Source organism: Mucilaginibacter dorajii (assembly GCF_024808255.1).
Classification (GTDB): domain Bacteria; phylum Bacteroidota; class Bacteroidia; order Sphingobacteriales; family Sphingobacteriaceae; genus Mucilaginibacter; species Mucilaginibacter dorajii.
Map to the genome: position 1 here is coordinate 57,672 of NZ_JANTYS010000004.1, position 115,343 is coordinate 173,014.

At 40.4% G+C, this 115,343-nt stretch carries 99 protein-coding genes and 5 tRNA genes (2 of these 104 cut by a window edge); 73 read left to right on the top strand and 31 right to left on the bottom strand.

All coding sequences use genetic code 11. From position 1 onward, the window contains the following. The 27 genes from FHS10_RS06405 to rfbH form a co-directional block, all read left to right on the top strand. A protein-coding gene (locus FHS10_RS06405) for an acyl-CoA dehydrogenase (RefSeq protein WP_259088608.1) crosses the window boundary here: on the top strand, window positions 1-183 show its 3' portion. Its footprint begins 996 nt before the window's first position; only the last 183 of its 1,179 coding nucleotides appear in the window; its start codon lies beyond the left edge, outside the window; it ends in the stop codon at window positions 181-183. 96 nt (window positions 184-279) lie between these two features. Further along, a complete protein-coding gene (locus tag FHS10_RS06410) occupies window positions 280-1,404 on the top strand; it encodes a hypothetical protein (RefSeq protein ID WP_259088610.1) in 1,125 nt (374 codons plus the stop codon). Window positions 1,405-1,555: 151 nt separating this feature from the next. Then, window positions 1,556-1,747 carry a 30S ribosomal protein S21 gene (rpsU, locus tag FHS10_RS06415; RefSeq protein ID WP_259088615.1) on the top strand — a complete coding sequence of 64 codons (192 nt, stop codon included), beginning with the start codon at window positions 1,556-1,558 and terminating at the stop codon, window positions 1,745-1,747. Between the two features lie 85 nt (window positions 1,748-1,832). After that, window positions 1,833-2,744, top strand: a complete 912-nt coding sequence (locus FHS10_RS06420; RefSeq protein WP_259089183.1) for a tyrosine-type recombinase/integrase — start codon at window positions 1,833-1,835, stop codon at window positions 2,742-2,744. 13 nt (window positions 2,745-2,757) lie between these two features. After that, a complete protein-coding gene (gene hpf, locus FHS10_RS06425; RefSeq protein ID WP_259088619.1) occupies window positions 2,758-3,105 on the top strand; it encodes a ribosome hibernation-promoting factor, HPF/YfiA family in 348 nt (115 codons plus the stop codon). Between the two features lie 250 nt (window positions 3,106-3,355). Further along, window positions 3,356-3,428: transfer RNA gene (locus tag FHS10_RS06430), tRNA-Thr, on the top strand. Window positions 3,429-3,494: 66 nt separating this feature from the next. Beyond that, window positions 3,495-3,575: transfer RNA gene (locus FHS10_RS06435), tRNA-Tyr, on the top strand. Between the two features lie 82 nt (window positions 3,576-3,657). Next, a tRNA-Gly gene (locus FHS10_RS06440) sits at window positions 3,658-3,730 on the top strand. A gap of 97 nt (window positions 3,731-3,827) precedes the next feature. Continuing rightward, window positions 3,828-3,899: transfer RNA gene (locus tag FHS10_RS06445), tRNA-Thr, on the top strand. A gap of 68 nt (window positions 3,900-3,967) precedes the next feature. After that, the gene (tuf, locus tag FHS10_RS06450; RefSeq protein WP_076374890.1) at window positions 3,968-5,155 is read left to right on the top strand and encodes an elongation factor Tu; all 1,188 of its coding nucleotides are present in this window, start codon (window positions 3,968-3,970) and stop codon (window positions 5,153-5,155) included. 77 nt (window positions 5,156-5,232) lie between these two features. Next, a tRNA-Trp gene (locus FHS10_RS06455) sits at window positions 5,233-5,303 on the top strand. Window positions 5,304-5,321: 18 nt separating this feature from the next. Further along, window positions 5,322-5,516, top strand: a complete 195-nt coding sequence (gene secE, locus FHS10_RS06460) for a preprotein translocase subunit SecE (protein ID WP_259088635.1) — start codon at window positions 5,322-5,324, stop codon at window positions 5,514-5,516. Between the two features lie 16 nt (window positions 5,517-5,532). Beyond that, window positions 5,533-6,075: a transcription termination/antitermination protein NusG gene (nusG, locus tag FHS10_RS06465; protein ID WP_076374894.1), complete on the top strand. Its 543-nt coding sequence runs from the start codon at window positions 5,533-5,535 to the stop codon at window positions 6,073-6,075. 186 nt (window positions 6,076-6,261) lie between these two features. Next, entirely contained in the window at window positions 6,262-6,702 is a 441-nt protein-coding gene (rplK, locus tag FHS10_RS06470) for a 50S ribosomal protein L11 (protein ID WP_259088649.1), read from the top strand. Window positions 6,703-6,810: 108 nt separating this feature from the next. Beyond that, window positions 6,811-7,509, top strand: a complete 699-nt coding sequence (gene rplA, locus FHS10_RS06475) for a 50S ribosomal protein L1 (RefSeq protein WP_259088657.1) — start codon at window positions 6,811-6,813, stop codon at window positions 7,507-7,509. 2 nt (window positions 7,510-7,511) lie between these two features. Then, complete coding sequence (gene rplJ / locus FHS10_RS06480; RefSeq protein WP_259088667.1) at window positions 7,512-8,030, top strand: 50S ribosomal protein L10; 519 nt, start codon at window positions 7,512-7,514, stop codon at window positions 8,028-8,030. 64 nt (window positions 8,031-8,094) lie between these two features. Next, the gene (gene rplL / locus FHS10_RS06485) at window positions 8,095-8,478 is read left to right on the top strand and encodes a 50S ribosomal protein L7/L12 (RefSeq protein WP_073405423.1); all 384 of its coding nucleotides are present in this window, start codon (window positions 8,095-8,097) and stop codon (window positions 8,476-8,478) included. A gap of 225 nt (window positions 8,479-8,703) precedes the next feature. After that, a complete protein-coding gene (rpoB, locus tag FHS10_RS06490; RefSeq protein WP_259088675.1) occupies window positions 8,704-12,507 on the top strand; it encodes a DNA-directed RNA polymerase subunit beta in 3,804 nt (1,267 codons plus the stop codon). Between the two features lie 110 nt (window positions 12,508-12,617). After that, on the top strand, window positions 12,618-16,907 hold the full coding sequence (rpoC, locus tag FHS10_RS06495) for a DNA-directed RNA polymerase subunit beta' (RefSeq protein WP_259088679.1): 4,290 nt from the start codon (window positions 12,618-12,620) through the stop codon (window positions 16,905-16,907). A gap of 236 nt (window positions 16,908-17,143) precedes the next feature. Further along, window positions 17,144-17,455 carry a DUF3467 domain-containing protein gene (locus FHS10_RS06500; protein WP_147056355.1) on the top strand — a complete coding sequence of 104 codons (312 nt, stop codon included), beginning with the start codon at window positions 17,144-17,146 and terminating at the stop codon, window positions 17,453-17,455. 159 nt (window positions 17,456-17,614) lie between these two features. After that, complete coding sequence (locus tag FHS10_RS06505; protein WP_259088686.1) at window positions 17,615-18,442, top strand: polysaccharide biosynthesis/export family protein; 828 nt, start codon at window positions 17,615-17,617, stop codon at window positions 18,440-18,442. Window positions 18,443-18,451: 9 nt separating this feature from the next. Further along, window positions 18,452-20,851 (top strand): GumC family protein, encoded by a 2,400-nt coding sequence (locus tag FHS10_RS06510; RefSeq protein ID WP_259088692.1) that lies wholly within the window; start codon window positions 18,452-18,454, stop codon window positions 20,849-20,851. A gap of 94 nt (window positions 20,852-20,945) precedes the next feature. Beyond that, a complete protein-coding gene (locus FHS10_RS06515; RefSeq protein WP_259088694.1) occupies window positions 20,946-21,989 on the top strand; it encodes a ferredoxin--NADP reductase in 1,044 nt (347 codons plus the stop codon). 13 nt (window positions 21,990-22,002) lie between these two features. Further along, window positions 22,003-22,773, top strand: a complete 771-nt coding sequence (gene rfbF / locus FHS10_RS06520; RefSeq protein WP_259088700.1) for a glucose-1-phosphate cytidylyltransferase — start codon at window positions 22,003-22,005, stop codon at window positions 22,771-22,773. A gap of 1 nt (window position 22,774) precedes the next feature. Further along, complete coding sequence (gene rfbG / locus FHS10_RS06525; RefSeq protein ID WP_259088706.1) at window positions 22,775-23,860, top strand: CDP-glucose 4,6-dehydratase; 1,086 nt, start codon at window positions 22,775-22,777, stop codon at window positions 23,858-23,860. Beyond that, on the top strand, window positions 23,848-24,768 hold the full coding sequence (locus FHS10_RS06530) for an NAD-dependent epimerase/dehydratase family protein (RefSeq protein WP_259088709.1): 921 nt from the start codon (window positions 23,848-23,850) through the stop codon (window positions 24,766-24,768). The genes rfbG and FHS10_RS06530 overlap by 13 nt, the downstream gene beginning before the upstream one ends. Further along, complete coding sequence (gene rfbH, locus FHS10_RS06535) at window positions 24,752-26,014, top strand: lipopolysaccharide biosynthesis protein RfbH (RefSeq protein ID WP_259088710.1); 1,263 nt, start codon at window positions 24,752-24,754, stop codon at window positions 26,012-26,014. The genes FHS10_RS06530 and rfbH overlap by 17 nt, the downstream gene beginning before the upstream one ends. Window positions 26,015-26,100: 86 nt before the next feature. Here the strand turns inward: rfbH and FHS10_RS06540 are convergent, their stop codons facing one another. Further along, window positions 26,101-26,313 (bottom strand): hypothetical protein, encoded by a 213-nt coding sequence (locus FHS10_RS06540; RefSeq protein ID WP_259088712.1) that lies wholly within the window; start codon window positions 26,311-26,313, stop codon window positions 26,101-26,103. Between FHS10_RS06540 and FHS10_RS06545 the strand changes: the two genes are divergently transcribed. The 12 genes from FHS10_RS06545 (at window position 26,312) to FHS10_RS06600 (ending at window position 38,945) form a co-directional block, all read left to right on the top strand. Further along, window positions 26,312-27,469: an MATE family efflux transporter gene (locus FHS10_RS06545; protein ID WP_259088714.1), complete on the top strand. Its 1,158-nt coding sequence runs from the start codon at window positions 26,312-26,314 to the stop codon at window positions 27,467-27,469. The genes FHS10_RS06540 and FHS10_RS06545 overlap by 2 nt on opposite strands. After that, a complete protein-coding gene (locus FHS10_RS06550) occupies window positions 27,450-28,478 on the top strand; it encodes a glycosyltransferase family 2 protein (protein WP_259088715.1) in 1,029 nt (342 codons plus the stop codon). Before FHS10_RS06545 ends, FHS10_RS06550 begins: the two co-directional genes overlap by 20 nt. Window positions 28,479-28,872: 394 nt before the next feature. After that, window positions 28,873-29,781, top strand: a complete 909-nt coding sequence (locus tag FHS10_RS06555; RefSeq protein ID WP_259088717.1) for an O-antigen ligase family protein — start codon at window positions 28,873-28,875, stop codon at window positions 29,779-29,781. A gap of 86 nt (window positions 29,782-29,867) precedes the next feature. Then, on the top strand, window positions 29,868-30,425 hold the full coding sequence (locus tag FHS10_RS06560) for a DapH/DapD/GlmU-related protein (protein ID WP_259088719.1): 558 nt from the start codon (window positions 29,868-29,870) through the stop codon (window positions 30,423-30,425). Between the two features lie 19 nt (window positions 30,426-30,444). Further along, complete coding sequence (locus FHS10_RS06565) at window positions 30,445-31,623, top strand: glycosyltransferase (RefSeq protein ID WP_259088720.1); 1,179 nt, start codon at window positions 30,445-30,447, stop codon at window positions 31,621-31,623. Window positions 31,624-31,625: 2 nt separating this feature from the next. Beyond that, complete coding sequence (locus FHS10_RS06570; RefSeq protein WP_259088722.1) at window positions 31,626-32,564, top strand: glycosyltransferase family 8 protein; 939 nt, start codon at window positions 31,626-31,628, stop codon at window positions 32,562-32,564. Window positions 32,565-32,629: 65 nt separating this feature from the next. After that, window positions 32,630-33,886 carry a glycosyltransferase family 4 protein gene (locus FHS10_RS06575; RefSeq protein WP_259088733.1) on the top strand — a complete coding sequence of 419 codons (1,257 nt, stop codon included), beginning with the start codon at window positions 32,630-32,632 and terminating at the stop codon, window positions 33,884-33,886. A gap of 63 nt (window positions 33,887-33,949) precedes the next feature. Continuing rightward, a complete protein-coding gene (locus FHS10_RS06580; protein WP_259088736.1) occupies window positions 33,950-34,915 on the top strand; it encodes an SDR family NAD(P)-dependent oxidoreductase in 966 nt (321 codons plus the stop codon). Between the two features lie 21 nt (window positions 34,916-34,936). Beyond that, window positions 34,937-35,845, top strand: a complete 909-nt coding sequence (locus tag FHS10_RS06585; RefSeq protein WP_259088738.1) for an SDR family oxidoreductase — start codon at window positions 34,937-34,939, stop codon at window positions 35,843-35,845. An 88-nt stretch (window positions 35,846-35,933) separates the two neighbouring features. Then, window positions 35,934-37,055, top strand: a complete 1,122-nt coding sequence (locus FHS10_RS06590; RefSeq protein ID WP_259088740.1) for a glycosyltransferase family 4 protein — start codon at window positions 35,934-35,936, stop codon at window positions 37,053-37,055. Window positions 37,056-37,061: 6 nt separating this feature from the next. Beyond that, window positions 37,062-38,072, top strand: coding sequence for a Gfo/Idh/MocA family protein (locus FHS10_RS06595; protein WP_259088742.1), 1,011 nt, complete (start codon window positions 37,062-37,064; stop codon window positions 38,070-38,072). A gap of 6 nt (window positions 38,073-38,078) precedes the next feature. Then, window positions 38,079-38,945, top strand: a complete 867-nt coding sequence (locus FHS10_RS06600) for an aldo-keto reductase family protein (protein WP_259088743.1) — start codon at window positions 38,079-38,081, stop codon at window positions 38,943-38,945. A gap of 330 nt (window positions 38,946-39,275) precedes the next feature. Here the strand turns inward: FHS10_RS06600 and FHS10_RS06605 are convergent, their stop codons facing one another. Further along, the gene (locus FHS10_RS06605; RefSeq protein WP_259088745.1) at window positions 39,276-39,587 is read right to left on the bottom strand and encodes a hypothetical protein; all 312 of its coding nucleotides are present in this window, start codon (window positions 39,585-39,587) and stop codon (window positions 39,276-39,278) included. Between the two features lie 13 nt (window positions 39,588-39,600). Here FHS10_RS06605 and FHS10_RS06610 point away from each other — a divergent pair, with 13 nt between their 5' ends. The 13 genes from FHS10_RS06610 to FHS10_RS06670 all read left to right on the top strand — a co-directional run bounded on the left by FHS10_RS06610 (window position 39,601) and on the right by FHS10_RS06670 (window position 57,329). Continuing rightward, window positions 39,601-40,719: a glycoside hydrolase family protein gene (locus FHS10_RS06610; protein WP_259088746.1), complete on the top strand. Its 1,119-nt coding sequence runs from the start codon at window positions 39,601-39,603 to the stop codon at window positions 40,717-40,719. A gap of 258 nt (window positions 40,720-40,977) precedes the next feature. Then, a complete protein-coding gene (gene rfbB, locus FHS10_RS06615) occupies window positions 40,978-42,030 on the top strand; it encodes a dTDP-glucose 4,6-dehydratase (RefSeq protein WP_259088755.1) in 1,053 nt (350 codons plus the stop codon). A gap of 33 nt (window positions 42,031-42,063) precedes the next feature. Continuing rightward, on the top strand, window positions 42,064-42,618 hold the full coding sequence (gene rfbC, locus FHS10_RS06620) for a dTDP-4-dehydrorhamnose 3,5-epimerase (RefSeq protein ID WP_259088761.1): 555 nt from the start codon (window positions 42,064-42,066) through the stop codon (window positions 42,616-42,618). Between the two features lie 40 nt (window positions 42,619-42,658). Further along, entirely contained in the window at window positions 42,659-43,528 is an 870-nt protein-coding gene (rfbD, locus tag FHS10_RS06625; RefSeq protein WP_259088772.1) for a dTDP-4-dehydrorhamnose reductase, read from the top strand. Window positions 43,529-43,539: 11 nt separating this feature from the next. After that, window positions 43,540-44,400 carry a glucose-1-phosphate thymidylyltransferase RfbA gene (rfbA, locus tag FHS10_RS06630; RefSeq protein ID WP_259088775.1) on the top strand — a complete coding sequence of 287 codons (861 nt, stop codon included), beginning with the start codon at window positions 43,540-43,542 and terminating at the stop codon, window positions 44,398-44,400. Between the two features lie 50 nt (window positions 44,401-44,450). Further along, window positions 44,451-45,566, top strand: coding sequence for a GDP-mannose 4,6-dehydratase (gene gmd, locus FHS10_RS06635; RefSeq protein WP_259088780.1), 1,116 nt, complete (start codon window positions 44,451-44,453; stop codon window positions 45,564-45,566). 68 nt (window positions 45,567-45,634) lie between these two features. Then, window positions 45,635-46,579: a GDP-L-fucose synthase gene (fcl, locus tag FHS10_RS06640; RefSeq protein ID WP_259088781.1), complete on the top strand. Its 945-nt coding sequence runs from the start codon at window positions 45,635-45,637 to the stop codon at window positions 46,577-46,579. 252 nt (window positions 46,580-46,831) lie between these two features. Then, window positions 46,832-48,232 carry a UDP-glucose 6-dehydrogenase gene (locus FHS10_RS06645; protein ID WP_259088783.1) on the top strand — a complete coding sequence of 467 codons (1,401 nt, stop codon included), beginning with the start codon at window positions 46,832-46,834 and terminating at the stop codon, window positions 48,230-48,232. 138 nt (window positions 48,233-48,370) lie between these two features. Beyond that, window positions 48,371-49,588 carry an L-2-hydroxyglutarate dehydrogenase gene (gene lhgD, locus FHS10_RS06650; protein WP_259088785.1) on the top strand — a complete coding sequence of 406 codons (1,218 nt, stop codon included), beginning with the start codon at window positions 48,371-48,373 and terminating at the stop codon, window positions 49,586-49,588. Window positions 49,589-49,751: 163 nt separating this feature from the next. Then, a complete protein-coding gene (locus FHS10_RS06655; protein ID WP_259088786.1) occupies window positions 49,752-51,647 on the top strand; it encodes a DUF1800 domain-containing protein in 1,896 nt (631 codons plus the stop codon). 20 nt (window positions 51,648-51,667) lie between these two features. Further along, complete coding sequence (locus FHS10_RS06660) at window positions 51,668-52,942, top strand: DUF1501 domain-containing protein (protein ID WP_259088787.1); 1,275 nt, start codon at window positions 51,668-51,670, stop codon at window positions 52,940-52,942. A 200-nt stretch (window positions 52,943-53,142) separates the two neighbouring features. Continuing rightward, window positions 53,143-54,228, top strand: a complete 1,086-nt coding sequence (locus FHS10_RS06665) for a mannose-1-phosphate guanylyltransferase (protein WP_259088788.1) — start codon at window positions 53,143-53,145, stop codon at window positions 54,226-54,228. A 659-nt stretch (window positions 54,229-54,887) separates the two neighbouring features. Further along, complete coding sequence (locus tag FHS10_RS06670) at window positions 54,888-57,329, top strand: TonB-dependent receptor (protein WP_259088790.1); 2,442 nt, start codon at window positions 54,888-54,890, stop codon at window positions 57,327-57,329. Window positions 57,330-57,405: 76 nt separating this feature from the next. On the opposite strand, the gene cysN is transcribed toward FHS10_RS06670, so the two are convergent. From cysN to FHS10_RS06695, 5 genes are all read right to left on the bottom strand, one after another. After that, on the bottom strand, window positions 57,406-58,650 hold the full coding sequence (cysN, locus tag FHS10_RS06675; RefSeq protein WP_259088792.1) for a sulfate adenylyltransferase subunit CysN: 1,245 nt from the start codon (window positions 58,648-58,650) through the stop codon (window positions 57,406-57,408). 46 nt (window positions 58,651-58,696) lie between these two features. After that, window positions 58,697-59,602 (bottom strand): sulfate adenylyltransferase subunit CysD, encoded by a 906-nt coding sequence (gene cysD, locus FHS10_RS06680; RefSeq protein ID WP_259088800.1) that lies wholly within the window; start codon window positions 59,600-59,602, stop codon window positions 58,697-58,699. Between the two features lie 135 nt (window positions 59,603-59,737). Then, window positions 59,738-60,655, bottom strand: a complete 918-nt coding sequence (gene miaA / locus FHS10_RS06685; RefSeq protein WP_259088802.1) for a tRNA (adenosine(37)-N6)-dimethylallyltransferase MiaA — start codon at window positions 60,653-60,655, stop codon at window positions 59,738-59,740. Between the two features lie 374 nt (window positions 60,656-61,029). Beyond that, on the bottom strand, window positions 61,030-61,689 hold the full coding sequence (locus FHS10_RS06690) for an IS1096 element passenger TnpR family protein (protein ID WP_259088803.1): 660 nt from the start codon (window positions 61,687-61,689) through the stop codon (window positions 61,030-61,032). Between the two features lie 42 nt (window positions 61,690-61,731). Beyond that, on the bottom strand, window positions 61,732-63,144 hold the full coding sequence (locus tag FHS10_RS06695) for a CCA tRNA nucleotidyltransferase (RefSeq protein ID WP_259088805.1): 1,413 nt from the start codon (window positions 63,142-63,144) through the stop codon (window positions 61,732-61,734). A gap of 180 nt (window positions 63,145-63,324) precedes the next feature. Between FHS10_RS06695 and FHS10_RS06700 the strand changes: the two genes are divergently transcribed. Continuing rightward, complete coding sequence (locus FHS10_RS06700) at window positions 63,325-63,729, top strand: DUF1016 N-terminal domain-containing protein (protein ID WP_259088806.1); 405 nt, start codon at window positions 63,325-63,327, stop codon at window positions 63,727-63,729. A gap of 62 nt (window positions 63,730-63,791) precedes the next feature. On the opposite strand, the gene FHS10_RS06705 is transcribed toward FHS10_RS06700, so the two are convergent. From FHS10_RS06705 to FHS10_RS06715, 3 genes are all read right to left on the bottom strand, one after another. Continuing rightward, window positions 63,792-64,358 (bottom strand): L-threonylcarbamoyladenylate synthase, encoded by a 567-nt coding sequence (locus FHS10_RS06705; protein ID WP_259088815.1) that lies wholly within the window; start codon window positions 64,356-64,358, stop codon window positions 63,792-63,794. Beyond that, the gene (locus FHS10_RS06710) at window positions 64,351-65,478 is read right to left on the bottom strand and encodes a glycosyltransferase family 4 protein (RefSeq protein WP_259088817.1); all 1,128 of its coding nucleotides are present in this window, start codon (window positions 65,476-65,478) and stop codon (window positions 64,351-64,353) included. Before FHS10_RS06710 ends, FHS10_RS06705 begins: the two co-directional genes overlap by 8 nt. Before the next feature lie 94 nt (window positions 65,479-65,572). Then, window positions 65,573-66,388: a 2,3,4,5-tetrahydropyridine-2,6-dicarboxylate N-succinyltransferase gene (locus tag FHS10_RS06715; protein ID WP_259088819.1), complete on the bottom strand. Its 816-nt coding sequence runs from the start codon at window positions 66,386-66,388 to the stop codon at window positions 65,573-65,575. A gap of 287 nt (window positions 66,389-66,675) precedes the next feature. Between FHS10_RS06715 and FHS10_RS06720 the strand changes: the two genes are divergently transcribed. Then, complete coding sequence (locus FHS10_RS06720) at window positions 66,676-66,876, top strand: hypothetical protein (protein WP_259088820.1); 201 nt, start codon at window positions 66,676-66,678, stop codon at window positions 66,874-66,876. 133 nt (window positions 66,877-67,009) lie between these two features. Further along, entirely contained in the window at window positions 67,010-67,417 is a 408-nt protein-coding gene (locus FHS10_RS06725; protein WP_259088822.1) for an Hsp15 family ribosome-associated heat shock protein, read from the top strand. A gap of 81 nt (window positions 67,418-67,498) precedes the next feature. Here the strand turns inward: FHS10_RS06725 and FHS10_RS06730 are convergent, their stop codons facing one another. Together FHS10_RS06730 and FHS10_RS06735 are read right to left on the bottom strand one after the other, a co-directional pair. Beyond that, the gene (locus tag FHS10_RS06730; RefSeq protein ID WP_259088824.1) at window positions 67,499-67,978 is read right to left on the bottom strand and encodes a nucleoside deaminase; all 480 of its coding nucleotides are present in this window, start codon (window positions 67,976-67,978) and stop codon (window positions 67,499-67,501) included. A gap of 124 nt (window positions 67,979-68,102) precedes the next feature. Then, window positions 68,103-68,699 (bottom strand): OmpH/Skp family outer membrane protein, encoded by a 597-nt coding sequence (locus FHS10_RS06735; protein ID WP_259088825.1) that lies wholly within the window; start codon window positions 68,697-68,699, stop codon window positions 68,103-68,105. Window positions 68,700-68,938: 239 nt separating this feature from the next. On the opposite strand from FHS10_RS06735, the gene gyrB reads away from it, so the two are divergent. The 5 genes from gyrB to FHS10_RS06760 all read left to right on the top strand — a co-directional run bounded on the left by gyrB (window position 68,939) and on the right by FHS10_RS06760 (window position 73,508). Continuing rightward, complete coding sequence (gene gyrB / locus FHS10_RS06740) at window positions 68,939-70,897, top strand: DNA topoisomerase (ATP-hydrolyzing) subunit B (RefSeq protein WP_259088827.1); 1,959 nt, start codon at window positions 68,939-68,941, stop codon at window positions 70,895-70,897. A gap of 198 nt (window positions 70,898-71,095) precedes the next feature. Continuing rightward, window positions 71,096-71,434 carry a PadR family transcriptional regulator gene (locus FHS10_RS06745; protein WP_259088829.1) on the top strand — a complete coding sequence of 113 codons (339 nt, stop codon included), beginning with the start codon at window positions 71,096-71,098 and terminating at the stop codon, window positions 71,432-71,434. Beyond that, a complete protein-coding gene (locus FHS10_RS06750) occupies window positions 71,431-72,093 on the top strand; it encodes a hypothetical protein (protein WP_259088830.1) in 663 nt (220 codons plus the stop codon). Before FHS10_RS06745 ends, FHS10_RS06750 begins: the two co-directional genes overlap by 4 nt. A gap of 49 nt (window positions 72,094-72,142) precedes the next feature. After that, window positions 72,143-72,832: a hypothetical protein gene (locus tag FHS10_RS06755; protein ID WP_259088831.1), complete on the top strand. Its 690-nt coding sequence runs from the start codon at window positions 72,143-72,145 to the stop codon at window positions 72,830-72,832. Between the two features lie 13 nt (window positions 72,833-72,845). After that, window positions 72,846-73,508, top strand: a complete 663-nt coding sequence (locus tag FHS10_RS06760) for a hypothetical protein (protein ID WP_259088832.1) — start codon at window positions 72,846-72,848, stop codon at window positions 73,506-73,508. A gap of 7 nt (window positions 73,509-73,515) precedes the next feature. Here FHS10_RS06760 and FHS10_RS06765 read toward each other — a convergent pair whose 3' ends face one another. The 3 genes from FHS10_RS06765 to FHS10_RS06775 form a co-directional block, all read right to left on the bottom strand. Continuing rightward, window positions 73,516-73,962 (bottom strand): aspartyl protease family protein, encoded by a 447-nt coding sequence (locus tag FHS10_RS06765; RefSeq protein WP_259088833.1) that lies wholly within the window; start codon window positions 73,960-73,962, stop codon window positions 73,516-73,518. A gap of 174 nt (window positions 73,963-74,136) precedes the next feature. Then, entirely contained in the window at window positions 74,137-76,392 is a 2,256-nt protein-coding gene (gene tamL, locus FHS10_RS06770) for a translocation and assembly module lipoprotein TamL (RefSeq protein WP_259088837.1), read from the bottom strand. Between the two features lie 4 nt (window positions 76,393-76,396). After that, the gene (locus FHS10_RS06775; RefSeq protein ID WP_259088838.1) at window positions 76,397-81,604 is read right to left on the bottom strand and encodes a translocation/assembly module TamB domain-containing protein; all 5,208 of its coding nucleotides are present in this window, start codon (window positions 81,602-81,604) and stop codon (window positions 76,397-76,399) included. A 225-nt stretch (window positions 81,605-81,829) separates the two neighbouring features. On the opposite strand from FHS10_RS06775, the gene dnaE reads away from it, so the two are divergent. Beyond that, on the top strand, window positions 81,830-85,411 hold the full coding sequence (gene dnaE / locus FHS10_RS06780; RefSeq protein ID WP_259088844.1) for a DNA polymerase III subunit alpha: 3,582 nt from the start codon (window positions 81,830-81,832) through the stop codon (window positions 85,409-85,411). Between the two features lie 14 nt (window positions 85,412-85,425). Continuing rightward, on the top strand, window positions 85,426-85,578 hold the full coding sequence (locus tag FHS10_RS06785) for an addiction module protein (protein WP_259088845.1): 153 nt from the start codon (window positions 85,426-85,428) through the stop codon (window positions 85,576-85,578). Here FHS10_RS06785 and FHS10_RS06790 read toward each other — a convergent pair. Further along, window positions 85,571-85,891, bottom strand: coding sequence for a hypothetical protein (locus tag FHS10_RS06790; protein ID WP_259088846.1), 321 nt, complete (start codon window positions 85,889-85,891; stop codon window positions 85,571-85,573). The genes FHS10_RS06785 and FHS10_RS06790 overlap by 8 nt on opposite strands. Before the next feature lie 499 nt (window positions 85,892-86,390). On the opposite strand from FHS10_RS06790, the gene trxA reads away from it, so the two are divergent. Both trxA and FHS10_RS06800 read left to right on the top strand, forming a co-directional pair. Beyond that, window positions 86,391-86,711, top strand: coding sequence for a thioredoxin (trxA, locus tag FHS10_RS06795; RefSeq protein WP_259088850.1), 321 nt, complete (start codon window positions 86,391-86,393; stop codon window positions 86,709-86,711). Window positions 86,712-86,816: 105 nt separating this feature from the next. Then, window positions 86,817-87,737 carry a DUF58 domain-containing protein gene (locus FHS10_RS06800; RefSeq protein ID WP_259088852.1) on the top strand — a complete coding sequence of 307 codons (921 nt, stop codon included), beginning with the start codon at window positions 86,817-86,819 and terminating at the stop codon, window positions 87,735-87,737. A 9-nt stretch (window positions 87,738-87,746) separates the two neighbouring features. Here the strand turns inward: FHS10_RS06800 and FHS10_RS06805 are convergent, their stop codons facing one another. Further along, window positions 87,747-89,075, bottom strand: a complete 1,329-nt coding sequence (locus tag FHS10_RS06805) for a sensor histidine kinase (RefSeq protein WP_259088854.1) — start codon at window positions 89,073-89,075, stop codon at window positions 87,747-87,749. An 11-nt stretch (window positions 89,076-89,086) separates the two neighbouring features. Then, a complete protein-coding gene (locus FHS10_RS06810) occupies window positions 89,087-89,764 on the bottom strand; it encodes a response regulator transcription factor (protein WP_259088856.1) in 678 nt (225 codons plus the stop codon). 196 nt (window positions 89,765-89,960) lie between these two features. Between FHS10_RS06810 and FHS10_RS06815 the strand changes: the two genes are divergently transcribed. Then, entirely contained in the window at window positions 89,961-91,430 is a 1,470-nt protein-coding gene (locus FHS10_RS06815) for a glycoside hydrolase family 130 protein (protein WP_259088858.1), read from the top strand. A gap of 462 nt (window positions 91,431-91,892) precedes the next feature. Here the strand turns inward: FHS10_RS06815 and FHS10_RS06820 are convergent, their stop codons facing one another. Continuing rightward, window positions 91,893-92,903, bottom strand: a complete 1,011-nt coding sequence (locus FHS10_RS06820; RefSeq protein WP_259088859.1) for a glycosyltransferase family 4 protein — start codon at window positions 92,901-92,903, stop codon at window positions 91,893-91,895. Beyond that, window positions 92,904-95,180: a glycosyltransferase family 4 protein gene (locus tag FHS10_RS06825; protein ID WP_259088861.1), complete on the bottom strand. Its 2,277-nt coding sequence runs from the start codon at window positions 95,178-95,180 to the stop codon at window positions 92,904-92,906. A gap of 289 nt (window positions 95,181-95,469) precedes the next feature. On the opposite strand from FHS10_RS06825, the gene arfB reads away from it, so the two are divergent. Then, window positions 95,470-95,880, top strand: coding sequence for an alternative ribosome rescue aminoacyl-tRNA hydrolase ArfB (gene arfB / locus FHS10_RS06830; RefSeq protein WP_259088862.1), 411 nt, complete (start codon window positions 95,470-95,472; stop codon window positions 95,878-95,880). Between the two features lie 243 nt (window positions 95,881-96,123). On the opposite strand, the gene FHS10_RS06835 is transcribed toward arfB, so the two are convergent. The 3 genes from FHS10_RS06835 to lon form a co-directional block, all read right to left on the bottom strand. Then, window positions 96,124-97,077 carry a lipid A deacylase LpxR family protein gene (locus FHS10_RS06835; RefSeq protein WP_259088864.1) on the bottom strand — a complete coding sequence of 318 codons (954 nt, stop codon included), beginning with the start codon at window positions 97,075-97,077 and terminating at the stop codon, window positions 96,124-96,126. A 134-nt stretch (window positions 97,078-97,211) separates the two neighbouring features. After that, entirely contained in the window at window positions 97,212-97,817 is a 606-nt protein-coding gene (locus FHS10_RS06840; protein ID WP_259088866.1) for a hypothetical protein, read from the bottom strand. 169 nt (window positions 97,818-97,986) lie between these two features. Beyond that, complete coding sequence (lon, locus tag FHS10_RS06845) at window positions 97,987-100,455, bottom strand: endopeptidase La (protein WP_259088868.1); 2,469 nt, start codon at window positions 100,453-100,455, stop codon at window positions 97,987-97,989. Between the two features lie 364 nt (window positions 100,456-100,819). On the opposite strand from lon, the gene FHS10_RS06850 reads away from it, so the two are divergent. After that, window positions 100,820-101,461, top strand: a complete 642-nt coding sequence (locus FHS10_RS06850) for a tetratricopeptide repeat protein (protein WP_259088876.1) — start codon at window positions 100,820-100,822, stop codon at window positions 101,459-101,461. A 628-nt stretch (window positions 101,462-102,089) separates the two neighbouring features. Here FHS10_RS06850 and FHS10_RS06855 read toward each other — a convergent pair. Beyond that, window positions 102,090-102,626 (bottom strand): hypothetical protein, encoded by a 537-nt coding sequence (locus tag FHS10_RS06855; protein WP_259088878.1) that lies wholly within the window; start codon window positions 102,624-102,626, stop codon window positions 102,090-102,092. Between the two features lie 10 nt (window positions 102,627-102,636). Beyond that, the gene (gpmI, locus tag FHS10_RS06860) at window positions 102,637-104,160 is read right to left on the bottom strand and encodes a 2,3-bisphosphoglycerate-independent phosphoglycerate mutase (RefSeq protein ID WP_259088880.1); all 1,524 of its coding nucleotides are present in this window, start codon (window positions 104,158-104,160) and stop codon (window positions 102,637-102,639) included. A gap of 189 nt (window positions 104,161-104,349) precedes the next feature. Between gpmI and FHS10_RS06865 the strand changes: the two genes are divergently transcribed. From FHS10_RS06865 to FHS10_RS06885, 5 genes are all read left to right on the top strand, one after another. Beyond that, window positions 104,350-104,748, top strand: coding sequence for a DUF4783 domain-containing protein (locus FHS10_RS06865; protein ID WP_259088883.1), 399 nt, complete (start codon window positions 104,350-104,352; stop codon window positions 104,746-104,748). 418 nt (window positions 104,749-105,166) lie between these two features. After that, on the top strand, window positions 105,167-106,012 hold the full coding sequence (gene nadC, locus FHS10_RS06870) for a carboxylating nicotinate-nucleotide diphosphorylase (protein WP_259088892.1): 846 nt from the start codon (window positions 105,167-105,169) through the stop codon (window positions 106,010-106,012). A 124-nt stretch (window positions 106,013-106,136) separates the two neighbouring features. Further along, a complete protein-coding gene (plsY, locus tag FHS10_RS06875; protein WP_259088898.1) occupies window positions 106,137-106,784 on the top strand; it encodes a glycerol-3-phosphate 1-O-acyltransferase PlsY in 648 nt (215 codons plus the stop codon). A 5-nt stretch (window positions 106,785-106,789) separates the two neighbouring features. Then, window positions 106,790-107,593, top strand: a complete 804-nt coding sequence (locus FHS10_RS06880) for a M48 family metallopeptidase (RefSeq protein WP_259088900.1) — start codon at window positions 106,790-106,792, stop codon at window positions 107,591-107,593. A gap of 95 nt (window positions 107,594-107,688) precedes the next feature. Next, window positions 107,689-108,423: a YqjF family protein gene (locus FHS10_RS06885; protein WP_259088902.1), complete on the top strand. Its 735-nt coding sequence runs from the start codon at window positions 107,689-107,691 to the stop codon at window positions 108,421-108,423. 203 nt (window positions 108,424-108,626) lie between these two features. Here FHS10_RS06885 and FHS10_RS06890 read toward each other — a convergent pair whose 3' ends face one another. From FHS10_RS06890 to FHS10_RS06915, 6 genes are all read right to left on the bottom strand, one after another. Continuing rightward, window positions 108,627-109,889: an anthranilate synthase component I family protein gene (locus FHS10_RS06890; RefSeq protein WP_259088904.1), complete on the bottom strand. Its 1,263-nt coding sequence runs from the start codon at window positions 109,887-109,889 to the stop codon at window positions 108,627-108,629. A 90-nt stretch (window positions 109,890-109,979) separates the two neighbouring features. Continuing rightward, window positions 109,980-111,257 (bottom strand): adenylosuccinate synthase, encoded by a 1,278-nt coding sequence (locus FHS10_RS06895; protein WP_259088906.1) that lies wholly within the window; start codon window positions 111,255-111,257, stop codon window positions 109,980-109,982. After that, window positions 111,257-111,628 carry a hypothetical protein gene (locus FHS10_RS06900; protein WP_259088907.1) on the bottom strand — a complete coding sequence of 124 codons (372 nt, stop codon included), beginning with the start codon at window positions 111,626-111,628 and terminating at the stop codon, window positions 111,257-111,259. The genes FHS10_RS06895 and FHS10_RS06900 overlap by 1 nt, the downstream gene beginning before the upstream one ends. Before the next feature lie 138 nt (window positions 111,629-111,766). After that, a complete protein-coding gene (locus FHS10_RS06905; RefSeq protein ID WP_259088908.1) occupies window positions 111,767-111,925 on the bottom strand; it encodes a DUF6922 domain-containing protein in 159 nt (52 codons plus the stop codon). A 6-nt stretch (window positions 111,926-111,931) separates the two neighbouring features. Next, window positions 111,932-112,399, bottom strand: coding sequence for a Fur family transcriptional regulator (locus FHS10_RS06910; protein ID WP_259088909.1), 468 nt, complete (start codon window positions 112,397-112,399; stop codon window positions 111,932-111,934). A gap of 121 nt (window positions 112,400-112,520) precedes the next feature. After that, a complete protein-coding gene (locus tag FHS10_RS06915) occupies window positions 112,521-114,743 on the bottom strand; it encodes a RelA/SpoT family protein (protein WP_259088911.1) in 2,223 nt (740 codons plus the stop codon). Window positions 114,744-114,851: 108 nt separating this feature from the next. On the opposite strand from FHS10_RS06915, the gene FHS10_RS06920 reads away from it, so the two are divergent. Then, window positions 114,852-115,343: the 5' portion of a DUF4294 domain-containing protein gene (locus FHS10_RS06920; RefSeq protein WP_259088913.1), read on the top strand. It continues 123 nt past the right edge of the window; only the first 492 of its 615 coding nucleotides appear in the window; the start codon lies at window positions 114,852-114,854; its stop codon lies beyond the right edge, outside the window.

Sequence of the window (115,343 nt, forward strand, 5' to 3'; positions counted from 1 at the left end):
AAATACTTTGCATCAGAAACCGCAGTGCGTACCGCTACCGAGGCTGTACAGATCTTCGGCGGGTACGGCTATACCAAAGACTTCCCTGTTGAGAAATACTACCGCGATGCCAAGCTATGTACCATAGGAGAGGGGACAAGTGAGATTCAGAAGATTGTAATAAGCAGGGAAGTGTTGAGGTGAGATAGAGGTAATATTTAAATCTTTTTAACAAATACCCGCCTGAAAATAAGCTAATTTCAGGCGAGTATTTGTAAAGAGGATTTTATGTTAAGATACATGAATAGAGGCCAGTTTAAGAATTTTAGCTTTTTATTGATTTTATTCCTGTTAACAACAGTTTGTAAGGCAGATGATGGGGGCAAAGAGGGGGGCTTTAAATGCCATTTGATTTCTGGTTGCTCAACAAAGAAAATATCAAAACCTAATTTATCGCTATTTATTGATAGGGCAGATCTGGGCATTTATGCGATGGGCAACCCTGAACAATTTTTACACATTACTTATTTTTTAATTAATAACTCTGATGATACAGTGAAGTACGTAGGGGCGGGCTGTTTGACTTCCAGGTTTTTTCATATAGATAATCCCGATATAACTATAATTGACAATAACTGGCCACCTGATAGCACAGAGATGTTACTAATCCCGCCACATAGAGGGATTGAAGGAAATTTGATTGGGAAGTTTAAACTGAGGCCTGTTAGTGCCTTCAAATTCAAAGTTGGTATAAGCCTGCTAAAATGGGGAAGAGACGACATTCCCTCTATTCTCAAGAAAGTAACGATCTCTGGAGCCAATGTCCTTTGGTCTGATGTTGAAACAGTTGAAGTTGAAAACAAGCATTATAATTACAAAAGGGATATAGCAAATATAAAAGCTCGTTGGTTAAAACGGCCTATGGACGCATTTTTTCCGCCACTTACTAAAACTGATCGGGATAAATATTCCATAAGTATAGATGAAAATAAGATAGCGAAATTACGGGATAGTATTGTTTATGATTTAAATATATCTAAAAGGAGTATTTTGAAGCGAAAATGCTTAGTTACCATGTGTCCGGTAAAATTGAATAATAATTCAAAGGATACTTTAGAGTACATTAATATGAAATGCTCGTGGACGGATATTTATAAACCGGATAATAATAAATTTAGTGTTGTAAAGATGATCTGTTACAGTAATTTCCCTACAACGATAAAAGTTTTTCCCGATCAATCGATTACTATATATGTGCCTATTAAGACATTCGATTTGAAAAATAGAAATACAAAAATTAAAATTGGGATGAATCTTTATAAGTACTGGAGCAATGATCAACTTCATATGTTTAACCCAGATGAACTTATGCTACGACCCGAAACGAACAATATGGTCTGGTCAAATGAAATTTTGGTTAAATAATGAGGACTACATGCAAGTTGTATAAGGACTTCAATAACCTAATCAACCACTCTCCCCAATCAACCACTCAACTAAATTCACCTTACCTATTTGATATTCAAAACCAAATACTTAACTTTGCCCTCCCTTGAAAGGAGGTATTTAGGAAATTATGATCATTATTAACGTAAAAGACGGCGAATCATTAGACAAAGCATTGAAACGCTTCAAAAAGAAATTTGAAAAAACTGGTGTTTTAAGAGAGCTTCGCAGTCGTCAGGCATTTGAGAAAAAGTCTGTAACCCGTCGTCATGTTGTTAAACATGCCATCTACAAGCAAAATATGAATATCGAAACTGTTTAATTCTGTTAAAAGAATTTTTTCAGATTTGTTAACACTATATTAAAACTATTTGTACATTCAATCTCTGGATGTTCAAATAGTTTTTATGTTTTTAGAGCGTTTTATCCAATATATTCAGTACGAAAAGCGGTATTCACCGCACACCGTATCGGCCTATGAATCAGACCTGGATCAATTCATGCGCTTCCTCAACAACCCTGGCAATGCCATAGTTGCCCCCGAATCCACTATTACCCATCCCGATCAAATTAGCTACCACGATATTCGTAACTGGATGGTTGAGCTTATCGACCAAAAATTAACCGGTCGGTCGGTAAATCGCAAAATGGCCACTTTGCGCAAATACTTTAAGTTTTTGTTGCAGGAGGGGATCATCACTCAAAATCCTACTTCAAAGATCCGTTCGCAAAAAGTACCCAAACAACTTCCGGTTGTTGTGGAAGGCGATAGCCTGGCAAAAATGCTTAATGATGACAATATTTTTACAAACGATTTTACCGGCATCCGTGATAAGCTGATCATTGAAATATTGTTTGGCACCGGCATGCGCCTGGCCGAGCTTTTGGGGCTGAAGGACAGTGATATTAACGACTACGAAGGTACCTTAAAAGTATTGGGAAAACGCAATAAGGAGCGCATTATTCCCATCAATACAGAACTTAGGATATTACTTGGGCAGTACATGGAGGTGAAGAAAAATGAGAATTTTGATAACAATTCCTTAATGTTAATCGTTACAAGTAAAGGTGCCAAGGCATACCCAAATTTAATTTACCTGATAGTGCAGAAATACCTTTCAAACATATCAACCCAAAATAAACGAAGCCCTCACGTACTAAGGCACACATTTGCAACAAGCTTACTAAACAACGGAGCCGACCTGAACTCCATTAAAGAACTTTTAGGCCACGCCAACCTGAGCGCGACCCAGATTTATACACACAATTCAGTTGAACGATTAAAGTCTATTTACAAACAAGCCCATCCAAAGGCGTAACACAGGAGGAAACATGAAAATTACAGTGCAATCAATTCATTTTACCGCAGACAAAAAATTATTAGATTTTATTCAGAAAAAGGCTGATAAGCTGGATACGTTTTATGACCACATCATAAGTGGTGAAGTTTATTTGAAGCTTGAGAATGTGGAAGATGAGGCAAATAAAATAGCCGAGATTAAACTATTGTTGCCGGGTAACCAGATTTTTGCAAAAGAGAAATGCAAAAGTTTTGAAGAGGCAACAGATTTGGCCATTGAGAGCTTGCGCAAGCAGATTGAAAAGCATAAACAGAAGAAAACCATCGCTGCTGCTACAGCCAAAAAGGCAATTTTAACAGAAGCAGAAGACGGATTTTAATATAAAAACGGCCATTTTATGGTTAAAATCGACAGGTTTACAGCCTGTCGATTTTTTTTGATAAAAAATTTTGCAACGGCTTAAATTTTTGTAGATTTGCAATCCCTTTCAGAGAGGCACCAGCGTAGTAAAATACCCCGGAAAACTTTTATGAAAATAGTTCTTTAAAATATAAAAAACTTATTAGTTTTGCGCCTCGATTAACGGAGCCCTTAAGGGTTTCAAAAATTGAAAGGGTAAATTAAAATAAGCCTCCTTAGCTCAGCTGGTAGAGCGACTGACTTGTAATCAGTAGGTCATTGGTTCGATCCCGATAGGAGGCTCAGTTTTTTTCGGAGATATAATGTTTAGCTTCAACTTTGGACATTGTAAATCCGGAACAAACTAATGGGGAGATACCAGAGCGGTCAAATGGGGCGGACTGTAAATCCGCTGCTTCGGCTACGAAGGTTCGAATCCTTCTCTCCCCACTGGAAGTTCCAGAGATAACTAAATTCTAAATTCTAAAAATTGTTTTAGAGTTTAGAGTTTAGTTTTTGGAATTTAAAACAAGCGGAAGTAGCTCAGTTGGTAGAGCGATAGCCTTCCAAGCTATAGGTCGCGAGTTCGAACCTCGTCTTCCGCTCGGTTGGTTCATTAGGCGGTTAGTTCATTTGTTCATTAGTGGCGGCCGGAACAGACCAATGAACTAATAAACGAGTGAACCAATGAACAAAAAATAAGCCGACGTAGCTCAGGGGTAGAGCACTTCCTTGGTAAGGAAGAGGTCATGGGTTCAAATCCCATTGTTGGCTCAATAAGAGAGTAAAGAGTAAAAGAATACATTTTTAAGTAAAAATTAACCTACAAATAATTATAAATCATGGCAAAAGAAAAGTTTGACCGCAGTAAACCGCACTTAAACATCGGTACAATCGGTCACGTTGACCACGGCAAAACAACCCTTACTGCAGCTATCACTAAAGTATTAGCTGATGCAGGTTTATCAGAAGCTCGTTCATTTGATTCAATTGACTCAGCTCCTGAAGAAAAAGAACGTGGTATTACCATCAACACGGCTCACGTTGAGTATTCAACTGCAAACCGTCACTATGCTCACGTTGACTGTCCAGGTCACGCGGATTATGTGAAAAACATGGTTACCGGTGCTGCTCAGATGGACGGTGCAATCATTGTGGTTGCTGCTACTGATGGTCCGATGCCACAAACCCGCGAGCACATCCTGTTGGCACGTCAGGTAGGTGTACCTGCGCTTGTTGTTTTCATGAACAAGGTTGACATGGTTGATGATCCGGAATTATTAGAATTAGTAGAAATGGAAATTCGTGAATTATTATCATTCTACGAATATCCAGGTGATGATATCCCAGTTATCCAGGGTTCTGCATTAGGTGGTCTTAACGGCGATCCTACCTGGGTTGGTAAAATTATGGAGCTTATGGATGCTGTTGATAGCTACATCCCTATCCCTCCACGTTTAACTGAATTGCCTTTCTTAATGCCTGTTGAAGACGTGTTCTCAATCACTGGTCGTGGTACTGTTGCTACCGGTCGTATTGAGCGTGGTGTAATCAACTCAGGTGAGCAAGTTGACATCCTTGGTATGGGTGCTGAAAACTTGAAATCAACTGTAACTGGTGTTGAGATGTTCCGTAAGATACTTGATCGCGGTGAGGCTGGTGACAACGTAGGTTTATTGTTACGTGGTATTGAAAAAACTGATATCCGTCGTGGTATGGTTATTTGCAAACCAGGTTCAGTAACTCCACACACTGATTTCAAAGCAGAAGTTTACGTATTATCAAAAGCAGAAGGTGGCCGTCACACTCCATTCTTCAACAAATACCGTCCGCAATTCTATTTCCGTACAACTGACGTAACTGGTGAGATTTCATTAGCCGAAGGTGTAGAAATGGTTATGCCAGGTGATAACGTTACAATCACTGTAAAGCTGATCAACGCTATTGCAATGGAAAAAGGCTTACGTTTCGCTATCCGTGAAGGTGGCAGAACAGTAGGTGCTGGTCAGGTAACTGAAATATTGAAATAACAATTTCAAAAAGGTTAATTGGAAACATAAGTTTACCGTTAAAAGTAAACTTATGTTTTCTTATTATAATTATATACACGGGAATAGTTCAACGGTAGAATAGAGGTCTCCAAAACCTTTGATCAGGGTTCGAATCCTTGTTCCCGTGCATAAAGCAAATAAGCAAATGGCTGGCGTAGCAGAATATATTAAGGAATCATACATCGAGTTAACTGAAAAGGTAACCTGGCCAACCTGGCGCGAGTTGCAAAGCAGTGCCGTATTGGTACTGGTTGCTGCTATCATCATTGCCATGGTTGTTTTAGGTATGGATCAAATCATAGCTTACCTGCTAAAGGCATTTTATAATTCACTTACATAATTTTTAGGAGATAACGATGAGTGATCAATTGAAGTGGTATGTGGTGAGGGCCATTAGTGGTAAAGAAAAAAAGGTTAAACAATATATAGATGCCGAAATTAGTCGTTTGGGCATTACGCATTTAGTACCACAGGTATTAATACCTACCGAAAAGTACTACCAGATGCGCGACGGAAAGAAGATCGCTAAAGAGCGTAACTATTTCCCGGGCTATGTGTTGATGGAAGCCGTACTTGATGGCGAAACTGAACACATCATCAAAAATATTAACAGTGTTATAGGATTTTTAGGCGATAAAGCCGGCAATGCTATCCCACTGCGCCAGGCCGAAGTTAACCGTATTTTAGGTAAGGTTGACGAAATGAGTGCCCAGGGCGAAACAATGAACGTTCCTTACTACATCGGCGAAAACGTAAAAGTAATGGACGGACCTTTCAACGGTTTTAGCGGCGTTATCGAAGAAGTTAACGAAGAGAAAAAGAAATTGAAAGTAATGGTAAAGATATTCGGGCGCCGTACGCCGCTTGAATTGAATTACATGCAGGTAGAGAAAGAATAGATTTGAGATATGAGATTTTACATGTGAGACATTGAAAATCAAATTAATCAAATTTTTAATAAAATATACAGGTTTGTAAATAAGATAGGAGTCTCAAATCTCATATCTAACATCTCAGATCTAAAAACCTTAAATGTTACTTAGCTTCCACTTACTAACATTGAGTTATAATTAAAGTAAATTAAAATGGCAAAAGAGATCGGTGCAATGGTAAAGCTGCAAGTTAAAGGCGGCGCCGCAAACCCATCACCTCCAATTGGCCCTGCATTGGGTGCAAAAGGTGTGAACATCATGGAGTTTTGCAAGCAATTTAATGCACGTACCCAGGATAAAGCTGGAAAGGTGTTGCCTGTTTTGATTACTGTTTATGTTGACAAATCTTTCGAATTTATCATCAAAACTCCTCCCGTTGCAATCCAGTTATTGGAAGTAACAGGTTTAAAGAGTGGTTCAGCAGAGCCTAACCGTAAAAAAGTTGCCAAAGTTAACTGGGAACAGGTTGAGACTATTGCTAAAGATAAAATGGTAGATCTGAACGCATTTACTGTAGAATCAGCCATGAAAATGGTGGCAGGTACTGCCCGTAGTATGGGAATAACCGTAACAGGTACGGCTCCCTGGAACTAAAAAGATTTCGGATTTCGGATTTTCGATTTCGGATTTTTAAAATCTCAAATCTCAAATCTCAAATCACGGATCTAAAATTATTAATTTATACAAAATCAGTTTAAGACAGTGGCTAGATTAACAAAAAATCAAAAAGCGGCAATGTCCAAAATTGAGGCAAACAAATCGTATTCATTAGAAGCTGCATCAGCTTTGGTAAAGGAATTAACCTTAACTAAATTTGATTCATCAGTTGATATAGACGTTCGTTTAGGTGTTGACCCTCGTAAAGCCAATCAAATGGTACGTGGTATTGCAACATTACCTCATGGAACCGGTAAAACTGTACGTGTATTGGTGCTTTGTACTCCTGATAAGGAACAAGAAGCTAAAGATGCAGGTGCGGATTTTGTAGGTTTGGATGATTATATTGCCAAGATTGAAGGCGGATGGACTGACGTTGATATTATCATCACTATGCCAAGTGTGATGGCTAAGGTAGGGCGTTTGGGTAGAATTTTAGGCCCGCGTAACCTTATGCCAAACCCTAAATCAGGTACAGTAACTCCAGAAGTTGGAAAAGCTGTAACTGAGGTAAAAGGCGGTAAGATCGACTTCAAAGTTGATAAAACAGGTATCATCCACACCTCAATAGGAAAAGCATCTTTCCCTGCAGATAAAATTTATGAGAATGCATTAGAAGTATTGCAAACTATCTCAAAATTAAAACCATCTGCTGCAAAAGGAACATATTTCAAGAGTATTCATATCTCTTCTACTATGTCTCCAGGGATTACAGTTGAAACTAAATCAGTAGCGGGGATCTAATCATGAATAAAGAAGAAAAATACGACCTTGTTCTTGCCCTTACTGAGCAAATGAAAGAGTTTGGTAATTTCTATATTACTGATACCTCTGATCTATCAGTTGCAAAGATCAACGATATTCGTCGTCAGTGTTTTCAAAGTGAGATCACGATGAAAGTAGCAAAAAATAGCTTGATTAAAAAAGCTATGGAAGCTGCCGGTGGCGATTACGAGCCAATATTTGAAGTATTAAAAGGTTCTTCATCAATCCTTTTCTCAAAATCAGCGACTGCTCCGGCAAAGTTGATCAAACAATTAAGGAAAAAAGGTGATAAACCAGTTTTAAAAGCTGCTTATATTGATTCAGCTATATTTATTGGCGACAACCAGATCGATACATTGATCAAGTTGAAATCAAAAGAACAGCTGATTGGCGAAGTTATAGGATTATTGCAATCACCAGCCAAAAATGTTATTTCTGCATTACAATCAGGCGGAAACACTATTGCTGGCCTTGTAAAAACATTACAGGAAAGAGGTTAACCGAACACCTTAATAAAGTTCGATATTAAAAAACAAAAAGCATTAAAAGTAAAATTTAAATAAAATGGCGGATTTAAAAGCGTTTGCTGAACAGTTGGTAAACTTAACAGTAAAAGAAGTAAACGAATTAGCTCAGATCTTAAAAGACGAGTATGGTATTGAGCCTGCTGCTGCAGCTGTTGCTGTTGCTGCTGCTCCGGCTGGTGGCGATGACGCTCCTGCTGCTGAAGCAGTACAAACTGCATTTGACGTTATCCTGAAAGAAGCAGGTGGCGCTAAATTAGCAGTTGTTAAATTAGTAAAAGACTTAACTGGCTTAGGTTTGAAAGAAGCTAAAGATCTTGTTGACGGTGCACCAAAAGAAGTTAAAACTGGTGTAACTAAAGAAGAAGCTGAATCTTTGAAAAAACAATTAGAAGAAGCTGGAGCAGTAGTTGAGGTTAAATAAGTTAACCCAATAAGAATATAGCATGAGACTCCGACCTTTTTGGTCGGGGTCTATTGCTGTTTATAAAGGTTTGGATATGAGCCTTAGATATGAGATTATGGGATATGAGTTTGTTGCCTGTTATTTTTAACGGGCTTTCATCTCTGAAACTATTTCCAATCTCAAATCTCACATCTCAAATCTCACGTCTACAGAAGTTTATTAATAAACTAAAAATTAAACACCTTGGCAAACAACATTAATCAAAGAGTAAACTTTGCAACCAGTAGAAAGGTACTTGATTACCCCGATTTCCTGGATGTTCAGTTGCAATCTTTCCAGGAATTTTTTCAATTGGAAACCACCTCAGACAACCGCTATAAAGAAGGTTTGTTTAAAGTGTTTGCTGAAAATTTTCCTATTTCAGATTCAAGAAACATCTTCGTTTTAGAGTTTCTGGATTACTTTATTGATCCGCCACGTTATGATATACAAGAGTGTATCGAACGCGGATTAACTTATAGTGTACCATTAAAAGCCAAGTTGCGCCTTTCATGTAATGATGAGGAGCACGAAGATTTTGAAACAATTGTACAGGACGTTTATTTGGGTACTATCCCTTATATGACTCCTAAAGGTACTTTTGTGATCAATGGTGCCGAGCGTGTAATTGTATCTCAATTACATCGTTCACCTGGTGTATTCTTTGGCCAAAGCCGCCACACCAACGGTACAAAATTATACTCGGCCCGTGTTATACCTTTCAAAGGTTCATGGATTGAGTTTGCTACAGACGTTAACAACGTGATGTATGCTTATATTGACCGTAAAAAGAAATTCCCGGTTACCACATTACTGCGTGCTATTGGTTATGACTCTGATAAAGACATCTTAGAGTTATTTGAACTGGCCGACGAAGTAAAAGTAAGCAAATCTGGCCTGAAGAAATTCATCGGCCGTAAGCTTGCTGCAAGGGTGCTTAAAAAATGGGTTGAAGATTTTGTCGATGAAGATACAGGTGAAGTGGTATCTATTGACCGTAACGAGATCATCCTTGAGCGTGAAACCGTATTAGAAGATGACCATATCGATATGATCATTGACGCTGGGGTAAAAACCATCATCCTTAACAAGGAAGATGCGTCGACCAGCGGTGATTATACCATTATATACAATACTTTACAGAAGGATACTTCAAACTCTGAGAAAGAAGCGGTTGAACACATCTACCGTCAGTTACGTAACGCCGAACCACCTGATGAGGAAACTGCACGTGGTATCATCGATCGTTTGTTTTTCTCAGATAAGAGATATGATTTAGGTGATGTGGGCCGCTACCGCATCAACCGTAAATTAAAACTGAACACTTCTGATGAAACCAAGGTTTTAACCAAACAGGATATCATCGCCATCGTTAAATATTTGATCAAACTGATCAACTCAAAAGCCGAGGTGGATGATATTGATCACTTGTCAAACCGTCGTGTTCGTACAGTGGGTGAGCAGTTATATGCTCAGTTTGGTGTTGGTTTGGCTCGTATGGCACGTACTATTCGTGAGCGTATGAACATCCGCGACAACGAAGTATTTACTCCTACTGACCTGATAAACGCGCGTACATTATCATCTGTGATCAACTCGTTCTTCGGAACAAACCAGTTATCACAGTTCATGGACCAAACCAATCCACTGGCAGAGATCACGCACAAGCGTCGTCTGTCAGCCCTTGGGCCCGGTGGTCTGTCACGTGAGCGTGCTGGTTTCGAGGTTCGTGACGTACACTATACCCACTACGGTAGGTTATGTACCATCGAAACTCCGGAAGGACCAAACATTGGTTTGATCTCGTCACTTTGCGTACACGCCAAAATCAATAATTTAGGCTTTATTGAAACACCGTACAAACGTGTGGTTGAAGGTAAAGTACAGGTTAATGAGCCGGTTATCTATTTATCTGCCGAAGATGAAGATGGTAAAACAATTGGCCAGGCCAACGCGCATTATGATGATAACGGTGTATTTGCTTTACCAAAAGTAAAAGCACGTTTTGAAGGTGACTTCCCGATCATTGATCCGGAGAAACTTGACTTAATGGATATTGCTCCAAACCAGATCACTTCTATCGCGGCTTCATTAATTCCGTTCCTGGAACATGATGATGCTAACCGTGCATTGATGGGATCAAACATGCAACGCCAGGCTGTACCTTTGTTACGCCCTGAAGCGCCAATTGTTGGTACCGGTTTGGAAGGTCGTGTGGCAAAAGATTCACGTACACTTATTAATGCCGAAGGCGATGGTGTGGTTGAATATGTTGATGCTAACGAAATCCGTATTAAATATGACCGTAACGAGCTTGACCGCCTGATATCTTTTGATGGCGATTCAAAAAGCTACCGTTTAACCAAGTTTAAGAAAACCAACCAAAGTACTACCATGAACCTTAAGCCAATTGTTAAAAAAGGCCAAAGGGTATCAAAAGGTGAAGTGCTTTGCGAAGGTTACGCAACACAGGCAGGCGAACTTGCACTGGGGCGTAACTTAAAAGTGGCTTTCATGCCTTGGCAAGGTTACAACTTTGAGGATGCGATTGTAATTTCTGAGCGCGTTGTATCTCAGGATATCTTTACTTCACTTCACGTAGAGGAGTTTGAATTAGAGGTACGTGATACCAAACGTGGTGAAGAAGAGTTAACACCAGATATCCCTAACGTATCAGAAGAAGCTACCAAAGATCTTGACGAAGACGGTATTATCCGTGTAGGCGCCGAGGTTAAAGAAGGCGATATCCTGATTGGTAAGATCACTCCGAAAGGCGAATCAGACCCATCACCAGAAGAGAAACTGTTACGCGCCATTTTTGGTGATAAAGCAGGTGATGTTAAGGATGCATCTTTAAAAACCCCTCCTTCAATTGCAGGTGTGGTTATTGATACCAAATTATTTAGCCGTGCCAAGAAAACGTCGAAAGCCGAAGAAAAAGCACAGTTAGAGAAATTGGATAACAAACATGATAAAGCTGTAAAAGATCTTAAAAATACTTTGATCGAAAAGTTATTTGAGATTGTTAACGGTAAAACATCACAAGGTGTTTACAACGTTTACAAAGAGCTTCATGTACCTAAAGGTGTTAAATTCACCCAGAAGATTTTAGTTGAGCTTAATTACGAAAATATTAACCCAACTAAATGGACAACTGATGACGATAAAAACGATCAGATAAAAACCTTACTTCATAACTATAACATTAAAGTTAATGAGGAATTGGGTGCTTACCGTCGTGATAAATTTGCTATCAGTGTGGGTGATGAGCTGCCATCTGGTATTGTTCAAATGGCTAAAGTTTATATCGCTAAAAAGCGCAAGCTTAAAGTGGGTGATAAAATGGCGGGTCGTCACGGTAATAAAGGTATTGTTGCACGTATTGTACGTGACGAAGACATGCCTTTCCTTGAAGACGGAACACCGGTTGATATTGTGTTGAACCCACTGGGTGTACCTTCACGTATGAACTTAGGGCAGATCTATGAAACCGTATTAGGTTGGGCAGGTAAAGAGTTAGGCTTAAAATTTGCTACTCCTATTTTTGATGGTGCAAGCCATACCGAAGTAGAAGAGTATGTTAAAAAAGCAAACTTACCAGAATCTGGCCGTACTTATTTATACAATGGCTTAACAGGTGATCGTTTTGACCAGCAGACCACAGTAGGTATCATTTACATGCTGAAATTAGGTCACATGGTTGATGATAAGATGCACGCACGTTCAATAGGGCCATACTCATTAATTACACAACAACCATTGGGTGGTAAAGCCCAGTTTGGTGGTCAGCGTTTTGGTGAGATGGAGGTTTGGGCATTGGAAGCATTTGGTGCTGCCAACATCCTGCAGGAGATATTAACCGTTAAATCGGATGATGTTATCGGCCGTGCTAAAACTTATGAGGCTATTGTTAAAGGTGAAAACCTGCCAACACCATCAGTTCCGGAATCATTCAACGTATTGGTTCATGAATTAAGAGGTTTAGGTTTAGATATCACGTTAGAATAATTATTGAGTTATTGAGGGATTGAATTATTGAGTAGTTCAGTCCTTCAGTAATTTTTTGGAATTCGATAATTCAATAATTCATCCTTCAATAATTAAAAACAAAGGAGACTATGTCTTACAAAAAGGATAATAAAATCAAAAGTAATTTCACCACAATTACAATCAGCCTGGCTTCTCCGGAGTCTATTCTTGAGCGTTCAAGTGGCGAGGTTTTAAAACCAGAAACCATCAACTACAGGACCTATAAGCCTGAGCGTGATGGTTTATTCTGCGAGCGTATTTTTGGTCCGGTTAAAGATTATGAGTGCCATTGCGGTAAATACAAACGTATCCGTTATAAAGGTATTGTTTGCGACCGTTGCGGTGTTGAAGTAACCGAAAAGAAAGTACGTCGCGAGCGCATGGGCCACATTAACCTTGTAGTTCCTGTTGCGCATATCTGGTACTTCCGTTCGTTGCCAAATAAAATTGGTTACTTACTGGGCTTACCAACCAAAAGATTAGACTTAATTATCTATTACGAGCGCTATGTAGTAATACAGCCAGGTATTAAAGAAGCAGACGGAATCAACAAAATGGATTTCCTTACTGAAGAAGAATACCTTGACGTATTAGATACCCTTCCAAAAGAAAACCAGTACCTTGACGACAAAGATCCTCAGAAATTTGTTGCCAAAATGGGTGCCGAGGCTTTGGAAGAATTGTTAAAACGCCTTGACCTGGATGAGCTTTCATTTAGCTTACGCCACCAGGCCGCAAACGAAACTTCACAACAACGTAAAAACGAAGCTTTAAAACGTTTACAGGTTGTTGAGGCTTTCCGTGATGCAAAAACCAGGATTGAAAATAACCCTGAGTGGATGATTGTTAAAATCGTTCCGGTTATCCCGCCTGAATTGCGTCCGTTAGTGCCACTGGAAGGTGGTCGTTTTGCTACTTCGGATTTGAATGATCTTTACCGTCGTGTAATTATCCGTAACAACCGTTTAAAACGTTTGATCGAGATTAAAGCACCGGAAGTGATTTTACGTAACGAAAAACGTATGTTACAGGAAGCTGTAGATTCGTTATTTGATAACTCACGTAAAGTTAACGCGGTTAAAACCGAAGGTAACCGTGCATTGAAATCACTTTCGGATATTCTGAAAGGTAAACAAGGCCGTTTCCGTCAAAACTTATTAGGTAAACGTGTGGATTACTCTGCCCGTTCGGTAATTGTTGTAGGTCCAAACCTTAAATTACACGAGTGCGGTTTACCAAAAGATATGGCTGCCGAGTTGTTTAAACCATTTATCATCCGCAAAATGATTGAGCGTGGTGTGGTTAAAACAGTAAAATCTGCCAAAAAGATAGTTGACCGTAAAGACCCATTAGTTTGGGATATTTTGGAAAACGTATTGAAAGGACACCCTGTGTTACTAAACCGTGCGCCTACGCTGCACAGGTTAGGTATCCAGTCGTTCCAGCCAAAACTGGTTGAAGGTAAAGCGATTCAATTGCACCCATTAACCTGTACAGCATTCAACGCGGATTTTGACGGTGACCAGATGGCTGTTCACGTACCACTTGGTAACGCGGCAATTTTGGAAGCCCAGGTACTGATGCTTGCATCACACAACATTCTGAACCCTGCAAACGGTACGCCTATCACTGTACCATCACAGGACATGGTACTTGGTTTGTACTACATAACCAAGGGCCGTAAAACAGATGAAGGACGTGTTGTAAAAGGACAAGGCTTAACTTTTTACTCTTCTGAAGAAGTTATTATAGCTTACAACGAGAAAAAGATCGATCTACATGCTTTTATTAAAGTAAAAGCGTTTACAAAAGATCGTGAAGGTAACATTGTAAGCAAAATTATTGATACCACTGTAGGTCGTGTATTGTTCAATGAGCATGTACCGGTTGAAGTTGGTTACATTAATGAACTATTAACCAAAAAATCACTGCGTGATATCATTGGGGAAGTAGTAAAAATTACCGGTATGGCACGTGCAGCCCAGTTCCTTGATGATATTAAGGAATTAGGTTTCAAAATGGCATTCCAGGGTGGTTTATCATTTAACCTGAAGGACATTAACATCCCAGCAGAAAAAGTTACACTAATCGAAACAGCTTCTAAACAGGTTGAAGAGGTTATGGGTAACTATAACATGGGTTTCATCACCAACAACGAGCGTTATAACCAAATTATCGATATCTGGACGCGTATCAACAACCGCTTAACCGCGAATGTGATGGACATCCTGAGCAACGATAACCAGGGCTTTAATTCGGTATACATGATGCTTGACTCTGGCGCACGTGGTTCTAAAGAGCAGATCCGTCAGCTTGCAGGTATGCGTGGTTTGATGGCCAAGCCTCAAAAATCAGGCTCAGGTGGCGAGATCATTGAAAACCCGATCTTATCAAACTTTAAAGAAGGCTTATCGGTATTAGAGTACTTTATCTCTACCCACGGTGCCCGTAAAGGTTTGGCGGATACGGCGTTGAAAACAGCTGATGCTGGTTACTTAACCCGTAGGTTGCATGATGTTGCCCAGGATATGATTGTTGGTATGGTTGATTGCGGTACTTTAAGAGGTATCTACACAACTGCATTAAAAGACAACGAAGATATTGTTGAGCCATTATATGACCGTATTTTAGGTCGTACCACTTTACATGATGTTCATGATCCTATCACCAACGAACTGTTGGCGCATGCAGGTCAGGATATTACTGAAGAGATTGGCAAAAGGATTGAGAACTCTCCGTTAGAGGGTATTGAAATTCGTTCGGTATTAACATGCGAAAGCAAACGCGGCGTGTGCGCGCTATGCTACGGTCGTAACCTTGCAAGCGGCAAGCGCGTGCAAAAAGGCGAGGCTGTTGGTGTAATTGCAGCACAGTCAATCGGTGAGCCAGGTACGCAGTTAACACTTCGTACATTCCACGTGGGTGGTACCGCGTCAAACATTGCGGCTGAATCACAGATCAACGCTAAGTTTGATGGTATCATCGAATTTGAAAACGTACGTACTGTAGAGTATAATACTGCCGAAGAAGGTAAAGTAGATGTTGTATTAGGGCGTTCTGGTGAGTTCCGTATTGTTGAGGAAGGAAGCAATAAAGTTATTGTAACCAACAACATTCCATACGGTTCATACCTGTATATTAAGGATGGCGCTAAAATTACCAAAGGCGACCGTATCTGTTCATGGGATCCGTACAATGCGGTTATCATCTCAGAGTTTGCAGGTATCACACAGTTTGATGCCGTGTTAGAAGGTATCACTTTCCGTGAAGAATCTGACGAGCAAACGGGTCACCGCGAAAAAGTAATTATCGATACTCGTGATAAAACTAAAAACCCTGTTATTCAGATCACTGATAACAAAGGAAACTTAGTTAAAGGATATAACATTCCTGTAGGTGCACACATTGCTGTTGAAGAAGGCGAAAAACTACAAACAGGACAGGTTATTGCTAAAATCCCTCGTTCAACTGGTAAAACCCGTGATATCACCGGTGGTTTACCACGTGTAACCGAGTTGTTTGAAGCACGTAACCCATCAAATCCGGCTGTAGTAACCGAAATTGATGGTGTGGTAACTTTAGGCGGTATTAAACGTGGCAACCGCGAAATGACCATCGAGTCAAAAGACGGCCAGGTTAAAAAATACCTTGTTCCATTGTCAAAACACATTCTTGTACAGGATAACGACTTTGTGAAAGCCGGTATGCCTTTATCAGACGGTTCAATTTCTCCTGCAGATATCCTGGCTATTAAAGGCCCTGCTGCAGTACAGGAGTATCTGGTGAATGGTATCCAGGAAGTTTACCGTTTACAAGGTGTGAAGATCAATGATAAACACTTTGAAGTTATTGTTCACCAGATGATGCAGAAAGTTGCTATCGAAGATGCGGGGGATACCCGTTTCTTAGAGCGTGAAGCTGTTGATAGTTGGGATTTCATGACTGAGAACGATGAGATATTTGACAAAAAGGTGGTAACAGAGCCAGGGGATTCTGCTACACTAAAATCTGGTCAGATAGTATCATTGAGAAGGTTACGTGATGAGAATTCGGTTTTAAAACGTAAAGATTTAAGATTGGTTGAAGTGCGCGATGCTATCGCCGCAACATCAAGCCCGATACTGCAAGGTATCACCAGGGCCTCATTAGGTACCAAATCGTTTATCTCAGCTGCATCGTTCCAGGAAACTACCAAAGTACTTAACGAAGCTGCAATTGCAGGTAAAAAAGATTTAATGCTTGGCTTGAAAGAGAACGTTATTGTTGGTCACTTAATACCTTCAGGTACGGGTTTGCGCGAATACGAAAATATCCGTGTAGGCTCACAAGAAGAATTCGACCGCTTAATGGCATCAAAAGCCGAAGAAGTAGAAGCATAATTTAAGCTTTAAATATTTTAAGGTCCTCCGTGAAAATGGAGGACCTTTTTTTATTTTTAAATATTTGAATAAATTTAAAAGTATTCAAAACAATAGTCGATTACTGTTGTTGTAGCTTGACTTAATATCATAGACGTGATTGGGCAGTTTACCAGATTACATAAAAGATAAGAGGTTAAAATAAGTACCCCCAAAAAGACTTTATACAAAAAGCGTCTTTTTGTTATTTTAGTAGAATGGAAGAACAAAACGAAAACCAGCTCAACATTGAGCTTTCTGAAGAGATTGCCGAAGGAATTTATTCTAACCTGGCAATTATTACCCACTCCAGTTCGGAGTTTGTGCTCGACTTTATCCGCGTTATGCCGGGTGTACCCAAGGCCAAGGTAAAATCAAGGATAATTTTAACCCCGGAGCATGCCAAGCGACTGCTAACGGCATTGGAAGATAACATTGAAAAGTTTGAAACTCTAAATGGTCGGATTAAGATTCAACAAGATCCATCGGGCTTTCCGATGAATTTTGGAGGAACCATGGGACAGGCATAATTTTCAATATTATATTAAAATGCACATTTGATTAAAAAAAAGTTACGTTAATGCCGGTTTTTTAAAAAAAATTATAATTATATATGGATGATTTAAAAAAAGTCTATATATTGCAATGTTTTAAAACTTACACCTATAAAAATATGAGAGCTTAATCCAATGAGAAAGATCTACTTCTTAAATTTATATTTGATATCGTTTATTTTGTTCTTTTCAGTAGGGTTGTTTTCTTGCACTTCGACGAAAAAGGTTAAATACTTTCAGGATATACCAGATTCGGGGCAATTAAAGACAATAGTTAAAGCTGAATATGTGCCCCCGGTTATTAAGGTTGATGATATCTTAACAGTAATAATACAAACTATTGATCCGTTAAGTGCAAGTACCGCAATTATCAATATGGGCAATATCCCTATTGCAAGTACAGGCGTATCTCTTAATCCATCCGCAATATCAACGGCAAGTCAACAGGTTTCATCCGGTTACTTGGTAGATAAAGATGGAAATATAACGTTGCCGATCCTTGGGAAAATTAAGGTCGAAGGGTTGTCAACTTCAGATGCTGCTGATGCTATTAATAAAATTGCGCTCAACTATTTTAAGGTACCTACAGTTACCGTAAGATTTTCAAATTTTAAGGTTAGCATCACCGGAGAAGTTTTAAGACCGGGTATTTATGTAATACCTAATGAAAAGATCAATATTCTTGATGCTATAGCCTTGGCCGGCGATTTAACCATATTCGGTAAAAGAGATAATGTTCTTTTAATAAGAGAAAACCCCGATGGTAGCAAAACACCTTACAGGATTAATTTGAAGAAAAGTGATATGATGTCTTCTCCATATTATTATCTACGTCAAAATGACATTATTTATGTTGAACCTGGTCCAGGTAAGTCTGCAGCTACCGATGCTTCTCAAGCTCGCTACTATACATTAGTGGGAACAGTTTTATCAGTCATAATAGTATTTTTAACAAGAAAATAGTAATAAAGAATGGCGTCTCGCAACCCAATATCCCCGTCTCATTCATCTAAAAAGAAACAGGACGAAGAGTTTGATTTTAAGAAGTTTGTATCTAAGGTTATTACAAATTGGCAATATTTTGTTATCGGTATAATTGTATTTGGTTGTATAGGTATTTTTTACAAAAAGTATGCTATATCAAATTATAAGATTAATGCATTGATGCTTATTCAGGATGATAAGTCTGGTGGATCTGGTAGCGGAGCGTTAGGTGGGCTTGCATCATTAACAGATATATCATCATTACTGGGAGTTACCAGCAATGCCGAGAATGAGGTTAATATCCTGAAATCAAGAAGTATAGTTGATGATGTAGTTAAAGATTTAAAACTAAATGTTATAACTTTTAGAAATGGCCGGATTAAAAAAACCGAGATTTTTGACGAAGCACCCTTTGAAATTAATGTTACTTACAAAACTGATTCGATTGAAGCCAGACAATTTGAAATAAATGTTAACAACGATAAGATTAGTTTCAAAGACGATAAGGACGATGTTAATATAAAGGCTGAGTACGGGAAAAAAATAAGCCTTCCTCAATATGATATTGTTTTTGTAAAAAAGCCGAACGTTCTTGAAACGGGAGCTTATACGGTAGTGTTAGTTTCCAGGGAAGCGGCTGTTGAAAGGCTATCAAAATTGTTGGATATAGGCTTATCAAGCAAAACAACCACTACCATAACGCTGGCGCTCGATTATCCCAATTCAAAAAAAGGCGAGGCTATTTTGAATACGGTAATGGATATTTACCTGAGGGCAAACCGGGATAGTAAGCTTCAAATTGCAGATAGCACATTGTCATTTATTAACAATAGATTGAAGCTGGTTGGCAGGGAGTTGACAGATGTAGAAAGCGAGTTTGAAGGTTTCAGAAAAGAAAATAAAATAGCCGACGTTGACGAGCAATCGAAAGCTTTGATTGGTGCTTCAAGTGATTTTATGAAGCAACTTAGCACATTAGACGTTCAAATATCGGTTATCAAGGATTTGCAAAAATTCTTAAATAATCCAAGTAATAAAAAAATTATACCAGCTACACTTGCAGTTGCAGGCGATGGATTTTCTGAAACGATTCAGAAATATAATGAACTGTTGGTTGATAGAGACAGGCAGAGTCTTGTTAGTACGGATAATAACCCTTATATCCAGAATTTGGATTCTCAGATTGATAATTTTAGAACTGTAATAGTTAAAAATCTAAACGTATATCTGAAAGGTTTAGAGGTTAGTAAAGCCAACCTTCAAGCTCAGAACCAAAAATTTAATGGCCAGATTGAAAGCGTCCCTGCTATATCAAGGAAGTTTTTAGATTATACTAGACAGCAGACGGTAAAGCAGGATTTATATATATTCCTTTTACAGAAAAGAGAAGAAACAGCAATTTCCAGAACCTCTACTATATCTACCGCAAAAATTATTGACTCTGCAAAAAGTGATTATGAACCTAATTATTCAAAATCATTGTTAACAACGATTGTCATATTCGGGCTGGGCATTATATTTCCTTTAGCATTTATATATATCAAAGAATTGTTCAATGTTAAAATCAACTATAAGTCTGATATAGAGGAGGCAACTAATATTCCTGTGGTTGGTGAAATTAGCCACAACGATTCCGAAAATAGTTTAGTAGTAAATAACCAGTCCAGATCTATAATATCGGAGCAATTCAGGGCGCTGAGAACAAATTTGCAATATTTACTAAACGTAGAACAGCCACAAGTGATCATGGTATCGTCAAGTATGAGCGGCGAGGGAAAATCATTCATCTCGCTAAATATTGGAAGCGTGTTGTCGTTGGGTGATAAGAAGGTGGTATTTATTGAGTTGGATTTACGTAAACCAAAGCTTTCTCAAAATATCGGTCTCGATAACAGTAACGGTTTTACTAATTTCGTGGTATCGAGCAGTATGTCTGTCGATTCTATTCTGAAGCCATTATGGTTTAGCGAGAATTGCTTTTTAATTAGTTCGGGTCCTATTCCGCCAAACCCGTCTGAGTTAATGTTAAACGATAGATTGGGTTTGCTTATTAGTGAGTTAAAAAAGAGATTTGATTTTATTATAATAGATAGTGCTCCTGTCGGATTGGTTTCGGATGCGTTAATCATAGAAAAGTTTGTTGACATTACACTTTATATTGTTCGTCAGAAATATACTTTCAAAGCTCAATTGGGCATTGTAAATGATTTGGTTGATAGTAATAAGTTAAGAAAGGCATACCTGGTAACCAATGATATCGAAACTAAAACAGGGGGCTATTATGGCGGCTATGGTTATGGCTACGGTTATGGCTACGGTTATGGCTACGGAAACGTTGAGGAGGCGAAGAAAAAAGAAGGTTGGATTACTAAGTTATTTAAAAAGTAATTGTACAATGATACCGCTAATCTGAATATTAACATTGTTTGATAACAGTAAAAACATTTATTCTGTAAGTACCCCCTATATTAACAAATAAAAAATGTTGTCATTTACCTTAAAAGTTGTTGAAATACGTTCGGAAACTTCTGATACTGTTACCGTTTGTTTTAAACAGCCTGGATTAAAAAAAATAAAATATCTACCAGGCCAATATTTAACATTGATTTTTCGTATCAATGGTCGAAAATATATACGCCCGTATTCTTTTTCCTCGGCTCCGGGTGTTGATCCTTATCTTGAGGTTACTATTAAAAGAGTGCCTGGAGGTGTGGTATCTAATCACGTTAACGATTTTTTAAAGGTTGATGAGCTTGTTGAGGTTATTCAGCCAATGGGCGATTTTGTTTTAAACAACGAAATGCTGGAAAACAACCTCCATATTGTACTGTGGGGAGCCGGGAGCGGAATAACACCATTAATTTCTATTGCTAAATATGTGTTGAATACAAATACCGGCAATAGAGTTACCCTGGTATATGGGAATAAAAACTCCGAATCGGTTATCTTCAAAAACAAAATAACTGAACTTGAAAATCAGTATCCGGAAACACTTGACACATGGCATTTTTACACCCAGTTAAAAATAGCCGAAAATAACTCTGAAATTATTGAAGGTAGAATAAGTCCTGAACGGATTCTTGCTATTTTAAAGCAGCAGGTAGATATTCAAAATACTGTCCATTTTATTTGTGGCCCAACTGGTTTAAAACAATCGGTAAAAGAAACATTAAAAGAGCTTTCCGTTGACGATGATGCCATTTTTACAGAAGAATTTGAAACTATAAAGAATCCTGAAGATTTTAAAGATATAACCACCCGCTTAGTTGAATTTGTTAAGAACGGCGTTGGAAGCAAGGTGGAGGTTACAAAAGGCAAAAGTTTATTGGAAGCGGGGTTGGATTTTAATTTAGACTTGGATTACTCTTGCCAAACAGGAAGTTGTACACTGTGCAAAGCTAAAATTTTAGCCGGTAGTATAAAAACTATAGGTATACAACACATGCCGAGTTCTTTAAAGGATGATGAGTGTTTACTATGTTGCGGTTATCCTTTATCAGATGATATTAAAGTAAGCGTTTTATAATTCAATAAAATATATGAAAGTAGTATTGTTAGCCGGGGGATTAGGAACCCGATTGTCAGAAGAAACAGTCTTAAGGCCAAAGCCCATGGTTGAAATTGGTGGTATGCCTATCTTGTGGCATATCATGAAAATCTACTCATCGCATGGATTTAATGATTTTGTTATTTGTTTAGGATACAAGGGTTATGTGATTAAGGAATATTTTGCAAACTATTTTTTGCATAAATCTGATGTTACAATAGATCTGAAAGACAATTCTATTAAAGTACACGATAGCCAGGCAGAACCCTGGACGATAACCTTGGTTGATACCGGTAACGAATCAATGACTGGGGGGCGTATAAAACGTATACAGCCTCATGTAGGTAATGAAACATTTATGCTTACCTATGGTGATGGCGTTAGCGATGTAAATATCGCCGAGTTAGCAAAATATCATAAAGAAAAAGGTAAACATTGCACAGTTACATCGGTGCAGCCATCCGGGCGCTTTGGTGCTATCAATATTAACGACGATAAAAGCGTGCATTCATTTATGGAGAAACCCAAAGGAGACGGCGCGTGGATCAATGGAGGCTTTTTTGTTTGTGAACCCGCGGTTTTTGATTATATAGACGGCGATAGTACCATATGGGAAAGAGAGCCTATGGAGAAAATCGCCTTAGATGGGCAGATGGTTGCTTTTGAGCATAATGGCTTTTGGAAGCCAATGGATACTTTGAGAGACAAGCAGGAGTTGGAGGGTGATTGGGCAAATAACAGCGCTAAATGGAAAACCTGGTAATATGAGCTTTAACAATATATATCACGGAAAAAAAGTACTGGTTACAGGTCATACCGGCTTTAAAGGCTCATGGCTTTCCATTTGGTTAAAACAATTGGGAGCGGATGTTTATGGTTATGCCTTACCCCCATATTCTGAACTCGATAATTTTGTTACCACAAACCTTGAGAGCCAGATTACTCATTTTGAAGGCGATGTTAGAGATGCAGCCAAATTAAATGATGTATTTGCTAAAGTACAGCCCGAGATAGTTTTTCACCTGGCTGCTCAGCCTCTTGTGTTGCTTTCGTATGAAGATCCGGTTGGTACATTTGAAACCAATTTGATGGGAGTAGTTAACTTTTTCGAAGCTGTAAGAAAAACCAAATCTGTAAAGGTAGCAATTAACGTAACCAGCGATAAATGCTACGATAACAAAGAATGGGTTTGGGGATACAGGGAAAATGATCCAATGGGGGGCAAAGATCCTTATAGTGCATCGAAAGGCTGCGCAGAACTTATTACAAGTTCATATGTTCATTCGTTCTTTAATAATTCAAGCTGCCTTGTAGCGTCGGCTAGAGCCGGTAACGTCATTGGCGGAGGTGATTGGGCAAAGGACCGGATAGTACCTGATTATTTTAGAGCATTCAAAGCAAATTTAAAACTCACTATAAGAAATCCGTATGCCACCCGACCTTGGCAGCATGTATTGGAGCCTTTAAGTGGGTACCTGAATCTTGCTGCAACCCTTTATGAAAAAGGTAAAGAGTATTGCGGCGGGTGGAATTTTGGCCCTGAAGATACATCAAACTATTCCGTAAAAGACCTTGTTGACAGAATGTTGTTGATTGATAATACCGGAGGATATGAGATTCCGGAAAATACTGTAAAGCCCCATGAAGCTACATTGCTTAAACTTGATATATCAAAAGCGGTTAACTATTTAAATTGGAGGCCGGTACTATCCTTTGATGAAACTGCCGAGTTTACCGTGAATGGTTATAAAGATGATATTTCAGAAGAAGGTATTTTAAATAAGAGAATAGAACAGATTAACTTGTATACAAGTAAGGCTGTCCAAAAGAAAATTGAATGGGCGATATAAAAAAGCTTTTAATAACGGGAGCAAGTGGTTTTTTGGGTAGCCGTCTTTTAGAAATGCTTTTGAAAGAGAGTTACAGCCCGGTTGTGTATTTAAGGCAAAGCTCTGATACATGGCGTATCAAAAATCTGCAAGGTGATTATGAAATTTTTATAGCCGCTGATAATAGTGAGTCAAGTATACAAAAGTTGTTTGACGAACATGAGATAGAGGGTATACTTCACATAGCAACTGAATATGGCAGGCAAAAGTCATTATCGTCAATAATCGAAACTAATGTTCTTTTTCCGTTAAGGCTTATTGAAGCCGGATTGAAGCGAGGTTTAAAGCTTTTTATAAATACAGATACTTTTTTTGGAAAGAAGCAATTCGATTTGCAATATCTTAGTGACTATACCACATCTAAAAGAGTACTTGAAGGACTTTTAAACGGCCTGGCATCAAAGCTAACTATAGCTAATTTACGAATAGAACACGTATATGGCGAAAACGATTCCGAAAGTAAGTTTGTTACCAGCGTTATTAAACAGGCTATCTTGAATAACGATGAGATATTGCTTACAGAGGGATTGCAAAAACGTGATTTTATATATGTTGATGATGTGGCAAATGCCTATATCAGCGTATTAAAATACGGTAACCTTACCCATGGTTACAATGAATACGAGGTAGGTACAGGTATCTCAATAAGGGTTAAAGATTTTGTAACCGGGATTGCTAATACGGCCAACTCAAAATCAAATTTAAATTTTGGAGCAATTGCGGTACGTGCGGGCGAGATAGAAGATTCATCAGCCAATATAACTGCACTAACGCAATTGGGATGGGCTCCTGAGTATGATATGAATAAAGCATTGAAAAAAATAATTACAGCAGAGAAAAAAAGATTTGCATATGAAAATGGAATTTGACTTAAAAACATTTAAAAGAAGCATTCCCGGAGTTAATTATATCCCAGTTACTGGTAAAATAATTGAAGAGGACGATTTGATGCTTGGCATGGAAGCCGTAGCAGATGGCTGGTTAACCGCAGGTAGATTTTCAAATGCTTTTGAAAATGAGTTTGCTGATTATTTTGGTGCACCTAAAGCGTTACTTGTAAATTCTGGTTCATCGGCTAACTTGGTTGCATTTTATGCATTAACATCGCCAAAATTGGGTGACAGGGCCATTAAACCAGGAGATGAAGTTATTACTGTAGCTGCCGGTTTTCCAACTACTGTAAACCCAATTGTTCAATTCGGGGCTATACCTGTTTTTATTGATGTGGATATTGCAACCCACAATGTTAAGGCGGATTTGATAGAAGCGGCTGTATCACCAAAAACTAAAGCGATCATGATAGCCCACTCTTTAGGAAATCCTTTTGATTTGGACGAGGTTATGCGTGTAGCAAAAAAATATAACTTATGGGTGGTAGAAGATGATTGCGATTCGTTAGGTGCTACTTATAGAGGTAAAAAAACGGGCACTTTTGGCGATATATCTACTTTTTCTTTTTACCCTGCGCACCACATAACCATGGGCGAAGGTGGGGCAGTTTTGATCAATAATCCGGTGTTAAGCAAATTAGCCGAAAGCTTTAGAGATTGGGGAAGAGATTGTTACTGTGAACCAGGTAAAGATAACACCTGTGGTTGCCGTTTTTCGCAGCAACTGGGTTCGTTACCATATGGTTATGATCATAAATATACTTATTCGCATGTTGGTTTTAACTTAAAAGTTACTGATATGCAGGCTGCAATAGGCTTATCTCAGTTACGTAAAGTGGATAGGTTTGTTGAAAAAAGGAGACAAAACTACAAGGCTTTGTATCAACGGATGAAGAGGTTTGAAGATGTTTTTATTTTGCCTGAACCAACTCCAAACAGTGATCCGTCATGGTTTGGATTTTTGATGACGTTAAGGGACGGTGATGCATCAGATAGGCATATGCTTGTTCAGCATCTCGAAGAAAATAAAATTGGTACGCGCTTATTATTTGCAGGTAATCTGCTTCGCCAGCCGGCCTATGATGGCGTAGCACATAGAGTGGTAGGTGATTTAACTAATACCGATATTATCATGAACCGCTCGTTTTGGTTAGGTGTATGGCCCGGGTTGGATGAAGAACATTATGACTATGTGGCTGATGTGATTGCTAAATATTTAGCATAATTTTTTCAGGTAAAAACTGAAAATTAGATAGTGGTGTACCTAGCGATAATAATATGTTGCTATTAGTCCATATCATTTTTTATATTTTATAAAACACGTGTGAAAATAGTAAGTAGTTTATTTAAGTCCGGATCTTCCAGGAGTTTAACAATAAAGAAAAACATACTTTGGTCCTTTATCATAAAGGGTACCAGCATAGTAGTCTCTTTATTTTTGGTACCCTTTACTATTAAGCTGTTAGATACTGAAAGATATGGTGTGTGGCTTACCTTATACTCGATAGTGAGTTGGTTTAACATGATGGATATAGGATTGGGCAACGGGTTCAGAAACAAGTTTGCAGAGGCCATAGCTAAGAAAGATATTTCTTTAGCCAGAGAGTACATGCAAACGTTCTATTCATCGATGTTTCTGATTGCTGCGTCTATATTTCTTATTTTCCTTTGCATCAATCCGTTTTTAAATTGGGGCCATATTTTAAATGTATCCAAAAGCTTTAATGATAATTTAAACCTGATAGTATTAGTTGTAATGGGCTTGTTTTGCTTGCAGCTTTTTCTTAAAAATATTACTACAGTACTATTGGCGCTGCAAAGAACATCTGAAAGTAACTTTATTATTTTCCTGGGGAACGTTCTGGCTTTGATAGGAATATACGTTTATGGACGCTTCTGCCATAGCTCGCTTATGTCTATTTCGGTTATTTTCATGTTATCGCCAATCATTGTTTTTTTAATAAGTACAGTTTATTATTTTAAAATTTATTTGGGGCATCTTTTACCTGCCGGTGTTTATATAAAGAAAGTACATCTATCTAATTTGTTAAATCTGGGAATAAAATTTTTTCTGATTCAAATTACAACCGTTGTAATGTTTTCGAGCGACAGTTTGATAATAACTCAGCTTTTTGGGCCTAAATACGTTACACCTTATAATATTGCATATAGGCTATTTGCGGCAACCTTAACTGGATTTACCATCATCATGACTCCTTTTTGGACGGCTTTTACCGAAGCGAATACTAAAGACGACAAAGCCTGGATTAATAATTCCCTCAAAAAATTAGTGTATTTGTGGGTAGCATTTTCGTGTATGGTTTTAGTATTGTTATATTTTTCGCCCTTTATTTACAATATATGGGTGGGCAATAAAGTGATGATAACGATGGCATTGTCAGCCCAGTTCGCCATATTAGCTATTCTTTTAAGTTGGAACGGTATATTTTCACAGTATTTGAATGGGATTGGAAAAATAAAGTTTCAATTGTATGTGGGGCTTTTTCAATGCGTGATAAATATTCCTTTGGCTATTTTGCTGGCTAAGTACATGAATATGGGATTGATGGGCATAGTATTGGCAACTAATTTATGTTTGATTGTATCGGGTATACTTTTACCCATTCAAACAAGTAAAATACTTAACAACAAGAATTTATATGGAATTTGGTCTAAATAGTTCAACTGATATTCTGTTATCCATTTGTATTCCAACCTACAATAGGGATAAATTGTTATATTCATGTATTTTGTCTATTTATAAACAGCTCCAAGAGATCTCTGCTTCAAATGTAGAAATAGTGGTTTCAAATAATTGCTCAACAGATTTAACCAGTCAAATTGTTGCGGAATTTACAACCAGGCCCAATTTTAAATACTTTGAGCAACCAGTAAACGTTGGGCTGGCCGGTAATGTATTAAAGGTTGTTGAATACGCAAGCGGTCAATATTGCTGGATTATAGGAGATGACGATTTTTTACTGCCTGGCGCAGTTGCATCTGTGCTTGAATTGCTATCAAACAAAAGTGATATCAACTACTTTTATGCCAAAGTAACTAAGTTGCACGTTGATGAGTTTGAAAAATATGCATATCCTTTTGATACCTCCATGTACCAGGATAATAAACCTGTTGGAGAGTTAAAATTCAGAGAGATAGATAAATTTGAAAAGCTAATTACCCCAGAATATTCTCTAATATTCTTAGGAGAGATTATGGCATCTATTTTTAAACGCGATGTGTGGATGCAATACAAGGGGAATTTTGAAGGGGATTTTTTAGATACATTAGAAACCACATATCCTCACTCTGTTGTATTTGCAAATACCTTGTTTGGCCAAAAGGCGATTTATATAGATACACCATTAATATTGGTGTTGGATGGAGCAAGGGAATGGTGGGATAGGGTAGGCTACGTTATTATAGTGCACATACGCAGTTTATTGGATTTGTATAAAAAAAATGGTCTTTCCGGAAGTGATTTAAGAAAATGTAATACCAAATATATCGAAATAAGTTCTCCCTACTTTATCAAATACCTTAAAAGTAGTGAAAGCAAATACAAGGATAAAATATCAAAAAGTAGATATTTGAAGTTTGTTATTACTCATCCAATCAGTTTGTTTTCTTTTTGGGGACAATATTTAACTACAAAAATGAAGAATGTTTTTCGAAAGTTTAGTAAGTAACCTCTAATTTAATTTTGACACTTTGCCATCAAATATAAAATATCTACTGGTTGGATTCTGTTTCTATCCCTTCATCGCATACTTTCTGATAAATGTAGGGAACATAGAGATTGACCGTGTTTTCGGCGCGTTGTCTTTGTTTTTTTGTATTACTACACTTTACAGAAAATTTAAGCGCGATGGTTTTATTTACGTGCCTAAATATGCTATGTCGTTTTTGTTGTTCGCTATTTATGCCATTATAGTAAATGTCTATACTGGAGCATATCAATTATATGAAGAGTCTGCAGTGCGGTATTGTTTCATTAATTATAATATATCATTAGTTTACATTTTACTGATTATAGAAAACGTTAACATAAGATTTTCTATAGAACCACTGCTATACAAGTTATTGAATTTTATTTTTGGTGTTGCTTTAGCAGTCATAGTTGTTCAGTATCTTGTAGATCCTTACTTTTTTGCGCGTAAAGATTTGCTTGCAAAAATTACTTTTTTGGACTCTAGTACAAGGCTTACTTCTATTTTTTCCTGGATTGGATCAAATACTTACGGAGTTTCATTGCCTTTCATTTACGCTTATCTGTTGTACAAAAATGCAAGTAAGAAAACCTTTGTAATATACATTCTGTTAGGCCTTGTTTACGCTCTTTTAACTCAAACACGTTACGTAATTTTATCAGTGCTTATCATAACGCTTTATTCAGTTTTTCAAAATAAGAAAAATACGGTAAGGTTCATTTTCTTTGCTTTAGTAGCGTATTTCATATTGGTGAATTTTGGAAATAGCTTTTTCGATTTCGATGCATTTATTTCAAACAGGATATTTGAAAATGATGCGAGAAGCGCAGAGAGCGCTTCGTCCTACGGAAGGATTTTATCATATTATGCATTTTTGCAGGCTTTTCCTGATAGTCCTATCTGGGGGCAAGGCGAGGCCCTTACAAGATCGTTGAAAATTTATCTCGGCGATATCCCGGTTATACATATTGGGTATTTGCAGTATTTATATGCTTTTGGAATTTTCGGTATGTCTTTATTTGTGCGAGCCTATTATCAACTGATTAAACGACTCAGAATGTTAAGTAAGGCTACTGGCAACTATTCCGTTTTAGTGGGTATAGTAGCTTACCTTGTAGCTAACACAACGTTTGTTTGGTTCAGATTGTTCGACTTTGGATTTATCGTAACTTATTTTATTCTTATTTCTCAAAGTAAGTTGGCCAGCAAAGTGGATGAGGTTGAAACACCGGAGCTTGATGTTAAAGCGACGACTAAACAGAGATCAATAGTATGGTCTTAATGATACAACTGCAATTTTTTTTATTATTTGTTATAAATATATCATTATAGATGGTAGGAGTAAGAAAGTTCAATTATTTAAGAATAATGTTTTTAACATGGTTGTGGACTTGCTTTAACCGTTTTAATGCCATGTATATGTGGGGAATAGCCTTAGGTGAAAATTCAGTATTTTGCGGTAAAGCTATCTTCTTTAAAGCCGAAAACAGCCAGATTAGTATTGGCAATAACTGCATATTTGTTTCTGATGCCAACTCAAAAAATTTAATAGGAATTAACAGGCCCTGCATTATTAATACACAAAAGCCCGGCGCTATAATTACTATTGGTGATAATTCTGGCTTTTCGGGTACTGTTCTTGGTGCCACCGTAAAAATCGTTATTGGCAAAGATGTTAAGTGCGGAGCCAACACTACAATTATTGATTCTGATTGGCACCCAGAGGATAGCAGGAGCGGAATTCCTAAACCGATTTTTATAGAAGATAATGTTTGGTTGGGGGCCAACGTAGTTGTATTAAAGGGTGTAACTATTGGCGTAAATACGGTGATAGGGGCTAATAGCATTGTCACTAAAAGTATGCCCGCCAATGTTATAGCAGCAGGTAATCCTTGTGTTGTAATAAAAAGTATTAAAAACGGCTAATGCCCAAAAGTATATTTTGATGAAGAAAACTATTTTTTATGTTGGATATAACGTTTTCCCGGTGGGCTTCGGGCAAACCCAGCGCGAGCTTTTAATTTCAAAAGGATTAACAGAAAAAGGATGTAGAGTTGTGATACTTTGCAGGTATGGCACATATGCCCCAGGAAAAATAGCTAACATTTTGGCCGAAGGAACTTTTGATGGCGTAGAATATAAATATTGTAGTGGCAGCGCCTATCGTGGGCAAAGTTTCTTTAAAAGAAATTTAAAAAAGTTAAAAGGTTTTCTAAACGAGATTGGAACCATTATAAAAGGAAAAATGAGCGGGGATCTCAAAGCTATCCTGATAACTACTAATAGCTTCGACAATATATTGCTCTATTCTATTTTGGGTAAGTTATTGAATGTCCAAACGGTGATTGATAATACCGAATACTGGACAGCAGTTAAAAGACACAAATTTGCATTGGGCGATAAACTGTACGATAAATACAGCTATAAAATAATTGATAAAGTTATTTGTATCAGCGATTTTTTACTTGAGAAATCTGCAAGTAAAAAGCCGGCGGCTTTGGTTAAAATTCCAAGTATCGTTGATTTTTCAAAATTTGAGTCGTTTGACTTTATTAGTAAGCCAGGTTTTGAATATTTTCTGTTTTGTGGGTCTGCGGTTTACTACCCGGTGATTGAATTTATTATAAACGCGTTTAATTTAATACAGGATCGCAAAATTAGTTTGGTTTTGATTTGCGGAAACGGCGGGAAAGGCGATTATGATAAAATAGATCAAAAGATAGCAGCAAGTAACAAAAAGGATTTGATCCATTTTAAGTCAAATTTAGCATATTCAGAACTGGTAGGATGGTATAAGGGTAGCTTGGCTCTGCTTATACCGTTAAGGCCCACTAATGAGGATGCGGCAAGGTTCCCCCATAAAATTGGTGAATACTGTGCATCAAAACGCCCTATTGTTACAACAAATTTCGGCGAGATCATGTACTATTTTAAGGATGGTGTTAACGCCTTTGTAAGTGGGGAGTATGAGCCGCAGTCATATGCAAATGCTTTACAAAATGTTTTAAAAGATAAAAACGTAACGGAGATGATAGCTTCACGGAGTTTTGAAACCGGGAAAAATAATTTCGATTATACAGTGTGTGGCGAAACTGCTTTTAATTTAATTTATAATAGTTATTAATTATGAATATAGTACCAATAGTATTTGCTTTTAACTACAAGGTGGCCATGCCAGCTGGTGTTTGTTTTACATCATTATTAAGATCGGCAAAACCAGATACTTTTTATGATATGTTTATAATACATGGCCCAGGCGAATTAAATGAAGAGTATCAAAGACAGTTAACCGTTTTAAAGGAAACTTATCCGAACTGTAATTTTACATTTCTGGATATAGGTGATGCATTTAATGATGTATACATTGCGCGAGGCGTTCCCAAGTTAACATATTATAGAATACTTATTCCTGAATTAATTGAAAATTATGATAAGGTAATTTTCTCTGATGTGGATATCATATTTACAAACGATTTGTTTGAAGTGTATGATACTTTTAATGATAATAATTACCTGGGAGCAGTAAGATCGGCGCTTGTTAAAAGAAAGTATGTGGAATCGTTAGGCTGTAATCCGGATGATTATACCAATGGTGGGTTTCAGTTATATAACCTAAAGCAGATTAGAAAGGATAAAATGACACCTAAGCTAAAGGAGCTTTGTGGCAAAAAGTTTTTCTATTTGGATCAGGATATCACAAACATAATATACAAAGGCCGAGTTAAGTTCCTTTCGCCACGATACAACTCTACACAGACATTTTTTAATAAAGCGCACACTCGGGATACCGCATTTTTCAAGCTGTTTACCCAAAAGGAAATAGAGGAAGGGATTGATCCATACGTAATACATTATAATGGTGTAAACCCATGGCAAGGCCTTTGCCCGCGGCATGATATATGGTGGGCGGTTTATAGGAGCTCCATTTATTTTAATGAGGAATTCTATTATGCTCATTATCATAAAATATTGACACCCAAGGCAAAAGATTTGATTAATCAATTGCCTAAGGCAATTTTAAAAAAACCATTTGGAAAGATATACCGCAAGTTTTTTCCTTATTAATTTACCTAAACCGAATTATTGCGTGACCTTGATGTGCTTTGGTTGAGGTCATAACGTAGATAAAAATGAAAATTATATTAGTAAACTATCGGTATTTTATTTCTGGGGGACCCGAAAGATATCTATTCAATATTAAGGGGTTATTAGAAGAAAATGGCCACACGGTAATACCTTTCAGTATAAAAAGCAGCCTTAATAAACCATCTGATTATGAAGAATATTTTTTAGATCCTGTAGGAGCGGGCGACGAAGTATATTTCGGACAAATTAAAAATGATGCGAAAACTGTAGTAAAGTCTTTTTCAAGAATGTTTTACTCTCTGGAAGCAAAAAAGAAGTTAGGTAAGCTAATTGAAGATACCAAACCCGATCTTATCTACGTGCTGCATTATCAGAATAAAATATCAGCCAGTATATTTGATGCGGCCGTAAAACATAAAGTTCCGGTTATTCATCGAATTTCAGATTTTGGGCAGATATGTGCAAACGCACTTTTTTTTCGTCCACGTCAAAAAGATATTTGCGAACGTTGTTTACAAGGAAGCAAAATAAATGCGGTTGTCAATAAATGCGTTTATGATTCATATATATATTCGGCTTTAAAAGCATCATCAATTGAACTACAGCGATTCTTAAACATTACTAAAAAGGTAAATGCCTTTGTGGTACCGTCAAAATTTACCTTATCTAAATTGAAGGAATCGGGTTTTCCTAACAGTAAGCTTGTACATATACCTACCTATTTTAATTTTCAATCCATAACAAATGGCTCACCGGTTGAATATTTGCCATTTGCGGTTTATATAGGGCGTATCGAGTCAGAAAAAGGATTGTTAACCCTGGTTAAGGCATTTGAAAATACAAACTTTAATCTGAAAATTATTGGCTTCTCGGCAACCGGCTACGAAGCCGAACTTAAAGAATATCTAAAAGATAAAAAACACAATATTGAGTTTTTAGGTAAAATGGATTTTGGTGAAATTCAAACTTATTTATCGCAATGTTTATTTACGATAGTTCCATCTGAGTGGTATGATAATTTCCCAAATACTATTTTGGAAAGTTTTGCTTTCAAAAAATGTGTGGTTGCGACAAACACAGGAAGCTTAAAAGAAATTGTTGTAAATAACGAAACGGGAATCCTTTTTGAATTAAAGAGTGTAGATGATCTGAAAAGAAAAATTGAAATTTTGTTTAACAATCAAGCACTAAGTATTGCTTTAGGCGATAACGCTTACAACAAGTTAGTGACCGAGTTTTCTGCAGGCTTGCATTTTGCTAAACTTATGGAATTATTTGAGAAAACCGTCGCATCTTATTAAATTTTTATTTTTTTTGTTATTTTATTAAAATTTTGCTAATTTTAAACATATAAATTATACATCGTGAAAATACTTGTAACAGGAATTGCGGGCTTTATTGGCTCGCATACAGGCGAGCGCTTAATAAAAGAAGGGCACCATGTTGTTGGTATTGATAACTTTGATCCTTTTTATTCAAAGACTTTTAAAGAGTTTAATATTGAAGGTTTAAAAGCTTCATCAAGCTTTTCGTTTTACGAAACAGATATTCGCGACAAACAATCATTAAAAAATATTTTTAGTGAACATAATATCGATGCAGTTGTTCATTTAGCTGCGAAGGCTGGTGTTAGGCCATCAATTGAAAATATTGAAGATTATTATGATGTAAATATAAACGGGAGTATTGCATTGCTCGAGGCTATGCGGGCGTCAAATGTTAAAAAAATCGCGTTTGCATCTTCATCGTCGGTTTACGGAAATAATGAAAAGGTGCCCTTTTCAGAAAGTGATGTGGTTGATAATCCCATATCTCCTTACGCTGCCACAAAAAAAAGTTGTGAATTGCTAAGTCATGTTTATAGTCATCTTTATGACTTTGATATTACATGCCTGCGTTTTTTTACAGTATTTGGACCACGCCAACGACCGGATCTTGCAATTCATAAATTTACAAGATTTATTGATCAGGGTAAACCTATTCCTTTTTATGGGGATGGCTCAACCTCAAGAGATTATACATATGTGGCTGATATTGTTGATGGAATTATGTGTGCGTTAAATAATCTTGATGGTTACAGGATTTATAATCTCGGAGAATCACGTGTAATTAAACTTAACGAACTTGTGCTTGCTATTGAAAAGGCTTTAGGCAAAAAAGCAGTTATAGATAGAAAGCCATTTCAGCCCGGAGATGTGGAAAAAACCTATGCAAACATTACAAAAGCTAAAACTGAAATAGGGTATAATCCTACTTACAATTTTCAGGAAGGTATTCAACTGTTTGTTGATTGGTATAACCAACACAAGGAATATCTTTATAACAATTAAAAAACTCAATAAAATTACAATATGAAAAAAATCTACATCGCCGGTTCAGGCGGAATGCTTGGTGAAGCTTTTTACAGAGTGTTTAAAGATGATTATGAAATCAAATGTACAGACAAAGATGTTAATACCGATTGGTTAAGTTTTCTTGACTTTCGCGATCTTGAAAAATACAAACAAGATGTTGAAAGTTTCAAGCCTGATTACTTATTTCACCTTGGCGCTTATACTGATCTTGAGTTTTGTGAGCTAAATGTAGATGATACTTATGCAACAAACACACTTGCCGTTGAAAATGCAGTATATATAGCCAATGCGCTTGAAATTCCTTTATTATATATTAGCACCGCCGGTATATTTGATGGTAAAAAAGATTTATATGACGATTGGGATATGCCAAACCCGCTTGGCCATTACGCAAGATCAAAATATATGGGCGAGCGGTATGTAGTTGAGCATGCACATAAATATATTGTTTGCCGTGCTGGCTGGATGATGGGCGGTGGTCCGGAAAAAGACAAAAAATTCATCAATAAACTTATCAAACAATTGGTATCTGGAAAAAGAGACCTTTATATTGTAAATGATAAAGATGGTACCCCAACCTTCACTATTGATTTTGCGAATAATGTTAAAGAGTTGATTAAAAAAGAATACTGGGGTTTATATAACCTTGTTTGTAAAGGTCAAACAAGCCGCCGCGAAGTTGCAGAAGAACTGGTAGAAATTATTGGTTTAAAAAATGAAGTAACTTTCCACGATGTAACTTCAGAGTACTTTAAAGATACTTATTTTGCCCAAAGGCCACCTTGCGAAAGGTTGGTTAACAAAAAGCTGGAGCTAAGAAACCTTAATGTTATGCAAGACTGGAGAGTTGCGTTAAAACAATATATAGATATGTATTTTGTTGACTATTTGAAAGATAAGATTTAATCAATCTATCAAAAGCAATAGTTTTCTGCTAATATTTAAGTTGCTATATTAATAAAGTGGGCAATATCAACATTTGCCTTAACTGTTTATGGAAAAGTTAAGAATTGCTGCTTTTGGCGGGTTTAGATCTATACCGCCAAAAGCAGGCGCTGCGGGGTCAGATAAGTTTGCTTTTGATTTATACCCGCGTATAGTTAAAAAGGGGCATTCATTGATTGCATATAGTAGAATATACCCCGATGATAATGATGTACTTCATGCCGAATACGAAGGTGTTAAGATTAAATACTTTAAAACAGTTAATAAGGCTGGTTTTGATACGTTGCTACACTCCGCAAAATCAACTTTTGATGTTATATTTCATAACACAGCCGATGTAGTTCATTTGCACAGTGGCGCAAACAGTATCTGGGCTATCTTTTTAAGATTGGCTGGTAAACGTGTTGTTGTAAGCCAGTTTGCAATGGATTGGAAACGCGATAAATGGCCTTGGTATGGGAAATTGTTTTATCTGGTGTCAAACTATATAACAGCATATTTGCCTAACAAGGTTGTTTTTGATAACGTTTTTACAAAGGAATATTTTGAAAAGAAATTTTCGAAGAAATTTGATTTTGTTCCTTATGGATCAGAGGTAAAGCCGCCGCCACCTAATACAGAAATTTTTCAACGTTTTGGCATCGATCCTGGAAACTATTTCCTTTTTGTTGGTCGTTTTATACCTGATAAAGGGTTGCATTTATTGGTAAAAGCTTTCCAAGCATTGAAAACCTCAAAAAAACTTGTGCTTATTGGAGGGTCACCTAATCCAAGTCAGTATGAAACTGAGATAAAAAACTCAAAATCAGACAGCATAATTTTTCCAGGATATGTTTATGGCGATGAAACTAATATACTGATGAAAAATGCCTATGCATACGTTCAGCCTTCGCTTATTGAAGGTTTATCGCCTGTTATATTAACAGTAATGGGATTAGGTACACCACTCATATGTTCAGATATAAAGGAAAATACGTTCATTACCGGCACTAATGCTACTACATTTACATCGGGCGATTGGGAATCACTGAAGCAACAGCTGACGTTTGCCCTCAATCAGCCGCAGGATATAAAAGATAAAGCGCTTGCTGGTCAGGAAGATGTTAAAAACCGGTTTAACTGGGATGTTATAACAGAAAGCTACATTCAATTATTAAAAAAGAACACATAACAAATCATGATAAAAGTAGCATTAATAGGTGCTGGTAAAATGGGATTATCTCATTTATCGATATTGGGCGCTCATCCGAATGTAGAGGTGGTTGGCGTTTGCGATACCTCAAAAATGGTTAATGATTTTTTAACAAAGCATGGTGGGTTTAATTGTTTTACTGATTACAAGAAAATGATCAGAGAAGCAAAGCCGGAAGCTGTAGTTGTTGCAGTGCCCACAAAATTTCATTACCCTATTATAAAGGATTTACTCGAAAGCAATGTACATGTTTTTGCCGAAAAGCCATTTTGTTTAACATCGGTGCAGGGCGAAGAGTTAGTTAAGCTTGCACAAAAGCAAGGTGTCGTAAATCAAATCGGATATCACAATAAATTCATCGGAACCTTCAGCGAAGTTAAAAAATTAGTTAAGAGCGGCGTTTTAGGAAAAATTCACCATTTTGTTGGCGAATCATACGGCCCGGTTGTAATTAAAGCTAAACAAGAAACCTGGAGGTCTGATCCTTCGGAAGGAGGTGGCTGTCTTTTAGATTATGCATCACATGTTATTGATCTTATAAATGATATTCTTTCGCCGGTTTCGAGCGTTGAAGGAAGCGTTTTAGATTCTATTTATTCAAATAACGTTGAAGACGCTGTTTACTCACTGCTGAAATTATCTGATGGTGTAAAAGGCGTTTTATCTGTTAATTGGAGCGACGAAACATACCGTAAAATGTCAACTACTGTAACCATTATCGGTACACAAGGAAAAATAGTTTCTGATGCCAATGAACTGAAGGTGTTTTTAAAAGATACTGGCTCACTAACCGGGTACTCAACCGGCTGGAATGTTAAGTATATTACAGATTTAACTGATCAGGTTGATTTTTACTTAAGGGGCGAAGAGTATTCGGCTCAGCTGGATTACTTTGTTAAAGCAGTTGCCAAAACAGTACCCAACACCATAAATACCTTTCAGAGTGCCTGGTACACAGATAAAGCTATCGAACTCATTAAACAAAGCGCTAAATAACATACAATGGAAAGAATTTTATTTGGAGACAACCAGTTTTTTGCTGTAAACCATATATCAGATGAAAAATCGCGTGCGCAATCTATAAAGTTTAAGGATGATAGCGCTATTATCAAAACGCTTGATGAAGCACGTTCATTGGGTATAAACACATTTATGTGTACTACTCATGATAGAATTGCTAACATTTGCGACATCATTCGTAATGACCCTCAAAAATATAAGGACTTTAAAATTTACCCCTGCATGCCGTATGCTCATAAATACGCAAATGCGGTAACTGAACTGGGGATAGCCGGTACACTTAAACAATATGTACCTGGTAATTTCATTGGATCAATGTTTAAGGGGGGGATGGCCTATCTGTCAAAAGATTTCATTTCTATCATGGAGTTGCTGATTGATGCCGAAATGAAAATGTTTAAGGGCATTAATACCCCGGTTGTTTTTTTGCAAAACGTTATTACAGATTTATTTTTAGGCTTACGTGCTTACGATATCTTGATTGGGTTTCATGATTATGTTAAAAAGAAATATAATGCTGAGGCAGGCTTTATAACGATGAATATGCCAAAGCTTTTAGATGTTTTGGAAAAAGGTGGTGTGGAAAACCCTATAATATGTTCGTCTATTAACAAAGTAGGTTTCAGAATGTCTGGTGGTATAGAAATTTATGAAGAAACATTACGCACCAGGAAGTTGCGTGCTATTGCAATGCAGGTACTAGGTGGTGGCGCAATTCATCCTAAAGAAGCTATTGAATATGTTTGCGGCTTACCTAATATTGAATCAATATTATTTGGAGCATCTTCAAAAGCAAATATTCAAAATACAGTTGATAATATTCATTTATTTGACGGTGTGAAGGCATAGCGTATTATTGGGGTTAATTATTGCCGGTAAATTTAACAAGCGCCGTTTTATGCAAAGCTATTTGCGTTAAACGGCGTTTTAATGAAATATTAATTTATGACAAACGTTTTTGTAAAAGGCAAGCTCGTTTATCACGTACAAGACGTAAATTGTATTGATATATTAAACAAATAAGCTTGTAATTTGTAATGTGTTCAAGCACCCTCAAATCAATATGAAAACTATCCTAACTGCGCTGGCAATATTTCTTTTTTTTGCAACTACAACAGCAACGGCTCAATCTTTAATAACATATCCGGCTCCTGCTAATATTAAAGCATCAAGAATGTATCAGGTAACTGTTACACAAAATGGCGTTAGTAAAAATAGCTTTGTATATACAAATAATGCAGGTAACGTTGCTTCGGCATATCTTAACTCACAGTTGGGCAAAACATTCAATTTTTCAATATTCTCTTTTTTCGGGCCGGTAAATATAAAAGTTGCAAAGTTAGGCTCGGGTGCCGATTTTGCCACAGTACGTCCCGCCCGGGTTGGTATTGGCAAACTTCGGTGCCAGGCTGGAGCAGGTAATGCCGTTGTAAGTTTTAATGTTGATAAGCCCTGCAAGCTATCGATAGAGTTTAGCGACGATGATGCCAACAATAACCCATTAATGATTTTTGCAGACTCCGTTGAAGATAAGAATATGGTTCCTGATAAGCAATCAAGTACCGTTTTCCTGGCAGATGATTCATTAAGTCTGCAAAATATACCTACAGATAAAACGGTGGTGTACTTTGCACCAGGAGTGCATAATATTGGTAGGTTTAAAATACCATTACGAATTTCACAAGTTTATATTTCAGGCGGCTCGTTTATAAGGGGATACTTGTATGCTGATAGAAAAAATGGAAAGCCTTTAACTATAAATGGGAGAGGAATATTATCGCAAAACTCTTTCCCTTTTCATTATCCTGATGCTAACCCTACAAACTCAAATTCAAGTGCATGGTATAAGGCAATTGAATTAACCGGCGGCAGCGGTCACTTAATAGAAGGTATTACGCTTATTGATGGCACTGCTTTTTACATATATCTCGGTGCCAATAATTCAACCATCAGCAATATTAATGTAAACGGATTTAAATTTAATAACGACGCGTTAACGCTCATTGGAAATTACATTAACGTTAAAAACTGTTTTTTTAGAGATAATGATGATGCCATTGTTTTATACACATCAAATTTAAAAGTTGATAACTGCATTTTTTGGCAACTTAATAATAGCATTATTCAATTAGGCTGGCGTCCACATTCAATGGCAAATAATGTTGTATCTAACTGTGATGTTATACATGCTGAATGGACAAGCGGCTTGCAGGAAAACTCTGGATTTATAACAGCCATGAATGCGTTGAAGGGACAAGAACAGCAAGGTGCTGTTATTCAAAATTTTACTATAAGCAATATATATTTCGATACGCCTGTTACAAAATTTTTGGATATCAGGGGCGATAGGAAGTGGGGTAGGCAAGATAAAAATAGTTATACAGCAACCGATAAGCCATGGATTTATAAAAACTTCAATTTTAAAAATATTTATTTTCACAGCAACTCAAACAATGACAGCAACCTTATTCAGATAGCAGGTTTTAACCAGGATAATCCGATAACAAACTTTAATTTTTCAAATATTTTTATTGACGGGAAAAAGATGTCAGACGATGATTCATTTAAGAATATGACCAATGGCAAAAAAAATGTTCTCAATTTGAAATTGCTTACTAATTAAATTAAATAGGATTTTGATGTTGGCGTTTATTTTAACTCTATTTTGCCAAACTATGCTTTGCAGAAAAGCGGTAATTAATAATCTATAGCGGCTTGATATTGTGGATATTGAGCCTCCATTTTTTTAAATTGAAGTTCAAATAAATATAAAAAATATCAATTAATTATTATATTTGTTCCCAAGATCAATTTTTGTTTTGATATTTACAATAAAAGAACTTTTTATTTGTGAATATATAAATATCGTCTATATACCCCTATGAAAAAAATCATTATTACCGGCGGGGCCGGATTTATTGGCTCGCACGTAGTACGCCGCTTTGTAAACAAATACCCCGATTATTTGATCATAAACCTCGATGCGCTTACGTATGCGGGTAATCTTGAAAATCTGACGGATATAGAAGATGCACCTAATTATGTATTTGAAAAAGCCGATATTACTAACAGAGAACAGTTAAATGCCGTTTTTAGTAAATATGACGTAACCGATATTGTGCACCTGGCGGCAGAGTCGCATGTTGACAGGTCGATATTGAGTCCGCTTGATTTTGTTTATACAAATGTTATAGGCACAGTTAATTTGCTTGAGGTAGCAAAAGAAAAGTGGAAAGGTAACTATGCCGACCATTTATTTTATCATGTATCAACAGACGAGGTTTACGGAGCATTAGGTGCTGAAGGTTTATTTACAGAAGAAACCCGGTATGATCCTCACTCGCCTTATAGTGCCAGTAAAGCGGCCTCAGATCATTTTGTACGAGCATATCACGATACTTACGGTATAAAAGTTGTGGTTTCAAATTGTTCAAACAATTACGGACCTTATCATTTTCCTGAGAAGTTAATTCCGTTAATGATCAATAACATTATTAATAATAAACCACTGCCTGTTTATGGCGATGGTCAATATACCCGTGATTGGCTGTATGTAAAAGATCATGCTGTAGCTATCGACCTGATATTTCATGAAGGAAAAATAGGAGATACTTATAACATTGGTGGTTTTAATGAATGGAAGAATATAGAATTAGTCTATTTACTTTGCGAGCAAATGGACTTGAAGTTAGGGCGTGCTCCCGGCACAAGTAAACAACTAATCACTTACGTTAAAGATCGCCCTGGTCATGACAGAAGATACGCTATTGATGCAGGAAAGATTAACAGGGAATTAGGTTGGATGCCATCAGTTACATTTGAGCAGGGGCTTTCAGAAACCATTGATTGGTTTTTGGAAAATACAGTATGGTTAAATAATATTACCAGTGGTGCGTACGCCAGTTATTATGATCACCAATATGAAAATCGTTAACCCCCAAGCCTTATCAATCCAATTATATAAGATATGACAATCACAACAACCCCTCTTCAAGGGTGTATCGTAATAACGCCTCGGATTTTTAATGATGACAGAGGATATTTTTTTGAGTCGTTTAATGCCCAAAAATTTAACGAGGCTGTAGGCTATGAAGTTAACTTCGTACAAGATAATCAATCCTATTCTGCAAAAGGAGTGTTAAGGGGCTTACACTTGCAAAAGGGTGACCATGCTCAATCAAAGCTGGTACGCGTAACCAAAGGAGAAGTATTAGATGTAGCCGTTGACGTACGCAAAGCATCGCCGACCTTTGGTCAATATTTTTCAGTGTTACTTTCGGAAGAAAACCATCAGCAATTTTTTATTCCAAGGGGATTTGCACATGGTTTTATAGTGTTAAGCGATGTAGCAGTTTTTCAATATAAATGCGATAATTATTATAACAAAGCATCTGAAGGTGGTTTGCACTATGCAGATCCTGATTTGAATATTGATTGGGGATTGCCCGAGGCGGCGTTAATCGTATCAGAAAAAGATATTGAATTACCGTTTTTGAAAAATTCACCCGATTTCGGATTTTAAACTGGCTTAACTCCCCCTTATAAAAGATAGAAATTTTAACATGGAAAACATAGTAGTATTTGGTGCTTCAGGTCAACTGGGCCAATGTTTAAAAAAAGTGGCTGCCATTAAAGGTATAACATCCATATTTTTTCCGCCAGAAGCTGAAGCTAATATACTGGATGCTGATTTGTTAGGCAAGGTATTTGAACAATATAAGCCAACTCACGCCATAAATTGCGCGGCATATACCGCTGTAGATAAAGCTGAGGATGATATTGATCTTGCCCGAAAAATCAACAAAACAGGAGCCGAAAATCTGGCAATTCAATGTAAAGCACATGGTGCCGCGTTGGTACAGGTTTCAACTGATTTTGTGTTTAAAGGCAATACGCCCTACCCATTAGTCGAAGATGATATCGCCGAACCAATAAGTATTTATGGTCTGACAAAATTAGAAGGCGAACAGGACGTTGCAGCTATATTGCCAGAACACTATATCATACGCACCAGCTGGTTATACTCTGAATTTGCTAATAATTTTGTTAAAACCATGCTTAAGCTTGGTGCCGATAGGGACGAATTAAAGATCATAGCCGATCAGGTAGGCACACCAACCTATGCTATCGACCTTGCCAGTGCTATATTAGATATCATTGCTGCCGGCGAAGGCAATTATGGTATTTATCATTACAGCAATGAAGGAGTTACTTCATGGTACGATTTTGCAAAGGGCATATTTGACATATCAAATACAGATGTTAAAACCTATCCTATACGTACAAGCGAATACCCTACAAGAGCAATAAGACCTGCTTTTTCTGTAATGGATAAATCCAGAATCAAGAAAACTTTTGGCATCAGCATTCCATACTGGCGCGATAGTCTTATTGTTTGCATCAAAGAACTTGAAAGCATAAATAAAATCTAACCTATCCCTATATGAAAGGAATCATACTTGCAGGCGGCTCCGGAACACGCCTTTATCCTATTACAAAAGCAATCAGTAAGCAGCTGATGCCTATTTATGATAAACCGATGATTTATTATCCTTTATCTGTATTGATGCTGGCTGGGATAAATGAGATATTAATTATTACAACTCCCGAAGATCAGGCGGGCTTTATACGCTTGTTGGGCGATGGTACTGAACTTGGTTGCCGTTTTGAATTTGCTATGCAGGAGGTGCCTAACGGCCTTGCCCAGGCTTTTGTGATAGGAGCTGATTTTATTGGTACCGATAAGGTAGCTTTGGTACTTGGCGACAACATATTTTATGGATCGGGTTTCAGTAGCTTAATACAAAGCTTCAACAATGTAAATGGGGCTGCTATATTTGCTTATCCCGTTGCCGATCCGGAACGATATGGTGTGGTAGAGTTTGATAAACATTTTAAAGCGCTATCTATTGAAGAAAAGCCGTTAAAGCCCAAATCACATTATGCAGTTCCTGGCCTTTATTTTTATGATAATCAGGTAGTGGAAATTGCCAGGAATATTCCTGCATCTCCGAGAGGAGAATTTGAAATTACAGATGTGAACAGAATCTATCTTGAAAAAGGTGAGCTTCAGGTTGGCGTAATGGATAGGGGGACGGCGTGGCTTGATACAGGTACTTTTGATTCACTTAGCGACGCATCTGAATTTGTGAGGGTTATTGAAAAACGACAGGATACTAAAATTGGATGTATTGAAGAAGTTGCATATCGGATGGGTTTTATAACTTACGATATGCTTCAAACATTAGCTGTTAAGTATATTAAAAGCGGCTACGGCAAATACATTCAAGATATTGAACAATAAATTGATCTGATAAAACTTAATATATAAAACAATTAGTTTAACTAATTTTCATGAAGAAAATCGCTTTAATCACAGGTATAACAGGTCAGGATGGTGCCTACCTAACCGAACTTCTTTTATCAAAAGGATATGAAGTACATGGTATAAAACGTAGAAGTTCACTTTTTAATACCGATAGGATTGATCATTTATATCAGGATCCTCATGAAAGTAATGTAAAACTTACCTTGCATTATGGAGATTTAAGTGATTCTACCAACCTTATCCGCATAATTCAACAGGTACAGCCTGATGAAATATACAACTTGGGAGCAATGTCACATGTTAAAGTGAGCTTTGATACGCCTGAATACACAGCCAATGCTGATGGAATAGGTACATTGCGCCTGCTGGAAGCAATCCGCATTTTAGGATTAGAAAAGAAAACTAAAATATACCAGGCATCTACATCTGAACTATATGGTTTGGTACAGGCTGTTCCACAGTCAGAAACTACACCTTTTTACCCACGGTCACCTTATGCCGTAGCTAAAATGTATGCTTACTGGATAACAGTTAACTACCGGGAAGCTTATGGCATTTTCGCTTGCAATGGTATTTTATTTAACCACGAAAGCCCGCTGCGTGGCGAAACATTTGTAACCCGTAAAATTACGCGTGCTACTTCAAAAATAGCTATGGGGCTGCAGGATAAGCTTTATTTGGGCAATTTAGACGCGCAAAGGGATTGGGGGCATGCAAAGGATTATGTAGAAGCCATGTACCTGATATTGCAACAGGACGAACCTACAGATTATGTTATTGCCACTGGTGTAACTACTCGTGTACGCGAGTTTGTTAGAATGGCTTTTGCCGAAGTTGGCATCACCTTAGAGTTTAAAGGCGAAGGTGTTGATGAAAAAGGGTATGTTGTATCTTGCGAATCTCCTGATTTTCAGGTTGAAATTGGTAAAGAGGTCGTGGCAGTTGATGCGAAATATTTCAGACCTACCGAAGTTGAGTTATTGATTGGTGATCCTACAAAATCAAAAACTAAATTAGGGTGGGTGCCTAAATACGATTTAAAAATGCTGGTAGAAGATATGATGCAGGCCGATGTTAACCATTTCCGTAAAGAAAAGTTATTAAAAGAGTCTGGTTACGACATTAAAAATCAGTTTGAATAAACTGATTTTTAATTGTTGATCGTCATTTAAAATATGGTAATAATAGATCCTTTACGGGATCGGCAATTATGGAAAAGAATAGCAAAATATATATCGCAGGGCATAGGGGTATGGTCGGCTCGGCCATTACCCGGAAGTTGCAGAACGAGGGATTTGAAAACCTTATTTTAAAAGGATCAAAAGAACTTGATCTTCGCGATCAGAATGCAGTATTGGATTTTTTTAAAACCGAGCAGCCCGATTACGTTTTTCTGGCAGCGGCTAAAGTGGGGGGGATTATAGCAAATAATACCTACCGGGCCGATTTTTTGTATGAAAACCTGATCATGGAATGTAATATTATACATTCGGCCTATCTTACAAACGTTAAAAAACTAATGTTTTTGGGTAGTTCATGTATTTACCCTAAGCTTGCGCCGCAACCGCTCAGGGAAGATTACCTGCTTACCGGCCCGCTTGAAGAAACTAATGAGCCATACGCTATCGCTAAAATAGCAGGTATTAAAATGTGCGAAACCTATCGTGACCAGTATGGCTGTAACTATATTAGTGTGATGCCAACAAACCTGTATGGCATTGGCGATAACTATCACCCAACCAACTCGCATGTATTGCCTGCTTTAATCCGTAAGTTTCATGAAGCTAAGGTCAATGGCGAGGAAGCTGTAACCATTTGGGGAACCGGAAGCCCTAAAAGGGAGTTTTTATATGCAGATGATCTTGCCGAGGCCTGCTTGTTTTTAATGGAAACTTATAACGGGAAAGAACTCGTTAACGTAGGCACCGGCGAAGATTTAACCATAGCCGAACTTGCCAACCTTGTAAAAAATATTGTAGGATTTGAAGGGGAGTTGAAGTTTGATACCTCAAAACCTGATGGCACGCCGCGTAAGTTAATGGATGTTAACAAGCTGCATAATTTGGGCTGGAAGCACCATACCAGCCTTGAGGAAGGTGTTCTATCGGCATATAACGATTTTACTGATAAAAGCAAAGTACACAGTGAGCGATAGATATTGCGCTTAAATAATAATATCTGTCAGGTGGTCTATGTTAGCCTGACAATCAATTTGTTCTTATTTTCTTTTTACAGGCATGTGAACATGATTTTATTTGCCTCAATAGGTAAATAAAATTATGTTCACACTGTTTAATACCGGGTATTTAGATACAAACAAAAACCTTGGTAGCTTATTAGCGTAAGTAAGTATAACAAACAATATCTTTATATTCTTAAACTAAAATATTAACAACCTCATAAGTGTATGTCTCAAATCACTAAAATTTGTTGTATAGGTGCTGGTTATGTCGGTGGACCAACCATGGCTATGATCGCGAAAAAATGTCCTCATATTAAAGTTACAGTTGTTGATCTTAATGAACAACGTATAGCGGCATGGAATGATCCGGATGTTGAGAATATTCCGGTGTATGAACCTGGCTTAAGTGAGGTTGTGGCTGAAGCCAGGGGACGTAACTTGTTTTTCTCTACAGATGTGGATGCGGCTATTGATGAAGCAGAAATGGTCTTTATCTCTGTAAACACTCCAACCAAAACCTATGGTGCGGGTAAAGGACAGGCAGCTGATTTGAAATGGATTGAGCTTTGCGCAAGGCAGATTGCACGCGTGTCAAAAGATAATAAGATCATCGTTGAAAAATCAACCCTGCCGGTAAGAACGGCAAGTGCTATAAAAGATATTCTGATGCATACCGGAAATGGTTCCCAGTTTCAAATTTTATCTAATCCGGAGTTTCTTGCCGAAGGTACTGCTGTGGAGGATCTGGATGCACCTGATCGTGTTTTAATTGGTGGTGACAGCACGGCTGAAGGCCAAACCGCAATTCAGGCGCTTGTAGATGTTTATGCCAATTGGATTCCGAGAGAACGGATCTTAACTACCAATGTTTGGTCGTCAGAGTTATCTAAATTAACGGCTAACGCGTTTCTTGCCCAGCGTGTGTCTTCAATAAATTCGCTTACCGAGCTTTGCGAAAAAACTGAAGCCGACATTAATGAAGTTGCAAGGGCAATCGGTACCGATAGTCGTATCGGGCCTAAGTTTTTAAAAGCTTCTGTTGGTTTTGGCGGTTCCTGTTTTCAAAAGGATATTTTAAACCTGGTATACATAGCCCGTACTTATGGCTTGCAGGAAGTAGCCGATTACTGGGAGCAGGTTATCATCATGAATGATCATCAGAAAAAACGCTTTGCTAACCAAATGATCAGGGAGTTATATAATACCGTTAATGGGAAAAAAATAAGCTTTTTGGGTTGGGCCTTTAAAAAAGATACCAATGATACCCGGGAATCGGCAGCAATTTACGTAGCAGATCATTTGTTGCATGAGCAAGCGCAAATTATGGTTTATGATCCAAAGGTACTGGAAGGGCAGATTTATTTTGACCTCGACTACCTGGGTACCAGAACATCCGAAGAAAATAAAAAAGGGGTTAGCGTTATAAATGATCCTTATGAGGCATGTAAAGGGGCTCACGCTATAGCTGTACTAACCGAGTGGGATGAATTTAAAGATTACGATTGGCAAAAGATTTACGATAGTATGCTGAAGCCTGCAAAAATATTTGATGGTCGTAATTTACTTGATGCAAATAAACTAAGATCAATAGGTTTCATTGTACAATCTATAGGTACTAAAAGCTAACCTATAATTTGCGCTGAATAATAAAATAAAAACGGGCTGACCTGCGTCAGCCCGTTTTTTGTATTTTTGCACTGCCTTGAAACCAGATAAGCTTAAACGTAAATTAACGTTATTAAGGTAACTTGGAGTAATCAAACTATGGAAAACGTATATGACCTCATCATTGTAGGCGGCGGTATAGTTGGTATGGCCACAGCCTACAAGATCAACACCCGTAACCCCGAAAAAAAAATCCTGGTTTTAGAGAAGGAGAGCGAAGTGGCGGCACATCAAACAGGGCATAACTCGGGAGTCATTCACTCTGGTATATATTATAAGCCAAACTCCTATAAAGCCAAACTTTGTGTAGAAGGCAGGCGGGAACTGGTAGCGTTTGCAAAAGAGCATAACGTTCCTCATGACATTTGCGGAAAAATCATTGTAGCCACCAAACCATCTGAGTTGGAGTACATGAACAAAGTGTTTAACAATGGGATTGCCAATGGAGTGGAAGGCATTGAAAAGATAAGTGCCGAAAAGATAAAAGAAATAGAGCCTTATTGTGTGGGGATTGAAGGCATTTGGGTGCCTTGCACGGGCATTATCAGCTTTGCTGCAGTTACCCGTAAATATCGCGAGCTATTTGAAGCTCGTTTTTCGCAAAGTAAAGTACTGACCAATTGCGCTGCTAAGGCATTTGAACATCATGATTGCTATACCACGGTAGTAACCAGCAAAGGCAGCTTTAACGGTAAATATTTAATTACCGCCGGAGGCCTGCAGGCCGATAGGCTTACCATGGGGGCCGGTGTTAAAACTGATGCTCGGATAGTAGGTTTCCGCGGCGATTATTATGATTTGACAGAGCAGGGGAAAAGCAAGGTTAAAAACCTCATTTACCCGGTACCTAACCCCGAGTTTCCTTTTCTTGGCGTACACTTTACCCGCATGATTGATGGAACAGTAGAGTGTGGGCCTAACGCTGTATTTGTATTTAAGCGGGAAGGCTATAATAAAACGGATTTTTCCTTAGGCGATACCATTGAGGCATTAAAGTTTAAAGGAACCTGGCAGCTGTTTTATAAGCACTGGCGATTCGGGCTTGATGAGTATCAGCGGGCCTTTTCAAAAAAGAAATTTTTAACCGGTTTACAGCAACTCATCCCAAGCTTAACCATGGAAGATTTGCAACCCGGCAGGGCAGGTGTGCGGGCCATGGCCATATCTCCCGAAGGCGAAACTTTAGATGATTTTAAGATAGAGGCCCAGGGTAACATGCTGCATGTGTTAAACGCTCCTTCACCGGCAGCAACAGCATCATTGGGCATTGGCAATGCCATTGCCGATATGGCTGCCGAGCGATTTTCTTTTAATTAAATATAGATTTATTAACCCGAAAGGCCTGCAAAACTTATTTGCAGGCCTTTCGTTTTTTAATGTAACAGGTTATTTACTTTTATTGTTGTTATTATACTTAATTGAAAATTAAACCATTGATGTTTGCCTGTGTCATAGTATTGTAATTGGTTAATAATTTGATATGAGATCAATAAAAAGCGTCATTATACCGGCATTAGTTTTAATGGGGGGCTTGTTATTATTATCTTCATTTTATGGTAGACATAACGGTAACGAGATATCTAAATTCCCCTATAAACAGGCGGGTTTAACCAAACAACAGGCTGCAGCACATTTGCTAAGCCGTTTTACCTACGGCGCTACACCCGGCGAAGTAGATGAGGTTGCTAATGAGGGTTTAGAAAAATGGTTTAGCCAGCAGTTGGATGCTAAACTCCCCGATGATTCACTTAACCAGCAATTAGATAAGTTTGATGCACTTAGACTAAGCAACGAGCAAATTACCAACATATACCCGCGCCCTGGGCTGGTTGCTCAAAGAGCAGTTAAAGAAGGTTTAATTAACAAAGATTCTATCCAATCAAATAAACCGGCTTACAAAAAATTGCTTCAGGATTATATGGATAAGAATGGGATGAAGCCCCAGCAGGAACTTTTCAGGCAGTTTATTAACCAAAAAATATTAAGGGCTGCTTATAGTAACAATCAGTTGCAGGAGGTAATGACCAGCTTTTGGTTTAATCATTTTAACGTATCCATCACCAAAAATCAATGTGCCGAATTTATCCCGGATTATGAGCGCGATGTGATCCGTCCGAATGCCTTAGGCAAATTTGGCGATCTTTTGTTAGCCACTGCCAAATCGCCGGCTATGCTTTATTATCTCGATAACTTCAGCAGCTCATCGGCCATTGAACAAAAACCGCAAATAATGGCCGTTAACATGGCCGATACCGGCAAGCAAGCGATGCTGCTCAATAAACTCAAGAAAGCAAGACAGCAACGCGGCCTCAACGAAAATTATGCCCGCGAGGTAATGGAACTCCATACCCTGGGTGTTGATGGCGGGTATACACAGCAGGATGTTACCCAGGCGGCCAAAATACTCACCGGCTGGACGGTTTATCCCATGGGCGAATACGGTAAAGGGAACAATGTTATGAACGCTATCAATCGCGGTAATCTGGCTAATGGCCTGGTGCATGATGGCGATTTCCTATTTGTGCCCAACCGGCATGATCAGGGCGAAAAAACTGTTTTAAGCAGACATTTTGCAGGTAATGGTGGTTACGACGAAGGCGTACAATTATTAAATATGCTGGCACACAATCCATCCACAGCAAAATTTATATCGCGCAAGCTGGCGGTACGTTTTGTGAGCGATACTCCACCACAAACCCTGATTGATAAAATGGCCAAAACATTTTTAAGTGGCGATGGCGATATCAAACAGGTATTGATTACCATGGTATCGGCACCGGAGTTTTGGTCCAAAACTGCTTTACGTCAGAAAACCAAGTCGCCGTTTGAACTGGCTATTAATACCGTGCGTAGCTTAAATGCGCAGGTAACACAGCCCTACCAATTATATAACTGGATAAATCGCATGGGCGAAAAGGTTTATTATTATCAGGCACCAACCGGTTTCCCGGATAAAGGGCAATACTGGATAAATACCGGTGCATTATTAAACAGGATGAATTTTGGTTTAGCCTTTGCATCAGGCCGGGTCCCCGGTGTAAAGTTCGACTTGTTGAAACTGAATAAAGGGCACGAACCTGAAAGTACCCAGGCTGCCCTGGTTACCTACAGTAAGATCATTATGCCCGAGCGGCCACTGGATAAAACCATTCAACAACTTAGCCCAATGCTTAACGATCCGCAATTGATGGCGAAGGTGGATAAGGCGAGCAAAAGCAGCACGTCACCGGTAAAAGACGCCCTCTTGATGGTTGGCGATTCGGCCGGGCGGAAGGCTAAAATGGTAGTTATGCCTAAGGTAGAGGATACCAAAGCATCAATGATGGCGCAGGTGGTGGGCATTATTATAGGATCGCCAGAATATCAAAGACGTTAAACCTCATAAATTAAAACATCATGTTATCAAGAAGGGGATTTTTAAAAGCAGGCGGATTAACCTTGTTTGGCGTTGGTTTAATGGGTGGCATTCCAGCTTTTATTGCCGAGGCCGCCGCGCAGGATAAGATAATTGCTCCCTATAAAAAGGGCAAAACATTGGTGTGTATTTTTCAGCGTGGGGCGATGGACGGGTTGATGGCCGTTACCCCCTTTACAGATCAATACCTTAAAGAGGCTCGTCCGGGTTTATTTATGGATGCTGCCAAAAATGGGAATGATAATCCATTAATTGACTTGGACGGCAGATTTGGCCTTCACCCTTCAATGAAAGCTTTTGAGCCCATGTTTCGCGAAAAAAGATTGGGAATTGTGCATGGCATAGGATCGCCGAACAACACCCGCTCGCATTTTGACGCGCAAGACTATATGGAAAGCGGTACACCGTTTAATAAAGGCACCGCAAGCGGCTGGCTTAATCGTGCCGTGGGCTTGCTTGGGCACGATGCATTAACGCCATTTACGGCGGTGAGCCTTACATCGGCTATGCCGCGTTCTTTTTATGGCGATAACCCCACTGTGGCCATCAGCAACCTGCAGGATTTTGCTTTGCAGATGCGTGGTAACCCAATGGGCGCTAACCTGGCCGCTAAAAGCTTTGAGGAGCTCTATGATCAAACCGCACCCGGTTTATTGAAAGATACCGGCAAAGAAAGCTTTGATGCCTTAAAGATGCTGCAAAAGGCCGATGTTAAAAATTATGCTCCTGCTAATGGTGCTGTTTATCCAAACTCGGCATTGGGTAATTCGTTAAAGCAGATTGCGCAGCTGATAAAAATGAATGTGGGTTTAGAGGTTGCCTTTGCCGAATCTAACGGTTGGGATACCCACTTTAACCAGGGCACCGGTAATGGTATTTTTGCCCGCAATGTGGCCGACTTAAGTAACAGCATGATGGCCTTTTGGACAGATATTGGCAGCAATTACCAGGACGACGTAACCATAATGACCATGACCGAGTTTGGCCGCACCGTTCATCAAAATGGAACCGGTGGGACGGATCACGGACGCGCTTCCTGCAATTTTATTTTGGGCAACGCCGTTAATGGCGGATTGGTGCATGGCAGCATGCAGCCGCTTGCGACAGAAAACCTGGAAGACGGCCGGGACCTTGCCGTTACCACCGATTTTAGAAACGTGTTTAGTGAAGTTGCTGATAAACACTTGAAGATAAATAACGATAAAGTTTTGTTCCCCGATTTTACGGCTAAGCCAATTGGTGTATTTAAGGCATAGATGCTAATTAAATGAATAAATGGCATCACGATCCCGGCTAATAATACTGGCCGGAATTTTTTTTGTTTTATGTACAGTTATTATACAATTTAATAATTTATAATGAAACTATGCCTTTATTAAAATTGTTAATGTATTTTAGCATTGATCGTTACAATATCGATTATGTTATATAATCAGCATAATTCTTAAAATCACACATGAACAAAAACTACTATGCCATCATCATGGCAGGCGGAATAGGCAGCCGTTTTTGGCCCATCAGTCGCACATCGCACCCTAAACAGTTTATCGATATTCTTGGAACCGGCAAAACCTTAATTCAAAACACCTACGAACGTTTCCTTAAAGTTTGTCCTAAAGAAAATATTTACGTAGTAACCAACGAGAATTATACCAAACTGGTAAAAACGCAGCTTCCGGATATGGAAGACCAGCAGATATTGACTGAACCGGTAATGCGTAACACCGCGCCATGCGTGGCTTACGGCTGTTTTAAAATAGAAAACTTAAACCCCGATGCGGCCATCGTAGTAGCGCCATCTGATCAGCAGATACTGGATGAAGATGCGTTTGTAAACTCCATCCTCCGATCATTAGAAACCGCTACAGCAAACGATTGCCTGGTAACCTTAGGTATTAAACCATCAAGACCGGATACCGGTTACGGTTACATTCAATACACTGATAATACCATCAACGAAGATTTTCATAAAGTGAAAACCTTTACCGAGAAACCAACGCTGGAGATAGCCAAAACCTTCATCCAAAGCGGCGACTTTTTGTGGAACGCGGGCATCTTTGTATGGTCGGCCAAAGCGATAGTAAAAGCATTTGAGCAGTATTTGCCGGATATGCACGAGATTTTTGCAGATGCCCGCCCGGTTTACAATACCGAAAACGAGCGAAACCATATCAACCAGGCCTACCAGCAATGTATCAATATTTCGATAGATTATGGGGTGATGGAAAAAGCGGATAATGTTTATGTATTACCTTCAGATTTTGGCTGGAGCGATTTGGGTACCTGGGCGTCTATTTATGATCTTGCCGAAAAAGACTATGTAGGCAACGCGGTGATCCCTTCAGAAAAGGTGATCATGTACGATTCATCAAACTGTATGGTAAATGTACCCGGCGAAAAGCTGGTGATCCTAAAAGGCTTGCATGATTTCATTGTAGTTGAATCAAACAATACCCTGCTTATTTGCCCCCGCGACCAGGAGCAAAACGTAAAACAGGTAGTAGCAGATGTGAAGAGCAAGTTTGGGGCGAAGTATATTTAGAGGTTAGTGAGTGGTTGATTGAGTGAGTGGTTGACTAAGTTGCAAGCCCCTGATAGAAAGCTTATTTTAAAGTAGTATTTGAAAACCCGGTTAACAGTCGGGTTTTTTTGTTGAGAAGAAAATTATCACAGCTATACTACTATTGGGATAGGGCAAACGCATCTAATTGGGTTAACATAACTTAACATATTTTAGATTTTTTTACATATAATAATCTAATAATCAATTGTTTGTATTTTAACAAGGTTAACATTAAACTGATGTATCGCGCAATTTAGGCGTATCCAAATATTTGTGCCTGTTGTTGGCCAATACAAGTCCTTTCGATACCTGGATCATTCAACCAGGGCAAGGCAATAAAAACAAGGTATCGTTTGAAGGTTATATCTTCCCGACGCCATAAGCTTATTCCGTTGGCTATTATTAAATAGAAGCTTATCCCCGTTAACTATTTAGATGTGTGTGCCCTGACTATTGGGATAGTTTATTTGGAATTATTCTAAATAATGAGTTATTTTGCGGCACATCCTTCATATTTAGGTTATGAAAACACATTATCCGCCCTAAAACCATCAACATAAAACCCGGCTATCCGTCGCCAAACATCTAACCGGGTAAAAATTAACAGGTCCTTCCATTCACTAATCATTTTTAAAAACATGAGTTCTTTAGTATGTAGTAATACGTCTACTTTTTTTATTTCCAAAAAAATCTACTTTACCCTTTTTTTCTTATTTATTGCCTGCATTACATTCGCGCAAACCGGCACAATCAGTGGTTCGGTAAAAACAGCCGATGGAAACCCCGCCGAAGCCGTTAGTGTAGCCATTAAGGGTACATCAAAAGGTACCACTACCGATATCAACGGTAATTATCAAGTTAAAAACATTCATCCTGGTACTTATACCATAGTGGCCTCTTTGATCGGGCTTCAAAAACAGGAGCAAAGCATCGAAGTAAAACCGGGCGATAAACTCACCGTTAATTTTGTGCTGAAAGAAAATTCGGCACAGTTAAATGAGGTTACCATATCGGCCCGCAATACTAATAAATTGAACACCGTGCTGGCTAAAATGCCATTGAAAAAGCTGGAAAACGCGCAGGTTTACAACGTGGTATCGTCCGAGATTTTGAAGCAGCAGGGCATTACCAACTTTGATGATGCAATGCGCAACATCCCGGGAATTGCGCGCACGTGGGAATCAACCGGGCGCGCTGGCGATGGTGCTACCTACTTTGCCCTAAGAGGTTTTGAAGCCCAGCCATCGTTATACAATGGCTTGCCTGGTTTTACCAATGGCGATCTTGATCCTGCTGATATTGAAGAGATCCAGGTATTAAAAGGGCCGTCGGGTACATTGTTTGGGGCTAATTTTGTTGGTTATGGCGGGATTATCAACGTGGTAACTAAAAAGCCATACTTTACCACTGGCGGCGAAATTACCTACAATACCGGTAGTTTTGGCTTAAACCGGATCTCGGCAGATGTTAATACACCACTTAGCAAAACCGAAAAAGTTGCCTTGCGTGTCAACACAGCTTATTCTACCGAAAATAGTTTCCAGGATGCAGGATATAAAAAAACTTTCTTTTTCGCTCCTGCATTAACCTACCAGGCAAACGATAGGCTGACATTTAACTTTATGACCGAGATTTTGCAGGAAGATCGCGCCGTAGCACCTGTTTTTTTTCAGTCGAACCGCTCAGACGCGCTTACTTTTAAAACTGTTAAGGAACTTAACCTCGATAACTTTCAATCGTTCACCAGTAATGATCTGGGTATAAAAAATCCGCGTTATAGCCTGCAGGGCCAAATGCAGTACAAGATATCAGGTAGCTGGACGTCGCAAACAGCTATATCACGTGGTTCGGCACAGTCAAAGGGTTATTACGGTTATATATTTGGCAATGCTGTTGGCAGTAATGAGTTTGAGCAGTACATCCACAAAGAAAACCAAACCAGTAATACTACCGATATTCAGCAGAATTTCAACGGCGATTTCAAGATTGGTGGCCTAAGGAACCGCTTCCTAATCGGACTCGATTATTTTAACAGGAACGTAATTGATAACGGCACAGGCTATGCTTTTATGCGGTACGTTACCCCTCAGGGTGGTGTTAGTTACCTTGATCCGGCCCATCCCGTATACGCCACTCAAAACTCTGTTGATAGTTTATTGGCTGGTACCGGAGCCAGCCATAGTAATGTTAGTAACAGCACTTATGCGGCTTATGTATCTGATGTTATCAATGTAACACCGGCTTTATCGGCAATGCTAAGCTTGCGAGCCGATTATTTTGTATCCAACGGCGAGAAAACTGATGCCACCGATAATTTTCACCAGTTTGCGCTATCGCCAAAGTTTGGTCTGGTTTATCAGCCTGTAATAGATAAGGTTTCTGTATTTGCTAACTATTTAAACTCATTTTTAAATGTGCAGCCGGGTCAGGTTTCAGATGCTGATGGCAGTAATCCGCGTATTAAATCATATAAGCCAGAACATGCCAACCAGGTAGAGTTTGGTGTGAAAGCCAATTTGTTTTCTGATAAACTATCGGCAACGGCGTCTTACTACGATACCAGGGTATCAAACAAAGTAACCCCCATTGTAGGTAATATTAATGATTCAGACCAGCGTGGCAGAGTGAGAAGCAATGGTTTTGAACTTGACCTGAACGCCAACCCGGCCCCTGGTTTAAACTTTATTGCCGGTTACAGCCATAACCACATCCGTAACTTATCAAGCAACGGAAGCGACTTTTATACCGAAGAGGGTAGGGCACCAGGAGGGCAGGGTCCACAGGATTTAGCCAACTTGTGGGCAACTTACAAATTTGCCAAAGGCAGCCTTAAAGATTTTGGCTTTGGAATAGGAGGTAACTATGCCGGTGTTTACAAATCAATTGATAACAGCGTGGTTGGAGTATTTGAGTTGCCAAGCTATACTTTGCTTAATGCCAGTGTTTTTTACAATTCAGATCGTTATCGCTTTTCTTTTAATGCCAATAACATTACCAATCAAAAGTACTATATAGGCTATTGGTCCATTAATCCGCAACGGCCTGTTAACTACTCGGCCAGTATGGCCTTTAAGTTTTAAAACATTAAAAAAGGCAGGAGTAAAACTCCTGCCTTTATATAAATTGTCCCTTAAATAAATGGGGCTTTTAAATTCTTTAAAGCAATATTGTCCCAGCCGCTACGGTTTCATTGGTGGCCTCGTCAACCAGGATCAATGAGCCGGTAATGCGGTTTTTGCGGTATTCGTCAAAAACGATGGGTTGGGTGGTACGCAAGCGTACACGTGCCATCTCGTTCATTTTAATATCGCCGGCATCTTCCTGCTTTTCCATGGTGTTGATATCAAGTTTGTAATAAACCTCCTTGATAATAGCCATAGCCTCGCGGGTGGTGTTTTTAAGAAAGTATTTGGCACCCGGTCGCGGACCGCGAGTAGCCATCCAGCAAAGCATTACTTCCAGGTCCTGGCTTACAAAGGGTTCGCTTTCATCCTTCACAATCATGTCGCCGCGGCTCACATCAATATCATCCTCTAAAGTGATAGATACAGACATAGGCGCAAAAGCTTCTTCAACCGGGCCACCATAGGTATCGATAGATTTGATAGCCGATGTTAACCCCGAAGGCAACACCGTAATTTTATCACCCGGTTTAAAAATACCACCTGCTATACGACCTGCATAACCACGGTAATCATGGTACTCATCAGCATGCGGACGGATCACCGTTTGCACCGGGAAACGGGCATCCAGGTGGTTTTCATCGCTGCCAATGTGGATGGTTTCCAGGGTGTGTAATAAGCTTTCGCCTTTATACCACGGCATGTTTTCCGATTCGTTAACCACGTTATCGCCATCCAACGCGCTTATGGGCACAAAACGGATATCAGTTACATCAATTTTGGCGGCAAAATCCTCGTATTGCTCAACAACCTTGTTAAATACTTCTTCTGAGTAATCAACCAGGTCCATTTTGTTGATACAAACAATAATGTGAGGGATCTTCAATAACGAAGCGATAAAAGAGTGCCTGCAGGTTTGTTCAACAACGCCTTTACGGGCATCTATGAGTACCAACGCCAGGTTGGCGGTTGACGCGCCGGTAACCATGTTGCGGGTATATTGAATATGCCCCGGGGTATCGGCAATAATAAATTTACGTTTTGGGGTAGCAAAATAACGGTAAGCAACATCAATAGTAATGCCCTGTTCCCTTTCAGAACGCAGGCCATCGGTAAGCAGCGAAAGATCGATATGCTCCAAACCTTTGCGCTCGCTTGATTTCCTTACAGCCTCCATCTGGTCCTCAAAAATGGACTTGGAATCGTAAAGTAATCTTCCTATAAGTGTGCTTTTGCCGTCATCTACGCTGCCGGCTGTTGTAAAACGTAATAATTCCATTGTATATGTCTTGCAATTAGCCTATGCCAAATGCTTATTGATCAAATTAAAAATAACCTTGTTTTTTCCTGTCTTCCATTGAAGTATCAGAACGTTTGTCATCGCTGCGGTTACCACGCTCGGTACTGCGGGTGGCCGATACTTCGGCAACTATTTTTTCCAATGTATCCGCGTCAGATTCAATACCTCCTGTTATGGTGATATCGCCCAATGTACGGAAACGCATCAGCTTGTTTTCTACAAACTCGCCATCACGTAGCGATAAAAACTCCGATGCCGGCAGCCAGGTTCCATCGCGGTAAACAGCGTTACGGTTGTGTGCAAAGTACAGCGACGGGATCTCAATGTTTTCCTGTAAAATATAGTTCCAGATGTCCATTTCGGTCCAGTTACTTATCGGGAACACCCTGAAGTGCTCGCCCATACGTTTGCGGCCATTAAATATGTTCCAAAGCTCGGGGCGTTGGTTTTTAGGGTCCCACTGACCAAACTCATCGCGGTGCGAAAAGAAACGTTCCTTTGAGCGTGCTTTTTCTTCATCACGACGGGCACCACCAATGGCCGCATCAATTTTATGTTTTTCTATAGCATCAAGTAAGGTCACAATTTGCAGTTCGTTACGGCTGGCGTTAATGCCGCTTTCTTCCACAGCACGGCCTTTATCAATAGCTTCCTGTACCGAGCCAACTATCAGTTGTACGCCTAAACTTTCCACTAACTTATCCCTAAACTCCATGGTTTCGGGAAAGTTGTGGCCAGTATCGATGTGGATAAGTGGCATAGGTATTTTGGCCGGCCAAAAGGCCTTTTTTGCCAGGTGTGTAACTACAATAGAGTCTTTACCGCCCGAGAACAGTATAGCAGGCCTATCAAACTGAGCAACCACTTCCCTGATAATGTAAATGGCTTCAGATTCTAATTCCTGCAGATGAGTAAGAGAATATTTATGCATGTTAACTTCAAAACCCGCTAAATCCACCTAAATAGTAGTGTTTAGCATTTAAACTGCAATATTAGCAATTTTATGCTAATGTTGAGGCGATTAATCGCATTTAAAATCGGGGGCTATGGTAAACAGGGTAGAAGATTATCGGGCACTTTGTACAGCAGCTATCATTTGATTGGTAGCATCGGCCCTGGTTGCATCAAACCAAATGAATTGCTCATCGCGCCTAAACCAGGTGAGCTGCCGTTTGGCAAAGCGACGGGTGTTTTGTTTGATCATTCCAATAGCTTTATCGAGCGTAGTTTTTTCGTCGATATAATCAAAGATCTCGCTATAACCCACCGTATTTAAGGCGTTGAGTTGCCGGTAGGGGGTAAGGGCTTCCACCTCGGCCAATAAGCCTTGCTGCATCATCACATCTACCCTTTGGTTAATACGGTTGTACAACACCTCGCGTGGCATGTTTAAGGCCAGCTTGATGATATTGAACGGACGCTGGTTAACGGTAGCCTGCCGGTAGTACGAGATAGGCTTGCCCGAACTTTCAAAAACTTCCAAAGCTCTGATGATGCGCTGGGGGTTTCCAAGGTCAACCTCGTCATAATACACCGGGTCGGCCGACTTTAGTTTTTCCTGCAGATGCGTAAGTCCTTTTTCTTCCAGTTCCTGGTTTAGCTTTTCGCGGATGGCTGGATCGGCCGTTGGCAGATCGTCAAAACCCTCGCAAATGGCTTTGATGTACAGGCCCGATCCTCCTGCCAAAATAACATGGTCGTGCGTTTTAAAAAGCTCGTCGAGCAGAACTAATCCCTGCTTTTCAAAATCGCCTACAGAAAAAGGTTCGGTAATGGAATGGGAGTTGATAAAGTAGTGTGTAGCCTGGCTTTGTTCCTCATCGCTGGGCTTGGCGGTACCAATGCTCATTTCCCTGAAAAACTGCCTCGAATCGGCCGATACCACCACCGTATTGAAATGCTTTGCCAGCTCAATAGCCGCAGCTGTTTTGCCAACCGCTGTTGGGCCGGCTACTACAATGAGGGTTTTGGTGGGAAGGTTCATGGTTAATGGTTCATAGATCATAGCCCAATTTGAGTGGCTACTGGTATTAAACTAAAAACCATTAACTACGAGGTATAAAATATTCGGAGTTAATGGTCCTTTATGATAATTTGTAATTACTTAGTGCCTGTTTAAATTTCTTTCAAAAATATTTTTATACACCCGTCATTGCGCGGTACGAAGCAATCGCATGCTCTACAGGGCGGATCTGCACAGTTCGCGATTGCTTCGGTCCTCGCAATGACATAGCTTTATGTTGTCATTCCACCTTCAGAATTTCGCGAAATTTTATCACTCGCAATGACGATCTTTTTATTTTTAAACAGGCTCTTAGTGCTATGAACCATTATCTATGATCCATGAACTACTAAGTATTAATAATCATCCCCACCACCGCGGTGCGATCTGTCATCGTCATCAAAGCCTTCCTCGTCCGCAAATTCGTTGCCAAATTCATCGTCTTCTTCCTCGTCCTCAGCTGCTTTTTCTTCGGGCAGGTCGGCATCAACGTCGGTAACTTCCGAGAAATCTTCGGCGTCCTCGGGGTTAAAGGCCATTTCGTTTAAGAAATCCAGGTCATCATCGGGTACAGCGGCTGTTGCGGCAGGGGCAAATACGTTGCCAAATTGTTTTGGAGCTTCGCCAACAGATTTGATTACGGCGGGATATACCACACCCGGGGTATCATCTAAAATGATCTTCATCAGCTCCACATGAAAATCAAACGGGCGATCGAAATTAAAGGTATAGTAAAATTTTTGATGAGGATCGTCGATAAAGCTCAGCAGCTTTACCTTGCTCATCAGGGAAATTCCCCTGTCTTTTCTTTTTTGATTTGGCAAATAGGTTATTTCCTCACCTTTCATCCATTGATCATTGCTGATATAAAACGATGATGAAAATTCGGGATCATAACCGGTAGATTTGTGTATTGCGCGGTGAAGATCCTCGAAGGTTTGATTCGATTTCACATCAATCTCTCGCATCACATCATCATAATCTTCAAAAGTAACCCTGAACCTGTATAGTGCCATTTCTTATAAAATTTTTAATGGGGACAAAAATAGTGTTTTAATTCAAATTGTGTTTGCCACAACTTTTAAGCCAATTTCTAAACCTTTGGCAATTGTGTACTGAATGGCAGCTTCCCGCTCATTCGGGATTTCGCCTTCCAGGATAGCTTCGCGGATGTGGTTTTTGATAATCCCCACCTCGCGGCCTTCTTTTATACCAAAAAGCTGCATAATATCAATTCCGGTTACCGGCGGCTGCCAGTTACGGATGCTATCGCGCTCTTCAACATCTTTTAATTTTTGTTGAACAAGCTCAAAATTGTTACGATACTTTTTAACCTTGTACTCGTTTTTTGTGGTGATGTCTGCTTTACACAACAACATTAGCCCCTCAATGTCATCGCCAGCCTCAAAAAGCAACCTGCGCACTGCCGAATCTGTAACGATGGATTGCGACAAAACAATCGGCCTCAAATGCAGCTGGACCAGTTTTTGCACCTGCTTCATTTTTTCGTTAAGCGGGAGTTTTAACTGGGCAAATATTTTAGGTACCATGCGTGCACCCTTATCCTCGTGCCCATGAAACGTCCAGCCATGACCGGCTTCAAAACGTTTGGTGGCTGGTTTGGCAATATCATGCAAAATGGCAGCCCAGCGTAACCATAGGTCTTCGGTAGTTTCGCAAATATTATCAAGTACCTGCAAGGTGTGGTAAAAATTATCCTTGTGGCCTTTACCGTCAATATAATCAACCCCATAAAGGTTGGTCATTTGCGGGAATATTTTGTGCAGCAAGCCAGTATCAAACAGGTAGTTAAATCCTATCGAAGGTATTTTTGACAGGATGATCTTATTCAATTCATCGGTAATGCGCTCCTGTGATATGATGCTGATCCTATCGGCATTGTTTTTTATGGCGTTTACTGCAAGCTCATCAATCCTGAAGTTAAGCTGCGAAGCAAACCGGATGGCCCGCATCATGCGCAAGGGATCGTCAGAAAAAGTTTCGGCCGGGTTAAGCGGCGTACGGATCAGTTTCTGCCCCATATCGGCCATACCATCAAAAGGATCAAGTAGCTCGCCGTAGGTATCCGGGTTAAGCGAAATGGCAAGCGCGTTGATGGTAAAATCGCGGCGTTTTTGGTCGTCTTCCAACGTGCCGTTCTCCACAATAGGTTTGCGTGAGTCGCGGCGGTATGATTCTTTGCGGGCACCTACAAACTCAATTTCAAGGTCGCGGTACTTAAGTGATGCAGTACCGAAGTTTTTGTAGACGGCAACTTTTACTTTAAGATTAGCCCCAACAGCTTCGGCAAATTCAATACCGTTGCCCAAAACAACGATGTCGATATCTTTAGACGGACGCTTCAAAAAAATATCGCGCACAAAGCCACCAATGGCGTAAACCTGTACATTATGCTGTGCCGCAAGTTTGGATATAACAGAAAATACAGGATGCTGCAGGTGGTGTTGCATAATGGTGAAACGCTAAAAACTAAATTCTAAATCCAATAAAATTGGACTTTAAACTAAAGTTCAAAGGTAAGGTTAAATTCTAAACTCTAAATTGTGAGATTGAAATTAGGAGAGAGAATGGGGCTATTTGCAAATTCTATTATTTGTAGTTTTGAACATTAAGTGATATACCCGATAGCGATGCTTATAAATCAATCCATTATAACAGATATACAATCCATTATTAATAATGCGAAAGACAGGGCAATTAGATCAGTTGATCATGAGCGTACTTTGATGTATTGGTATATTGGACAAAGAATTTTTGAGGAAGAGCAGCAAGGGAAAGATCGTGCGGATTATGGTAATTATTTAACAAAATTTATTGCAGATCAGTTAGAGCCGGAATATGGCAGTGGCTTTTCAAAAAGACAGATAGAGTTGTTTCGGCAGTTTTATCGCACATTTCCAATTGCGAACGCACTGCGTTCGCAATTGGGATGGACGCATTATAAAATGTTAATTCGAATTGACGATGAGGACAGAAGGGATTTTTATATTGTCACTTCCTCCTTCACAGTCCGCGGATTTTATACCTCGCAATGACGGCTTTTATATGTTTTTAAACAACCTCTTAACTCTTGATTCTAATCTCTTGACTCTTTTCCCTACCGTCTTATAAACTCAAAACTTCCATCGGGTGCCAGTTTCATGATGGTTGATGGGTTTTTGATCTCTTTGCTGTGTTGTTCCAGGTCAACCACATAATCAACTCCGTCTATGATCTCCTGGTCAATTTGTGAAAAGTATTGTGGCGATGGTTTGCCACTGATATTGGCCGAGGTTGATACTAATGGTTTGCGTAAACGTTGGATGATCTGTTTGCAAAATTCATGACTACTTACTCTTATGGCCACGCTCCCATCGGGAGCTATTACAGCCGGCGATAGGTTTTTGGCACCCGGCATTACCAGGGTTAAAGGGTTTTCGGCATATTCAATCAGGTCGTAAGCTAAAGGATTTACTTCCTGTACATAGCTTTCCAGCTTATTTTCTGTATCCAGCAAAATGATCATGCTTTTGGCCTCATCGCGTTGTTTAAGGCGAAAGATCTTTTTGATGGCTTCGGTATTAGTGGCATCGCAGCCGATACCCCAAATGGTATCGGTAGGGTATAGTATAATGCCGCCTTCCTGTAATACTTTAAAAGCTTTGGCAACTTCGTCTCTAAGCATAGTTTAATGTGTTTGTATAAACCTGCTGCAATTGCAGGGCCAGTTTATCATCGTTAAAATTTTCGGCATACTCCCGGCCTTTGGCAGCCATTGTTTGCCTTAAGTTGTCGTCGGCAAGCAACAGGTTTATTTGTTGTGCAAGGTCGTCGGCATCGTCGGGATTTGCATACCGGCTATCTGGTCCGCCGGCTTCTTCAAGGCACGAGCCTGTAGCTGCTATAACGGGCGTGCCCGAGTTTAGGGCCTCCAATACAGGGATCCCAAAACCCTCGTAACGCGATGGATAAATAAATATCGGTGCCAGCTGATAAATAACAGGCAACTCATCAAAAGGGATATCTTTTAAAAAGATCACCCTATTGGTAAGGTTATTCGCAGCTATATAATCATTTACCTTTTCGGCATATTTTTTAGGTTTGCCAACCACCACCAGGGGAACATCTGCGGGTGTATTTTTTAAAGCCTGTACTACAAGCAACAGGTTTTTACGCTCTTCAATAGTACCCACATTAAGCAGGAACTTATCTGGCAGGTTATATTTTGCTTTTACAGCAAGCTTTTGCTTATCATTTTTTAACTCCTTAAAAGCCACATCGCAACCCTGGTAAACCACTTCAATTTTATCAGCGTCGATGTTTAATAGTTCAATTAAATCATCTTTTGTTTTTTGACTTATGGCGATGATCTTATCGGCAACCTTACAGGCATGTTTTACCTTGGCCAGGTAAACCCGGTAGTTAAACCAGCCAAACTGCTTAGGATAGCGCATGAAGATAAGATCATGAATGGTCACTATGCTTTTGATGCCGCTACGGTTTATACCCCATGGCAATTCATGACTAAGACCGTGGTACAGCTCAATACTGTCGCGCTGCAGGTCTTTTACAATGCCCTTACTGCGCCACCAGGATGTGAAAAATTTACTTTGAGGAGTAACTGTTTGGATATTACCATGATCGCCTAAAAAATTAAGACGCTGGTTGGCTTTTGCTTTGGGCGTATATAAAAAATAGGAATTTTCGGGATGAAAATACGCCAGCGATTTAATGAGCCAGCGACTGTAATTGCCCAGGCCGGTATTGTTATAAAACGCCCGTTTGGCATCGTATCCTATTTTCATGTATTTAAGTTATGAGTTTTGAGTGGTAAGTTTTGAGTTTAAGAATAACCTAAAAGAAAACTCACTACTCAAAACTTACAACTCAAAACCTATTTTAAACCGCTACATTATTTTCCCTTAAAGCATCGTTGAGGGAAGTTTTTTTGTCGGTTGATTCTTTACGGGTGCCAATGATGAGGGCGCAAGGCACCTGGTATTCGCCGGCAGCAAATTTTTTGGTATATGAGCCAGGGATCACTACCGAGCGGGCAGGAACACGGCCTTTGTACTCAATAGGGGTTGAGTGGGTAACATCAATAATTTTGGTTGACGCGGTTAAAACCACATTGGCACCTAATACAACTTCGTGCTCCAGGTGTACACCTTCAACAACAATAGCCCTTGAGCCAATAAAGCAATTGTCTTCAATAATAACCGGGGCAGCCTGTAATGGCTCCAACACACCACCAATACCAACACCACCGCTCAGGTGAACATGCTTGCCAATTTGCGCGCATGAACCTACAGTAGCCCAGGTATCAACCATAGTACCTTCATCAACATATGCGCCAATGTTTACGTACGATGGCATCATGATAACGCCTTTAGCCAAATGGGCACCGTAACGGGCTATGGCGTGGGGTACCACGCGTACGCCTGTTGCTTTATAGTCGGTTTTTAATTCCATTTTATCATGGAAAACAAAAGGGCCAACTTTGGTTTCTTTCATTTGGCGGGTAGGGAAATACAAAATAACTGCTTTTTTGATCCACTCGTTTACATGCCAGCGGGAACCAATAAGTTCGGCTACCCTAATTTTGCCTTTATCCAAACGTTCAATAACGGTTTCAATAGCGGTAATGTATTCATTGTAGTTTAGCAGATTCCTGTCGTCCCAGGCATCTTCAATCAGTTTTTTAAGATCTTGCATCAGTGAAAATAACTTTTGGCAAATTAAAGGAATTTTAAGGAGAATTGCTTGAATTTGGGTAAAGGAGTTTAAGTTGATTTGTATGGGTTGAAATTGATGAACGGTATTTTAAGGACGACAAATTTGTGCAATCGGTTAAAAATGATGTCTCGTAATATGATGCATTGTTTTTTCTCTAATTGTACTGATTTTTAATTATATAGTATTTCATAATCGTGAATTTATGTGTATAATTGTTTAATAAATCACTAAATTCTGAACCTGATCTCCTCTCGACTATGAACGCTATGGCTATCTTCTGCATTGTACTGTTGGCAGTATCTTCATTGCTGATATTAGGCATCGTTTTTTTTAGTTTTCTTAAATGGATTAAAAAGAACTACTACCCAACATGGAAATTTCCAGACTACATCAGTGTGGGTTACGCAGAATACCTGTACCACAAATACATCAAAAAAGACCTGCAAGCCTGGTTGGATAAGCAATAAGCTTTTTTAATCAATTTAGAGAGTTGAATCTTTCCTATAAAGGTTCATATTAATAGGTAAATCGTCTGAAGCCCGGGTAAATCGTTAATTTTGCAGCGCAAACCTGTTTGCCCAAAATTGAACGCAATTAATTATGCCCGAAAAAGAGAAATTAAGAATAGATAAATACCTGTGGGCCATCAGGGTTTTTAAAACCCGTACGCTGGCATCTGATGCCTGTAAGGCCGGGCGTGTAAAACTGGATACCAAAAACATAAAACCATCATACGAAGTTAAAATTGGCGATACCTACCAGGTATCAAAAGGTCCGGATCGTAAAATTATCCGGGTTACCGGCTTGCTTGAAAATAGGGTGGATGCAAAAAAAGCGGTAGACTATTACCTGGATATTACCCCGGTTGAACAAACCCAGGCCTTCAAATCCATGTTCCAGGCACCGATCCTGAAACGTGATCGCGGAACTGGCAGACCAACCAAGGCAGATCGCCGGGAAATTGACGATCTGAAAGACAATTTTTTTGATACTGAGGACGAAGAATGAGCCCCACCCAAACCCTCCCAGGAAGGGAGGGCTTAAAAAACTTATAAAAGTCTCCCCTACCGGGGGAGATATAGAGGGGGCCTAATATCTTGTTTTATTCTCCTCTATCTCCCAAAGTTTAAAAGCAGATAGTGCCTCATCGCGCAGGAGTTGAACAAAAGGTAATTTCCTATCAGCCATTGGGCTTTCCAACTCATCGTATATGGCATGGTCGTCAAAGCCTATTGATGCAGCATCGGCTTTGGTGTTGGCGTAGTAAACTTTATCAATACGGGCCCAATATATGGCACCAAGGCACATGGGGCAGGGTTCACAGCTGGTATAAATTTCACAACCCGAAAGGTCATAAGTACCCAGTTCCTGGCAGGCCAGGCGAATCACCGAAACTTCTGCATGAGCCGTAGGGTCGTTGGTGGGCACTACGCGGTTTGCGCTGCGGGCCAGGATCATGCCGTCTTTAACTATTACCGCACCAAAAGGGCCACCCATTCCCTGTTTTACATTATATTCTGATAGCTCAATAGCTATGCGCATAAACTTTTCGTGTGCCGTATTTTCCATAGTCCTCTAAATTAAAAAACCTCAACCGAAGTTGAGGTTTTATTTGAAAATTTGAGAATTTGAAGATTTGAAAATGAGAAAGGCAATTTTCAAATTACCAAATTCTCAAATCTTCAAATTGATATTATTTTTTATCCTTAGCGTAAGCTTCGTTCAATCTTTTGATCACATCTGCAGTAACATCTAAAGATGGATCGCCATATAATACGGTTGGGTTTGCTTTTGAGTATAACAATACCAGTTTGTAGCCTTTTTCTTTAGCGTAAGCTTTAGTAAAATCAGCTATTTTATCATATTGTTTAGCACTTTCTGTTCCCTGTACATTTTGGAATTCGGCAGTAGCATTTTGCTGATAGCCTTGTAATTCCTGTTGTTTACGTTGTAAACGTTGCTCAGTAGCCTGGCGCTGATCGGCAGGTAAAGTAGCGGCGCTTTTTTGGTATTCAGCAACTTCACGCTGAAAAGCCTGGCCTTTTGCCTGTAAGTCGCTTTGCGAAGCTTTGCCTTTTTCTTCCAAACGTTTGTTCATATCCTTGGTGTACTCATATTTACTTAATAAAGTATCAGAGTTGATATAAACTATGGTTTCTTTACTGTCAACAGTTGCTGCAGTTGTAGCAGCCGGTTTATCGGCAGTTTTATTTTGGTTACAGGCTGCCAAGCTACCTGCAAGTATAATTCCGAATGTGAATTTTGTTAAAATTGAAGCCCTTGTTTTCATTATCTCAATAAAAAATTTAAAAAAGTTTGACAAAGATAAACTTTCATTACAAGTATCCTAATCAATTGTTTATTTGAAAATTTGAAGATTTGAGAATTTGAAAATATTGACTTGAAAGTTCATTTTCAAATTCTCAAATCGCCGAATCTTCAAATTCCTCACACCTCGCTTTTTATCCACAAATATTCGTCATTACGGGTTAATTTTCGTAGTTTTGAAGGTTGTTGTACTAAATAAATATGAGCGAAGAAAATCAGGACAAATCCAATTATTCAGCAGATAATATACAGGTATTAGAAGGTTTAGAGGCGGTACGTAAGCGTCCGTCCATGTACATTGGTGATACAGGCGTAAAAGGTTTGCACCATTTGGTATATGAGGTTGTCGATAACTCTATCGATGAAGCCCTTGCCGGCCACTGCGACACAATTAAGGTTTTTATATTAAAAGATAACTCGATAAGGGTTGAAGATAATGGTCGCGGTATCCCAACCGCAATGCACACTAAGGAGAAGAAATCGGCTTTAGAGGTGGTAATGACCGTGTTACACGCCGGTGGTAAATTTGATAAGGATACTTATAAGGTATCTGGTGGTTTACACGGTGTGGGTGTTAGTTGCGTTAACGCATTGTCTATTCACCTAACCGCGTTGGTTTATCGCGAAGGTAAGATCTGGACCCAGGAATACTCTGAAGGTAAGCCTTTGTTTGAGGTAAAAACCATTGGCGAAACCGATAAAAGAGGTACAACGGTTATCTTTAAACCGGATGCTACCATTTTTACCCTTACTACCGAGTATAAATATGATACCCTTGCAGGCCGTTTACGCGAGCTTTCCTTCTTAAATAAGGGCATCCGCCTTACATTAACAGATGAGCGGATCCCTAATGAGGATGGTTCGTTCCCGAGCGAAGAGTTTTACTCTGAAGGTGGTTTGCGCGAGTTTGTGAAGTTTTTAGATGGTACCCGTAACTCTATTATTCCAGAGCCGATATATCTTGACGGTGTAAAGAACGGCATCCCGGTTGAACTTGCTTTCCAGTATAATGATACTTACTCCGAGAATGTATTCTCCTACGTAAATAACATCAATACGATTGAAGGTGGTACGCACGTTGCCGGCTTCCGCAGGGGTTTAACCCGTACGTTAAAGGCTTATGCCGATAAATCGGGCTTGTTGAAAAACATGAAGATCGAGATTACCGGTGATGACTTCCGTGAGGGGTTAACCGCAGTTGTATCGGTAAAAGTGCAGGAGCCGCAGTTTGAGGGGCAAACCAAAACCAAATTGGGTAACAATGAGGTAATGGGTGCGGTTGATATAGCGGTAGGCGAAATTCTGGGTAACTTCCTGGAAGAGAATCCTAAAGAAGCTAAACTAATAGTTGGTAAAGTGGTGCTTGCTGCTACGGCCCGTGCCGCTGCCCGTAAAGCCCGCGAACTGGTACAGCGCAAAAGCGTAATGACTGGCTCTGGCCTGCCGGGTAAACTATCTGATTGTGCCAATAACGACCCCTCACTTTGCGAGTTATACCTTGTAGAAGGTGACTCGGCGGGTGGTACCGCCAAACAGGGCCGCGACCGCGAATACCAGGCTATTTTGCCACTGCGTGGTAAGATCCTGAACGTGGAGAAAGCCATGGAGCACAAGATCTACGAAAACGAAGAGATCAAGAACATGTTTACCGGTTTAGGTGTAAGCCGCGGTACCCCCGATGACGATAAGGCCCTTAACATAACTAAACTGCGTTACCACAAGATCATCATCATGACGGATGCCGACGTGGATGGTTCGCACATTACCACGCTGATCTTAACTTTCTTTTTCCGTTATATGAAGGAATTGGTTGAGGCCGGTTATGTGTACATCGCTTCGCCGCCGTTATACCAGGTTAAAAAAGGTAAGGAGTTTGAATATTGCTGGAACGATGTACAGCGCGATGCCGCTATACAACGCCTTAAAGGTGCCGGTAAGGAAGATAGCGTACACGTACAGCGTTACAAAGGTTTGGGCGAGATGAATGATATTCAGCTTTGGGATACTACCATGAACCCTGCAACCCGTACTCTAAAACGTGCCACCATTGAAAATGCTGCCGAGTGCGATCATACCTTCAGCATGCTGATGGGTGATGAAGTAGCACCACGCCGCGAGTTTATTGAGCGCAACGCTAAATACGCCAAGATAGATACATAGGAGCCCCCCGGCCCCCTGAAGGGGGAGCGAGCGGATAAATATGCAAGTAATTAAAAGCCTTCCCATAATTGGGGAGGCTTTTTTGCTTTAAGTCGAATATTTGCAAATCAAACATGCAAATCAAAAACTCCCCCTTTAGGGGGCTGGGGGGGTATACATAATTTTGTTATGTATATAAATAATTTATACATTTGATTTATGAGCACAAACCCATTGCTGAAAGGTACCCTGCAAACCATCATTTTAAAACTGCTGGAAGATAATGCCGAGATGTACGGTTATGAAATTACCCAAAAGGTAAAGGAAGTAACCGCCGGCGAGATCATGCTGACCGAAGGCGCGCTTTACCCGGCCCTGCATAAGCTGGAGGCGGATGGTTTCCTGGAAACTTTTACCCAGGTGGTTGATAACCGTGTGCGCAAATATTACCGCCTAACCGAAGAAGGGGGTAAAGAGGTTACCAGTAAGCTGGATGAAGCACGGTCTTTTATTGATCAGTTGCAGGCATTGTTAAACCTTAAACCTGCTATAAAATGATACTTACCCAACAAGAGCTAAGCTGGATTGATGAGCGGATGAAAACGTATCAGATCAAATATGGGGAGATCTATAATGAAATTCTAGATCATATTATATCTGCCATCGAAAGCGAGCGTGAGGCTGGTGATCGTAATAGTATTGAGTTTTTGTTTCAACAGGTGGTTGACGGCCAATTTGGCGGATACGAAGGCATAGCAAACCTGGCAGCTAAACAAGAGTACTTATATACACAACAGATACAAGACCTGTGGTGGCAAAGTTTGAGATATCACATCACCTGGCCTATGTTGGGTTTTACAGTTATAGCACTATTGCTAAGCCTTGAGTTGCCCAATGTTGAATCGGTAAAGTGGTTATTAATGGCAGGTTGCCTGCTGCTAACCGGTTCGTCTGTTATTTACGCCTATTTCTCTTTAAAAGGACGGGTTGTAAAATCTGTTGACAGTAGCCAATCCTTCTTAAGGCGTCATTTAATAAAAAAAATATCAACATCGTTTTGGTTACTTAATTGGCTGCTCTGTTTTTTGCCGGGCTATGCTATTAACTATTTATCTCCAACAATCTTCGTGGCGGTAACGATGCTGTATATATTTTTAAACCTTTCCGCTATTCGCTTTTGCCAACATTTTAAAGCGCTAATACCAATAACAAGTTAAGCTCAGATCAACTTTATGGAATTGCAACTGTCACTAAACCTGCTATAAAATGATACTCACCAAACAAGAACTAAGCTGGATTGATGAGCGGATGAAGATCTACGACATCAAATACCAGGAAATTTATAACGAAATTCTGGATCACATCATTACCGCTATTGAGGAGAAACGCAACGCGGGCGATGAGCAGGGCATCAGATGGTTGTTTCAGCAGGTGGTTGATGAGCATTTTGGCGGTTTTTTTGGTATGGAAAAACTGGCCGCCGGGCAAAAAGATATTTACCTGCAAAGCGTGCGCAGGTTGTGGAACAACAGTTTCAGGTACTACCTTAACTGGCAAATGCTTGTTTTTACGCTGATAGCCATTTTAATAAGTTTTAAATTGCCCGATGTTAAAGCTGTAAGAGCAGCGTTACTGGCAGGATGTCTTTTGCTGGCCTTTTCGCCATTGTTGTACACGCACTTCCAGTTATCGGGTAAAATAAAAACCATCAAGGGGAAACAATCGCTGATCAAAGGGCATATGCTTACCATGACTTATCTGCCAGGGGCGTTGTTAAACTTCCTGATCTACGCGCCTCAATTTGTTTTATTATTTACCGATAAGGATGATAACTGGAACCTTTTTAAACAAATACCACCAACCATAATTACCGCCATATTAATGGGCTTTGTACTCCTCAATTTAACCGCCATCCGTTTTTGTAAACAGATGATGGTTGCGAATTCCTTAACCTAAGCAATACTACTTTATGAAATTAGATGCACGCCAGGACCAATTATTAAAACACTACCTGCGCAAGGTGTTTTTATACCGCGAAACTTACGAGGAAGTTTATGACCACATGATTAGCGCATTGCAGGAACAACCGTACACCCAAACGTTCCAGGATGCGGTGAACGATATTATCCGGCGTGACTTTGGTGGCCATAACAACCTCATCAGCATGGAAAACAACTGTAAAAAAGCGATGGTAAAAGAATTGCGCCACAAGCAGTTTGGCTACTTTATATCGTTTTTTAAGTTTCCGTACCTTTTGCTGGTAATGGGATTTTCCTTAGGAGTGTATTTGATGATGAGCAGATCTTTATTAAGCCCGCATACGCTTAGGTGGATCTTTTGGGGCATGGCCTTGCTGCCTTACGTTGCTATTCCCTTAAGGTTTTTTTATACTGGTTACCTTTTCGGCGAAACCAAAAGATCTATCCGCGATAGTATGATGGGTGATTTAAGCATGTTGCCTATGCGTGTGTTTATTGCGGTAAGTGTCTTATATGTAATAAACGGCTTGTACACCACTGCTTTTTATCCCGGTGCGCTTATGATAACAATAGGAGTGGTGATCTATACCATATACTTTTTAGCCTATTTCAAATTAAGTAAAGACGAAGTTAAAGTAAGAATGATCAGCTAAAAGGTGATCAGATGATTCCCTTGGCCTTGCTTTTGGGCTTTGTCAGCTTCATGGTCTGCTTACCGTAGTCAATAACGGCTTTATACTTCATCAATATATCGCCCCCTAAAACTCCTAATACCTGCGGATGCCCCATTTGGCTGTAGGCAATATTAATGGTAGATAAATCTAAAACGGCTACGTCAAAGGCAGCTACTTTTAAACTACCAATGCACATGCCTTTTATGGTTGCTGTAAATGATTCCATGGTGTTGGTGCCCAATCCGGTCGACAGCCTGTCACTGGCGGTAATGGAGGTAGCCTCGCTTGCCTCGGCCAACATACTTTGGTCAAAGGCTGTTTTTGATGCGCCGGTATCCAGCACCACAATAAATGCTTTGCCAAACAGTATCACTTCAACAAGTGGATGGTAACCATCGTCGTGCAGATCGATGATTTGGAGAGGAACGGTCATGTGAGGTAGTTACTGAATTATTGAATTATTGAATTATTGAATTATTGAATTATTGAATTATTGAATTATTGAATTATTGAATTATTGAATTATTGAATTATTGAATTATTGAATATAGTCTCTATAAACTTTCTTAAATTCAATAATTCAGTCAATCAATAATTCAATAATTAATTAAAAAGGATACCCTATAGCCAGGTTAAACACCGCGTAGCGGGCGTTAAAGCCCCATTGTTGCCCAGCCGGCAGGTAGGGGGTACGTAAGGGATAACCCATATCGGTACGTAGCACCAGTACGGTTAAATCAAAGCGCAGACCGAAACCTGCATCCACAGCAATATCATTTAAGAAGTTTTTATTAAAGCCACCACCGGGGCGTCCTTCCGAATGGAGCAGCCATATATTGCCCGCATCAACAAATAACGCGCCGCGTACTATGCTGAACAACTTCGGTCGGTATTCCAGGTTGGCTTCAATTTTTATATCGCCCGATTCGTCCGGTAAAAAAGCACCCGCTTTAATATCTGTCTTCGGGTCATATGATCCCGGCCCTAATGACCTGGCCTGGAAACCGCGTAAACTGTTTGGTCCGCCTATAAAAAACTGCTGGCTATACGGCAACTGGGTAGAGTTACCGTAAGGTAAGCCAACACCCACTATCAGCCTGCTGGCGAAGGTGCTGTTAGGGCCGGTTTTATGAAAATACCTTACCTCATTTTCCAGTTTTACATACTGGTTAAAAGTAGCGCCAAAAAGCTGCCGCACTTTGCCTGCTGTGGTATCGGCACCGGTTATTAAACCATAAATATTGTTTGATAGCCCAACTTTGCCGTTATAATAAATAGTGTTTGTGCGGTAATCCTCGGTAGTATTGGTAAACGTGTAACTGTAGCTTGGGCCTAAAGTAAATTGTTTTTCAATCACGTGCTTTAAAGCCGGGTTATGGGTATGGTCTATACTATCCGTATAAAGCTTTGATACACTTTGCGGGTTTACAAAAGTTAAATTAAAAATGTTAAGCTCATGTGTACGGTGCGCGTTTTCTTTCCAGTTATAACCAAAGGATGCGTTAAACGAATTTAAAGTATATAGCTTTTGCCGGTTAACCAAAGTATACCCTAAAGTAAGGTTGGTATGTGGGATATAGGCATTATCTGCCTTGGGGTATATTGGGCTGATGAACCTTGGCCACGATAAGGTTGTTGTAATACCGGCCTGGTATACGTTAAAGCCTCCGTTATTGCCGCCAACCTGTACATCGCTGCTCCCAAAAAGGGTGACGCCCAATGCCTCAGCACCCATGAAGGCGTTGCGGTGTTTCCAGTTGATATTTAACTGTGTACCTGTGTAATTGGCCGATGTAGTGCGCCCCAACAATTCCAGCTGTAATGATTTTTTCTTGAAGGGTGTTAAAAAGTAATAAACATCAAGCTTTGGCGAATCGGGCGTTACATCCTCAAAGCGGTTTTTAACAAATTTGTATGGCCCAAGGTTTACAAACCGGTTTAAGGAGTTATTGTGCGCGGTGCGGTTGTAAACATCATTGGGATGTAGTTGAACGGTGTTTGCAAAAGCGTAGCTGCTGATGGTTTTACGACGCTCTACCACGTTATACCAGCGGTAAGGCTTGGCTTTATCCATCATCAATGATGTATCGGTTAACGAATAGCTTGGATAAACGTAAATATTGCGGATGGTGTAAATTTCCTGCGCACGTTCGGCTATATCGTTTTTAACTTTTACAAAAATGTCAACCTGGTGACCGGCAATGGTACTGTCAACTTTCATAATCAGGTCTTCGGGTGCAAAAAAGAAAAAGCCTTCTTCTTTTAGTTTGGCATCAATCCGGATGCGCTCATTTTTGATCACGTCCAGGTTGTAATTATCACCGGCTTTTAACAGCGTTTTGGAGGCGGCACCGGCAACAGCGGTGTCAATACTCTCATGCCCCGGCGGGAATATCACTTTCCTTATTTTATAGGCCGGGCCGGTTTCGGCTGTATATACCGCTTTAGCTGTTTTGCCTTTGCTTATGGTATCGCCACTAACCTGCGATTGGAAATAACTTAAATTTTGTAGCCTGTTTTGCAATATGCTGCTGTTTTTTTCCATATCTACAGCACTTACCAGCACGGGTGGTTCGCCAAATTTATTAAGCCAATGTTTTAAGCCTTTGGTTCTGTTGGTTTTGGTGATGTTGTACAGGTACAGCTTAAATCTTAAACCTAATACAGAACCATTGGGCAAGGGCCTCAGCAAGGCCTGCAATTCGTTGCTTAACGCTTTGGCATCACTTTTTTTAATGTCTTTATTTTTAATTTTTACCTCGCCGCCGGTGTACAGTTTTTGGCCCGGAGCAAGGTATTTGGTATTACTGCAGGCATTAAGTAATACCGTTAATATCAATATATATCTTAAATGTTTGATCATGGCTTTAGTGTGTAGTGGTGGTATCTGTTTTTGCCTTCATTTTCTCATCTGCCACTTTTCCTTTGTCGTCGGCAACTTTGTTGGCAGCTGCCTTTTCTTTATCCTTTTCTTTTTGCTCCTGCCTGTATTTGCGGCGCTGTTCTTTTTCCTGTTGCGTACGCTGACGGAAAATCTCCCTGAAACGGTTGTAATCAACCGTTAAGGTAAACCCAAGGCCGGTTTCAACAACCTGCCCCTGTATTACAATAAACTCGTCTTTGCGGTAAGCGCGTAAAGTGTACCGGCCGTCTTTACTCAGCTTATACGCTACAGAAACGTCGCCGGCAATATTGGTTGCTTTTTGTCCTTGTTGTGCACCCTCCAGGTTAAAGTTGTTGCCTACGCTCACTGTAAGCCTGTCGCTCAGGAAGCGTTTGGATAATCCCACATTCAGGTCCGTTCGGTTGGTTGCTGTGCCAGACGAATAATCCTCGCCGGAGGTTAGGCCGAAATTAAGATCGACACCTTCAATAAGATTGCCGGCCAGCTTATTTAACTGATCTGTAAGTAAACCGCTCACACTATTTCTAATAGTACCCTCAACGGTAGTACCGGCTCCCTGGCTTTGGAATGGGTTATCGCCAATAAAGTGACCTAACACCAATACGCCAAGCACTTGTTTGTTCAGTTCATTGGGGTCTTGCCTTACCTGGGCCAGGCGGTTGTTAACAGTGGTGGTAACTACCGATGAAACCGTATAGTTACTATCGGGCAATATAATATCAAAACTGATATCGGGTGTTAGCAGCTGGTTTTTAAGGTTAAGATTTACGTTAAAAGGAAGTTTTTGTTTGTATTGGGTTGCGTTATCGCCGCTTCCCAGCTGGTTTTCAACCAGGTCGATAGGAGGAACGTTAGCAACGTAAACAGCCGTAAGGTCAATATTAGCACTGGTTGGGTCGCCGGTCCATACAATAGTACTGCCTTTTTTAAATTGGAAAGTGCGTTTTACGGTAGCGTAAGCCAGGTTGTATGAACCCGAGTTAACCACGTAAGTACCCGTTAAATTTGTTTTGCCGCTTGGGTCAATCCCGCCGTTCAGGTTGGCTTCGCCTTTCAGGTGCACCACGTCGCCGTTGCGCTCATCAACTACAATGGTAAAGGCGGCGTTTTTGCTTACCACGATATTGGCCGATAGGTCCAATCCCTTCACGTTTGATTTCTTGAGCGAATCCAGCTGGCGGGCCAATAATATCGAATCGAGCTTCGGCTCGTTTTGGTCAATAAATTCTACCACGCCCTTCCGGTCTTCAACACCCGGATCGGCGGTTGGCAGCACAAAGGTCATGTCGGTTTTATCGTTTACGGTTAGGCTGGCATCAACTACCGGCTTATCCATATTACCACGCACCTTTATCCTGGCATCTATATAAAGCTTGCCATAAAACAGTTTATTATCAGCCTGGGTAGAGTTTACCGCGCGGAAGTTTGACGCGTTTATATCCATTCCAAAGGCAAAATCGGTATAGGTTTTAGTGTAGATGCTACCGCTGACCACAGCTTTGTTATCGGTAGAATCTACCAGCGTGAAATCGTTAAAGCGGATGCCTTCCTCGTTAAACGTGATACTTTCTTTAGGCATCCTGAAGTAGGAGTTAAGCATGGCTACATTGAAGCCCACCTTGTTGAAGTTTACATCGCCCCGTACGGATGGCGCGGTGGTAGTGCCCGATATTTTTAGCTGGCCCGTAATATTGCCTGTTGAATTGCGGATGCTGCCAAAGCTAAAGCCCTCGATACTCTTCATATTCAAACTCACGATGTTCAGGTTCATATCAAACCTGCTTTCGGGATTGGTGTAGTAAACCCCGGTTAAATCAACCTGGTTGCCTTTGCCGGTAATACTTACGTTGGCGTTATAGGCGTTGGCGGTTTGGTTGTTTACCTTTAGGGCTATATTGCCCACGGTATCACCTTTAAAGCTAAAATCATTTACGTTGATAGCCGCCTCAAAAACCGGCGAGGTTTGAAAGTTGCTTACCTCGGCATCGCCATTTAAAACACCGCCAATTTGCAGGCTATCCTGTTTGGCCATTTTGGTAAGCGCGTCAATGCGGAAGTTGTTGAACTTAACATCCAGCGGGGCGTTAAATTCCTGGGTTTTACTGTTAACACTCAGCACCTGGTTGGTATTGGTGATGGTAAAATTGTGCGCCAGGATACCTTTTGGTCCGTATTGGAAAAAGTTATCGGCACTAACCGCCCATGGCATATAATCTAACAGCAAGCCATCGGGGTTAAAACTAAACTGGTATTCGTTGGGTAAAATGCTAAACGTACCCGCTATCCTGAAGCGTTCTTTTTTGGTATTATCCCTGATCTGCACATTAAGACCAAGCTTATTATCATGGGCGCTGCCGGATATACTGGTGTACAACAGATCGACCGATGAACCTATTTTTACTTCATCAACCGATAGGTTATAGTTAAGCGCGTTATTATTGGTGTTAACATTAAGCGTTCCGTGGTTAACAGTATTAGTGCCATATACCACTTTAGGGATAGATCCGTTTACGGTCAATTCGCCGCTCTCGCTGTTAAAGCTGCCTTTCAGTAATACCGGGTCAAGTTGTTTCAGGTCGGGAGCAAACTGGGTTAGCAGCGGGGTTTTAACCAGTTTGGCATCAAACGTAAATTGTTGCGGCGGGTATTTGGCTATTACCACCGGTTTGGTTTTGCCGGTTTTAACAGTTTTGCCTTTGCTATCCTTAGTGGTAACGGCCACCTGCTGCCCGCCGGCTATGGCGGTATTAAAGTATTTGTTGATCACATCCTGTACGGCATCGGCAATTTGGGTAAGCTTGTACTTGCCGGCCATGTGGGCGCTCATGATTGGTGTTTTTAAACGCAGGGTGCTGCTATCGGCATTGGCGGTCGAGATCAGGCTTACGGTATCTAAGGCTATGCGCTGCCCTTTGTTAACCACTAACAGGTCTGTAGCCTGGATATCAGCATTCAGGTAATCCGGATCGGCAGTGGGTACGTTAGCTACTATCTTGCCGTGAAAACGCATCTCGTCTTTTACAAAATTGAGATTTTTAAGGTTGATACTGTCAATGGCCAACGTAGCGTTTACCGATGGGTATTTTTTATTGAGGTTGGCCTTGGCATCCAGGCTAAAGTTAATGTTAGGGTCTTTCATCCGCGCTACCGCGGTATACACGCCATTGCTTGATGTACCTTTCATCACCAGGTTTTGATAGGTATAACCCTTAACATAGGCTTTAGCCACGTTGCCATTGAACTTAATGCTGGCCGTTTTAGGATCAAGCCCGTAACCATCAACATTAGCGGTCAGCGTTATTTTACCCACCATTTGCGGCTGTTTAGTTAGCGCGCCAACGTTAAGTTCATTCACTTTAATATTGGCTTTGTAGCTGGCTTTCTGTTTATTTTGCCCGTTTTTTATGGAGGCAACAACATCTGCAGCACCATAGCTTGAACGCAGGCCAAGCTTGGTATCAAACGTGTACATGCTGCCTTTAAAGTTGCCTTTAAGGTTCATGTTTTCGGGGATGCTTACGTTTGGCGGGATGCTGCCTGCTGGTGCCAGTTTGGCAATATCTGCCCTACTGGTATTAAAATCATTAATGGTAACATCAAAGTAAGCCTTGTTTACATCGGGCAGGCCTTCGAGTTTGGCCGATGCTTTAATGTGGGTACTGCTTAGCCCGGTGATCTCCAGGTTAGGGATGTCAAGGTTATTTACCTGCCCGGCTACTTTACCGTTTATTTTAAACACCGTACCCGGCGATGATTTAAAAGGTTCAATGGTAGCCATAGTTGGCATTAGCAGTAACACATCTTTTAAACCCAACTTGCTGCCATCTAAATTGGCAGTGATGCCCAGCGAACCAATGTTTTTGCTGATGGCCGCGATAGACGGATACCTTACCTGTACCGATTTTTGTAATGTAGTCTGCGGTGTTTCCAGTAACAGGTCGTTCATGTAGGCACTTGTTGGCCCGTAAAAAAACGCCGTATGAAATTTATTGATCTTTAACCCGCTTTTTTCGCTGAAAGAGAAGCTGTTGATCTTACCCGAAATGGTATCGGGATTATAAGAGATATTTTCGGCATCGGCATTCAGGTTGCGGATATCCATGTGGCCAAAGTCGACACCTTTGGCAATGGCCTTTTGGGCGTTGTTGTCAAACTTAATATTGTCGTTTTTAAAACTGATTTTTCCCAAGGTAACCGCCCACCGGGATGATGAAGGCGAAGCCACCAGGGTATCCAGTTTTTTGGCAGTTTTTACTATCGCTTTGGCAACGGTTGTGGGTTTGGCCAAACTCAAATCGGCTTTGGTATCGTTTAATTCGATAGTTTTAATCCCTACTTTTTGATGTTTCAGATCTATCTTATCCATCTCAACCAAAAACTTGTTGAGGTTAACATTGGCGGCCATTTCGTTGCTTTTGTAATCAACCTTAATTTTTGATACATCAATAATGCCCAGGTTAAGGTCAAGGTTCATGGGCTGTACCGCGGTATCAATTTTGGCAGCCTGGGCTATAGAGGAACCCGAAGGTGTTTGAATGATCTTAGCGTCGACATCAGACAAGGTAATTTTAGGTATGGTAAATTTCATTTTATCCATATCAAAATCCTTAATGCGGGTATCAAAGTGACCCAGCAAAAATTTTACATCATTACCTGTAGTAAGGTCTTTATATTTAATGTTGATCTTATCCAGGTTGATCTTATCTACCGAAAACTTCATGGTAGATGTGGTATCGGTGGGTTTTACCTCTTTTTTCTGCTCGCCGGCAAAGGCTTTAATAATGTAATCAAAGTTGAAAACGCTGTCGGCGCCGCGGCTTACGTTGGCGGTAATGCCCTGCAGGTTAATTTCGTTCACCTCAACCTGGTTGTGCAGCAGTTTAAGCATGCTGATATCAACCTTCAGCTTTTCGCCGGCAATCAAGGTGTCTTTTTTCTGATCTTCAAAATACACATTTTCCAAGACAAGTAACTTGGGTAAACCCAGGCTGATGTGGCCAATTTGTACTTTGGTGTGGATTTTATTTTGTAAAAAGGTGACGGCTTTGTCTTTAGCAAAATTTTGTACAGCAGGAACCTGTATTAAAATTACTATAAGGATAACCAGGAAAACCACACTTGCCAGTATCCAGAGTAGTGTTTTGAGGGTTATTCGTATAAATTTTTTCAATTGTATTGATTTTTCAAAGGTGAAGGACGATTAAAGATAGTTAAACAAATAGCATAGCCCCCTCTAAATCTCCCCCAAAGGGGGAGATTTTAAAAAGTTTTTCTTACCCTCTCCTTTGAAGAGGGCAGGGTGAGGCTCTTTTCTTTGTTTTTTCAACAACCAATACTGCTAAGTTGTTTTTTGATAACTTTGTATTTCTACAGATTTGTTGAAACGGATTAACATATGCCAGATTTTTCTCACTTACACGTTCATACCCAGTTTTCATTACTTGATGGCGCTGCCGATATCTCAAAACTTTATAAAAAGGCGGCAAAAGATGGGATGAAAGCCCTGGCCATTACCGATCATGGTAATATGTTTGGTGTATTTAAATTTGTGGCCGAAGCGGGTAAGCACAATGTAAAACCTATTGTAGGCTGTGAGTTTTACGTGGTGGCAGACAGGCACATTAAAACCTTTACCAAAGAGAAAAAAGATTTACGCCGCCACCAGCTGATGCTGGCCAAAAACCCGGAAGGCTATAAAAATTTAGTAAAACTTTGTTCTTTAGGCTACATGGAAGGCCTGTACAGCAAATGGCCCCGTATTGATAAAGAACTGATTTTAAAGCATCATAAAGGGCTGATAGCTACTACCTGCTGCATTGGTGCATCGGTACCCCAGGCTATATTAAGGGATACCCCCGAGGCTGCTGAAAGAGAGTTTAAATGGTGGCTTGATTTGTTTGGCGAAGATTTTTACATCGAGCTGCAACGCCATGACATCCCCGATCAGAATACGGTAAATAAAGTACTGTTAGAATACGCTAAAAAATATAATGTAAAGGTGATCTGCTCAAACGATTCGCACTATGTGGATCAGCAGGACTCCAACGCCCATGATATTTTACTTTGCGTAAACACCGGCGATATGCAAAGCACCCCTATAGCTACCGACGAAGAAGGTGGCCGTGGTTATCGTTTTGGCTTCCCTAATGATCAGTTTTACTTTAAAACACAACAGGAAATGAGCCACCTGTTTAAAGATCTGCCCGAATCATTAGATAACACCAACGAGATTGTAGATAAGGTAGAGGTGTTGAAGCTTAAGCGCGATATCCTGCTGCCCAACTACGTGATCCCGCCCGAATTTAAGATTCACACCACAGGCGATGCCGATACGCTTAACCAGTGGGAATACCTGAAGCACATCACTTTTATGGGTGCCAAGGAACGTTATATTGATATTTCGCCCGAGGCCGAAGAACGCATCAACTTTGAACTGTTCACCATTAAAACAATGGGCTTTGCAGGCTATTTTTTAATTGTGGCCGACTTTATAAAGGCCGGCCGCGATATGGGCGTATTTATTGGTCCGGGCCGTGGTTCGGCAGCGGGATCGGTGGTGGCCTATTGTACAGGCATCACCAACATCGACCCGATGAAGTACAACCTCCTGTTTGAGAGGTTCCTGAACCCCGATCGTAAATCGATGCCCGATATTGATACGGATTTTGATGATGCAGGCAGGCAAAGGGTTATTGACTATGTGGTTGATAAATATGGTAAAAACCAGGTAGCGCAGATCATTACTTACGGATCTATGGCTGCCCGTACCAGTATCCAGGATGTGGGCCGTGTGTTGGATATGCCGCTGTCTGAAATGATCGCCATCAAAAAATTGGTGCCGGATACACTGGGAATTACCTTAAAGGAAGCCATTGAACAGGTACCCGAGTTAAAAGAGATATTGAATGGTAACGACCTGCGTGCCCAGGTGCTTCGCGAAGCTGAAAAGCTGGAAGGATCGGTGCGTAACACGGGTGTACACGCCGCCGGTATCATCATTGCCCCTTACGATTTAACAGACATTGTACCGGTTTCGGTAGCTAAAGACTCCGACCTGCTGGTTACCCAGTATGACGGCCGTGTAATTGAAGATGCAGGCGTAATCAAGATGGACTTTTTGGGTTTAAAAACCCTGACCATTATCAAGGATGCCCTGCGGATGATCAAGCAAAACCATGGGGTACATATTGACATAGATTACATCCCGCTTGATGACAAAGAGACATACGAGCTTTATCAACGGGGCGATACCAACGGTACCTTCCAGTTTGAAAGTGATGGTATGCAAATGTACCTGCGCGAGTTAAAGCCCGATAAGTTTGAGGATTTAATTGCCATGAACGCGCTGTACCGCCCGGGCCCGATAGAGTACATCCCTAACTTCATCAGCCGTAAGCACGGCCGCGAACCTATTGTGTTCGATTTACCTGATATGGAGGAATACCTGGGCGAAACCTATGGTATTACCGTGTACCAGGAACAGGTGATGCTTTTATCGCAAAAATTGGCCGGCTTTAGTAAAGGCGATGCCGACGTTTTGCGTAAGGCCATGGGTAAAAAGCAAATTGAGGTACTCAACAAAATGGAGGCCCAGTTTATGGACGGTGCTATAGCCAAAGGCCATCCCAAAGATAAACTGACCAAAATCTGGACAGATTGGAAGGCCTTTGCCCAGTACGCCTTCAATAAATCACACTCTACCTGTTACGCTTTTGTGGCGTATCAAACGGCTTACTTAAAAGCGCACTACCCATCAGAGTACATGGCCGCGGTTTTAAATAACCAGAACAACATGGAAAAGATCACCTTTTTTATGGAGGAGTGTCGTAGGATGGGTGTAGAGGTTTTAGGGCCGGATATCAATGAGTCGGACATGGCCTTCGCGGTAAACAAAAAGGGCCAGGTTCGTTTTGGATTGACTGGTGTAAAAGGAGTAGGTGATAAGGCAGTGGAGAGTATTATAGAGGAGCGCGCGAATGGTCCGTACGTATCAGTTTATGACTTCGCAAGGCGGTCAAATACGCGTAGCGTAAACCGTAAATCATATGAAAATTTAGTTTACGGCGGTGCCTTTGACGAGTTTGGTATTAACCGTGCCCAGTTCTTCGCCAAAACAGATGTTGGTGTACTTACCGGTGTTGAACGCTTGATCAAATACGCCAATGATTATCAGAATGTGCAAAGCAGTTCGCAATCATCATTGTTTGGTAGTTCGGTAGCATCCTACGTACCAGAACCCGCCATGCCCGAGGCTGAAGAATGGCCATTGATAGAGAAACTGAAATACGAGAAAACAGTGATCGGGATCTACTTAACCGGCCACCCCTTAGATAACTATAAGGTTGAATTAGAGCGCTTTTGCAATAGCACCATCAGCGATTTGAAGCTGATGCAAAAAGCCCGTTCAGGTGAGGGCGGCGAAGAGATCATGGGCGCGTTTAACGAGCTAAGGAAACGCGGTGAGATCCGCATTGGCGGCCTTGTATCAAGCGTTCAGCATAAAATGACCAAAACAGGTAAACCTTTTGGCACTTTCGTGCTGGAAGATTACAATGAATCGTACGAGTTTGCCCTGTTTGGCGACGACTATGTGAAATTTCGTAATATGATGATGGAGGGATACTTTTTACACCTGAAAGGTAACATCGAAGAAAAATTTCGCCAAAAAGATAACTGGGACCTGCGCATTCTTGTTATGGACATGTTATCGGAAATGCGCGATAAACTTACCAAATCATTAACGGTTTGTATCGATATCAGCATGCTTAATAGCAAATTGCTTGATGATATTCAACATGTGATTAACGAAAATAATCAGAAGTACCCGGTAAAAAACTGCAAGCTACGCTTCAAGATCAATAACCGCGAGGAAGCCATGCAGGTTGAGCTATCATCCAAAAATTTTAAAGTAAACCCAAGCGATGACCTGTTAGAGGGGATTTTTAATATTACAAATTTGCAGCCGGTGCTGGGGTAAAAATAGATTAGATCATGGAAGACGATAATAAGGAAATTGACTTGTGGGACGATGAAGACTTGTTAAATGAGATGAAAAGCCGCATGGATGACTATGAAAGTGGGAAAGACGTTGGGATTTCATGGGAAGAAGTCAAGCAACATCTCAGGGATAGAAATACTAAATAGTATTCAACTTCCTGTTGTTCAGTTGCTTAAAGTAATATAATATATAACTGATTATTGCTATTAGCGGCGCGGTCGCCATTTGTAAAAAGATACCGCCCATTAATACCGCACCTTCTGCCATTCCGCAACGAGGCCCTGGATGTAATTGAGGTGGAACGGGCATCGAATCCATTGCCCAAAATGAGCATATTATGCCCAATATTAAAGCCAGAAGCATAATGCCACCAATAGGCACGACTGTATGGCCTTTGATTCTTAATATTGATGCAATGATTTGCAGTGTTGGAGCTATTACCAAGAGGGCTAAAATCATGGCATCATTGTATCAGAACCTGGGTTACGGGCAAGCTTATGCTTGTATATGTAATATATTGAAGGGGTAGTAAACAGGAGTATCATTATCTCTAATGGCGGTATACCAAATGCTCCCGTAGCACATTTGGTGTTGGCCGGGAGTGAGCACATGAAAATGAATATACCCGGGATTGATAATAGTATGCCTAACATGAAAGTAACAAACCCTATCATTCCTAAAGAAAAGCTATTCATATTATTTACCCGCCTTGCCGAGAAAATAACCTGAACTGCAGGGGCCGCGAATAGGGTGAGCAGAGTGGCTATAGTAAACATATCGCTTATTTAGCTTTAATACAATTGTCCAGAAAAAAGTAACCCTTGTTAAAAACTCATAGTCACCCCAACGTTAAGTGGATAACTTATCTCAATATAATTGTCACATTGTCAGGCTGCGTTTGTGGCAAGCTATTTGAATAGTATATATTTGTACTACAAAAATTTAAAAAATAGAAATCATGGCTTTAGAAATAACTGATGCAAACTTTGATGAACTTGTCTTAAAATCAGACAAACCCGTATTACTTGACTTTTGGGCCGAATGGTGTGGTCCATGTAGAATGGTTGGTCCGGTAGTTGAAGATATTGCAAAAGAATACGAAGGCAAAGCTGTTGTAGGTAAAGTTAATGTCGACAACAACCCAGGTATATCAATGAAATTCGGTATCCGTAATATCCCTGCTTTATTATTCTTTAAAAATGGCGAAATTGTGGATAAACAAATTGGTGCAGTTCCAAAATCAGTATTAACTGATAAATTAGTTAAGCAATTAGCTTAATTCCCGAAGGCATAAATTAAGTTTATCAATAGCTTAATCCACCATATTTTACTTTAAAAAGCGTTTCAAATTTGAAACGCTTTTTTTATGCCCTATATTAGCCTTATGCCCAAATTAAACGACGATCAGCAAATACGGCAACTGGCCAACCTGGAACTGCTGGCCCGGCAGGTGGTTGAAGGTTTTATAACCGGCCTGCACCAAAGCCCCTTCCATGGCTTTTCTGTGGAATTTGCCGAGCATCGTTTATATAACAATGGCGAATCGGTAAAAAACATTGATTGGAAGCTGCTGGCCCGTACCGATAAACTGTTTGTAAAGCAATTTGAGGAAGAAACCAACCTGCGCTGTTATTTGCTGCTGGATACTTCGTCATCCATGAATTTTCCGGAAAAAGGCATTAATAAGCTACAGTTTTCCATCTATGCCATAGCATCGCTCATGCACCTGTTTAAAAAACAACGGGACGCGTTTGGGCTTTGCCTTTTTTCGGATAAGGTGGACTGGCTAAGTTCGGCCAAATCAACCACCACGCATCTTTTTCATTTATATGCCGAACTGGAAAAGGCTTACAATAATCCTAAAATAAGTACAGTAACTAATATTACCCAGGTGCTACACCATGTGGCTAATGAAATTCACCAGCGATCAATGGTGATTATTTTTAGCGATATGCTGGAGAATAGCCTTAATCCCGAAAAGCTCCAATCGCTTTTCGCAGCCGTTCAGCATTTAAAATTCAGTAAGCACGAAGTGGTAATTTTTAATGTAAGCGATAAGCAAAAAGAACTCGATTTTAATTTTGATAACCGCCCGCATCATTTTGTAGATATGGAAAGCGGCGCCGAAATAAAAGTACATCCCGGTAAAGTGCGTGATGCCTATCAGGCTGCTTTAACTCAATACCGCCATCAACTGGAACTAAAATGCGCGCAGTACCATATTGACCTGGTTGACGTGGATATTAACGCGGGCTACCATGAGGTACTAAAAACTTACCTGGCTAAAAGAAATAAAATGGTTTAACTACGGCCCTTAACCCCTTATAGGTGTATCAAAAACAAGTTTCACAGAAGTGCCCTCGCCTTTTGTCGAATTGATCTGGATCCTGATATTATGAAACGCGGTGATACTTTTCACTATAGCTAAGCCTAAGCCATAGCTCTCTTTTTCATCGGTTTCTAACTTTTCAAAACGGTTAAAGGCATTGTCAATTTGCTTTTTATCCATGCCGGTGCCAGTGTCTGTAATTTTAATGGTATAGGTATCCTCCTTAAGCTCATCATTAATGGTAATACTACCTGCCGGAATGTTATATTTTATGGCGTTGTTGATGAGATTAAAAAGCAAGGTGTGCATTAGTGGGCGGTTGCCCTTTATGGTATAAATATATTTAAGGTTATTGGTAAACGTCAACCGTTTTTCTTCAATTCTATCTTCCAGCTCCTCCTGTATTTCCATAACAACCGCGGCTACCATTACCATATCACTTTTATCGTACTGGTTGTTTTCAACCTTCGAGATCAATAGTAAACTGTTGATGATAGATTTTAAGCGGTTAAGCGTTTTTAGCGATGCATGCATTTTATTCTCGCTGGCTTCACTTAATTCTTCCTGGAGCAAAATATTCTCTAACCTTGAACTAATAATGGAAATGGGCGTAAGCAATTCATGCGAAACATTTGCGATGAATTGTTTTTCGAGGATGAACAGGTTTGAGATCTTTTTCATCAACGAACTAATGCTATCATCCAATAGCTCAAAATCCTGGGTTGTGGTTTTGATCTTTTCGTAGTCAAAGTTCATCGGGTCATTAACCTTAATCAGTTTACGGTCAATGATCTTGTAAAAAGGGGCCAATAAAAACCTGGTGAAAATAAGATCGCTTATGAGGGTTAGCACCAGGGCAATCACTAAAACTACGATGGTGAACTTTTTGATGATGGATTTCAGTTCTTCAACCGACTGAATGGCCACACCAATCTGCAGCATGTAGGTTTGATTATTGAAGTGGAACCGGTGAGATAAAACGCGATAATCTTTAGTGATGTGGTTAAATTCGCGTTGTTCGGTTGTAAACTTACCGCTGGGAGCCAACACCGCTTTATAAGCTACCGGTTTTATAGAGATAAATTCCTCGTTAAGTATATTGTTATCCTGGTAAACCTTCTGCGTGGTTAAAGAACCATTTATTTCTTTGGAGGATAGATTTTTTAACGTTGCCTGTTCATCGCTTTCCAATCGTAGCTCCATGTGGTTGTAGGAGATTTTCTCAATAGAAAGCAAGATCAATAGCCCGGTAAACAGGATAATAGCCACCTTGGTTAAAGTATTATAAACAGCCAGCTTTACCTGTAATTTCATTTATCGATCAATTAAATGTTGATGCGGTAACCAATGCTCCTTACAGTTTCAAACCAATCGATAGGAATATATTGTGATAATTTTTTACGTAGGTTTTTTACGTGCACATCCACAAAGTTCGAATCGCTGTTAATCTCCAGCACATCGCCCCAAACGTGTTCGGTGAGGTTAGTGCGCGATATTACCCTGTTTTTGTTCAATACCAGGTAGTTGAAAATCTCAAACTCTTTTTTGGTTAGATTTATCCGCTCATCATTATACGTCACAGTGCGGTTCTGGATATTCACCTTTAGGCCTTTAATATTGATGTCGTTACTTTCCAGCCTATGTTTGCGGCGGGTAATGGCGTGCATGCGGGCTAAAAGCTCGCTTAGGGAAAATGGCTTGGCCAGGTAATCGTCGGCACCTTGTTCCAAACCAGATACACGATCATCAACCGCGCCGCGGGCAGTAAGAATAATAACAGCATCTTCGCGTTTTTCCAGGCCTTTTAACAGTTTCAACAGGTCGAAACCGTCACCATCGGGCAAACCCAGATCAAGAAGGATAAAATCATAATTGTTTACAAAGATCTTTTCCTCTGCCGATTTTTTAGTACGGGCATGTTCAACCGTAAAGCCTTCATGGCTCAGAAATTCATCAACCTCAAGGGCAAGGCCTTTTTCGTCTTCAACAATCAATACATTCATAAGGAGTGCAATTTAGTAAAAAATAGAATCAAGAAATAAGAGTCAAGAATCAAGACAAGAAATTATATGTCACCACCTCATTTCGCAACGTTACCTTAACTCTTGATTCTTGACTCTTATTTCTTGATTCTTTTCAAATAGCTAAATCAATTTCGGTTAAATGATGTTACCCAATAAACGCTACTATTGCATACATATGAGACTTTCCATCGAACGCAAGCCAATAAGAGTTAATCCCGATCCGAAACGAGTTATTGCCAGGTTCTTTTTTAATGGGAATGACAGGGCTAAAGAAGTGATACAGCGCGTAATGGAGATTAGTGAAGAAATAGCATTTGGCATAGTATCGCCGCTGTTGCAGGAATATTCTAAACGCCACCGTAATATAACCCGGGTTTTAAACAGGCATTGCAGTAAGTTAAAACCTTTGTTTTTGGAGCTCAATATCGATTATGATACGCTTACGGTTAACCGCAAGCTGCTGATAGGCTCATACTTTACCCATGAATATTCTATTGAATCGGCGGCGTTTTTTAATCCTTCTATTGTTGAAGATCCCGATCAAACCGAACTGGAAGATGGGCAGCGGAGGGTAATTATCAGTTTTAGGGCGGTAGGCGAGGGACATATCTCCTCTATCACTTTCCGCCGGGGATTAATTGATAAAGATAATACCATTACCATTCAGCCCGCTGGTAGTTATATAGATGAGGCCGAGATTGTACGCAACGCGGTTTATAACAAAAAACTGTTTTTTGAAAAAGCCGCTATCACACAAATAAATATAGATGTGATTAGTGAGCTGGAATCAAAGCTCGATCATCACTTTGAATACGCCAGCCTGCGCCGCATCATCATTGACTCGCAAAGGCTACAGGAAAGCGATATGAAGAAACTGGAGTATGATAAGGTGCTTTGGCTGGCCGATTCATATTACGAGATTGTTTTTTCATTAGATACTGATATTTCCGACAGGGTTATTTTCCCGATATCTGAATACGAGCGTAAAGGCATTGAAGATGCCCGCTTTGTGCATTTCGCCAATGACGATGACAGTAAGGTTTACTACGCAACGTATACAGCCTATGATGGATCGCTTATTATGCCCAAGTTGCTGCAAACCACCGATTTTTATAATTTTAAGATTATGCCTTTATATGGTGCTGGCGCGCAGAATAAAAATCTGGCGCTGTTTCCCCGTAAAATAAACGGCAAGTTTGCAATGATATCCCGTATTGACGGCTGCAATAATTATATTATGTATGCTGATAAGATTAATATTTGGGAAAAGCCGGTCCTTTTGCAACATCCTACTTTTACCTGGGAGTTTGTGCAGATTGGTAACTGCGGTTCGCCGATAGAGACCAAAGAAGGCTGGCTGATGATTACCCACGGCGTAGGCCCTATGCGCCGCTATGTGCTTGGGGCAAGCTTGCTTAAGCTTGATGATCCCGCGGTTGAAATTGGCCGTTTAAAAGAGCCATTATTGATCCCCAACAGCGATGAACGGGAAGGTTATGTGCCCAATGTACTTTACTCATGCGGAGCAATTGTACATAATGAAAAATTGATTATCCCTTATGGTGTATCAGATTCATCTACCGCTTTTGCCGAAGTTAGTTTGCAGGAGTTACTGGATAAACTGAAGGAGGATGGGAAGTCTTAAGTAAGAATAAACGAAGCCGTCATTGCGAGGTACGAAGCAATCTCCAAACTATACAGAGCGAACCTCGCAAGGCCGGCTTGCATGCATAGAGAACGCTTCGTACCTACCCATGACAAGTCCATCATGTCATTGCGAGTTTAAAAATCCGGAGGAATCTGAAGGTGGAAATGACGTAACAACTATCCTCTCCCCCCTGTCATGCTGAGGCACGAAGCATCTATTAGCGAACTTTACAGGGCGAATAGGAATGGCGTAGAATAGATCCTTCACTGCGTTCAGGATGACAGATCTTTTAAAAAACGTCATGGGTAGGCACGAAGCAATCGCATGCTATACAGGGCGAATCTGCACAGTTCGCGATTGCTTCGTACCTCGCAATGACATAGCTTTATATTGTCATTCCACCTTCAGAATTTCGCGAAATTTTACAACTCGCAATGCCGTTCTTTTTTGTTATCTAATTCAAACAATATTCAAAATCTGCTCGTAAAGCCTCAGGTAATCTCCCATCATTTTATCGCATGAAAACTGCGAGTTTGCCCAATCGTGACAATCAGCCCTGCTAATTTGGTCTAACCATTCCACAGCATTAACCGCCTCATCAACAGTATCAACCAGGAAACCGGTTTGTCCGTCCTTAATCAGTTCAGGCATCGATCCTTTGTTGAAAGCTATTACAGGCGTACCACACAGCATAGCTTCGGCTACGCTCATGCCAAAGGGTTCGTTAAAGCTGATAGGATGTAATAAAGCATAAGCTTTACCCAAAAGCTCCCGCCGTTTATCTGGTCCAGCATGGCCAATGTATTGGATTTGGTCGGATAAAAATGGTTCAACCTTTTCGCGATAATAGTTTTTATCCTGTATAATGCCGGCTATCAATAACCTGCGTTTACTTTTTTTAGCTATCTCAATAGCTTCTGCTGTGCCTTTATCCGGGTGGATGCGGCCAAAGTATACCAGGTAATCGTCAGGCTCTTCATAAAACTGAAAATCGCGTGTGTCTAATCCATTGTAAACCGTAGCCAGGTAATTCAGATCGGGGCTACGATCCGAATTACTGATAGATACATAATGACCGATATCATTATATTTTTTATAAACAGGGATGATCCTGGGCGATGAAAACCCATGTATCGTAGTAATCATCGGCGTTTTGATCAACGCGGAATACGTAAGAGGCAAAAAATCGAAGTTATTATGGATAATATCAAACTCGGCTGCCTTTTCCATCAGGTTGCTAATATGCAGGCACTCTAATACTTTGGCGTCCTGGCTTCGGTCTTCCTCATAGCCGGTTTCGCAAACGGCATCCAGCTTACCACCGGTGATCGAATCGCCGGTCGCAAAAAGAGTTACTTCGATGCCGAGTTTTACCAGGCCTTCGGCAATATTTGAGGCAATTTGCTCCCAGGGGCCGTAATGCCTGGGCGGCGTGCGCCAGGCTACGGGGGCTAATACAGCTACCTTCATTTAGCAGATCTCCAGTTTCTGCCCGTATTTATTGTACTCATATTCCAATTCAAAGGCTTTCAATACCGTAAGATGCGATATCAGGTAAGCCAGCGTGCTTTCGGCACCCTGGTTACGGTTAATACCGGTTGGCAGCAGGCCATCGCAGCAACCCTTGGTTTCATGGTCATAAAGTGGTGCCCGGAGTGTGTTTTCGCCAAGGAACCACTTGTAGCTTAAAAACATTTTCTCCACGTATTGCGGTATCCTAAAAATCTGGTAAGCCTGGAAATGCATCAGCACCATGGCCATAGTTTCAATAGCCTGCTGATCAAAGGTAGGGAACGTGCCGCCACGATAATACCAGCCATCATTACCAACAGGACTTAAATAGCCATTTGATAGCGTAAGCTTATCTAAAAACGCCATGGTAGCCATAGCTACTTCCTTAGCTCGTTCGTTACCGGTAATCTCGCAAGAGTGTAGCAGAGCCAAAGGAAGGATAGCATTATCGTAAGTCATTTTCTCTTCAAACCACTGCCAGTCTTCAGCCTGGTTATTATCATAAGCATCGATGAGCGGTTGGGTAAGGTCTTTCAGTATTTGAACCATGCCCTCATCGGTAGGTACTGCCTGCAGATACAAACTAATGCCGATAATGGTATTGGCCATCCCGCGCAAATGCGTTAATGCCCTAAAATGTGGTACCGATTTATGGAAAATTTCCAATGCAAATTCGCGATAGGAGTTACTTGCAGCGCAATCTATCAAATACCCTAAAGCCCATATGGTACGCCCAAAGGAATCTTCGGAACCAACTTCATCCAGGTACCGTCTGTCAAAACTCAGGAAGTTGCGGAAATTGCCATCGTCCGTTTGCATGTAGTGGATATAGCTTAAGTAGATGGGCAATAGTTCGAATGCTTCGTTGCTTTTGCTGCGCTGATAGGCCATTAAGGCCATAATAAGGGCGCGGGCGTTGTCATCTAAACAATAGCCTTCTTTTAAGTTAGGGATACCGTATTTGGCATGTTGCACTATACCGGTATCATCGGTTAAGCGTAATACGTGGGTAAGGCTGAACTTGGGAAGTATCTCGGGATCTACAATGCTGTTTTTTAAGATCTTATCACTAAAATCAAATCGTACAATGGCTTCCTGGGCAACCTTAATAAATTCGGCACCCACAACAGGCCAGCGCAGGTGCAGGCCGTATTGGTAAGCGTTTTCTTTTAGTTCGTTTAAAACACGATCCTGGTCTAAAAGCTCAATAGCGATGTCTGCAAGCGCATCTGAATTTTTAAAATCAAACAGCCTGCCACGTTTATCGGCCAATAATTCGGTGGCATGCCAGTAGGGGGTAGATACCACTGCCGCGCCCGAACCAACAGCATAGGATAAAGTACCGCTGGTGATTTGCGCCTCGTTTAAGTAAGGGGTTACATAGATTTCGCAAGCGGTTAAATAATTAACCAGCTCTTCTTCCGGAACAAATTTGTTAATGAATACCAGGTTTTTAGATACACCCAACTGTACCGCCAGGCTTTTCAAATGATCGCGGTATTCCTCGCCCGAGTTTTTGATAACGCCGGGGTGGGTATTGCCCAATATTACATAGGTTACATCGGGGTGTTTTTCTACAATTTTTGGTAAGGCCCTTACTACGGTTTCCAGACCTTTGTTGCGGCTGATTAATCCGAAGGTCAACAATACGCGGCGATTTTTAAAGGCCGATAGGTTTTTAACCGGATTTTCCTCTGGTGCTTCCACATCCGGTACGCCGTGCTCAATGATCTGGATCTTTTCTGCTGGGATCTCATAAATAGTGGTCAGGAACTCTACGGCTCGTTGGCTCATCACAATGATCTTTGACGATTGCTCGGCAATTTCGCGGATGATGATGCGCTGCACATAGCTGGGGTCCTTGAGAATAGTATGCAATATCGAGATCAAAGGTTTCTCTAACCGGTTGATTAACGGCAGAATGTAAATGCCGCTTTCGCCCCCATAAATGCCAAACTCATGTTCCATAATACAAACATCGGCGCTGCTGGTATTGATATAATTTGCCGCGCGGATGTAATCTTTTTGATGATTTTGACGGATAACATATTTTACCTCCTCGGGATACTCATACTCATGCGGGTTTTCAGAATCATTAAGCGCTACTACAAAGCCACCCTGGGCAAGTGAATGCCTATCTGGGAAGTTGGCACTGATGGCACGCATTAAATTATTATTAAATGTGGCTAAGCCGCACTCGCGTGGAGGATAAGTTGATATATATGCTATTTTCATGTTCAGATAGAAAGTATTTAAAACTATGGGTTGTATGACTAAACAGCAGGATAAATCCGTTTGTTTAATTAGTGACTATAAAAAAGTGCATTTGTATGCTGTTTTGGCAAGGAAATCGTCTTTTGGCCGCCTATTTCATAGTTATTACTCATAAGGCATAAACCATACCAGTTTAACTTAAAATAAAATATTTAAGATATTATTTAAAATGGTAACTGAAAAGTTACCGCAAGGCATGCTAAGCTCTTGAGTTTTGTCAACCATCATCCAAAATAATTACCTTTGAAAAATGAACCTGAATAAAGCCGACCTACAAAAAGAGGTTACTTATAAAACATCGCGCAGCGGGGGCAAGGGAGGCCAAAACGTAAACAAAGTATCGAGCAAGGTTGAACTATTGTTTGATGTTGCCGCGTCATTGCTATTTACCGATGATGAGAAGCTGTTGCTTGCCGATAAACTGCAAACCCGCCTCAATAAAGACGGCCTGGTACAGGTTATTTGTGACGAAGAACGCAGCCAATATCTAAATAAAGAAAAAGCGATAGAACGCCTTATGGGGCTTTTAAGCCGGGCCTTACACGTACAAAAGGTACGTAAGCCTACCAAAGTAAGCAAAGCCGCAAAAGCTGCCCGCCTGGATAATAAAAAGAAGCTATCTGCCAAAAAAAAAGGACGCAGGAACTTGCAGGATGAGTAGTTTTTAGATGTGCAAATGAAAAAGAAGATATGCAAATGTGTAGATTTCAGATGTGCATATGAAAAAGAGGATTTACAGATGTGCAGATTTTTTGTCTGAACCTTGATTTATAGGATTAAGGGATTAGCTTGATTTTTTTAGAAATCCTGTTAATCTGAAAAATCTGTTTAATCCCGGTTCAGAACAATGACATTTTCAAATCCTCAAATAATTCCCCCATCTGCATATCTGAAATCCGCACATCTATTTAAATCTATACACCCCCGTTATGGCCGCCCATTGGTGTTTGTGTGCCATGGTTTCTACCTCTCGGGTGTGGAAAATTGCTGCTACATCAAATGTGAACCTACTTGTGCTAAAGGCTACGCCAAATTGTTGGCTAAATACAAATGGTTTCCTGGTGCCTAAAACTTCCAGGCTGTTAGGGTCGTGGGTGTGGAAAAGGCCGCCTTGTATGGTGGCATCATATAGCACGCCGTTTGCCTGTGGTTTATAGTAAAAGAAAATTTCGTGTTTGTGCAGCAATCCGGTTTGCTCGGCTACCGAAGCTGTACTTTGCGTACTTACCGAATTAAATAACTGGTTGAAGTTTCCTAAACGGATAAGCGGGCCTAAGCCAGCGCCGGTAAAACCGGTGCCCAGGTTGGCATAACTGGCCAAACTCAAATCTATCCATGATGCGCGGGCCAATAGTTTGTTGTATTCACCGGTTAAGTTAAGCTCAACATCGTTTTGTACCTGGTATTGCCAGCCGTTTAGCGTATAAAAGCCAAAAGTGTTGTGGATAAGCTTTTGCACGGGCTCGCCACCGGCAGCAGGACCTACAATGCCTATTTGCGCGCCTAATTTTAAGTTGCTTTCGTTTTTATATAACAGGTTAATGGTTGAGCCTATGTAAGTATATGCTGCAAAAGGCCTGTCAATATATGTCTGATCGGGTACATAGCCAGAGCGCGCGTTGAACATTTTTTGACCCAGCTCAAAGCCCAATACTTTATTTTGAAGGCTGCTATTGCCATCTGTTTTTAAAGCTTTGCGATAGTAAAAGAAAATGCCATTGGTATAATACCTGTCAGATCCCTGGCCAAGGTAGGAGTCGTTATCTGTTTGGATGCCAAATTCGTGGCCGCGGGTCTGGGCAAATAAACCAATGCTGCCCAACAGGCATGCCAGTGTAAAGAATAGCTTTTTTAACATTTAGGGTATCAATATATTGGCGACTAATATAAAAATTTGAGTTGATTATACTGTGCCAAACCTGTGTATAAATAAAAAGGGCTTCTGCGTTGTAAGCAGAAACCCTGTATGCGTGATCAGTCTTTATCTAATAATTATTTGAAGGTATAGCCTACGCTTATACCGCCGGCAGCAATAATACCCTCGTCGTAAAAAATGGGTACAAAGCCTATGCGTAAGTTTAGGCCTTTTTCTTCGGGCTGGTACCTGTAGCCAATAGTAGCTGTACCAATGAAACCGGTAATCCTGTCAAAAATGAATGTTTTACCATTGGGGTTACCATGCGAGTTTAGGAATGTGGTACCACCGCCAATTTCAACCATACTACGGCCTTTGCCATACAGGTAATTGATTTGGATAGGAACCGAGAATACATTGTTACCATCAGTAGCGAAATAACCTGCACCTACCCGGTAGCCAAAACCATCGCGCCTGTGGCCAAAGCGGGCATCATAGTTAACGGTAAGCGCAAGGCCCGGACCGCCAACCTCAAAAAACGCAGTTTGTGCCCGTTCGCCACTTGGCTCTGCTTCTGTCGAATCGGTTTTTGTCGCGTCAATTACAGTTTTCTTTGTAGTATCCGGGTGTACTTTTTTAACGGTATCACTCATATTTGGCTCAACAATTTGTGCCGATGAACTTAGATGTGTTAAAATAAAAAGGGATAGAAAAATTGCTTTAAGGGTAAAAATTTTCTTCATTCTTTAGGTGTATTGAATTAATATACAATTCAGGTCGTATTACGCTAATAGGGCATAAAAGGTTTCAGCAAGTACGTGCTATGAAGTAATTGTAAAGCTATTGAGAGGTAAATAGCCATTTATCGGAAACAAAACCGGCGCCACTTGGGCGCCGGTTTTGTTTAGTTTATTAAGCTTTTTTTTCTTCTTCTTTAACCGTTAGGTCAAGCGGTTCGCTTACCTTTTCATCTAACAAGGCCAGCTTTATAACATCACGCATGTCGGTCACATAATGAAAACTGAGATCGGTTATGTAACTCTCTTTAATTTCCAAAATATCTTTCTGGTTTGATTTGCAAAGGATGATTTCTTTAATATTAGCACGTTTTGCAGCCAGTATTTTTTCTTTGATACCACCTACCGGCAATACGCGGCCACGCAGGGTGATCTCGCCGGTCATGGCAAGGTTAGGTTTTACTTTACGCTGGGTAAATGCCGAAACTAATGCGGTAAGCATGGTGATACCTGCCGATGGCCCATCCTTAGGTGTAGCGCCCGCCGGTACGTGCACATGCACATCCCACAAATCAAACAGTTTAGGATTGATGTCAAAATAGCTTGCATGCGCCCTTAAATAAGCCAGCGCAATGGTAACAGACTCTTTCATTACATCACCAAGGCTTCCTGTAAGCGTTAAGCGGCCTTTACCGGGGCTTAAACTTGCTTCAATGAACAGGATGTCGCCGCCAACAGAGGTCCAGGCCAGGCCTGTTACAACGCCTGCTACATCATTGCCCTCGTAAAGGTCTTTATCAAAAATAGGAGCCCCTAATATTTTCTCTACGTCTTTTTTATTAACGGCGGGATTATACGGTTCCTCCATCGCGATGTTTTTTGCCACACCACGAACAACCGAACCGATTTTTTTCTCTAAGGCTCTTACACCACTTTCGCGGGTATAATCAACAATGATCTTTTCTAAAATATCGTTTTTAAGGCTTACATCTTTCAGCTTTAAGCCATGGGCTTCACGCTGTTTTGGTACCAGGTGCTGTTTGGCAATTTCTACTTTCTCTTCAATAGTATAGCCATTAACCTCAATGATTTCCATCCTATCCAGCAACGCAGGCTGAATGGTGCTTAATGAGTTTGCTGTCGCGATGAACATTACGTTCGACAGGTCGAAATCCATCTCTACATAATGGTCATAAAAAGTACCGTTCTGTTCAGGGTCAAGTACTTCTAATAAAGCCGATGATGGATCGCCGCGGAAATCGTTACCAACCTTATCTATCTCATCCAATATAAATACCGGGTTAGCAGCACCGGCTTTTTTTATCGATTGGATAATGCGGCCCGGCATTGCGCCGATGTAAGTTTTACGGTGGCCACGAATTTCGGCCTCGTCGCGGATACCGCCTAAAGCCATCCGCACGTATTTACGACCTAAAGCTTTGGCAATTGATTTACCCAACGATGTTTTACCAACTCCCGGAGGGCCAACCAAGCAAAGGATAGGGGCTTTCATATCGTGCTTTAATTTAAGCACGGCCAGATATTCAATAATGCGTTGTTTAACTTTATCTAAACCAAAGTGGTCTTTATCCAAAACCTTTTGGGCGCGTTTAAGGTCAAAGTTATCTTTGGTGAACTCATTCCATGGCAAATCAAGCAACAGTTCAAGGTAGTTGATCTGCACCGAGTAGTCTGCCGCGGCAGGGTTGGTACGTGCTAATTTTTCCAATTCTTTGGCAAAATGATCTTTGACCTCTTTTGCCCATTTCTTTTTAACCGCTCGTTGGCGCAGGCTGTCAATTTCCAGGTCGGGCGAGTTACCGCCAAGTTCTTCCTGTATGGTTTTTAGCTGCTGATTTAAAAAGTAATCCCTTTGCTGTTTATCCAGGTCTACCCGCACTTTGCTCTGGATCTGGTTTTTAAGCTCCAGCATTTGCAGGTCGAGCGTTAAATGCTCCAATACCAGGTTAGCCCGCTCGCGCAGGTTGGTAATTTCCAACAGGCGTTGCTTGGCAGCCATGTCGGCATTCATATTTGATGATATAAAATTGATCAAAAATGAAATGCTTTCAATATTGCGGATGGCTATACCTGCTTCGCTGGGGATATTAGGCGATAACTGAATAATGCTCATGGCCATATCCTTTATGGATGATACCATGGCTTTAAACTCTTTATCCTCTTTGGTTTTAGTTTCCTTAAAAGGTTCAACAGTGGCTTTGATGTATGGCTCGGTTTGTACTTCATCTTTCAATACAAAACGCTTTTTGCCTTGTAAAATAACGGTGGTGTTACCGTCGGGCATTTGCAGCATTTTGATGATGAGGGCAATAGTACCTACGCGGTTTAGCTGCTCAAAGTTGGGGTCTTCAATATTTACGTCTTGCTGTGCAACTACACCAATCATGCGGTTGCCTTTGTTGGCGTCGCGGATAAGCTTAATTGATTTATCACGTCCTACGGTTATAGGGATAACAACTCCAGGAAACAACACGGTATTGCGCAAAGGCAATATGGCCAACACCTCGGGCAGTTGTTCGTTGTTCATTTCCTCCTCGTCTTCGGTAGACATCAAAGGGAAAAACTCCGAATCCTCGTTTATAACTGGTAAAGCGTTTTTAAAATCAAATGGATCGAAACTCATTATATATTTTTTGTGTAGAAAATAACGTCATGTTGTCAGCCTGTTAAATAAAACGGACTGTAAATTACAGGGATATCATGGTTAAAACCTGTGCGGTACTATGTTTCAAGAGCTGTGCCAAGTTAACTTAATAATTGATAACAATCAATTTGGCTTGTTAATGATCTGTTTACGTGATGATTACAAAATATCCCGTTTTTGTTTAAATAAAACAGATTTTGTTGCTAAAGATGAAAAAAAGTCATAGTATCGCTTTCCTGATTTGTATGCCAGTTGTAATTTTGAAAATAAATTCAATTTTGGCATAATATTTTGAAGTAAAGTTAGTTAATGATATACAATTTTGTTCACCATTAATCCCTTGATGAGGCTTTCAGTCATTTTGCCCTTCCTGCTATTGTCAACCATTGAAACTACCATGGCGCAAAGCGCCTATGTAAAAATGGGGCAACAGGCTGTTATGGATGGCGATTTCCGGTCGGCAGTAGCACATCTTGAAAAAGCCTGTATTACCGATTCGACCAATGCCAACGCCTTGTGGATGCTGGGTTATTCTTATTACCACAGCGATAACTACAAAAAATCAATTACTGCGTATACCCGTGTAATTGCCATTAAACCGGCAGATGCCACCGCTTATTATTATAGGGCAAGGGCAAAAAGCTATTTAGGGAAGGATAACCAAACTAAAGATGCCGATAAGGAGCTATACCTTTTAGGGGCGATAGTGGACCTTACAAAAGCCATATCTATCAATAACGACCCAAGCGATAGCAAATACTACCAAAACCGGGGCATAGCCTACCGCGATTATGGCTTGTTTAAGCTACAAACCAACTCCCGCTTTTTTGATAAAAGCCGTGGCATCAATTCATTAAAAGCTTCCATTGCCGATCTGGAAAAGATCCTGAGCAGTAACCCCGGCCGTAATGATATAGCTGTGCTGATAGACCAGGCTAAAGACAAATTGGGGCAGGCTACTTCTACAGCTATGGCAAAGCACTGAGGTTGCTTAGAGTCACGCTGAGTTGTAAATTTTCGCGAAATTCTGAAGGGGAATAACAATATAAAGCTATGTCATTGCGAGGAACGGAGCAATCGCGAACTATGCAGATCCGCCCTGTTGAGCATGAGATTGCTTCGTTCCTACGCATGACGTTTTGTACTTTACACAAACATTAGCTTTGAACGCGGGCGAAGACTCACCCGGCGAGGCTGCGCCCGCCACCCTCTCTTCACCTGCGGTGGAAAGAGGGGTTTTAATAATTAATCAATTGATTATAAGTAATATAAATTCAAAAATTTCCAAACCCCTCTTTCCGGCGAAGCCGAAGAGGAGGGTGTCGCGCGTAGCGCTGGCGGGTGAGTCTTCGCCGCCATGCGATCTACGTCATTTCCACCTTCAGAGGCCCCCGGATTTTATAACTCGCAATGGCATGCTGGACTTGTCATGGGTAGGTGGAGATGACAATTGTTTAACCCCGCTGTCATGCTGAACTTGTTTCAGCACCCCATTTGCTAAGTATACATCATGCGGGTCACCTGTCCTGTGGGGTCCTGAAACAAGGATGACTTCCTTTTTTATAACTTGTTATGGGTAATTTATTTCGGTAGCCTGCAAAAAGACGAATGTCCTATTTCTTCAAGATCCCCTTCACCATATACAAATTTTTGCCCATCAGTTTAACCTGCTGCGATTTTTCTATCTGGTAGGCCGAATCGGGGAAAAAGCTTAGCTTTTCGCGGGTTTCGTAAAGCAGGTTCTTGGTGTGATTATAAATCACCAGCCATTTTACCTTGTTATTATCTTTCCTGATCATGATCTTGGTGGTCCGCAGATCGGGAGTTTTGGCGGTGTAAATGATCAGCGAGTCGGTGTTCAAAACGGTGTAGCTGTTTTTCCAGGCCGGGCGGTTAATATCCGATTGGATAAAAAGGTTCAGCTCCTGCCCCCAATTTGGGATATGTACCGTTTTATTTTCGCTTGTGCCGTTATGCAGCACGGTTTTGTCAACCACCGGGTTTAGTTTTTGCAGTTTTGAAGTGTCGGCCTTGAAGTAGCCGGCTACATCAAAATATTTTAAAGTGCCATTAGGCTGTGTTTTATCCGGCCTGCATGATTGCAGACCGGATAAAAGCAAAATGCCGCCTGTAAGGGCGGCTATATGCATTAATTTTATTTTACACCAATACATTACCGGTCATTTCCGCAGGGATCTCAACGCCCAGGATTTTTAAAATGGTTGGGGCAATATCGCCCAGTTTGCCATCCTTAACATGGGTAACATCTTTATCAATAACAATGCATGGTACCAGGTTGGTGGTATGCGCCGTGTTAGGGCTGCCATCTTCATTGATCATGTAGTCGGCATTACCATGGTCGGCTAATATGATAAAGCTATAGCCATTCGCTAAGCCTGCTTCAACAACAGCCTGGGCACAGCTATCGGCAGTTTCGGCAGCTTTAACAACCGCACTAAATACGCCGGTGTGGCCTACCATATCGGTATTGGCAAAGTTTAAGCAAACAAAATCTGGCCAGCCGCTTTCCAGTTCAGGAATGATAGCGTCGCGGATGCCGGCGGCGTTCATTTCTGGCTGCAGATCATAAGTGGCCACTTTTGGCGATGGTGCTAAAAGGCGTTTTTCGCCTTCAAACTCGCGCTCGCGACCACCGGAGAAAAAGAAGGTTACGTGTGGATATTTTTCTGTCTCGGCAATCCTGATCTGGGTTTTGCCTGCATTCTGCAAAATTTCGCCTAACGTTTTAGTCAGGTCTTCTTTGTTGAAAACCACCTGTACATTTTTAAACGTTTCATCATATGGGGTCATGGTGATGTAACGGATGTTAAGCGGGTGCAGGTTATACTCTGGGAAAGATTTTTGTGTTAAGGCGATGCTGATTTCACGCCCCCTGTCGGTACGGAAGTTAAAGCAGATCACCACATCGCCATCTTTAATAACGGCAATCGGTTTACCATCAGCATCCACGTTTACAATTGGTTTAATGAACTCATCTGTAACGCCATCTTCGTATGATTTTTTGATCAGATCGGTAATGTGTTGTGTAGCCTCGCCCTCGCCATTAACCATCAGGTCATAGGCCAATTTAACCCGTTCCCAGCGGTTATCGCGGTCCATAGCATAATAACGACCGATAGCAGTTGCTATTTTTGCCGATGTGCCGGCTATATGTGCTTCAAGATCGGTCACAAAACCTAAGCCCGATTTTGGATCGGTATCACGGCCATCTAAAAAAGCATGAATAAATACGTTGTTTAACTCAAACTGTTTAGCGGCATCACATAATCCTTTTACGTGCCTGATGTGGGAGTGAACCCCGCCATCAGATACCAGGCCGATGAAATGCACATCTTTATTGTTTTGCTTTGCATATTCAAAAGCATCTTTTAATACCGGAATGGTTGGCAATTCGTTATCATCAACCGCTTTATGAATACGACCAAGCTCCTGATAAACCACGCGGCCGGCACCTAAATTCATGTGCCCAACTTCGGAGTTACCCATTTGTCCGGCAGGTAAACCTACCGCTACGCCAGATGCCTCTAACTTTGAGTTTGGATAATTTTGCAGTATCGAATCAACAAAGGGAGTGTTGGCTGCAAGTATTGCGTTTGATTGATCGTTGCGGCCATAACCCCAGCCGTCAAGGATGATTAATGCGAGTTTTTTTGTATTTTCCACATTGCAAATATAAAGGCAACGCTGTACTTATGCTTATAATTTTTGAATTTAAGGCGATAGTTGCATCTTGTTGATTATTAGGATAATAATTGAGGCGGGAAACAGTTATATATTGATATCACAGCATAACTCCCGATTTGCCTTTTTTTAACCTTGTAACATTAAGTTATTTTATAACGTATTGATTATATGAAACTCCTTTACCTGTCATCGTTTATATTTTTGCTGCTTGTTAATACCAAAGCATCGGCAGATGCTATTGATAACGTTGCTAACCTGGTAAAGCAGGGCAATGCCAAAGAAATAGCCAAACTATTTGCCGCCAATGTTGATATCACGTTGATGGAGGACGAAAATACCTACCCCAAAGACAAAGCTGCCGCTATATTGGACGATTTCTTCGCCAAAAACAAACCTCAAAGCATTAAGCTTCTCCATAAAGTAAACTCCAGCGCCAGTATTATGCTTGGCGTGTATATATTAACAACTACTGATAAAAAGGAATACCGCATAGCCTTCACCCTAAAAAGCATTAATGGTACTATGAGTATTGTTGAGTTTAGAATAGAGGATGAGAAAGTGAAATAGATGTGCAGATTTCAAATGTGCAAATGTGCAAATTTCAGATGTGTAGAAGATTAAATAGATTTTAGATGTGCAAGTTTCAGATGTGGAGATGTAATACAATCTGCGCAGATTGAAAGTAGCGCCAAAATGAAATCTCTGATTTAAACCGATCAAAATATCAAAAAAGACCTGCACATCTCGTTTACCCTAATCAAAGCATAAAAAATATCTGCACATCTGAAATTTGCACATCTAAAATCCACACATCTCATTTACCCTAATCAAAGCATAAAAAAACATCTGCATATCTGCACATTTGAAATCTGCACATCTCATTTATCCTAATCAAAGCATAAAAAAACATCTACATATCTGCACATCTAAAATCTGCACATTTAAAAAAAACCTTACTTTTGAGGCATACTAAAAAGTAATTCGTTTGGATAAGGAACTAATTGACCCGTTTATAATAAATGCTTTAAAGGAAGATGTTGGCGATGGCGATCATACCTCGTTATCAACTATTCCTGCTGATACTGTAGGTAAAGCAAAGCTTTTGGTAAAAGATGATGGCATTTTGGCCGGTGTTGAACTGGCTTTAGAAATATTTCATATTGTTGATCCTGCACTTAAGGTTAACGTTTTTATAGAAGACGGTGCCGCTGTGAAATATAAAGATGTGGCTTTTGAGGTAGAGGGCAGCGCGCAAAGCATTTTAGTGGCCGAACGATTGGTACTGAATTGTATGCAACGGATGTCTGGAATTGCTACAAAAACCCGCCAGATAGTTGATCTGTTAAAAGATACCAATACTAAAGTTTTAGATACACGTAAAACCACTCCGGGTTTACGCTATCTTGAAAAATGGGCGGTAAAAATAGGCGGGGGCGTTAACCACCGCTTTGGTTTGTATGATATGATCCTGATCAAAGACAACCATGTTGATTACGCTGGAGGTATCAGGCAAGCTATTGAAAGTGCTAACCAATACCTGGCAGATAATGGTAAAAAGCTTGCTATTGAAATTGAGGTACGCAACCTGGAAGAGTTAGATCAGGTTTTGCAAACCGGTAACGTAAATCGTATCTTGTTAGATAACTTTAATTTTGCCGAACTTAGGCACGCGGTTAATATCGTCAACGGCAGGTTTATAACAGAGGCATCGGGGGGTATAACGATAGAAAATATTCGTGAATATGCCGAGTGTGGGGTTGACTATATTTCTGTTGGCGCGCTAACGCATTCGGTAAAAAGCCTCGATCTGAGTTTAAAAGCCGTTAAGTAAAAATAGTTGGTTTAACTTTTAGGCTTTAACTTCGATTTTGGAGTTTTAAAATCAATACCCAGGTTTTAGAATTTAGCATGATAAAAACTTTAGTCCGATTTCAATTTTGTAATATTGCAGGGCAATGATAAACGTTTATTCTGTTTCAGCGCTTATTTTAGCCTATCTATGCGGATCTATCCCTACAGCAGTTTGGATAGGACAGGCATTTTATGGTGTTGATGTGCGCGAATATGGCAGCGGTAACGCAGGTGCAACCAATACCTTCAGGGTACTGGGTAAGCAGGCCGGCATCCCGGTAATGCTGTTAGATATTTTAAAAGGGTGGACAGCCACCAACCTCGCTTTTTTTATTGGTGTATCTACAACAGGTCCATACCAGTCATCATCATACATGAACTATGCGCTGGCCTTGGGCGTAGCGGCAGTTATGGGACATTTGTTCCCGGTATTTGCAGGTTTTAGAGGTGGTAAAGGTGTTGCCACATTGTTTGGAATGATTTTAGCTATTCACTTGCATGCCGCTTTGTTATGCGTGGTGGTATTTGTTGTGGTGTTGTTGCTTACCAAGTATGTTTCGCTTAGCTCAATTGCAGCGGCGTTTACCTATCCAATAGGGGTGTCCTTTGTTTTTCCCACCTCCATCAGGTCGGTAGTGATCTATGGGATGTGTATTTGCATGCTGATCCTGGTAACCCACCAAAAAAATATCGAACGCTTACTAAAGGGCACCGAGTCGAAAGTTAATTTTTTGAAGAAAAAAACTGCCTGATCATTATGAAAATTTTCAAACCTGCATTATTAGCGATAACTATGGTTATTGCCTTGTTCTCCTGTTCAACGGTGCCGCTTACCGGCCGCAAACAACTCAGCTTGGTTGGCGATGCCGAAGTAAACCAATCGGCGGCGGCCAGTTACTCACAATTATTATCTGATCCTAAAACAAAGGTTATTAGCAATGGTACCGATGCCCAGCGCGTTAAACGCATAGGTAATAATCTTGCTATTGCCATTGAAAGCTATTTAAAAGCCAACGGATATGGCGATCAGTATAGTTTTAACTGGGAATTTAACCTTATCCAAAGCAGCGAGGTTAACGCCTGGTGTATGCCCGGTGGTAAAGTAGCGGTTTACAGTGGTTTGTTACCTGTGGCCAATAGCGATGCTTACCTTGCTGTAGTGATGGGCCACGAAATAGGCCACGCCATTGCAAGGCACTCCGCCGAGCGCATCTCTCAACAAATGCTGGTACAGGGAGGCGGTGCTTTAGTAGGCGCTGCAACAGCAGATAGATCACAAGCTACACAATCTGCCATAGGTACTTTATATGGTGTAGGTACGCAGCTAAAATTGCTAAGCTATTCACGTGCGCAAGAATCAGAGGCCGACCGTTTGGGTTTAACTTTTATGGCTATGGCCGGTTATGACCCTCACAACGCCGTTGCATTTTGGCAACGGATGGCAGCTCAAAATAAAGGCGGCGCGCAACCAGAGTTTTTAAGCACGCACCCTGCCGATGCTACCCGCATAGCCAACATTCAAAACCTTATACCAGAGGCAATGAAGTATTATAAGAAATAGTTTTAAGTTTTGAGTGAGGAGTTTTGAGTTAATGTGATTTTTCATTAACCGGGAGAAACTCAAGACTCAATACTGAAAACTCAATACTCCTCCCCATGCCCAAACGTCAATTTTTAAAAGCGCAATGGAATAACCTGGTCATGCTCAATTATGAGGTTGACCAGAAGGTATTGGGCGAATACCTGCCTCCCGGAACAGAGCTTGATTTATGGGAGGGGAAAGCACTGGTGAGTATGGTTGGTTTTTTATTTAGGGAAACCAGCGTAATGGGTATTAAATGGCCGCTACATGTAAACTTTGAAGAGGTTAACCTGCGCTTTTATGTAAAACATTTTAATGGCACCGAGTGGAAACGCGGTGCTGTTTTTGTAAGCGAGATTGTACCCAAAGCCATGATCACTCTTATAGCCAACAATCTATATAAAGAACATTACCATACTATGCCCATGCGGCATTTTATCACCCCAGCAGATGATGATCATACGCGTTTTTTATACGAATGGAAGTTTAAAGGCAAGTGGAATAAGCTGGGCGCAACTGCCTGCAATAAGTTATTGGATATTGAACCGGGTAGTGCCGAAGAATTTATTTTTGAGCATTACTGGGGTTACAATAAGCTAAGCGCTACAGTAACAATGGAGTACCAGGTTGAGCACGTTTCCTGGCAAACCGGCAAGGTTAAAGACTATGTTTTTAATGCTGATGTGGCAGACTTGTATGGCGAAGCATTTGTGCCATTCCTGAAAAAGAAACCAGTATCCGCATTCTTTGCAGTTGGATCAGAAATAAAGGTAAGGATGGGAGATAAGATAGTGGTTGGAGGGAATTAAAATAAAATTTACTCCAATGCTTATAAGGGGCAATAACAAGCACAAATATTTGGATGTACCTGAATTGAGCGATGCGTCAGTTTAGTGTTAACCATGTAAAAATATAAAACATTGATTATTAGATATTTGTGATAAATAAATCTGAAATGTGTTAAGTTATGTTAACCTTGTTTGGATGTATTTGGCCTGAATTGTGAATGATCTTATCCTCCCAAAACCTCCAAAATAGCCTTAGCCTTTAACAAGCATTCCTCATATTCCTTTTCCGCTTCAGCATGATAAGTGATAGCACTACCAGCATGGAAGGATAAATATCTGAGACCTGCATTATACAACAGTGACCGGATCACCACGTTAAAATCGAAATCGTCATCAGCGCTAAAATAACCTACCGCTCCTGAATATACACCGCGTTTACTGCGCTCGTACTGTTCCATTAGCTGCATGGCGCTTACCTTGGGTGCGCCGGTCATGCTGCCCATAGGGAAGCAATTTTTAATTGCCTGTATGGCTGATAAGCCATCCTGTAACTCGCACACCACCGTAGATATCATTTGATGTAGATGACGGAAGCTGTAAATGCCAAAAAGGTCTTCGGCTTTTACGGTACCCGGTTTGGCCGATTTGGTGAGATCATTACGTACGAGGTCTACCACCATCACATTTTCCTGTAGTTCTTTGGGATGGTTGCGTAACTGCTGTTTCACCAATTCATCTGCTGTGAGATCTTTATTTCTTTTGGCGGTACCTTTTATGGGCTGCGAAATCAGTTTGTTACCCCGTTTAGCCAAAAAGCGCTCGGGCGATGCGCCGATGATATAATTATCCCTCCACTTAAAAAAAGTAGAGAAGGGGTTAGGTGAAATAGTATTAAGCTGAAGAAATGCTGATAATGGATCGATATGCACATTCTCGGCATAAAACTCCTGGCAAAAATTGGTTACGTAAATATCACCCCGGTTGATATGTTCCCGAATGCTTTCAACAGCGTCAATATATTCTTGTTTTGTAAAACGAGCTTGCAGTCTTACTTCATTTGTGGCAGGTTGCGAGACTAATCCCTGTTGATCAATCTGCTTTAATACCTCATTAGTATGATCACTAACGATCTCTGCATTATTACCTTTAATTACGATAAGATGTAACGGCGCAAAAAAATACAGATCCGGGAACTGCAGGTAGTCAGCATTTTGGGAGGATAGGTTTTCAACTTCATTTTTAAGGTCGTAACCAAAAAAGCCGGTGATCCATCCCCGGTTATTTTTGCGGAAGGTTTCTAATTCATCAAAAGCATTTCCTGAGTAAGCCGTCAATTCTGCCTTTGCGCCGACGGCTATCAGCGTATCAAATTTCCCGTAAGGGTCATCAAAGCTGTTGGAGTCGAGGTAGCATATCGCATCAAATGACGATGCCCATTGCAGGGCTTTATTCTTAAAATTCGGCAGATCATTAACCTGTACTATCACGGTGCAAAAATAACCAAGTAAATGAAAAAAGGCCGGTTGCCCGGCCTTTAAAATGTTATTGTGTTGCCTGCATGTAAGCAGATTGTACGATTAATGCAATACCAGGGTTTGTTTCCTGTCTGGTCCTACTGATAGGTATTTTACAGGTACGCCTAATTCGGCTTCCAGGTAATCTATGTAAGATTGTAGCTTTTCAGGAATTTCATTCAACTCGGTTATGCCGGTTAAATCCTCGTTCCAGCCGTCAATTTCTTTCAGGACAGGCTCAGGACTAACAGAGCAGATATCGTACGGCATGTAGTCAATTTTTTCGCCTAAATAGTTATAATGGGTACAGGCGTAGATCTTATCAAAACCACTCAATACATCGGCCTTGGTCATTACCAATTGCGTAACACCATTAAGCATAATAGCGTATTTTAAAGCCGGCAGATCAATCCAGCCGGTACGGCGGGGTCTGCCTGTAGTGGCACCAAATTCGTGGCCTATACGGCGTAATTCTTCGCCTGTTTCGTCTTCCAGTTCGGTAGGGAAGGGGCCACCACCAACACGGGTGCAATAAGCTTTAAAAATACCAATCACATCGCCAATTTGCTGCGGAGCAATCCCCAAACCGGTACAGGCACCAGCGGCAGTGGTGTTTGACGAAGTAACAAAAGGGTATGAGCCAAAATCGATATCCAGCATGGCACCTTGTGCGCCTTCGGCTAAAACTTTTTTACCTTTTTTAATATAATCGTTCACCAAATGTTCAGAATCAACCAACGGAAATTGTTTAAGAAACTCTATGGCCTCAAAAAACAAAGCTTCACGTTCAGAAAAATCTGCAACCTCGCCATACATGGCAGTTAACATAGCTGTGTGTTTATCAACTAATTTCTGGTAACGTTCTTTAAAATCGGGCAAAGTAATATCGCCAATGCGTAAACCGTTCCTGCCGGTTTTATCCATATACGTTGGGCCGATACCTTTTAAGGTCGATCCAATTTTACCTTCGCCCATTTTCTTTTCAGAAGCTGCATCTAATAGCTGGTGAGTAGGTAATATCAGGTGTGCTTTTTTCGCGATCAGCAGGTTCTTTTTAGCCAACAGATCATGACCGGCATCTTTCAGTTTATCTATTTCCTTTTTAAGGGTGATAGGGTCAATAACTACACCATTACCAATCAGGTTCATGGTATTTTCAAAAAATATACCTGAAGGAATAGTATTCAGTACGAATTTTTTACCGTCGAACTCCAAAGTGTGCCCAGCGTTGGGGCCGCCCTGGAAACGTGCTATCAGGTCATAACCTGCACTTAACACATCAACAATTTTTCCTTTACCTTCATCGCCCCACTGGAGGCCTAATAATACGTCAACAGCCATTAATTTATCGTTTTCTTCTTGCTAATAATGTTCTTGTTGGCCCCGGCTTTAGTTAGCCGTAAGTCAAGTATATAATTCCTAATTTCTTTCGAAAATTTGTCTTTGATAGTGTCCCAACTAACAGGTGTTAAGATCGTGTTATCTTCCAATTCTACTTCATGAAAGTCTGATAAGCTTTTTAAGACTGACGCCAAATCATGATTTGGATACTTTCTTGAATAAAAACCAATCAACTCGGCAAATGTAAAAACATTTAATAACTCATACAGAACATAATAATCTTTCTTTGAGTATGATTTTACTGTATCCAGTATTGTTGACGCTGCGGCATCTTCAGTTGGAAGTAGTTGAACTGACTTGGTTTGGTTCATTCACTTAAAATGGCCAGATGTTGGGATTTTCTTGCTTGAACCTGTATGATCTGAAATCCTCTAACTTAAGATTAAATAAAACGCAGGCAAATGACATCGCATTATTTGACAGATATCGAATATTTAATAAAGAAGATTCTATTTTTTCTGTTCATAAAAGTTCAGTATGGAAAGAATATCATCCAGATTACCTCTGTCAAAAACCTTATATATTACATAGGAGGCATTCTTCGCATAGTCGATAATGGCCATGTCAACATCCCAAAAAGCATTTTTGCTCAGAACAGGTTTGTTCATAACTTTTTACGCCCTTCTGTCGCAGTTGCCCTCACGTAGCTTAGTACAGTTACCGTAAAGGTTTAAAGAGTGGTGTTTAATCTCAAACTTCAAAATATCGCCCATCATGCTCTGAATCTGCTGTATGCGCGGATCGCAAAACTCAACTACCTTGCCGCAGTCAATACAAATGATGTGGTCATGCTGTTTGTACCCGTATGATTTTTCAAATTGCGCCATGTTTTTACCAAATTGATGCTTGGTAACCAAATCGCACGATACCAGTAACTCCAGCGTATTGTAAACCGTAGCACGACTTACACGGTATTTTTTATTTTTCATATGGATGTACAACGACTCCACATCAAAATGATCTGTACGGGAATAAATTTCTTCAAGTATAGCAAAACGCTCTGGCGTTTTGCGCAGGTTTTTATTTTCAAGGTAGGCCTCAAAAATTTTTTTAACCAATGCTATAGTATCCTGTTGGGGCATAATAGTCTGTTAAGCAGGCAAAGTTATTAATAAAAAATAGAATCAAGATACAAGAGTCAAGAATCAAGATTTTAGCTTCGGTTTCTGTCTTGATTCTCGACTCTTAATTCTTGACTCTTCTTCAAGACGCCTTCTCAATTACCGAATCAAACCTGTGTACGCCGGTAACGCCTTTAATCAATTTTATTTTTTTGATCAGATTTTCCAGGTGTTCGGTGTCGTTTACGTAAATCATCAGCGATCCTTCAAAAATACCGTTATCGCTATCAACTGTGATAGACCGGATATTTACCCTGAAGTCGTTTGATATAACGGTAGTGAGTTTGTTGATCAAACCAACCTCGTCTATACCAGTAATTCTTAATCCGGTTAAAAATGCAAGTTCCTGCTGATTGGTCCACTTGGCTTTAACAATCCGGTAACCGTAGTTAGCCATCAGTTTGGCGGCATTGGGGCAATTGGTGCGGTGAATTTTTATGCCATCGCTTACAGTTACAAAACCAAAAACATCATCACCGGGGATAGGGTTGCAGCAATTGGCCAGTTTATAGTCAATCTTTTGCATATCCTCACCAATAAGCAACATATCGCTGTCTTTTGATTTAAGGTTGCGGATCAAACTCTGTACCTGTTCCTGCTCTATTTTATCCTGTGGCTTGTTCTCTACACTTTTTTCAGATGCCTGGTACTCTTTCAGGTCCTTCATATCTATAACACCTTTGGCAATGTTATAAAACAGGTCCTGGGTTGATTGCAGCTTGAAAAAGTAACTTAGTTTATGTAAGTTTTCAGAATTATAAGTGATTTTGAGCGATTTCATTTTCCGCTCTAAAATCTCCTTACCATCTTCGGCAATTTTGCGTTTTTCTTCTTTTAAGGCCGACTTTATTTTGGCTTTGGCTTTCGCGGTAACCACAAAGTTAAGCCAGTCTTCCTTAGGCGTTTGCTTGCCCGAGGTAATGATTTCTACCTGGTCGCCATTTTGCAGTTTGTAGCTTAGCGGTACCAGTTTATGGTTCACCTTAGCACCAATACAGCTGGCACCTACATCGGTGTGGATCTCAAAGGCAAAATCAAGTGCTGTAGCGTTTAAGGGTAATTGGATGAGCGCGCCTTTGGGCGTAAAAATGAAAATTTCATCGCTGAACAAGTTCATCTTAAAATCGTCAATAAAGTCGAGCGCGTTGGTGTCGGGGTTTTTGAGCATATCCCGTACCTTTTGTACCCAAAGATCAAGGCCGCTATCGGTTGATGATTCCTTGTATTTCCAATGTGCTGCAAAACCTTTTTCGGCAATTTCATTCATACGTTTGGTACGGATCTGCACTTCCACCCATTGGCCGCGGGGCCCCATTACGGTTGTATGTAATGACTCATAACCATTAGCCTTAGGCGATGAGATCCAGTCACGCAACCTATCGGGATTGGGGCGATATTGATCGGTAACTATGCTATAGGCTTTCCAGCAATCTGCTTTTTCCTGGTCGGGGGCACTATCTAAAATAATCCTGATGGCAAAAAGATCATAGACTTCTTCAAACGGGATCGATTTTTTCTTCATCTTATTCCAGATGGAATGGATGGATTTTGGCCTGCCAAACACATCTGCATGAATTTCCTGGGCTTGCAGTGCTTTATTCACCGGCTCAATAAAATCGCGGATAAAACGCTCACGCTCGGCTTTTTTCTCGTTTAATTTCTTTTTAATGAACTGGTAAGTTTCACGCTCCATGTATTTCATGGATAGGTCTTCCAGTTCAGATTTTATGGCATACAAGCCCAGCCTGTGCGCAAGCGGTGCATACAGGTAAACAGTTTCTGACGAAAGTTTAAGCTGCTTATCGCGCGGCATAAACTCCATGGTACGCATGTTATGCAGGCGGTCGGCAAGTTTTATCAATATTACCCTAACATCGTCGGCCAGGGTAAGCAGCATTTTACGGAAGTTTTCGGCCTGTAACGAACTGTTAGTATCAAATACGCCCGATATTTTGGTTAAGCCATCAATAATTTTGGCCACCTTTTTACCAAACTCCATTTCAATGTCATCCAGCGTCATGTTGGTATCTTCTACCACATCATGCAGCAGGGCGCACACAATGGATGTTGTGCCCAGTCCAATTTCTTCGGCGGCTATCTGTGCAACGGCAATAGGGTGATATATGTAAGGCTCGCCGCTTTTACGGCGCATATCCTTATGGCTCTCTAAGGCCATATCAAAAGCCTTGCGGATCATGCGTTTATCGCCCTTTTGCAAAGTCGACTTACAGGCACGCAGCAAAGCACGGTATCGTTTTAAGATCTCATTCTTCTCGGCTTCCAGATCAATCACTATCTCTTTCATATATGATATAGACGGTATACTCTTGATAAACTTGTAATTAAAAATTATTATTACTGTTTATATTAAAATACCACAAAAATTTCCTTTAATTTTGTTTTAAGTAAAAATATGAAATTAATTGGTTTTCTGTTGATGTTTTGTTGCTTAATGGGCCAGGCAAAGGCCCAAACAGATAAACCTGCCCCTATGGTTATGGGCAAAAACGATACCATAAAAGTTGCTTTAACAGAACTTGACGGGCAGCTGGTGCCGTGGGTAGTTTGCGCCCCTGTAAAGATCATAGATACCCGTATTTTTGCCAGTGACGCCGATAGGGATGCTTTTCGACGTTTACGATACAATGTGCTCAAGGTGTGGCCGTACGCACAATTTGCCAGTCAAAGGTACCAGAAACTGCAACGGGATCTGGCGCTTACCGGTGATAAAAAGAAACAGAAAGAATTGATTAACACCTGCGAAGGTGAAATAAAAGCATTGTTTGATAAGGAAATAAAAAATCTGACAATTAGTCAGGGTGAAGTTTTAATTAAGCTGATTGACCGGGAGACCCATACCACCAGCTATACCATGGTTAAGGAACTTAAAGGTGGTTTTAAAGCG

What these genes read in the sequence shown, in the direction of transcription:
- FHS10_RS06715 (WP_259088819.1), bottom strand. Translation starts at nt 66,388, where the DNA reads ATGCAAGATCTTAAAAAACTGATTGAAGATGCCTGGGACGACAGGAAT.
- rfbG (WP_259088706.1), top strand. Translation starts at nt 22,775, where the DNA reads ATGAGCTTTAACAATATATATCACGGAAAAAAAGTACTGGTTACAGGT.
- FHS10_RS06720 (WP_259088820.1), top strand. Translation starts at nt 66,676, where the DNA reads ATGGCTATCTTCTGCATTGTACTGTTGGCAGTATCTTCATTGCTGATA.
- tuf (WP_076374890.1), top strand. Translation starts at nt 3,968, where the DNA reads ATGGCAAAAGAAAAGTTTGACCGCAGTAAACCGCACTTAAACATCGGT.
- gmd (WP_259088780.1), top strand. Translation starts at nt 44,451, where the DNA reads ATGAAGAAAATCGCTTTAATCACAGGTATAACAGGTCAGGATGGTGCC.
- FHS10_RS06905 (WP_259088908.1), bottom strand. Translation starts at nt 111,925, where the DNA reads ATGAACAAACCTGTTCTGAGCAAAAATGCTTTTTGGGATGTTGACATG.
- FHS10_RS06805 (WP_259088854.1), bottom strand. Translation starts at nt 89,075, where the DNA reads ATGAAATTACAGGTAAAGCTGGCTGTTTATAATACTTTAACCAAGGTG.
- cysD (WP_259088800.1), bottom strand. Translation starts at nt 59,602, where the DNA reads ATGCATAAATATTCTCTTACTCATCTGCAGGAATTAGAATCTGAAGCC.
- rplK (WP_259088649.1), top strand. Translation starts at nt 6,262, where the DNA reads ATGGCAAAAGAGATCGGTGCAATGGTAAAGCTGCAAGTTAAAGGCGGC.
- lon (WP_259088868.1), bottom strand. Translation starts at nt 100,455, where the DNA reads ATGAGTTTCGATCCATTTGATTTTAAAAACGCTTTACCAGTTATAAAC.
- hpf (WP_259088619.1), top strand. Translation starts at nt 2,758, where the DNA reads ATGAAAATTACAGTGCAATCAATTCATTTTACCGCAGACAAAAAATTA.
- FHS10_RS06800 (WP_259088852.1), top strand. Translation starts at nt 86,817, where the DNA reads ATGCCCAAATTAAACGACGATCAGCAAATACGGCAACTGGCCAACCTG.
- FHS10_RS06410 (WP_259088610.1), top strand. Translation starts at nt 280, where the DNA reads ATGAATAGAGGCCAGTTTAAGAATTTTAGCTTTTTATTGATTTTATTC.
- FHS10_RS06825 (WP_259088861.1), bottom strand. Translation starts at nt 95,180, where the DNA reads ATGAAAATAGCATATATATCAACTTATCCTCCACGCGAGTGCGGCTTA.
- trxA (WP_259088850.1), top strand. Translation starts at nt 86,391, where the DNA reads ATGGCTTTAGAAATAACTGATGCAAACTTTGATGAACTTGTCTTAAAA.
- FHS10_RS06500 (WP_147056355.1), top strand. Translation starts at nt 17,144, where the DNA reads ATGGAAGAACAAAACGAAAACCAGCTCAACATTGAGCTTTCTGAAGAG.
- FHS10_RS06735 (WP_259088825.1), bottom strand. Translation starts at nt 68,699, where the DNA reads ATGAAAACAAGGGCTTCAATTTTAACAAAATTCACATTCGGAATTATA.
- cysN (WP_259088792.1), bottom strand. Translation starts at nt 58,650, where the DNA reads ATGGAATTATTACGTTTTACAACAGCCGGCAGCGTAGATGACGGCAAA.
- nusG (WP_076374894.1), top strand. Translation starts at nt 5,533, where the DNA reads ATGAGTGATCAATTGAAGTGGTATGTGGTGAGGGCCATTAGTGGTAAA.
- gyrB (WP_259088827.1), top strand. Translation starts at nt 68,939, where the DNA reads ATGAGCGAAGAAAATCAGGACAAATCCAATTATTCAGCAGATAATATA.
- rfbF (WP_259088700.1), top strand. Translation starts at nt 22,003, where the DNA reads ATGAAAGTAGTATTGTTAGCCGGGGGATTAGGAACCCGATTGTCAGAA.
- tamL (WP_259088837.1), bottom strand. Translation starts at nt 76,392, where the DNA reads ATGATCAAACATTTAAGATATATATTGATATTAACGGTATTACTTAAT.
- rfbC (WP_259088761.1), top strand. Translation starts at nt 42,064, where the DNA reads ATGACAATCACAACAACCCCTCTTCAAGGGTGTATCGTAATAACGCCT.
- rplL (WP_073405423.1), top strand. Translation starts at nt 8,095, where the DNA reads ATGGCGGATTTAAAAGCGTTTGCTGAACAGTTGGTAAACTTAACAGTA.
- FHS10_RS06705 (WP_259088815.1), bottom strand. Translation starts at nt 64,358, where the DNA reads ATGCTTAGAGACGAAGTTGCCAAAGCTTTTAAAGTATTACAGGAAGGC.
- FHS10_RS06545 (WP_259088714.1), top strand. Translation starts at nt 26,312, where the DNA reads ATGATGGATATAGGATTGGGCAACGGGTTCAGAAACAAGTTTGCAGAG.
- FHS10_RS06885 (WP_259088902.1), top strand. Translation starts at nt 107,689, where the DNA reads ATGCCCAAACGTCAATTTTTAAAAGCGCAATGGAATAACCTGGTCATG.
- FHS10_RS06590 (WP_259088740.1), top strand. Translation starts at nt 35,934, where the DNA reads ATGGAAAAGTTAAGAATTGCTGCTTTTGGCGGGTTTAGATCTATACCG.
- FHS10_RS06880 (WP_259088900.1), top strand. Translation starts at nt 106,790, where the DNA reads ATGAAAATTTTCAAACCTGCATTATTAGCGATAACTATGGTTATTGCC.
- FHS10_RS06505 (WP_259088686.1), top strand. Translation starts at nt 17,615, where the DNA reads ATGAGAAAGATCTACTTCTTAAATTTATATTTGATATCGTTTATTTTG.
- FHS10_RS06530 (WP_259088709.1), top strand. Translation starts at nt 23,848, where the DNA reads ATGGGCGATATAAAAAAGCTTTTAATAACGGGAGCAAGTGGTTTTTTG.
- lhgD (WP_259088785.1), top strand. Translation starts at nt 48,371, where the DNA reads ATGGAAAACGTATATGACCTCATCATTGTAGGCGGCGGTATAGTTGGT.
- FHS10_RS06835 (WP_259088864.1), bottom strand. Translation starts at nt 97,077, where the DNA reads ATGTTAAAAAAGCTATTCTTTACACTGGCATGCCTGTTGGGCAGCATT.
- FHS10_RS06600 (WP_259088743.1), top strand. Translation starts at nt 38,079, where the DNA reads ATGGAAAGAATTTTATTTGGAGACAACCAGTTTTTTGCTGTAAACCAT.
- FHS10_RS06815 (WP_259088858.1), top strand. Translation starts at nt 89,961, where the DNA reads ATGAGACTTTCCATCGAACGCAAGCCAATAAGAGTTAATCCCGATCCG.
- arfB (WP_259088862.1), top strand. Translation starts at nt 95,470, where the DNA reads ATGAACCTGAATAAAGCCGACCTACAAAAAGAGGTTACTTATAAAACA.
- FHS10_RS06820 (WP_259088859.1), bottom strand. Translation starts at nt 92,903, where the DNA reads ATGAAGGTAGCTGTATTAGCCCCCGTAGCCTGGCGCACGCCGCCCAGG.
- FHS10_RS06865 (WP_259088883.1), top strand. Translation starts at nt 104,350, where the DNA reads ATGAAACTCCTTTACCTGTCATCGTTTATATTTTTGCTGCTTGTTAAT.
- rfbA (WP_259088775.1), top strand. Translation starts at nt 43,540, where the DNA reads ATGAAAGGAATCATACTTGCAGGCGGCTCCGGAACACGCCTTTATCCT.
- secE (WP_259088635.1), top strand. Translation starts at nt 5,322, where the DNA reads ATGGCTGGCGTAGCAGAATATATTAAGGAATCATACATCGAGTTAACT.
- FHS10_RS06840 (WP_259088866.1), bottom strand. Translation starts at nt 97,817, where the DNA reads ATGAAGAAAATTTTTACCCTTAAAGCAATTTTTCTATCCCTTTTTATT.
- FHS10_RS06785 (WP_259088845.1), top strand. Translation starts at nt 85,426, where the DNA reads ATGGAAGACGATAATAAGGAAATTGACTTGTGGGACGATGAAGACTTG.
- FHS10_RS06645 (WP_259088783.1), top strand. Translation starts at nt 46,832, where the DNA reads ATGTCTCAAATCACTAAAATTTGTTGTATAGGTGCTGGTTATGTCGGT.
- FHS10_RS06895 (WP_259088906.1), bottom strand. Translation starts at nt 111,257, where the DNA reads ATGGCTGTTGACGTATTATTAGGCCTCCAGTGGGGCGATGAAGGTAAA.
- FHS10_RS06575 (WP_259088733.1), top strand. Translation starts at nt 32,630, where the DNA reads ATGAAAATTATATTAGTAAACTATCGGTATTTTATTTCTGGGGGACCC.
- FHS10_RS06810 (WP_259088856.1), bottom strand. Translation starts at nt 89,764, where the DNA reads ATGAATGTATTGATTGTTGAAGACGAAAAAGGCCTTGCCCTTGAGGTT.
- FHS10_RS06665 (WP_259088788.1), top strand. Translation starts at nt 53,143, where the DNA reads ATGAACAAAAACTACTATGCCATCATCATGGCAGGCGGAATAGGCAGC.
- FHS10_RS06510 (WP_259088692.1), top strand. Translation starts at nt 18,452, where the DNA reads ATGGCGTCTCGCAACCCAATATCCCCGTCTCATTCATCTAAAAAGAAA.
- FHS10_RS06550 (WP_259088715.1), top strand. Translation starts at nt 27,450, where the DNA reads ATGGAATTTGGTCTAAATAGTTCAACTGATATTCTGTTATCCATTTGT.
- miaA (WP_259088802.1), bottom strand. Translation starts at nt 60,655, where the DNA reads ATGAACCTTCCCACCAAAACCCTCATTGTAGTAGCCGGCCCAACAGCG.
- FHS10_RS06660 (WP_259088787.1), top strand. Translation starts at nt 51,668, where the DNA reads ATGTTATCAAGAAGGGGATTTTTAAAAGCAGGCGGATTAACCTTGTTT.
- FHS10_RS06790 (WP_259088846.1), bottom strand. Translation starts at nt 85,891, where the DNA reads ATGATTTTAGCCCTCTTGGTAATAGCTCCAACACTGCAAATCATTGCA.
- rpoC (WP_259088679.1), top strand. Translation starts at nt 12,618, where the DNA reads ATGTCTTACAAAAAGGATAATAAAATCAAAAGTAATTTCACCACAATT.
- FHS10_RS06760 (WP_259088832.1), top strand. Translation starts at nt 72,846, where the DNA reads ATGAAATTAGATGCACGCCAGGACCAATTATTAAAACACTACCTGCGC.
- FHS10_RS06910 (WP_259088909.1), bottom strand. Translation starts at nt 112,399, where the DNA reads ATGCCCCAACAGGATACTATAGCATTGGTTAAAAAAATTTTTGAGGCC.
- FHS10_RS06670 (WP_259088790.1), top strand. Translation starts at nt 54,888, where the DNA reads ATGAGTTCTTTAGTATGTAGTAATACGTCTACTTTTTTTATTTCCAAA.
- rpsU (WP_259088615.1), top strand. Translation starts at nt 1,556, where the DNA reads ATGATCATTATTAACGTAAAAGACGGCGAATCATTAGACAAAGCATTG.
- FHS10_RS06750 (WP_259088830.1), top strand. Translation starts at nt 71,431, where the DNA reads ATGATACTTACCCAACAAGAGCTAAGCTGGATTGATGAGCGGATGAAA.
- rfbD (WP_259088772.1), top strand. Translation starts at nt 42,659, where the DNA reads ATGGAAAACATAGTAGTATTTGGTGCTTCAGGTCAACTGGGCCAATGT.
- FHS10_RS06560 (WP_259088719.1), top strand. Translation starts at nt 29,868, where the DNA reads ATGTTTTTAACATGGTTGTGGACTTGCTTTAACCGTTTTAATGCCATG.
- plsY (WP_259088898.1), top strand. Translation starts at nt 106,137, where the DNA reads ATGATAAACGTTTATTCTGTTTCAGCGCTTATTTTAGCCTATCTATGC.
- FHS10_RS06570 (WP_259088722.1), top strand. Translation starts at nt 31,626, where the DNA reads ATGAATATAGTACCAATAGTATTTGCTTTTAACTACAAGGTGGCCATG.
- FHS10_RS06850 (WP_259088876.1), top strand. Translation starts at nt 100,820, where the DNA reads ATGAGGCTTTCAGTCATTTTGCCCTTCCTGCTATTGTCAACCATTGAA.
- FHS10_RS06515 (WP_259088694.1), top strand. Translation starts at nt 20,946, where the DNA reads ATGTTGTCATTTACCTTAAAAGTTGTTGAAATACGTTCGGAAACTTCT.
- FHS10_RS06585 (WP_259088738.1), top strand. Translation starts at nt 34,937, where the DNA reads ATGAAAAAAATCTACATCGCCGGTTCAGGCGGAATGCTTGGTGAAGCT.
- FHS10_RS06725 (WP_259088822.1), top strand. Translation starts at nt 67,010, where the DNA reads ATGCCCGAAAAAGAGAAATTAAGAATAGATAAATACCTGTGGGCCATC.
- fcl (WP_259088781.1), top strand. Translation starts at nt 45,635, where the DNA reads ATGGAAAAGAATAGCAAAATATATATCGCAGGGCATAGGGGTATGGTC.
- FHS10_RS06690 (WP_259088803.1), bottom strand. Translation starts at nt 61,689, where the DNA reads ATGGCACTATACAGGTTCAGGGTTACTTTTGAAGATTATGATGATGTG.
- FHS10_RS06855 (WP_259088878.1), bottom strand. Translation starts at nt 102,626, where the DNA reads ATGCATATAGCCGCCCTTACAGGCGGCATTTTGCTTTTATCCGGTCTG.
- FHS10_RS06565 (WP_259088720.1), top strand. Translation starts at nt 30,445, where the DNA reads ATGAAGAAAACTATTTTTTATGTTGGATATAACGTTTTCCCGGTGGGC.
- FHS10_RS06730 (WP_259088824.1), bottom strand. Translation starts at nt 67,978, where the DNA reads ATGGAAAATACGGCACACGAAAAGTTTATGCGCATAGCTATTGAGCTA.
- FHS10_RS06420 (WP_259089183.1), top strand. Translation starts at nt 1,833, where the DNA reads ATGTTTTTAGAGCGTTTTATCCAATATATTCAGTACGAAAAGCGGTAT.
- FHS10_RS06900 (WP_259088907.1), bottom strand. Translation starts at nt 111,628, where the DNA reads ATGAACCAAACCAAGTCAGTTCAACTACTTCCAACTGAAGATGCCGCA.
- FHS10_RS06765 (WP_259088833.1), bottom strand. Translation starts at nt 73,962, where the DNA reads ATGACCGTTCCTCTCCAAATCATCGATCTGCACGACGATGGTTACCAT.
- FHS10_RS06745 (WP_259088829.1), top strand. Translation starts at nt 71,096, where the DNA reads ATGAGCACAAACCCATTGCTGAAAGGTACCCTGCAAACCATCATTTTA.
- FHS10_RS06700 (WP_259088806.1), top strand. Translation starts at nt 63,325, where the DNA reads ATGCTTATAAATCAATCCATTATAACAGATATACAATCCATTATTAAT.
- FHS10_RS06595 (WP_259088742.1), top strand. Translation starts at nt 37,062, where the DNA reads ATGATAAAAGTAGCATTAATAGGTGCTGGTAAAATGGGATTATCTCAT.
- rfbB (WP_259088755.1), top strand. Translation starts at nt 40,978, where the DNA reads ATGAAAAAAATCATTATTACCGGCGGGGCCGGATTTATTGGCTCGCAC.
- FHS10_RS06540 (WP_259088712.1), bottom strand. Translation starts at nt 26,313, where the DNA reads ATGTTAAACCAACTCACTATCGAGTATAAGGTAAGCCACACACCATAT.
- rfbH (WP_259088710.1), top strand. Translation starts at nt 24,752, where the DNA reads ATGAAAATGGAATTTGACTTAAAAACATTTAAAAGAAGCATTCCCGGA.
- rplJ (WP_259088667.1), top strand. Translation starts at nt 7,512, where the DNA reads ATGAATAAAGAAGAAAAATACGACCTTGTTCTTGCCCTTACTGAGCAA.
- FHS10_RS06655 (WP_259088786.1), top strand. Translation starts at nt 49,752, where the DNA reads ATGAGATCAATAAAAAGCGTCATTATACCGGCATTAGTTTTAATGGGG.
- FHS10_RS06610 (WP_259088746.1), top strand. Translation starts at nt 39,601, where the DNA reads ATGATTTTTGCAGACTCCGTTGAAGATAAGAATATGGTTCCTGATAAG.
- dnaE (WP_259088844.1), top strand. Translation starts at nt 81,830, where the DNA reads ATGCCAGATTTTTCTCACTTACACGTTCATACCCAGTTTTCATTACTT.
- FHS10_RS06755 (WP_259088831.1), top strand. Translation starts at nt 72,143, where the DNA reads ATGATACTCACCAAACAAGAACTAAGCTGGATTGATGAGCGGATGAAG.
- FHS10_RS06710 (WP_259088817.1), bottom strand. Translation starts at nt 65,478, where the DNA reads ATGAAAATAGGATACGATGCCAAACGGGCGTTTTATAACAATACCGGC.
- FHS10_RS06915 (WP_259088911.1), bottom strand. Translation starts at nt 114,743, where the DNA reads ATGAAAGAGATAGTGATTGATCTGGAAGCCGAGAAGAATGAGATCTTA.
- FHS10_RS06695 (WP_259088805.1), bottom strand. Translation starts at nt 63,144, where the DNA reads ATGCAACACCACCTGCAGCATCCTGTATTTTCTGTTATATCCAAACTT.